We start from the raw sequence: 115,343 nt of genomic DNA, 5'->3' as shown, positions 1-115,343 counted from the left end.
CAATTTGATGATACCGTGGGTCAGTTGGTTAAGAATGGAATTAAAACAATTAGAGGGGGCGTATGGAAACCGAGAACCAGACCTAATAGCTTTGAAGGCGTTGGTGAAGTGGCCTTCCCCTGGATAAAAGCAGCTAAGAAAAAATATAATGTAGATTTTGCCATAGAAGTTGCCTCTGCTGAGCATGTAGAATTAGCGCTTAAGAACGAAATTGATATTCTTTGGATAGGAGCTCGTACAACTGTAAATCCTTTTAATGTTCAAGAAATAGCTGAGGCACTAAGAGGTGTTAAAGATGTGCCCATACTGGTAAAAAACCCCATCAATCCTGATTTAAACTTATGGATTGGTGCTCTGGAGCGTTTACATGATGTGGGAATTGAAAAGATTGGCGCCATCCACAGAGGCTTCTCCACCTATCAGGAAAGTCTTTATAGAAATATCCCCTTATGGCAAATCCCACTAGATTTAAAGTCGAGATTCCCTGAACTGTTACTCATTAATGACCCAAGTCACATTGCTGGCAAACGATCATTACTTTTCGAAATAGCACAGAAAGCTATGAATCTTCAATTTGACGGACTAATCATAGAATCTCATAGAAATCCTGATGAAGCCTGGAGTGATGCTGCACAGCAGCTTACCCCTGATGCTCTGGATGATTTCATCAAAAACCTTGAGATAAGAAATCCTGGCTTTCCAAATTCATCATTTCAAAATCAACTGGATCAAATAAGAGATGAAATAGATGAAACGGATAAGGAGCTACTAGAAGTAATAGCCAGAAGGTTCGATTTAGTTAAGCAAGTAGGTAATTATAAAAAAGATAAAAATGTCGCCATTTTCCAATTGGAGAGATGGCAAAAAATATTAGCAGAAAGACCTGAATGGGGTAAGAAACTAAATCTATCTCCTGACTTTGTAAAATCGCTGTATCAGGAAATACATGACGAATCAATTAGAATACAAACAGATATTTTCAACAAAAAGTAACCTTTCAATACTTTAGTAGTTTTAGAACAAATCTTGAACTGAGTGAAAAAGATAAAATTTTATTTGGTTTTAAAAATCAGTCACTTACATTTGATACATGAATAACACACAAGGACAATTTTATTTTTACTTTTTTTACTATCCGCTTCAGCGAATCGGTCCTTGTTCTAGTATGTAAAAACTAATTAATAATAAGCACAAGCCCGATTCGATAAGAGTCGGGCTTTTTTTTGCTCAAAACTTTAACAAAAACAGAAGATGGAAACATTAAAAATGAAAGATTGGGGCCTCGGACTAGGAGAACAGGTTGTGATTGCCGGACCATGCAGTGTAGAAACCGAACAGCAAATAGACAGCCTTTGCGAAAGTTTTAAAGGAAAGTCTGAAATAAACATGTTTCGCGGTGGTGTATGGAAGCCCAGAACACGCCCGGGTAACTTTGAAGGTTTGGGTGAAGAGGCCTTACCCCTATTGCAAAAAGCAAAAGAAAGTCTAGGTATTCCAATTTGTATTGAAGTTGCTAATACCGCTCACGTTGAAGCAGCTCTAAAACATGATATTGACGTATTATGGATAGGTGCCAGAACAACCGTAAATCCATTTTCTGTTCAAGAAATTGCCGATTCTCTTAAAGGTGTAGACATACCCGTTATGGTTAAAAACCCGATTAATCCTGATATGGCTTTATGGATGGGTGCCATTGAAAGACTGCATGCAGTTGGTATTAGAAAATTAGCCGCCATACACAGAGGCTTCGCAGATCCTTATGATAAAATATACAGGAATAAACCTAACTGGAATCTTGCTATGCAGCTGAAATTAGAATTGCCTAATATAGAGATAATTAATGACCCTAGCCATATTGGTGGCAAAGCCAGCATGATTAAAGATATATCACAGCGAGCACTCAATTTCGGAATGGACGGACTCATGATTGAAACTCACCCAAATCCAAAAGAGGCATGGAGCGATGCCAAGCAGCAAATTACACCAAATGAGCTATTGAGCATGTTAAAAGAGATTTCTTTCCGTGAAAAAATTGATATGGAAACAGAAATCCCGGCTAACCTAAAAGAATTAAGAGAGTCTGTAGATCATATCGACCAGAAATTAATAGATTTATTGTCTGATAGATTTCACCTGATAGACCAAATAGGTGCTTACAAGAAGGTTCACAAATTATCCGTATATCAAGGCGCACGCTGGCAATCAGTTTTGGCAGATAGAATAGCCTTAGGTGTTAAAAAAGATATGAGTGAAAAATTCATGAAGAGTCTCCTTGTGGCCATTCATGATGAATCAGTAAAAAGACAAGAGAAGCAAATTGCATCAAAAGATGCGACCGCAAAAATTCTATGAGTAAACTCTATTTCCAAAAAGCACAATCAATAGAAAAATTACTTAGTGCATTGAGCTACAGCAGTATATTCATCTTAGTCGATGAAAATACATTTAAACACTGTTACCCCTTAGTAAGGGGAATGCTACCAGACCATACGCTTATTCAGATAGAAGCTGGCGAGCAGCATAAGGATATCAACAGTTGTCAACTGATATGGAATAGTCTCAGCCAACAAAACGCTGACAGAAATGCACTACTTATCAATTTAGGAGGTGGCGTAATTACGGACATAGGAGGCTTTTGTGCGAGTACTTATAAACGAGGAATCAGATTTATCAATTTGCCTACCACGCTTTTATCACAAGTTGATGCAAGTGTTGGTGGTAAAACAGGAATTGATTTTAATGGCTATAAAAATCAAATTGGTGTATTTAATGAGCCCGAGTTTGTTCTTATAGATACTAGTTTTCATCAAACACTGCCGGAAAGAGAGCTAAGGTCGGGTTTTGCGGAGATGCTAAAACATGGACTAATTGCTGATGCTCAACACTGGAAAGATTTAGTCGGTTGTGACTTCAACCTAATTAGCAATCAACTCTTGGAAAACTCTGTGAGCATAAAGCAAAAGGTGGTCGAGAAAGATCCTAATGAAAAAGGATTGAGAAAAATTTTAAACTTTGGGCATACCATTGGGCACGCATTGGAATCAGCTTTATTAAATAGCAACGAGCCACTCTTACACGGTGAAGCAATTGCTCATGGCATGAGATGCGAGGCATCCATTGCATATGAGCTTGAGTATATCCCTCAAGAGGAGTTGAATCAAATTAATGAAAGCTTGTTAAAAATCTATGGGCCATTAAAAATCAAAAAAGCCTTAAGAGAAAACATCCTAAGGCTTTGTAAACAAGATAAGAAAAATCAGAATGGCGATATAAGAATGAGCCTCCTAAATAAAATAGGAGAAGCTAATTATGACATTGCAGTATCCGAAAACACTATATTAAATGCGCTTGATAACTGCTTATAGACCGATTCTTTCTTTAAATTTCTTTGTGGTTGTCCGAGCTGAATCACCCAATTCATCCATCCAATCTGGTGATTTCACATCTCTTATGCCACGAACATTTTTTCGAAATCTGTCTGAAACAGTATCTTTTACTTTTCTTCCGTTTTCACTTTTTAAGAAAATAGCAGCAGCAGTAGCGGCTGCAGCTCCAGCTAGAAAAGTAACAAATGATTTACTTGCTGTACTCATGGTTCTTTAAGATTAAAAATTGATAGCGTTATAACGTTTAATTTATAAAATTCGTTTTAAATAAATTAAGAATAATTTGAATTATTTAGTTAATTACCGACAAAATTCTACGAATGAACAAAATCAGAAGATAAATCTGCCAAGTTCAAAAAGTGAAGCCAACCGAATGCTAATTATTAAAGCATTAACTACCAATGGTTCCACCACAATCAACAACCTATCCTCGGCACGTGACACACAAACACTTTCTCGTTTGCTTGGCAGTATAGATCAATCAAATACAGAACTTGATGTTTTAGATGCCGGTACAACTATGCGCTTTTTAACCGCTTTTTTAGCAATTACCACACAAAAGCAAATTGTAATAACAGGAACACAGCGCATGAAACAACGCCCAATTGGTATTTTGGTAGAAGCACTTCGATCAATTGGTTGTCAAATTAATTATTTGGAAAAAGAAGGTTACCCTCCTCTATCGATCAATCCTTTTAAAGAACAAACCAATCAAGAAATTAGCATCCCAGGAAATGTAAGTAGCCAATATATTTCTGCCCTTTTAATGGTTGCTCCTCTATTGCCGAAAGGACTTGCTATTAACATCTTAGCTCCTATTTATAGTCAGCCCTACATTGATATGACCATTGGTTTAATGGCTAAAGCAGGTATTAAAGTAGAAAAACTAGGTTCGGCATTACGTATTGAAAATCAAGAGTATAAAGCCATTGAGCATACAATTGAATCCGATTGGTCAGGCGCCAGTTATTGGTTTTCGTTTATTGCTCTGAGTAAGATAGGAAGAAGCATTAAATTATTGGGCCTTAAAGAGGATAGTCTCCAAGGCGATCAAGCCATTAGGCCAATCATGCAAAAATTAGGAGTACAAAGCACTTATGATCAAGAAGGAATTATTTTGATAAAAAATAATAATGAATTACCAGAATGGCTGGAAATTGATTTCAAAGAGTTTCCTGACTTAGCTCAAACAGTAGTGGCGTGCTGTGCCGCTCTCAAGGTAAATTTAAAAATGACAGGACTGGAAAGTCTTAGAATTAAGGAAACTGACAGAATAAAAGCCCTTCATAATGAAATAAGCAAATTTAACTGCAGCCTTACAGAATCATCAAAAGGCGTTTGGGAAATGAAGGCAAAAGAATTCTCATTTACCGAGCTTATTAACATTCATACTTATGAAGACCATAGAATGGCTATGAGCTTTGCTCCTTTGGCACTAAAAGGACCTTTATTAATTGATGAAATTGATGTAGTTAATAAGTCTTACCCAAGTTTCTGGACAGACCTTAAATCAGTCGGTTTTGAATTGACTGAGCAATGAATTAATGTATTCAGGTGCTTTAAGAATTCTGCTGCCATACCAGCTAAAGATTTCGCCATCTACCAATAATACCTTAGTACCTGACAGTTTACTTTCAATGTAGTCTGCATCTTCTTGCTGAAAAGGATAAGGTTCTGAAGAAAGCATAACAATATCTGGTTTATATACTTTTAAAAGCTCAATGTCAATTTCTGGATATCTTTCATCCTCGATTACATTTTTTAAACCCGCTCTATGTAACATATGGCTGATAAAAGTATCAGTCCCTGCAAACATATAAGGAGATTTCCAGATACAATATGCTACTGACAAACCTCTTTCAACTGATTGAATCTTACTTGCTGCTTCACTAATCTCAACAATTAAATTCTGAGCTTGAGTAGGTTTGTTACAGAGAAGTCCAATATCAGCAATGAAATGCAAACAGTCGTTTACACTCTTAATATTACTCACATAAACAGGATACTTCCTTTTTAATTGACTTATATCTTCAGAAGTATTCTCTTCTTTATTGGCAATTATAAGAGTTGGTTTCAGTTCATCTATTCTGTCATGATGAAATTTCTTTGTACCACCAACTATGACTTTTTCTGACTTCCAATGTTTAGGGTGAACGCAAAACTTAGTTACACCAACTGTTTCCTGTTCCAAATCTAAGTCAGACAAAACCTCAGTTAATGAGGGCACCAGACTAACTATTCTAACTGTATCAGATTTGCATTGTACTATTTCATTGAGTTGATCTCTAACCGTTTTCATAAAAAATGCTTCTTTAGTTCCACCAAAGAAGCATTTACTTATGTTAGTTGCAAGTTTTTAAGCAATCAGATTACAATTGCCATACTTACCAATTGGCTCGATACTTTCAATTTATTTTTATCAAATGCAGCTTGGTTAAGTTCAAACTTCAATTTACCACCAACTGTTTTAAAATTGATGTTAGAGCCTTTCTCACCCAAACCATTTTTATCTGTAATAACCATTGTAGGCTTTCCGGCTACTTTGGCTATCACCTCGTCAAAATTACCACTTTTACTATCTGCTAAATAAATTATGTGTGCGTTATTAATTTCTCCAACACTATTAACATTTATTACTTTTACATTCTGACCCTTGATCGGTTTTGCTCCATAAAACTTAGCTAACTGGTCATATACGCCATCATCTCCATAAACAGCAATTACAAAATCTCCCGTTTTTGACTCTTCAGGCCACTCAACATACTTGATAAAGTTAAAAATAAGCATCGAGTGAATTTCATGCATTGGTCTTTGAGCCTGGATTTCATTCGTTTGAAGTCCAACAATTAAAAATGGTATTAAAATAAGTGTTTGTAAAACTTTCTTCATTTCCCCCAAAATTTTATGTAATTCAACCTTTAAATCTATAATTTTTTTGTGAATTATTAATTCAAATACTGTACCTAAAAATAAAGATAATCAGGATGTTATGCTATAATTATATTTTATCTTATAAAAATTAAAAACCCTGCCTTGTATTTTTATACAATGACAGGGTTAAAAAACTAAACCATTACTAAATGAAACTTTATATCATGATACCCATGCTTGCTAGTTGATTGGATACCTTTAAGTTATTTTGTTGTATTGAAGCTTGATTAATTTCGAACTTTAACTTCCCGCCAATTTCCTTAAAATTGATGCAGCTACCTTTTTTACCAAGATTATTACCGTCAGTAATGATAAGTGTAGGCTTACCACTAAATTTAGCTTTTACTTCATCGAATTGACTGTTCATATCATCAGCCAAGTAAACTACATGCGCACTGTTGATACTATTCACATCTGTAATCTTTACAATTTGCACATTCTGTCCTTTCACAGACCTGTTAGTATAAAAGGTTTTTAAAGTATTTAATACTTCATCGTCACCGTAGACACCGATTACAAAGTTACCTGATTTAGAAGTTTCAGGCCATTCTACATATTTAATGAAATTAAACATTAACATAGAATGGATTTCATGCATTGGTCTATCAGCAGATTTTACTGTAAAACCTAACAACAGCAATCCGATTAGTGCAACTACCTTTCCAATTCTTTTCATTTGATTCAAATTCTTTCGCATTATTGATAATTTATGCTACAAAGGTAACGCACTGATTATGAGCAGTAAATAGAATAAATGCAATAAGCTTTCAGAAGTAAGATTTTTCTAAGTTATGTTAGATTATAGCGGAAATCATGCTCATTGTTTAACGAAACCACAAACTGATAAAGTAAATCTATAACAGCCTGTACATCATTCATATGTACCATTTCTACAGTGGTATGCATATATTTGAGTGGAAGTGATACTAAAGCTGAAGGAACTCCCTCATTGGAATATGCAAAGGCATCAGTATCAGTGCCTGTTGCACGGCTTGCTGCGGCTCTTTGATACTTGATTTTTTTATCTTCTGCATTCTTAATCAGCATTTTAAGTAAATTATTCTGCACCGCAGGACCAAATGTAAGAACAGGCCCATCACCAGCCTTCTGATCACCACTTTCTATCTTATTATACAGAGGAGACTGCGTATCATGACAAACATCTGTTATTACAGCTACGTCAGGTTTGATTTTATGAGCTATCATTTGAGCTCCTTTTAGACCAACTTCTTCTTGCACAGCATTTACTATGTATAAGCCAAAAGGAATTTGATCCTTATTTTCATGAATTTTTCTGGCAACCTCAGCAATCATAAAACCACCTATACGATTATCAAGTGCTCTACCTACCAAATACTGTTTATCTTTCAGATACATGAGGTCATCTTCAAAAGTAATCACTGAACCTACAGTAACTCCCATTTCCTCAGCTTCCTTTTTTGATTCGGCTCCAATATCAATAAATATATTCTTGAGTTCGGGTTTAATATCATTCTCTTTATTTCGAACGTGAATAGCCGGCCAGCCGAATATACCTTTTACTATTCCCTTATCTGTATGGATATTAACTCTTTTAGATGGTGCTATCTGATGATCAGATCCTCCGTTTCTGACAACATAAATGTAGCCATCATCTGAAATATAATTTACAAACCAGCTTATTTCATCAGCATGGGCTTCAATAACCACCTTATACGGTGCATCAGGATTTATTATGGCTGCTACTGAACCATAATTATCTTGAATGTATGAATCTGAATAAGGTTTGATATAATCTAGCCAAAGTTTCTGTCCGCTAGTTTCAAAACCTGTAGGTGCGGCATTGTTAAGATATTTGAAAAGAAAATCTTCTGCTTTATTATCCATAAAAAATGATTGTTTCTAATTGTAATCAATTACAAAGCTAATGGTTTTGAAATCTTTTTTTAAGGATATTTATTACTCGTTTTTATATACTTCACCACCCTTCATTACAAATGATACACTTTCCATAGTTTTAATATCTTCTAATGGATTGTCATCAACAGCAATAATATCAGCGATTTTTCCAGCTTTAATTGATCCGTATAGGTTATCAACTTTTAAAAGACTTGCTGGTACGAGCGTTGCCGATTGAATGGTTTCGATTGCTGGCATACCCGCTTCAACCATATAGGCAAACTCTCTCCCATTTTCTCCATGATAAAATACTCCTGCATCTGTTCCGAAAGCTATTTTTACTCCCTTTTTATATGCTTTGCTGAAGGTATTCTGGATTTTAGGCCCAATTTCTTTGGCTTTAGGAACTACTAATTCAGGATAATAGCCTGGAATTTCTGCTAGTTCTGCCACTGTTTTACCAGCAGTTATGGTTGGCACATAGTAAGTATCATATTGCTTCATGAGCTCCATAGTCTCTTCAGACATAAGTGTACCGTGCTCAATTGTTTTTATTCCTGCTCTTATAGCACGCTGCATTCCTTCATCACCATGAGCATGTGCAGCGGTAAGCATACCATAATCGTTGGCCGTTTCAACAATGGCTCTAAGCTCATCTTCAAAAAACTGAGGATTTTGTCCGCTCTTGGCTACACTAAGCACACCGCCAGTTGCTGTAATCTTTATTACATCTGCACCATTTTTATAGCGCTGGCGAACTGCCTGTCTGGCTTCAGCTTCGCCATTAATTACTCCTTCTTTAGGGCCGGGATTGCCCATTAAATCATCTTTATAGCCATTGGTGGGATCGGCATGGCCACCAGTGGTTGCTATAGACTTACCTGCAGAGTAGATGGTTGGTCCAACAACATAACCCTTCTTTATAGCATCTCTCAAGCTGGTGTTAACACCACTACCTCCTAAATCACGCACCGAAGTGAAGCCCGCCATTAATGTTCTCTTCGCATAAACTGTTGATTCGAAAGCGACATCTGCATCATTTTTCACAAACTTATCCATATACTTGGTTTTTGAGGTTTGTCCCTCAATATGTACGTGCATATCAAAAAGCCCAGGCATCACCGTTTTGGATGATAAATCTATCAAGGTGGCTCCTTCAGGAGTTGTTTTTAGTCCCTTTTTAACTGACTTAATCAAATTGTTTTCCACAACAATCGTCATATCATTGAGTACTTTGCCATCTTCAACATCAATAAGCTTTCCACAATGAATATAGGTTTGCTGAGCCAAAACACTACTGCTGAAAAAGATTAGGCAGGCTAAAAGTATATTTTTCATAATTCTTGGTTTATTTATTATTAGAGCATTTCGGGGTTATCAATATATTTTTCCAACTGATCTTTTGTAAGCGATGGAGTTGCATTATCAGCCTCTGCTGTGACAATGGCTTTTGTAATACCATTTACCAAACCTTTGTCGAATCCCATTTTCTGTGCTATAATCATACACATCTTAGCCTCTCGCTCATCTAATTTATTATCAACAAGCATCATCCTAATGTATTCATAAAGCAGCACTATTCTGTCTTTCTTGCTTTTCGGAAGAATAAAAGGATGGTCTTCTACATCCTTTAGGTATATGTCTACAGTTGCTTCATCTATGCCATTCTTCCTTCCTAATTCGTATAAGAATCGCTTCTCTTCTTTTACAAAGAAATCGTCAATTTTGGCAAGTTGGTGAAGATGTATAATGTGCGACTTCACACTTTGAGCATCAAGTTTTCTATCAAATACAATCATAGTCAGGCTGGTATGATCCTTTAATATACAAAGCTGAATCTAGAAATGTGCCTTTATAAGGGTATTAAATTGATTTTGAATAAAAAGCAAAAGAGCATCTCGGCATTTCTAGCTTTCCGTTTTTTAAGTGATTAACTTATCAATTCATGAATTTTTTAGCACATATATATCTATCCTTTGAGGACACTGATTTAACAATTGGCAATTTTATTGGTGATTTTGTTAAAGGTAACGAGCTAGATAATTATTCTGATTCCATCAAAAAAGGTATACAATTACACAGAGCCATCGATAGTTATACTGATTCGCATGAGGTTGTTCAAAAAAGTAAAGAGCGCTTAAGAGATAAGTACAGACACTATTCTGGTGTTATAGTGGATATTTATTATGACCATTTTTTAGCACTGCACTGGCAAGAATTTCATAAAACACCTCTAAGAAAATTCGTTGACGAAACTTATCAGCTGTTAAATTCTGAGAGCAGTCGATTTCCGGCTAAAACAAAGCAAATGTTACCTTTTATGATTAAACATGATTGGTTATATAATTATCAATTCTTTGAAGGCATTCAACAAGTGATGCATGGCATGAGCAGAAGAACCAAATTTAATTCACGCATGGATGAGTCAGTAGTAGAACTCAGACAATATCATGATGAATTCGAAGATGAGTTTATGACTTTCTTTCCTGACTTAATTAATTTTTCAAAAGAATTCATTCAAAAGGAAAACTAACAAAATTGAAAATTACTCACATGTGAGCTCTTGAAATTATTACTATTGCAGTATGTTTAGGCTTGACTGGTTAAATGCGCAAATCTCAGTAAACCAATTTGTAATCATACTTTGGATCATATTGACGGCCATCAATATCAATAAAGCATTTCATATTGATGACACTTTTCACCTTCTAGCAGCTGAATGGGTCGCTGAAAAACCAACAGATCCTATGGCGGCTAAGATCAATTGGTCAGATCAGCCTGAGGCAATTTTTCTGGGTAGTCAACCTCCACTATATTTCTACCTTATAGCCTTTTTCATCAAGATATTTGGAACAGGAGAAATAGGACTTCATTTGCTTACAGCTATTTTTCTTTTCCTTGTTCTATATTTTTACGCTAAAATATTAAGAGAAATAAATGTTAAACAGCCTAAAGTGCTGCTTACACTCTTTGCTTTCTGTCCCGCCTTAATAGTTAATCAAAACCTGATGATTGATATTCCCATTCTAAGTATGGCACTAGGCTGTACTTTTTATTTGATCATAGCTCAGCAAAGTGGCAAACTCAGCAACTATTTATCGGCTACTCTTTTCCTCACTTTCGGACTTATGATGAAGTTTACTTTGTTGCCTTTTCTTGTAGTAATTGGTTTAACAGCTATTCTTTCCGGACATTACAAAGCCTTGATTAGTTTGATAATTCCCTTAGCAATCATGATTGGCTGGTCCTCTTGGAGTGAGCTTCAGTATGGTGTTTCTCACTTAGGTATTAAAACCAATTTTGGATTTAGCACCAATAAATTGCTAGGTTTCTTAGGTACAACTGGGGCCATTTCAACTTTTGTTGTGATTCCATTTTATACTTGCTTTAAAAGCCAGTTCACAAAGTGGTTGATTGTTGACGTTTTAGCAATTTTAATAATTTGTCTGCCACCGGTCTATTTTGATATAATCAATCAGCAGAAATTCAGTGCTTTCCTCAATTATATTTTTATTGCTTCTGGCAGTCTGGTACTCCTACTCTTTATGTGGCAAACTGCTAAGTTAAAGTTTAGCTATCAGTTAAATTTCATTAGGCATCATATGCTTATTATTACCTTAATCATTTTCGGCCTAGCAGCATTTATTGTGCTCTTCGCTCCTATTAATGCCACTCGTCACAGCTTACTTTTAATACCTTTTTTTATTATTCTTTTTCATAAGGAAATAGATGCTTCTGTTGGGCCAATTCTGAATATCACTTTAGCAGTTACCATCTTTTTAGGTGTTGCTTTAGGTGTTTCTGATTGGTTATATGCCGATTTTTACAGAAACGCAGCTGAAGAAATCAGTGTGAAAAAACAGCCTGATCAGAAAGTATATGCTGCAGGCCACTGGGGCTGGCAATGGTATGCCTATCAAAATGGATGGGAGATTTATGCCACTAATGGCGATCACAAAATTCGAAAAGATGATATTATTTTAATTCCTAAAAATGCTTCCAAACAGCACATCGATAAAGCGCTAAAATTAGACACAATTGATTTTTATACAGAAAAACCGAACCTCCTCACCTTCTTCTCAGGGAAATCTTATGCCAGCATGTACACCACCTTTGGCGATAAGCCTGCCTGGAATTTATCAACTCAACCAATTGATACAATTTTCATTTGCAAAGTAAACCAACCCATAACAGCTGATCAGGAAGATTGAACTTTCTCATATTGAATTTCGCTAAGCTAACATTACCTTTGAACAGATAGATAACTAAATAGGCAAAACGCAGTTTTATAACTATGGCAGAAACATCACACTGGACAGGATCCAATAAATACTTATGTGACCCGGCATTGGCTCAGGCATTTCATATGGCTCGTACTTTAGGGATGCCTTTATTAATTGAAGGTGAGCCTGGCACTGGCAAAACTGAGTTACCAATACACTACGCGAAGGACAGAGGTCTTGATTTAGAAGTTTATCCTGTAGGTTCTAAAAGTACAGTTGAGCAATTCGTTGCTCGTTTCGATCATGTAAAGTATTTACGCGATTCGCAAATAGAAATCTTAAATGCACAACGTGAAGAAAAAGGATTGGAAAGCAAGCTAACTACAGGCGGTAGAAATCCTGAAGCACTTGGTGATTACGTTGTGAAAGGCCCTGCGGCTAAAGCCTACAGCAAGCCAAATTCTGTTTTATTGATTGATGAAATTGATAAGGCACCAAGGGAATTCCCTAACGATCTGCTTTATGCATTAAGCCACAGAAAATTCATCATGCCTGAGTCTGATGAAGTTATCGAAGTGTCTGAAGAAGATATGCCGGCTATTATCATTACTTCTAACAGAGAGCAGGAATTACCAACCGCTTTTAAAGGTAGATGTATTTACCATTATATCGATTTTCCTGACCAGGAAACAATGACAAAAATCATTGACAAGCACCATCCTAATTTAGATGAGAAAGTAGTTAGTGTTGCCTTAGATGTATTCTATCATTTGAGAAGAATTGGATTAGAACGTGCCCCTACCACACGCGAAATTTTAAACTGGTTAAAATACATGCACAGCATGACACCAAAAGAAGCCATCGAAAATATTAAAGGCTTGGCAGGTATAGGCGCACTCATAAAAACCCAGGCTGATATGGAAAAAGTAAGCCGTCTAATTGGTGCAGACGATTCATTCTTCGGAAGCCATAATTTAAACTAGTATGTTTAGTTCTTTACCGGAAAAATTCAGAGCTCAAGGATTAAAAGCAGATGTTCGCACTTTGCTGCTACTCAGGAAAGCCATGCAAAAAGGGCTGGTAAAGACATTAGGAGATATTTATAATGTATTGAAAGGCATAGTAGTTAAAGAACCTTCTGACATGGGGCCTTTTACCAAAGCCTATTATGAATATTTTCTTCACATCCTTGTTCAGCCAGGACAAACTTTAGAAGATGCAATCCTCCGTTCAGAAACTTTTGCTCAATGGAAAACACAGTTTCTGGATGAAGCAGATCATGATGTGAATGAAGCTGATTTAGTCAATACCTTTTTAGATGAGCTGCACCTCACTAGCTATGACATTAAGGAAGTAGTATCCGGCAAAGAAATATGGGATAAAGATAATCCAGATTTAGAGGATAAAGATGCTATGGATGATGAGGAAGCAGAGCAGGTAGAAAGAAAGCTGGAAAAAATGGCTGATTACTCTGATCTCTCATTGGAAGAGCTGCTTGAGCGTATGGAAAAAGTTCGAGAACAGCAGCGCAGCAAACATGGTGGCGGAAGTCATTGGATAGGCACTGGAGGTATTTCACCTTATGGTCATGGAGGGGCAGCAAAAAATGGCATTCGTGTTGGAGGACAAGGTGGTGGTAAAATGGCTCGTAAGGTAATGGGTGATAAGAATTATTTTCCTATTGATAAAGACTCTTTACTAAACGATGACAATGTAGATGCCGCACTGGCATCCATAAAAGGTGTAATTGAAGAAAGTGCTGTTGAAAAGCTGGATGTACCCAAAACCATTAAATCAGGTATTAAAAGAGGTGGCTTATTCATTCCTGAAATGGATAGCGAAAAGAATGAAAAACTTCAGGTAATTGTGTTAATTGACAATGGAGGATACTCCATGGCTCCTTATGTGAAAAGTGTACAAAATCTTTTCAGAAAGATGAAAACGCGCTTTGCTCATGATTTGGAAGTCTATTATTTTCATAATACTATTTACGATAGAGTTTATGAAGATGCCAGAAGAACAAAATCCATTACACTAGAAAAATTATTAAGTCATAACAAAGACTACAGAGTATTCTTTATTGGTGATGCCGCTATGGCACCTTATGAGCTTAACTCTTACAGTATTGAAAGTATTAAGGCAATTGGTCAGAAGTTCAAGAAGAATGTATGGCTCAACCCTGAACCACTCAAGTACTGGCCTTATACGTATACCATTCAAGTTATGAAGGAGCTTGTTCCTATGTTTCCGCTGACACCTGCTGGCATTGAAAGAGGTGTTAGGTCTATGAACAATAAAAGCGGGAAAGAGTAAATTCTACTTTTTCTTCCTATCTTAACGGCCTAACTAAACTATCATGAAAACTAGAACCTTCACTATTTCATTATTTAGCCTGTTTCTATTGCTATCTTTAAATGTTAAAGGACAAAAATTAGTAATTGAAGACAATGCCGATATACTTTCTGATGCAGTTGATAGTCTCTTAGTAGAGAAATTCAAGAATAATGGGGTTGAGTATACTTTAATAGTTGACTTCAAAAAGAAATGCGATTACCTTTTTGCAAATCTTTATCTTGAAGAAGGTCAAATAAAAGCATCTTTACATGATTGTAAAAACCAGATATTAGGAAGGAAAAATCTGGGAAACTCTTTAAGAGTAGCTTCAAAAGAAGACCAAGCCACACTTATTTATTATGCTCTTCTGGATATGATCAAGAATCCTCAAACTACTGTTAGTCAGAATGAAGAGTCATCAACCAATAAGCAATTGTCATCGGATGATCCTGAGAAGGGCTCTATTGAATTTGACCCAAATGTTTCAGAACATGACTCAAGATATTTCTTTGCACCAACAGCAAGGCCCTTAAAAAAGAGTGAGCTTTACTATAATACTGTATATTTTCTTCTGCATGATGCACAATTTGGCATCACTGATAGACTATCATTTGGAATGGGAACTACTATAATAGGTTTTCCATTTTACTTTACGACAAAATTTTCCATTCCCGCTGGAGAAAAATCATATTTTGCCATTGGCGACTTATTAATACTCGGTACATATGGGTCAGACTTTAACGGTAACCTTCTGTTCGCCAATTACACCTATGGCAGCAGTAAAAGTAATTTTACAATAGGTGGAGGTTTGCTTACCTCCAATACTGATGATTTATTTGGTGGTAGACCTAGTTTTGTAGCTAATGTAAGCGGAATTAAATCAATAGGTAAATATTTCTACCTCATAACTGAGAATTATATCAACCCCTTTAGAAAAACTGAACAGAGAAGTCGAGACTTCTTTAACCCTGATGGCTCATATGCTTATACCCAGTTTTATGAGGCTAATTATCAAAAGGTTCTTTGGTTCGGAATTACAGGCCTCAGACTGGTTACAAAAAAGAACGCCTTAAACAGTTTTCAGATAGGCCTTACCCATGTGCTGGACTACGAGTATGAAACATCGAATAACAACACTTCATCCAGTAGCATGAATTTCACGGCAGTTCCTACTATTTCTTTCACCAAGAAGTTTAAATTGCAAGAATAATTTTTAAGAAAAGAGATTTCTAATTAATTGTTAGTTTCAGTGTAAACCTACTCCATTTTCAAATTTCATAAATTTAGTGTTTATTGATTTACCATCTTATCCTGAATGTCAGGAATAATTACTTTTGAATAAACTTAATGATGTTTAAAAAATTTATTTTCGCTATATACTGTAAGTGGTACCAGCTTAAGAAAGATTATTTTTTGTTGCTAACATTAGTCTTTATAAACGGCTGTATTGAACCTTATAAATTTAGAATAGAAAATAATGAACCCCATTTAGTTGTTGAAGGATTTATATCAAATGTTTCTTACCACAAAACACTTGATTACCCAAGCAATGGCCGATATTTTTCTATTAAACTGGGATATACAAGTGACGTAATTAATACTTATGGTGAAGCTGTTACCAATGCAATTGTAACATTGCAGAATGATTTGGGGAATGAATGGAATTATACTGAAGTAAATAATGACGAGGAGGTATTATATTATTTATTGGAAGAAGATTTTAAAATTTCGCCTGATAGGAAATATAAACTTTACATCACACTTCAAAATGAGGAGGTGTATGAATCAGATTGGGTTTCTATGCCAACTTTAGAAACTGAAACTGATGAAATGGGAGAAATTGGTTTTCAGGAGATTGAAAAGGAAAAATATGTTTACATAGCTGGAGAAGAAGAAATAAGATCTGTTAAAGGCTTCAATTCAACTATTCATCTCCCAAAAAATACATCTGGAGAAAAGCGATACTATAAATGGACTTATGATCCTATATGGATATTCCCAACACCTATTAGCGGCTTTCCTGGTGGGGCTCCTCCTCTTTGTTGGGCAGTTAATAAATACTTCCTTACTGATTATGACTTGCAAGAAGACATTTTAGGGGATTATAAGAAGGACTTATTTTTTTTGGAAACAATTGGAAATGAAAAAATATATGTAAAACTATCCGTACTTATAACTCAGCAACTACTTAATAAAGATTATTTCCTCTATTGTAAAGAGCTTCAAGAAAATGCATCAACTGGAACTTTGTTTGATAAGTTACCTTATAATCTTCAAGGAAATATACATCCTGTTAATAATAACAAAAATGTTTCAGGCTATTTTGCTGCTGTAAGTGAGCAAGCTTCAAGATGGTATTTTGATAAAAAGGAGCTATCATATAATGTAGTGAATGATTTGGCAGAGAATTGTATAAAATATGGTAATCCACCAGCGCCAGAATGTTATAATTGCCTAAATTATTCCAGAGGTCAGGCTCAATCGGAGCCTCCAGCATGGTGGAATCCTAATTAAATCCGATATTCAAGGTATAGAACCTCTCATAAAATAATTGCATTAATCTTCAGCAATTAAACTAACTTATAAAAATTCTTGGCACCTTAAACTAAATCATTTTGTTAAATAAAACTTTATTCCTCTTTTCCGTCATGATATTTCCTGCTATCTCAATAGCACAAAGAGTTAATGATATAATAATTGATCCAAAAACTAATGGTAAAGACTTTAACCTTTTACTAAAAGATATTGAGTCTAAAAATGATGTCAATTTCATATACAATGAAGAAGACATGCAGGGCATTTCTGCTTACCTAATTCAGAATAAAACAAGATTGTTAAATTATATTGAAGATTACCTCATTGAGTTTAATGTAGTTTCTTTAAATGACAAAACCGTTGTTTTAATGAAAAAAGATTTTATTCCTGATCTTGGAAAAAAACCAGATAATTATTGGATTACTCAGGGTAAGCCGGGTCAGATGGTTACTATAAATGGAACTATTTATGATAAATCAACTGGTGAAACAGTAGTTGGAGCTCAAATTCTACTTCCAGCAACTGGAAGGGGAGCAATAACAGATATTAATGGTCAGTTTTCTATTAAAACGGAAGCTAAATTCCAGGAACTAACGATTAATTTTATTGGCTTTGATAAAAAAACATTGCTTTTAGGTTTTGACCCCGAAGTAGCAGAGAAAAAATTGCAAAGCAATCTTTATCCCGAATCTCAACAGCTTGATGTTGTAACAGTAACAGCTAAAAGATTAGATGAGAATGTACGAAGTCAGCTTACAGGTGTTGAAAGAATGGGAATCGAATCAATTAAGAAATTACCCACTTTTCTAGGAGAAATAGACCCTATCAAGAGTATGACAACACTACCGGGTGTAAGTACAGCGGGTGAGCTAAGTTCAGGATTTAATGTAAGAGGAGGAGAAACTGGACAGAATTTAATTCTTCAGGATAATGGCACAATTTACAACCCTTCACATTTATTTGGCTTTTTCTCAGCATTTAATCCTGATTTAGTAGATAATGTGACACTTTATAAAGGAGGTGGACCTGCCTCATATGGAAGCAGAGTTGCTTCAGTATTAGATATTTCTTTGAGAAACGGAGATGTTGGACGATATAAAATATCTGGAGGCTTAGGCTTGGTTTCAAGTAGACTCACCGCGGAAGGTCCTATTAAAAAAGGTCGTTCCTCTTTCATTATTGGAGGAAGAATTTCATATGCTGACTGGCTCTTAAATGCTACAAAAAACATTGAGTTAACACAAAGTTCAGCAAAGTTTCATGATATCACAGCAAAGATTTTTCAAAAAATAAACTCTGATAATTTTATCAGTTTCTCTGTGTACAACAGCCATGATGACTTCAAGTTTGCTGGTGATTCAATATTTAGTTGGAATACTTTAAATGGATCCTTCTTATGGGATCATACCTTCAATGACAAGCTTAACTCTTCATTATCTATTGCAAATAGTAACTATTCAAGTAACCTAGATAACATAGATGAAATTACTGGTTTCACCTACTACAATGAAATAAACAGCCTAAGGTTGAAGTACCTAATGAATTTTGATAAAAGTGAGAAATACGTATTTTCAGGAGGTATAGAAGCAGAAGGCTTAATTATCGAGCCTGGAAAACTCACCCCTACAAAGGACGATAGCAATATATCCGCTTCTAACATGCAAAATCAAAAAGGTATTGAAGCAGCAGCCTTTGTTCAAGCTGATATTGACATATCATCAAAACTATCTGCAATGGTAGGTATACGTCTATCAAACTTCTTTAGATTAGGCGGAGAAGAAATTCTGAAATACGATTTTAATAATATTGAGCAAAGGTATCCTGTAGTTACTGATACTATCAATTATAAAAATGGAGATTTAATTAATCATTATATTGGCTTTGAGCCAAGACTGTCGTTTCGGTACCTGATTTCAGAAGAAGTTTCGTTAAAGGCTAGCTATTTTAGAACATATCAGTACTTACATCTCATATCAAATACAACCTCTGCTACACCTCAAGATTACTATGTGGTAAGCGGACCATACTTGAAGCCAGCAAGAGGAGATCAATTTTCATTGGGGCTTTTCAAGAACTTTTCTAAAAATAAATGGGAAACATCAGTTGAAGGATTTTATAAAATAACTGATCAGGCAGTAGATTATATTGATGGAGCTGATATAACCTTAAACCCTCGCTTAGAGGCCGGTTTGGTACAGGGACATGCAAAAGCTTACGGGATCGAATTCCTTCTAAAAAAGAAAACGGGTATTTTTAATGGATGGATAGCTTACACTTTTGCGCGGAGTTTAAGACAATTTTCTCAAAATACGGGTAGCAGAGTTAGCATAAACGATGGAGCTTATTATCCGGCCACCTATGATCAACCACATATTTTATCATTGGTGACAAATTTTGAGCTGGGACCAAAAACCACCTTTTCTGCAAATTTCAATTATAAAACAGGTAGACCCATCACCATTCCAATAAACAAATTTTCTTATGGCCCCTACCTTTCAATCCTGAATTATTCAGAACGAAATGAGTATAGAATACCAGATTACCATAGACTTGATCTTTCCTTAACAGTAAAAGATAATCCTTCAAAAAATGGTCGCTATAGCGGAGAGTGGGTTTTTTCAATATATAATGTTTATGGAAGAAAAAATGCCTATTCTATAACATTCAATAAGTATGGAAAAGCTAAAAAACTCTCCATTCTAGGTAGTACTTTTCCTTCTATCACCTATAATTTTAATTTTTAATGAAAGAAAATTTACTCAAAACAATTCAAACCCTTCCCTTGAGTTTCAATATATACTATTCCTACTTAGTGTTTACATTAATAATGTTTACTGGATGCGTTGAGCCTTATGAGTTTCTTATAGAGAATGGAGAAAGGAGTTTAGTTGTAGAAGGCTTTATCTCAAATATTTCCTTTAATAAAACATTAGATTTCCCGAGTGATGGAAGATTTTTCACGATAAAACTTAGTTATACAAGTGATGTGATTAATATCTCTGGCCGTAGTATTTCCGGTGCATCTGTTACACTTATAGACGATCAAGGAAATACCTGGAACTATAACGAATTGGATAATGGAAATGAAGTAAAATACATCTTAAACGATAGTGATTTTAACGCTAAGTCCGATAGAAAATATCAACTAAGAATTATTTTACCAAATGATGAAATCTATGAATCAGAATGGGTCAGTATGCCTGAGCGAGATGACAGACCAATTGGCGAAATAAGTTTTACAGAAGATGAGAAACTAACATATAAGTATGTTGCTAACGAAGAAGAAATTGTATCAATTCAAGGGATTAATGTTCAGCTTAATATAGCGCAGAATAACTCTGCGCAAAAGGCATATTTTAAATATATTTATGATCCAACCTGGATATTTCCATCCGTTACTAGTGGTTCTATTGGCGGTATCAATTCATATTTAGCACAGGATGCTCCACAATTATGCTGGGCCAAGAATAAGCTATTTCTAAATGATTATACCTTATTAGATGATTTAAAGGGTGGATACAAACATAAATTGTTCTTTATCGAAACCTTAGGGAATGAAAGGATATATTTAAAACTTTCAGTGCTTATCATCCAGCAGCAACTGAACAAAAAATATTTTCATTATTGGCAAGAGTTAAAAGAAAATGCAGCGGCAGGTACGTTATTTGATAAATTACCATATAACCTTTCCTCTAACATCTACCATGTTGGCGGAAACAAGAAAGTTTCAGGCTATTTCGATGTAGTAAGAGAGAAGGCAACACGTTGGTATTTTGATAAGGATCAACTTTCATACAATATCGAAAACAAGTTAGCCGAAAATTGTATAAAATATGCCGGTGTTGACGGACCAGCACAAGAATGTTACAATTGTTTGTACTATACAAGAGGTGAAACCGTGGGTGAGGCTCCTTGTTGGTGGAACCCACAATAATAGATTAGAATAAAGATTCACTTAAGATTATTCAATCTTTCCGTACCACTTAAATATAAACTTCCAAGAAGACCATATGCAAAGCATAGCCGTATTTTGTGCCTCAAGTGAAGGCAACGATAAAAGATTTAAAACCATTGCCACCAAGCTTGGCGAAACTTTAGCACTGCAGCATATTGCCATTGTGTACGGTGGTTCTAAAGCCGGGCTAATGGGAGCCGTAGCTAACGGTGCCTTGAGTAAAGGTGGAGAAGTGATAGGCGTTATCCCCAATTTTCTGAAGCACAAAGAAATTGCCCATACTGAAGTAACCGAACTCATTGTTGTTAGCAGCATGCATGAAAGAAAAACGATTATGCATGATCGCTGTGAAGGTATAATTGCCCTACCAGGAGGGTTTGGTACTTTTGAGGAACTCTTTGAAGTACTCACCTGGGCACAATTAGGACACCATCAAAAACCAATAGGGCTGCTTAATGTGAATGGTTATTATGATGATTTGCTTAAAATGATTCATAAAATGGTAGACAATGGACTGACTAAACAAGTAAATCAAGATATGCTGCTAGTGGCTGATACCATTGATGATTTATTACATAAAATGAAAAACTATAAAGCGCCAAAAGTACATAAATGGATAGCTGATGATTCATTATAAGTTTTCTGGTCTTCCACTAATTACTCTTTGCCTGGTACTTCTACTATGTAGTTGTCAAAAAAGAGAATCGAATCAACTTCCTGATCCATTAGCTGCCGGATGGAATGGTGCTTCAGTTTGTGAGGTACTCAGTGAAGACAGTGAACTTAGGGTATTGAGATGTACTTTCCCTCCAGGTGTTGGGCATGAACGCCATTATCACCCAAAACATGTTGGTTACACTGTAAAAGGAAGCAAGTTCCGAATGACTGACTCATCAGGTACCAGAGAAGTAAACGTACCTACCGGCTACACTTTTAAGAACGGCTTTATTGAATGGCATGAAGTACTTAATATTGGAACCGATACTGCGATCTTTTTAATCATTGAACCCAAATAAGCTTATGAAGATAAAAGTTGGCCTAATTCAGGATTTCCCCATTTTCTTCGAACTGAATAAAACTGTTGATAAAATGGAGGAATTAGTCAAGAAGTATTCCTCTGAGGGCTGCCAGCTTATTGTATTTCCTGAGTCTTTTATTCCTGCCTATCCAAGAGGCTTCGATTTTGGAGCAGTAGTTGGTAGCAGAACAACAGAGGGAAGAAGACTATTTCAAAAATTTTATGACAATGGCCTGGACCTCAAAAGTGCTCAAATGGATCGACTTGAGCGAATGGCTAAAGAGCACAATGTTTTTATTGTAGCAGGGGCCACCATTAAAGGAAAAGCTAATGGTAGTTTATATTGTGCTATGCTATACATCGACCCTGCAAAAGGCATGATTGGTTTACATCGTAAAATAAAGCCAACAGGAACTGAAAGATTGATTTGGGCCGAAGGTGATGCCAGTGATCTTGAGGCGGTAAGTAGTTCATTCGGTAAACTTGGAGGGCTTATTTGCTGGGAAAACTATATGCCTTTTGCAAGAATGGCTATGTATCAACAGGGTGTTCAGATATATATTGCACCAACTGCCGATGCCAGAGAAGAATGGCAGGCAAGTATGAAACACATTGCTTTAGAAGGCAGATGCTTTGTATTGGCATGTAACCAATATGCAACCAAATCTATGTATCCTGAAACATATCAAAAATATGTTTCCAGCCAGAATGAAGACTTTTGCAAAGGAGGAAGTGTAATCATATCACCACTGGGAAAGGTGATAGCAGGCCCTTTATTCGATACATCAGGTGCAGTAGTAGCAGAAATTGACACAGATGAAATAACACAAGCGAAGCTAGATTTCGATGTAAATGGACATTATAGCAGACCTGACTTATTTAACTTTGAAGTCAACCGATAAAATAAATTTTAAGTAAGACTGCCGACATCATACTTCTTTAATCAAACCCTAATAACGATGTAGCGTTCTTTGGAGTAAGCAAAAATTTTATGGATATATCTACTTACGAAAAACAGTTTAATACAATATTAGAAGGCAATAACCACCTGCCTCCCTACGACAATGAGGATTACTTTAACTATGTAAAACTTAATGCAAGTCGACTAAAGCGTTGGTATAAAATAGGTAAACTAAATACTGAGTTAGTAGCATTAATTAAGAAAATAGAAAACCCACAACACTGGTTATTGATTACTGAACCTTGGTGTGGTGATGCAGCTCATGCCCAAGCTTTCATTGCTAAATTAGCTGATGTTAATCCTCTAATTAGTTTATTAGTTCAAAATAGAGATGCACCCGCCAGTGAAATAGATAACTATTTAACCAATGGAGGCCGCTCTATTCCTAAATTAATTGTTAGGGACGCCAATGGTAATGACCTATTTACCTGGGGACCTCGGCCCAAAGAGGCTCAAAACATTCATTTACGGCAAATGAATGATGAAAATATGAGTAAAGAAGAAAAAAAGATAGAACTACAGAATTGGTATAATAAAGATAAAGGAGAAAGCACTCAAGAAGAACTATTAGAACTTCTTAAAAAGGTAGTTGGTTAAATTTATGACTGATTATGAAATCTTTCTAGAGATTTTCCAGTGTTCAGCTCTTTGCTCTTTCAATTGCTCATCAAGCTTCTCGAATCTTGATGAGTTACTAACAAACTCTGGTAATATATTTTTCATCTGAAGGATCATGCCCAATTCGTTCTCCTCTTCTAATAAATTATAAAGTTCAACCAAGGCCTGTTTAACAGTTTTATGATCCATACGTTCCGTTTTGGCGATCATAATCTTTTGGTGATGTGTTGGAAGAGTAGTTTCTTTATCACTTAATAGTTCTTCGTATAACTTCTCCCCTTCTCTAAGACCTGAGAATTTGATTTTAATATCTTTATCAACCTCAAAACCTGACAGTTGAATCATTTTTCTGGCTAGATCAATAATTCTGATAGATTTACCCATATCAAATACGAATATCTCCCCTCCATAGCCCATAACACCTGCTTCAATCACTAGCTGACAGGCCTCTGGAATAGTCATGAAGTATCGTGTAACTTCAGGATGAGTAACAGTAATAGGGCCTCCGTTTTCGATTTGGGATTTAAACAATGGAATAACTGATCCATTCGAGCCTAAAACATTTCCAAACCTGGTTGTTATAAATTTAGTGATATTTGTAGTATCGGTTTGTTTACTATCATTCAGAGACTGTACATATATTTCTGATATACGCTTAGTAGCCCCCATCACATTAGTAGGATTCACAGCTTTGTCAGTAGAAACCATTACAAATTTTTCTACTTGATATTTCACAGAAAGATCAGACAGGTTTTTAGTGCCAAAAACATTACAGGAAACAGCCTCAAAAGGATTCATTTCCATAAGAGGCACATGCTTATAAGCTGCCGCATGATAAACAATCGTAGGTTTATATTGCTCAAAAATATTATTTAACCTGCGTCTGTTAGTAATATCCAATACAACAGGGATGATCTCAGTAAGCGTATCATTCAAATTTTGAAGTTGAATGTCAATTTCATAAAGAAATGATTCAGCCTGATCAATTAATATAAGCTGTTTAGGCCCTGCTTTAAGAACTTGCTTAGCTATTTCAGATCCTATTGAACCAGCAGCTCCCGTAATTAGCACAGTTTGCTTAACAAGGCTTTCATTCACTTTTGGGTTATTTAACTTTATGGATTCCCTACCAAGTAAATCTTCTATTCTGATTTCCTTAATTTGGTTCATGCTTAGTTCACCATTAACCCATTTATCAGGTGCTGGCACAGTTCTAACCTTTACATGATGCTTTAGACACTCATCTACAAGTTCATTCTTTCGCTCAACTGATAAACCTGCAATAGCAATTACAACTTCGTTGATGCTATGTTTTTTAAGCAATTCACCCAATTTGTCCGATGCACTATAAATGGGAGCACCATTAATCACCTTACCTAATTTTTTAAGATCATCGTCAATAAATCCGATCACTCTCATCCTTGCATTATCATCAACGTCAATCATATGCTTGGTGATAATACCATATTGGCCTGCACCAAAAATCAGGATGTTTCTTCTTTTGCGTACAGCATCACGGTAATAAGAGAATAGATTTTTCACCATTACCCTGTAGGTGAAAAGAAATAAAATGGCAACGGTAAATGAAATAATCAATACAGAGAGTGGAATTATTATGCTACCTCTATAGAAATAATGCACATAACTTACGATCCCTGCCAGTACAGTTCCAATTAAGGTTGTATAGCTTATCCTAAATCCGTCTTGGATAGATGTATAACGAATGATACCGGCATAAGACTGGGTAATTAAAATCGCCAATAAATGGCATATGGTAAAGAGTATTAAACCTTCCTGAAACTTAAAATTAAGTACATCTTCAACATTGAAGTTGAATCGGAGAAGATAGGCGAATACGATAGCAGCCAATAAAATTCCTAAATCGATAAGAAGAATTATCCACCTAGGTAAAAAACTGATATCATTTAATTTATTCACCATTCGAACTCAAATATAAACATTTATATAATTAATTATATATTTCCTGTACTAATTTAACATTTTAATAATCTCATTTTTTATGAAGTCTTTTTCTTCATCAGATAGAGATGAACCGGATGGAAGGCAAATTCCATGTTCAAAAAGCCTTTCCGAAACGCCATTTAAATAACTACCACATTCTTTAAAAACAGGTTGAAGGTGCATTGGTTTCCACAAAGGTCGAGTTTCAATATTTTGCTCCTCTAGACGTTTTCTCAATTCTTCACGATTGAACGAAAGATCACTCGATAAAACAGCAGTAGTTAACCACCTGTTACTAAAGGCACCCTCTCTTTCCTCCAGAAAAGTAAATCCTTTGTTTTCAAAAGCATTTTTATAGAATTCAAAATTAGCTCTTCTCTTTTCAACCCATTCATCTAATACAAGCATTTGTCCTCTACCTATTCCCGCAGCTATATTGCTCATTCTGTAGTTAAATCCTATTTCGCTATGTTGATAATGAGGTGCAACATCTCTGGCCTGAGTAGCTAAAAACCTGGCTTTGGCAATCTTATTTTCATCATTTGCTACCAAAGCGCCTCCTCCTGAGGTTGTAATTATCTTATTTCCATTAAAAGAGAATATGCCATAATCACCATAAGTACCAAGCTTTTTACCGTGCAAACTGGCACCTAAGGCCTCGGCAGCATCTTCAATTAACGTTATCTCATATTTTTTACAGATATCAGCCACCTCATCAATCATTCCGGGCATTCCATACAAGTGCACAAAAATGACGGCCTTAGGCTTTTTTCCTTTTTCAATATATTTCTTGATAGCCTCCTCAAGTAAAACGGGATCCATATTCCAGGTTTGCTCTTCACTATCAATTAAAACCGGCTTTGCCTTTTGATAGGCTATAGGATTAATTGTGGCTGAAAAGGTAAAACTTGAGGCCATTACAATATCATCAGTTGTTACTCCTGCAAGAATCAAAGCCAGGTGTATTGCTGCGGTGCCAGAGCTTAAAGCTGCTGCATGTAATGCACCGCTATAACTTGCCAAATCCTGTTCAAAACCATTTACATTAGGACCTAAAGGAGCTATCCAATTTTCATCAAAGGCCTGATGTATAAATTCTAATTCTTTACCCCCCATGTGTGGAGCAGATAGGTATATTCTTTTATTCATTTTAGATATCTCCCAATTGGGGTCTTAGTACAATTTCTTCTACAACTGTCTGGCTTGAAAGCTCATAGGCTGAATATACGGCATTAGCAATATCTTCAGATTTCATAAAGCGTTCTTCAGGAAGATCCACCCCTTCCCAGCTGGCAGTATAAGTGGCTCCTGGTAAAACAGCAGTCACCCTTATATTATGTTCTTTAAGTTCCTCTCTTAGGCACTTAGTAAAGCCCTGCATAGCATATTTAGTGATGCTATACGAGCCTCCGCTTGCGTAGGCGGTTATACCGGCAATACTACTTATAGAGAAAATATGTCCACTCTTCTGCTTTAGCATGGCAGGTAAGAGCTGTCTGGTCAAATGATAAGCTGAATACAGGTTGGTATCCATCATTTTTTCAAGATTGCCTTCAGGTTCTTCAGAAATACTTCCTGGAAGGAATACTCCTGTATTGTTAATGAGTACATCTACAGTATCAGTAATTGACTGAACAAAGTCAGCGAAAGCTAAAACTTCCTCTTTTTGGGACAAATCAGAAGACTTCGTATGAATTTCAGCACCATGGTTCTGCTCAATATCAGTTTTTAGTTTATTGAGATCCTCCTCATTTCTGGCACAAGTAATTACACTATAGCCATTTTGAGCAAACTTTTGAACTAGAGCTTTGCCTATTCCCTTTGTACCTCCTGTAATAACAACAAATTTACTTTTACTCATACAAACACACTTTGTTAAGTTTAAAATTAAACCAAAAGCGAAACTAATGATTAAAATGCTAGTTAAACAAACTTAAACATTATGGAACTGCTAAATATTAGCTATAAATAGTCATTTGTAAATTAAACTGAATTGATAGAGTATTCACAAGAAGTTTTTAGCCAAAACTTACACAAAAGCTTTTCATTTCATTACTTTCAACCTAAATTTTCATCTTTATATATTTTATGAAGTCAATAGGCGCCTATTTCATTTTTTTAGGAAACATGTTTGTAAGAAGGGAGAACTTCAGATCCTACTTCAAGCTTGTTATGACAGAGTGTAACCAGATTGGTGTAAACTCTTTATTTTTGGTGGCTATTACATCCACTTTTATGGGTGCGGTAACTACTGTACAAACAGCGTACAACCTGGTTAGTCCGCTGATTAAAAATTATGTGGTAGCTCAGGTAGCCAGAGAAATGATAGTACTGGAATTGGCACCAACCATTACAGCCATTGTAATTGCCGGTAAAGTAGGTTCAAGCATTGCCAGTGGGCTCGGTACAATGCGAATAACGGAACAAATAGATGCCTTAGAAGTAATGGGAGTAAATTCGATTTCCTATCTGGTGCTTCCTAAGATTCTAGCGGCAGTAATCATGTATCCTCTACTAGTTATAATAGGTGGAGCATTGGCCTTGTATGGGGGTTATCTTGCTGGTACGTTGACAGACATACTGACACCTACAGAATACATTTATGGTATAAGAATAAGCTTTAACCCATACACAGTTCAATTTGCACTTATTAAGTCAGCTGTATTTGCATTTTTAATTTCATCTATCTCTTCTTTTCAAGGCTATTACACTACAGGTGGAGCACTGGAAGTAGGTATTTCAAGTACAAGTGCGGTTACCAAAAGCTGTATTGCAGTTCTTTTAGCCGATTATATATTAGCTGAACTTTTACTAAACTAATTTATGATTGAAGTAGAAAATATTTCGAAGACATTCGGTGATACACAGATTCTATATGATATTTCTGCCAAGTTTGAGCGAGGAAAATCCAATCTTATAATTGGAGCAAGTGGTACTGGAAAAAGTGTATTGCTAAAAAGCATTGTTGGTTTAGTGATGCCTGAAGAAGGAAAAGTGCTTTACGATGGTCGTAAATTCTTGGAATCTGATAAAGAAGAAAAAGCACAAATTAGGAGAGAAATAGGCATGTTATTTCAAGGAGGTGCTTTATTTGATTCCAAAACTATTGAAGAAAATGTTCAGTTTCCGCTAGATCTGCTCACTGATATGTCAAAAGAAGAGAAGATTGACAGGGTAAATAATGTATTGAGCAGGGTTGGTTTAGAAAACACGAATGACAAAATGCCTTCAGAAGTAAGTGGAGGGATGAAGAAAAGAGTGGGTATTGCAAGAGCGATTGTTAATGACATCAACTATTTATTTTGTGATGAGCCAAATTCAGGATTAGATCCACGGACCTCACTACTAATTGATGAGCTTATTTATGAAATAACCCATGAGCTTAATGTGACTACCATTGTGGTTACTCATGACATGAATTCGGTAATGGGTATCGGAGAACATATCATCTACTTATCAAAAGGTAAAAAACTTTGGGAAGGAAACTCTGACAATATTTTAGACTCCGGTCAGGAGGATTTAGAAGATTTTATCTTCGCCAGTAAGTTCATGAAGAAGTTAAGGAAAACCCTTTAAAACAAAGCTGAAAGCTGTACAGAACCAAACTGTACAGCTCTGTTATCCGGTGTTTTTCGGCCATTATAAGAAACATTTAAGTTTAAATCTCCTATTATCTTTTTCCGCAGGTTAACATTCCAAACCACATTATCACCTGCTCTGAGTCCTTCAAACATCTCATAGGCTAGCGGGCTTTGCTTGTCTTCAAGGCTACTATTTAGTTGAATAAAACCTAAGCTGGCTTCAAGCATGGTAGCTGTGGTCTTTATCCATTTTGTGTTTAAATCTATTTTTTGAATGATTACTCCCTCCTGCTTTTCCTCAGAGCTATTGTCTTTTAATTTTGAAGTATACTCATAACCAAATGTCACCCTCCAATTCTTATAATGCTGCCATTGTACTTTAGGAGTTACTCCATTGCTACCATAGGCATAATTCCGTGACTCCAATAATTCTGAACTTGATGAGTTTTGAGCTTCATGGTAAGTAAATAAAAGATCCCAATCATTGGTGATATTTAAGCTGCTTTGCCAATTAAAAACATCTTTCTTATTCTGATCAAAACCGTTTAAAAGCAGTTGCTTTCTCTCACTTTTTGTCCAGTTAAAAGAAGTATTCAGTTTTCCACCTCTATTTAAAAAAACACTACTCTTAACAAAATCTCTTGATGACAATAAGGATTCGCTTTTCTCTATTGCATCAAATGGGTTTACCTTATCATGCCATGCATCAAAGGTATTTTTATTCTCAAGATTGGCTTGAAACTGACCTGAGACCCTAGAGAGCATGTTCAGGAGTAAACTGCTCTTTCTCCAGCTATTTGGCAGTTTTAAACTCAGTAAATACCTCAACTGATTGTTATAAGCTGTTTGATAAGAATTACTAAAATTAAAAACCTTTATATAGTTTCTGTCTCCGTAAGTGGTTTCATCTTCAAAGAACTCTTCTAACTCCTTCTCCCCATTCGCATTTAAATCAGACCAGGAGTGCGTACCCAAGCCTAATGCAACCTCTTGAAAAAAGTAACTCCTTTGTAGCACTCTGCCAGAACCTGTCTGGTAAAAGAATTGTTGTGTAATATTGCCCTGCCAGAAGTAAGCGTTCCAGTTAATTGATCCTTGATAAAAGTCTTCGGAATCGGCAGACTCATGCTTTTGTTCAATAGCTCTTCTTAAAATATTCAGCTCTATATTATTCGAACCATCATACCTTAAAGATTGCTTCATTTGTGTAGTTTGAGAAAGTTCAAAAGGTTTAAACTTGCCCTCCTCAGGAATAAAATCAGATCTTATTTGATGTGATAACCTAAAATTCCAATTACCGCTATCCTGCTTCTGTAAAAATGCCTCTTGACTGTAATAGTTTTGAAAACTTAGCTGAATAGAATCCTCTTTGACTTGTGAGTGTCTTTGAAAATCGAAAATGTAACCAGGGCTTATAGCCCATTTGTTATAAGTAATTTGGGCAAATGCCTTTTTCCAATCATTATTTAAAACCTTGCTCTTGCTACTCATACTGTATAAACTTGACTGAACAGCAAAGTCTCCTGTATGAGCATAAGAAATACTTTGTTGAGTTCCGTTAAGATTTATCTCCCCCAGCTTTTCTCTTAAGCTGTTAGTATATTCAATTCTGTTATTGTGGAACGTGACATTTAAGTTTCCCGAAAGCAATTGTTCTTCTCCTGCCTGATATTGTCCGGATTGATTTACACCCCATTCTCTATTAAAATCAAGTGCTCTAAAGTTTTGAATGGGTTGAAATGCCGAATCTAAATATTCATACGAAATACCATATTTGATACTTAGAGGATTGTCATTCCCAATTTTCTTTTCTCCACTTTCATAACCTATAATAAAAGCATTACCGTCAATTTGAGTATGTTCCGGATTAAACCGGTTTCGAGTTTGCTCAGATTTGGCATAATCAAAACTTAGTTCATCTTGATTTTTAAACTGATAGCTTGCTCCAATATTCAGTAATTTTCTTTGTTGAGGTAAAGCTATTTTACGAACAGGTGCATAATTACCCACTGACTTACCATCTGAAGGTGCAATCCATTCATATATTTTCTGATTGGTATTGGATGAGCTTATTATATAATTACCATTACCCTCACCTACAAACGAAAAATTTATATTATACAGCGTTGCATCCTTATTTCTAGAATACCTGTAATAGGTAATCTGCTCAGAATTGATGAGCGTATCATTTTTTTCATAAAGCACCTTATTTTCAACGAAAGTAGCACTATCGATAGCTTCAATATAGCCATAGCCAAGTGATGTTTCTGCATTGGCCAAAGACTCCATTTCGGCTTGACTCAAATCAGTTAAAGGATTATTTATATTATCATTTTCTTGAAAGTAACCTACTCGGACTTTTAGGTTTCCTATGGTTTGATGATGGTCTAATGCTGTTACATTTCTACCAAATTGCTGGTCGGAATATTCAAACTCAATTAATATCTGACTGAATTTTGAAATATATAATGATGCATTAAAAGTAATTTCAGCAGCATTGTAATCAATGATATAATCATGCTCCAATCCTCGCTTCAGAAGCTCTCCGTTTAGATACACCCTTTCAGAACCTGCAATCAGAAAAATGAAAGGCTCATTCTGCGGGCCTTCAATTCTGTAAGGTCCAAGCACACCTTCAATGGGCTTTAGCGTTTGAGTGCCCACTTTACTTCTGGAGATTGAACTAACAACTGAAGTAGATGAAGAACCAGTAGAATCTAAAGTCAACCTTGGCGTTGAAATACCTACTCCCTGTACCAGCCTATCATATCGGAGGAAATTAAAATCCTTCGCAGAACGAATACCAATATCTCCTCCCTGCAAAGTCCAATTATCATGAATTAACTGAATGTTTACTCTGTCAAAATCCTGAAGTCGTTGGGTGTTACCTTCTGGTTCAAATGGAAGTTGTTGATCTGTTAAAGTGGCATTTAGGTATAAATCATCTGATAGCTGACCTGTTAATTTAAGGTCCATTGCCGAATGCATATACGCTCCTCTATTTTGTCCACCAGAAACACTCCTGAGAAAAGCTCCTTCTATTTCAATACCATCAAGTCCCAATAACTCTTGTGTATTTTTGTGCTCTTGTTCATTTATAAATTGAGGTTTAAAAAGCACTGTACTATCGTAAAGGTTTGCTGATAATACCGGCTTAACAAATTCAGTTCTCTTTTTTAGGTAATCAAAGCACACTCTTTTCAACCTATTATCTTCTTTTAAGATGAGAAGACCATTGTTGAACTGAAAGTCTTCCTTAGATGCCAGAGAGTTATTAATCGTGATGCTATTAGGAATAACAATTATGGAGTCAGGAATTTGAACCGAAGAAGATTCAACCTCTAAGCACATTTGTTGTGCATATAGGTTATTCGTCAGAAGAATGCTAATGAGCCCTACAACAACTATATATGTTATGCACCACTTCAAACTAATCCATTTTTTGTAATTCTATAAAGAAGGTAGTTCCCATACCTTCTTCACTTTCAACCCAAATTTTGCCACCTGCATATTCTATTCCTCTTTTGGCTATAGCTAGACCTATTCCTGAGCCTTCTTCCTTTGTTGTAAAATTAGGTAAGAAAATTTTATGCAGTAGATCATTAGGAATGCCTACCCCATTATCTTTAAAACTAACAATTACTTTATTTTTACTAACTGTTAACTCTACTTCTATAGATAATGGTCCCTCTGATTTAGCACTCTGTAAGGCGTTGATTAACATATTGTTGAAAATTCTTTCAACTATCTTTTTATCTACTAATGCATAAACCTCCTGATTAGGCATTTTAAGCTTCAAATCGTTATTATCGGCTTTAAAAAGACTAACTACTTTATTAAGTATTTCTGAAATATTGGTTCTGTCATTATCCGGGATTGGCATTTTGGCGAAAGACGAAAATGAAGTAGCAATGTCACTAAGGTTATCAACCTGGGATAAAATACTTCTAATCTTATCTTCTGCCTGCGTATTCTTGTTGTCCTCTCCTTCAAGTCTCATTAGCAAATGCTGCAATGAAAGCTTCATAGGTGTTAAAGGATTCTTAATTTCATGGGCCACTTGTTGTGCCATTTCACGCCATGCAGACTCTTTTTCCGTTTTTGCTAAAGCCAGTTTACTTTTCTCAAGCTTTAGAAGCATTTGGTTATACTCACTAATTAATAAACCAATTTCATCCTCAACAGGCCAATTGAGCGGTTCGTTACCTTCCGATAAATTCACTTTCGCTAATTTATTTTTCAGTAAAACGAGCGGCTGAGTAAGTATTTTGGTAGCTGTATAAGCCAACATAATAAAGATGATAAAACTGGCTACAAAGATGTTAAATACATTTGTTAGCAAGTTTGCTAACAAGCTGTCGTACTCTTTGCTTGATTTGAAGAAAGGGCTGGACAAAATCGCTATTAACTCACCCGAGTTATACGAATAAATGGCTGAATAAGCTGTTTTGTAATTAAGTTCTCCAATTTGTTCATCTAATGTAAAAAGCTTTTGATCATTAAAACTTATGTCGGCATATGCTTTATGATTGATATATGGAGAAAGCAAATTCTTCTCAAATATTTGCGGTTGACTAGTAATCAGCAACTTACCATTCAGGTTAAATAGGTTCAAGTCACTATTCACCATTTTGGTAGTATTCAGCAGTTCGTTGTTTAAATCCTCTCTGCTAATACTTCCATTTTTATAATCTATAATAGTTGAAGTAAGATGGTCACCTACTCTGTTTATTCTTTCCTGATAAGATTTTACAATGTCCTGAAGGAAGGTGACATTAACAAAACTTATGGTGCTGATACTGATGGATAACAAAGGAATTAAAAATGCCAAAGAGAAAAAAAGTTGAATCTTGGCGCTCAGGCCTATTTTCCGCTCTTCCGCAATAGCCCTTGCAAAATAGTAAATAGAGAAAAGTAGTATTACGGTAAAACAAAGAATAAAGAAGTACGAGAATTTTGAGAAAATGGAAAGTACATTTTCCCTTTGTTCACCAAAAATTATCGTTTGATTACCATTAATAAAACTGGTTGTCTTTACACCTTCCAAATTTAATTCAATCTGTTTTTCCTGATTAGTTTGAAGAACATTGGGAAAGTCAACAGTACCAACTTTATAATTCAAACTATCATTTTGATATAAAGCGTAGTTATAAGGAACCTCTTGTACATTAGGTACAAAGCGTTTATCAACCAGCAGTTCAGGAAAAACATTATCAGGTTGTATTTTCTTTGGTATTAACTCAATAGAAATAGTAGCTAGCGTATAGTTCGCTAATTTTACTTCATACAAATACACATACTTTTTAGTAACACGTGTTTCATCATTTCCACCGATTAAATAAAGCTTTATTCCTCCTCTTAAATTTTTACTACTTAACTGGTTGCTTGAAAATTTTGATGAAAAATCAATCGATTTTGACGGATAAAGCGCGTTACCTTCAGCATCATAAACGGAAACGACCTTATCATACTTATCGAAGTAATCACTCAAATAATACTTCTCTATTTTGTTAATAACTGAGCTGTACGGTGTTATTGGTAACAGAAATTGATTCTTAATTTGCCTATCAGCTCTTAAACTTTCATCCATTTGAGTTATCAGATATTCCGCCAGAACATCATTATCATTAAAAAGTCTGTTAGCATAGCTCGACATGTCATTACGTTTCTGAAAACCTTCCAGATAGTAAGTTGACCAGGCAGCTGTTGTAGAAATGGCTGATACTATTAAAAATAGATAAATGAAGCTGATAAAGCTTAACCTCTTTAACTGTCTGTTAAGTCTTAGAAAATGCACCAAAAAGTTTAATAGCAGTACTATGATGCCAATCCATAAAAAGGGTGCTTTAATGGAAACGGCAAAAACAATGAAAAGACCTAAGCCCAAGGATTGATCTCTAAGAAATACACTAGCAGATGGCACATTTTGTTCCTGCCACTTATGAATCCATTGAACTATATAAAAAACAAACAGGCCAAAAAGTAAAAAAGTAAGTATACTTAACACCTGAAACATATCAGGGTTGATGGTATTACCAATATCCAAACCCCACTGAGAGTGCTTATATATAAGCTCTATAAACCCATAAATAAAAAGGAAAATAGTGTAAGAGGCAAAAGACAAGAATAGCGAAAGCTTAAAATTATAGTTGAGCTTCTTTATACTCACTAATCGCTGAAGATAATCTAGCACAAAAGTTCCTGTAATGAACAATAAGATACTATTAATTAAAAGTGCTCCGAACGAGGGATTTAGAATAGAGGAAGCAAAAAACCTTGGATTAAACAAAGCTACTTCCTCAGACTTGAAAGGAAAAGATAAAGGCCACATCAGCAGACGCAAAAAAATCATTGCAAAAATGAATTGTAGCAAGGCAAAGGTTGGCTTACGCTTTAGCAAACTTTTACAATTTCTCCATATAAGCAATAATAAGAGGAAGTACGATATTACTTCCAGCACAATTATTAAAATGTGTAAAACTTCATTATGATTGGTAAAATCATTGCCTAACTGAATATAAAATAATATTTCTCCTGATTTGCTCTTTATTTCATATGCATCTTTAGCCGAACTTGCTCTTAGCTTAATATTCTCTTGACTGAAAATATCATTATTATAATGAGGTTGCACATAATCATTGTTGACAGTATAATTAGTAAAAAGCTTACACACGAATAAAAGAACAACATCCGTTTGATCGGATTTACGGGCAAGTATTAGATACTGCCCTGCCTGATTATTATAAAAATGCCAACCTTCAGTGAAATTATCTTCAATTTCCTGTAGTACTACCTCATCTTTCCAAAAAACCAATCTTCCTGATTTATAAACATAAAATGGAAAATCAGTTTTAATATTGGTTAATGCATTGAAATCAAAATCCTTATTATCTTTTAAATAGCCCAGAACCTTGAGTTCATCGGCCTGCATTTGCTTCATCCCCTTATTTAGAGAGTTCTGAGTATCTTCTATAAAATCCTGATAATCTGACTCTAGATGATGATAAAAACTCCTCAACCCAATGATTGAAAGGATTAATATGACGAGGGCAAGAAGGTATAGTCTATTGTGTCTCAACATTAATTCCTAAAATATGAATTTATCCAACAATAATCATACTGGAGTTAATTTGAGTGATGATTTAGATCAATAACGAAGTTGGACGGATTAATATAAGTAACTAGCTCACAATTCTGTCCTTAATATTAATTTTAACTTTCTGCTTTTTACTTTGGCGATACCACAAATACCCAATTATAGCAATCACTAAATAGGGGGTGGCGAAAAGATATAAGATTCCAATATTTAACCCATTGGCTATTCCGGCCTCTCCATTACTTACATTATTTTCAACTGTAGCCCTACACATGGCACATTGAGCCATCAACTCTTGGGTTAGTGTAAATAGGAATAAAATAAGTAAGCTTAAAAGTTTTTTCATTTTACAGTGCTTTAAGAATAAACTTCCGTGAATAACCTAAAGTTCCCTTTCAATGGAGATAGTATGGACTAATCATTAAGTAAACTATCACCCCGGTAATTGAAACATAGAGCCATATAGGGAAAGTCCATTTCACCACTTTTTTATGTTTCTCAATTTTATTAGTCAGTGCGAAATACATGGCAAACAGAACAAAAGGCACCACAACAGCTGCTAACAATATATGTGATAATAATATGACTACATAAAGCTGTCTTATCCAACTGCCGATAGACTCCATTTCTGAATCTTGTAGAATGCCGTCTCCATTGATATCACCAAAGACTGTAGAATCAGCTGAAGAGTGGTAAAGGACATAGGACACCAGAAAAATACTTCCCATTGTGAAAGCGGTTGACATCATCAACCTGTGGGCTTTAATATTTTTTTGTTTAATAAAATAGAAACCTAAGAGAAGAGCCAAAGCTGTCGCTGAATTTAAAACAGCATTTAAATCCGGGAGCAAGTAAACCCAACTACCTATTTCTAATTTTTGGGGGAGATACAACAAAACGGCAACCACCGCAGGAATTGCAATTGAAAGCACCCATATTAAGGTTTTATAGGATTTTTTAGAGTCTAATTGTTGTTTGGTATTTTCCATTATCTATTACTTAATAGCACATTCACTTCTAGAATCAACCTGTCTACATCTTTTGTTTCAAAGGCATTATAATAGCCTCGTATATTCAATGAATCATCAAGCAGTACAAGTGTTTCAGATGTATTAATTATTTCCTCGCTGGGATGAGTTCCCTTGTATGATGGAGTGGGTAAAACAAAAATACAATCTTTTAAATCAGAAGCTGTGGTATATAAGATACTATAATTAGCAATTTGGTAGTTTGTTAATGACAATTCTTGAGGTTGTTGAATTGAATCATAATTATTAAATGCATGCACATTAATATCTACCTTGTTTTTTAAAGCTATTAAAGTTCTATTAAGCTCATTTTTTAGTGGCTGATTATCCCTACTAAAATCTGGAAATAAAATCAAGTTGAGCTGATCATCAAATATATCTGCCAGATTAATTGAATCACCGTTCGAGTAGTTTAAGAAATTATATGAACCCCTATTATTAGCATATGAAGTAGCGCAGCCTTCTACATTATCCTTAAAAAAATAAGGAAGGTCATACTCATTCTGCCCATAAAACCTTAAAAAAAGGTAGAGCAAAACAGGAAAGCTTATAGTGATTAATAATATAAAAAACTTCTTACTACCCATACATAAAAAAATCAGGTCCTAAAGACCTGATTTTAACTTTAAAATTTGTTTATAATTAGTAGCCGAATCTGGTAGTGAAAATTGCTTCTCCTTCAACCATAAGTGCTACTATAAGCCACATAATCAAAATTAACGGAATTAAGATTGACCAGATCAATGATTTCTGCTCATGCTTTAAGTGCATGAACTCAGCAACTATATAAAAAGCTTTAACAATTGTTAAACCAAAGAAAATACTTGTAAGCAATACTCCTCTTGGCATTGTAAAAGCAAAGATAAATTCAACTAAAGTCACTGCTCCTAAAATACCCGCAACTCTCCAAATCTTATTGATCTTCTCCTTATCTACAGGCTGTACCTGTACGTTATTAGTTTCTTCGTTTTGCATATCTTTAGAATATTTAAATCAAGTAAAAAAGTGTAAATACGAATACCCAAACAAGGTCTACAAAGTGCCAATAAAGACCAGTTTTCTCTACCATTTCATAATGACCTCTTTTATCGTAAGTACCTACTACCACATTAAAGAAAATGATAAAGTTTATAACAACACCACTAAATACGTGGAAGCCATGGAAGCCTGTTATAAAGAAAAAGAGATCAGCAAAAAGTGGTGGACCATATTGGTTTTGAGTTAGGTTTGCCCCAAAGAAAGAAGTTCCTTCAGCTACTGCATCACCTGACATTGCACCATGGATAAAGTGACTCCATTCCCAAGCCTGACAAGCTAAAAATGTTAAACCACCAATGATTGTCCAAAGCATCCATTTAATAACATTTTTTCTATCCATTCTATGGCCAGCCTCTACTGCAAGCACCATAGTTACACTACTAAGAATTAGAATAAATGTCATAATTCCCACAAATACTAGTGGAGCGTGAACACCATGTAAGAATGGAACTGCTTCAAATACCTTTTCTGGTATTGGCCAATATTCTTGGCTGAAAGTAAAGTCTTCAACTGCACCTGCATATGCCGGATGTGCGTAACGTATTAAACCGTAAGTAATTAGGAGGGCTGAAAATGAAAAAGCATCTGATAATAGGAAAAACCACATCATTAGCTTTCCATAACTTGCTTTCATGGGAGCTATTCCCCCTTTCCATGCATTTTTAGCCGAATCAATAGTAGCAGTAGTTGCCATAAATTTAGCGTTCGATTTTGATTAATGATTTAGTAACAAAAATATATATAAATATAGCCAAAGTCCATCTAAAAAATGCCAATATGTAGTACACATTTCCATTTTGACCATATTTTTAGAATGTACATTAAATTTAAAAGCCGAAAATAACATAATTAAAATAAAAATCACCCCTGTTATAAGGTGAAAAGCATGCATACCTGTAAGGACATATAGAAATGACCCAGCAGGATTACCAACAAAATAAACATCGATGGCTACAAGATCACCCCAAGATAAATATTGACCCACCAAGAACGATATAGCAAATACAGCGGTAATCACCATATAGACCTTTAAACTCTTAAAATTGTCTTTTTTAGCTGCTCTGTAAGCCAATTGCATGCTTATACTACTGAGCACAAGTAAAATAGTATTGCGTAAAAAGCTTACGGGTAAATCATAAATAAGCCAGTCTCCTTCGGCCTGTCTAACTATATAGGCACTAGTTAAAGCGGCAAATATCATCACTATGCTCACTATAAATAACCACAATGCAAACTTTAAAGGATGCATCGACAAGGTTTTAGTATTGGACTGAGCCATTCTCTGTTTTAAATTAATTGACTTATCCATTTTATAATTTATCAAGTAAATAAGCGATTTGAACTATTGGTAAATAAAGAAAGGAGCCAAACATAATTTTCAAAGCTGCTTCCTTTGTACATTCTTTCATTAAGTAGAATGTCTGACTCAAAAATAACACACCGCAAATGGTCACAACAAAAGCAGAGTGTATTCCGGTTATCCCAAATTGACTTGGCAAAAGCCCCAGAGGTATAAGGAATAATGTATAAATCATTATCTGTATAGCAGTGTTTAAATCTTTCTTTCCTCCTGAAGGAAGTAATTTAAATCCAGCTTTCTTATAATCTTCATCAGCCACCCACGCTATGGCCCAAAAATGTGGAAATTGCCAAATAAACTGAATACCAAAGATGATCCAAGCCTCTATTCCGAAACTATTAGTAGCTGCTACCCACCCCAATAATGGAGGTAAAGCACCTGGAATTGCTCCTACAAAAACGGCAATCGGGCCCACTCTTTTCAGAGGTGTGTAAACAAAACTATATAGAATAAGTGAAGCTAACGATAGAATAACAGTAGCAGGATTTGTATAAATATAAAGTAGCGACAAGCCTCCCATTCCTGAAATTGCCGCAATATATATTGCGTCATTTTTTGAAAGCACATTGGTAGGTAGCGGTCTATTCTTGGTCCTGTCCATTAGTTTATCATAGGATACCTCAAGAATTTGATTAATTGTAACAGCAGAACCAGATACAAAAAACCCTCCTAATGAAAGCATAGTCAATACCATCCAATCAATGGTACTACCACTAAAACCTAAAACATAACCAAAGGCAGAACTAAAAGCTACTAAAAAACTTAGCCTTGGCTTTAACATAGTCCAAATAGCTTTCAACTTAACATTGAAAGCTATATTATTATCTAAACTATGCGCTTTATGATACTGCATAGACATTTTCTTTAACTCTACGTTTAATATTTGTCACTAATAATAACATATAAAACTGCCAACCTATAAGGAGCGTTCCGAGCAACAAATGTAAGGGTTGAATCCAAAAAGGAATAGCAAAATATGCCATTATTGCTCCACTTAATATTTCAACTATAAATAAGGTTACTAAGATTTTCGTATAACCAACCAATAGATTTGATTCTGAGTTCGCTTTCCGCAGAAAATAAAATAACAGAATTGAAATAGCTAAAAGTAGTAATGAGAACGATCTGTGCACTATGAATATAAGGCCTAAATTGTCTATCCAATTATCTCTCTGTGAGTTTCCTAATTGCTCAGCAACAATATCTAATGATTCTCTCACCTGCGTCCCAAATACAATTTGGATTAATAGTAAAGCAATACCTACTATAAGCAAAGCACTAATTGTTCCTCTTCTATTTACTGTAGCGACTACTACTGATTTCTGATGGCTATAATAATAAAGCGCAATTAATAAGCATACTATTACAAGTGCTAAAATCATGTGCAATGTAATCAGCCATTGCAATAGGTTTGTTGACACTACTACTGAGCCTAGCCAACCTTGAATTAGCACAGTTATGAAACTCACTAAAGCTAACCAAAAGATTACGCGCTTTGATTTTACATATTTAAATGAGCCCACTAACAATAGTACAATTAAAAAACCGACCACTACACCAATCAATCTATTGATATATTCTGTCCAGGTCTTGGAGGCATTAAACTCAGCTTCTTCTCTGATACTTTCATCAGCTAGAATCATCTGCCCTATTTCACCATAGCCAAACAAATCTAGGTATTTAGCAAACCTGACATTCTTCTCATGTCTGTAGTTAGAATAAAATTGCTGATAATCGGATGGTAACTCTGTAACACTTGTTGGTGGTACCCAGTTTCCAAAACATTTTGGCCAGTCTGGACAACCCATACCTGACCCAGTGCTTCTTACAATACCTCCGGCAAGTATTAAAAGGAAAACAGCTATTACCGTAACTGTGGTTAGTTTACGATAATAGCTGCTTACTAAATATTTAGAATTAGGCCTCTGCTCCTGCATTATCTTTTTTGCTTACTACTTCCTTCTTAGCAAGCTCTTGCTCATGTGGCAAGTTAGATTCAGGTGTTTCAGATAATGGAATATGCTGTGGAATAAAATCCTCTTCGGCACCTGGCTTACTATAATCGTAAGGCCATCTGTAAACCGTAGGAATTTCACCAGGCCAGTTTCCGTGTCCAGGCTCAATTGGCGCAGTCCATTCTAATGTGTTAGATCTCCAAGGGTTTTGAGGTGCTTTTCTACCTCTAAACATGCTATAGAAGAAGTTAAAAAGGAATATAAACTGAGCTGTTACAGTAACAATAGCTGCAATACTTACAAACATATTTAAGTCCGTATAAGAGCTAAAGGCATCAAAATTAGTCCATGAATAATATCTTCTTGGGAAACCTGCAATACCAATATAATGCATTGGGAAGAATATCATGTAAACACCAATGAAGGTGAACCAGAAGTGAATATATCCTAGTTTCTCATCCATCATTCTACCAAACATCTTAGGGAACCAGTGATAAACACCAGCTAATAACCCAAATATTGATAAACTACCCATTACTAGGTGAAAGTGAGCTACTACGAAGTAAGTATCGTGTAATTGGATATCGATAACCGAGTTACCAAGGAAGATACCTGTTAGACCACCTGAGATAAAGAAAGACACCAAACCAATTGAGAACAAAGTGGCAGGAGTAAATATGATATTACCTTTCCAAAGTGTAGTCAGGTAGTTAAATACTTTAACAGCAGAAGGAATTGCAATAATTAAAGTTAAGAACATGAATACAGATCCTAAGAAAGGGTTTAATCCTGACACAAACATATGGTGAGCCCAGACAACGAATGACAGTACTGTAATTCCTAACATAGAACCGATCATCGCTCTATAACCAAATATTGGCTTTCTAGAATTAGTTGCGATAATTTCAGAAGTAATACCCAAGGCTGGTAACAATACAATATATACTTCAGGGTGACCTAAGAACCAGAATAAATGCTGGTAAAGTATCGGACTACCACCCATATTAGGTAAAGCCTCACCACCAATATAGATTTCTGATAAGTAGAATGATGTTCCAAAACTTCTATCAAAAACTAATAATAAAGCAGCAGCAAATAATACAGGGAAAGATAAAAGTCCAATTACAGCAGTTAAAAAGAATGCCCAGATTGTTAAAGGCAATCTAGTGAATGACATTCCCTGCGTTCTTAAGTTAATAACGGTAGTAATATAGTTAATACCTCCTAATAACATAGATACGATAAAGAACACCATGGCAACAAGCCACAAGGTCATACCTAATTGAGAACCTTGAATAGCCTGTGGTAAAGCACTTAATGGTGGATATACAACCCAACCACCAGCAGCAGGACCTGTCTCAATAAAGATTGAAGACATCATTACCACACTAGACAAGAAAAAGAACCAGTATGATAACATATTCATGAATCCCGATGCCATATCTCGGGCACCAATCTGCAATGGAATTAGGTAATTACTGAATGTACCACTTAAACCAGCAGTCAACACAAAGAATACCATAATAGTACCATGCATAGTAACTAGTGCCAAGTAAAATTCAGCATCCAATTTTCCTGCTTCTGTAATCCATCCGCCTAATAAAGGACGTAACCACTCAAGTTGCATTTCCGGGAAACCTAGCTGGAGTCTGAATATAACAGACATACCTACACCAATTAATCCCCAAAGAATACCAGTTATTAAGAACTGCTTACCAATCATTTTATGATCGGTAGTGAAAATATATTTTGATATAAAGCTTTGCTCGTGATCGTGATGCTCATCGTGATGAGTATCCTGACCTATTTTTACTTCTGCTGCCGCTGTTGACATAACTTTTATTTTTAGTTATTTATTTCGCTAACTCGTTGTTATCAATTCCTGTTTTTAAAAGTGCCATCTCTTTTAATTCTGAAGGCACTTCTGATAGGTAATCAGGGTTTCTCTTTAAGAATGACTCCTGTTCCTTATACCACTCTCTATACGCTTCCGGCTCCAATACAACCAGATTCTTTTTCATAGAAAAGTGACCTTTACCACATACTTCAGTACATGCTATCTCATAATTAAATTCAGGATCATTCAATTCTTCTCTCATTTCTTCAGTTGTTTTAGTAGCTGTGAAAGTAAAAGAAGTTGGCATACCTGGTACAGCATCCATTTTCAATCTGAAATGAGGAGCAAAAACACTGTGTAGTACATCCTTTGCTCTAATATTAAATGTAACCGGTTCTCCCTTTGGAATTACCATTTCCCTGTAAGTGAAATCATCATATGCTGCCTTATCTGTGAAATCAATTCCAAAAGAATTAACCGCATCAATTTTCATGTAATCATAATTACCTAACTCACCATCAAGACCAGGGTAACGTACATCCCATGCAAACTGATAACCCATAATTTCAATGTTATTGGTATTTTCTGGTGCCGGAGAAGTAATGTCAGACCACACTCTCCATCCAGTAAAAACCAAAACCGCAAGCACAACTGCCGGAATAAATGTCCATGCTACTTCCAGTTTGTTATTTTCAGGATAGAATAAAGCCTTTGAATCAGACTTATACTGGTATTTCCAGGCAAAGTAAAACAGTAAGATTTGAGTAAGTATAAATACAACTCCTGTTACTCCCATTGTTAACCAAAACATGAATTCATATTCTGATCCATGTGCTGAAGCAACTGGTAACTGATAATTATTGTATTCCTTAAATGAATACCAAAAGAATAATATACCAGCGCCAATAAGGAATACCATGAAGAAGGCTCCATTAAATCTGTTTGATCCAGTGGCAACTTTCTTGGAGTTTCCTTTGGCTACACCTATTAAAGATGAAATTCTAAATATTAGAAATAGAATAGCCAATAAAAGAACTACACCTAAACCAATAGCTAAATTGAACATATAATTTTCTATTAAATATTAATTTAAAATACGTGATGATGCTTTGCTTCTTCCAACATTGGGTGATTCTTAGCGACCAATGGCAACTTAGCAAGGCTTCTCAACGCCACAAATAAGAAGGCTACTCCAAACAGCATCGCCATCCCTATTTCTAAGAATCCGAAACCACCATCTTCCTTCATTACGCCAGGTGTAACCATTAAGTAAAAATCGAACCAGTGACCGATTAAAACCACTATTGTTACAATCTTTAAGAACACTGTATGACGTTTTGAATCTCTTGGCATGAAAACCAAGAATGGAAAGAAAAAGTTTAGTATCAGATTAACAAAGAACACAATGCTGTAATGATCACTTGTCATTCTTTCTATGAAGTAAACTGTTTCCTCAGGAATGTTAGAATAATAGATCAACATGAACTGAGAGAACCAGATATAAGTCCAGAAAATAGAGAATGCAAAAACAAATTTCCCTAAGTCATGCAGTACACCTGTATTCACCACTTTCAAGTAACCCGCTTCTTTTAATAGCACTGTTACTAAGGTAATAGCCGCTAAAGCAGTAACCCACCAGCTAGCAAATACATACCATCCAAACATGGTTGAGAACCAGTGTGTATCAATTGAAAGTATCCAATCCCAAGCTGATGTAGAAGAAGTAACAGCAAAGAATACAATGAAACCTGCTGATATATTTCTCAATTTTTTGAAATAGGCAGTACCGCCATTCATATCTTCCTCTAAAGATTTTGAACGAATCCAACGGAACATTAAATACCATACTACAAAGTAAACTACCATTCTACCTATAAAGAAAGGTGTATTCAAATAACCCTCTTTACCAGCAATAATAGGATCATACATTGGACTCGATGTATCGTATAAATACTCATGAGTCCAATGAAAAATATCGTGACCACCTACCAAGAAAATAATAAGTGTAAGTACACCACCAATTGGTAACCAACTACTGAAAGACATTGGTATTCTGATTAAGGCAGCAGACCAACCAGCTTGTGATACATATTGAATAGCTACAAAGAAGACTCCCAGAAGTGCCAACCCAACAAAATACATGTTGTTAATCCATAAACTGGCATAAATTCTCTTAAGCCAGCTAGGGTTTCCTGCATGCTCGCCATGGCCTTCACCATGTCCATCTTCGGCATGAGCCTCTTCCGCATGTGCAGGACCCTCAAAATGATCCTGATCAGCGTCTTCTGTTACGTGAGCACCCTCAGCATCTTGTGCCATGATAGCGCCATCATGCATTTCTTCAGCATGTTCACCACCTTCATGATGTCCTGAATTACTTGCAAAGTATGTTCCTAATCCTAATAATACAACACCTACAATCGCTACAATAGAAAGGGTTCTTTTCGCTTTCGAGGTAAATTCAAATTTTTCTTCAGCCATGATAAATTATCTTAAAACTGTTTCTATTATTCTTGATTTTGTAAGGTTTGTACATAACGAACGATTTTCCATCTGTCCGCTTGTTGTACCTGTGAAGCATGGGATCCCATTCTTCCTTTTCCATGCGTGATTACATGAAATATATGACCACCAGATACTTCTGCCACCCGGCCAACATTGTAAGCTGGTACACCTTTGAATACCCCTCCTACTTTTGCCGTTTCATCCATTGAACCACCACCTTTTTCACCGTGGCAGTGTGTACAATATTTCGTATACAGCACTTTACCTTCTTCAATTATTTGTTCGTTAGCCGGAAATGGATTCTTAAGAATCTTCGCAGCCAACTCTAAACTATCAGCAGGTAATCTGTAAGGTAACATGCCATTTTCTGAACGAGCCACTGTATTCTCTGCAGGAACTCTCATGTTCATTGAATGAGGATTGTTTGGATTAGAGCTATAATACTCACCATATTCATCATCATCTGATGATACCCATGCACCAGCATCCTTCTCAGTTATTTGGATTAATGGCTCATATGAAACGGCATGGTACATATTTGGAGCATACTCTGTTCCCGTATCGTCTTTTCCAGCCCCACATGAACCTAACACTAGGATAATAGCAGGGATAGAGAGGATTTTATAAGTAGTTTTCAACATCTTAAATGATTTCAACTTAAAATTTCTTTTCATTTACTTCTGAAGCACCTGAGCTTTTTAGAATCTCGTTAAGCTCTGCAACACTCTTTTTATTATTGGCTAAATCAATAGCCATAATGTGTTTATCATCAGTACTTCTGATATCAAAAGTTTTTGGTTTTCCGTAAGGCTTCAGGTTACTGATTACAAAGAAAGTACCTACCATTCCAAATGCAGCTAATAGTACTGTTACCTCAAAACCTACGGGTACAAAAGATGGAATTGCGATATGATCTTTACCACCAATAATCATTGGCCAGTCAATCCCCATCATATAAATCATCATGGTAAAGGCCAAAATGGTACCTGTTAAGCCAAACATAAATGCAGCTACAGATATTCTTGATCTTTTATAACCTAAAGCGTCATCTAAACCGTGAACTGGATAAGGCGTATAGCACTCATCAATTTTCACATCGCTTTCTCGTACTTTTTGAACAGCGCTTAACAAAGCTTCTTCCTGATCAAAAACACCGTATACGTAGTTTTTACCGCTTTCCATTGTTATTTCTTATTAGCAATTTCACCTGAACTAGATTTCAATACTGATTTCACCTCGGCCATGTTAATCACTGGGAAGAACTTAGCGAATGAGAAGAATAAAGTAAAGAATAAACCGAAACTGAATAGGTAGATACCCATATCATAAATTGTTGGGTGGAACATTGCCCAACTTGATGGTACATAATCTCTATGCAATGAGGTAACGATAATTACGAAACGCTCAAACCACATACCTATATTCACAACTATTGAGAGTGCGAAAGTAGCCCATAAACTTGTTCGGATCTTCTTGAACCAGAAAAGCTGTGGTGATATTACGTTACATGTCATCATTGATGCATATGCCCACCAGTAAGGTCCTGTAGCTCTGTTTAAGAAAGCATATTGCTCATACTGCACACCTGAATACCAAGCCATGAAAAGCTCAGTAATATAAGCAACACCCACAATTGAACCTGTAATCATAATAATGATGTTCATGAGCTCAATGTGATTGATGGTGATATAGTCTTCTAACTTATAAACCTTTCTTGTTATTAACATTAACGTTAATACCATGGCAAATCCAGAGAAGATCGCACCTGCCACGAAGTATGGCGGGAAGATTGTTGTATGCCAACCAGGTATTACTGAAGTGGCAAAGTCAAAAGATACAATGGTGTGTACAGAAAGTACAAGTGGAGTAGCTAAACCTGCTAATACCAGAGAAACGGTTTCGTATCTCTGCCACGTTTTAGCAGCTCCATCCCAGCCAAAGCTTAGTGCTCCATAAATAGCTCTTGAAATTTTATTTTGTGCCCTGTCTCTAATAGTGGCGAAATCAGGGATCAAACCGATATACCAGAATACAAGCGATACAGAGAAGTAAGTTGATATCGCAAAGAAATCCCAAAGTAGAGGAGAATGGAAGTTAACCCATAATGAACCCCATGTATTTGGTATTGGAACGAACCAATAAAAACTCAACCAAGGTCTACCTGTGTGTATTAAAGGGAATAACAAGGCACAGATTACAGCGAAGATAGTCATCGCCTCTGCAGCTCTGTTAATTGACGTTCTCCACTTCTGACGGAATAATAATAGTACGGCAGAAATCAGTGTTCCTGCGTGACCAATACCAACCCACCATACGAAGTTGGTAATATCCCATGCCCAACCGACAGTTTTATTAAGACCCCAAACACCGATACCATCCCAAAGAGTGATAGCCAGTGCATAACCACCTGTGAAAAGGGCTCCTAATGATATGGCCATTGCAGCCATCCATTTCGGATTTGGTTTGGCTTCCACATGCCTGCATATGTCATGCGAAACATCGTGGTAGCTTTTATTTCCAGTTACTAATACTTCTCTTACTGGTGAAGTGACTTCCATATTATATCAATTAAATAATTAAGCCTCGTTACTTTCTTTATCTTTATTTCTAACCTTAGTCATGTACCAAACATTTGGCGCAACTCTAAGCTCTTCCAATACATGGTAAGCTCTTTCATTATTCACCTCTTTAATAGGCTCCTCATCATGTTGCTTCAATTCTAAGTATTTAGAAATATTTGAATTAGGATTATTCAAATCTCCGAAGATGATCGCATCTGAAGGACAAGCCGTAGCACATGCTGTATTAACATCTTTATCTTCAAGCTCTCTCTTCTCCTTCTTAGCCTTCAACTTACCAGCCTGAATTCTCTGGATACACATTGAACATTTCTCCATTACCCCACGAGAACGTACGGTAACATCAGGGTTCAATACCATTTTACCTAATGTATTATTCATAGCTGAGTTCTTATCGAACTTGCTATTGTCATGGTATTTAAACCAGTTAAATCTTCTTACTTTATATGGACAGTTGTTCGCACAATATCTTGTACCCACACATCTGTTATAAGTCATTTGATTAAGTCCTTCAGAGCTATGTGTTGTAGCTGCAACAGGACAAACAGTTTCACACGGTGCATTATTACAATGCTGACACATCATCGGCTGGAATGTAACTTCAGGATTCTCTGCCGCTTCTTCTAACTCAGCATAAGATTCAGCACCTTTTTGTGAGCTATAGTATCTATCAACACGCATCCACTGCATATCTCTTCTGTTGATAACTTCTTGCTTACCAACTACAGGGATATTATTCTCTGACTGACATGCTACTGTACAAGCAGCACAACCAGTACAAGAGTTAAGATCGATTGCTAATCCCCAATGGTGATTATTGTATTTATGACCATTCCAAAGTGTTAATTTAGATGGAGATACAGCACCTTTGCTCGTTTCAACATGAGGTTGGAAATCACGCTTCCAGTTCTTCTTCTTGTATTCAGAAAGAAGTGTCTCCTGGATAACTGTTTCTCTACCCATGAAAGTCTGCTGCGTTTGAGTTTGAGCTAACTGATAATCACCAGCAACTCCTGCAACATTCACTTTTGAAGTTTTAGCCATTGACTGTGATCCGTTCAACGTACCGATGTAAGGATACACATCGAAACCGATGCCGTTTCCTACTTTACCAGCCATTTGACGACCATAACCTACTGCTAAACCGATGGTACCAATTGCCTGCCCTGGTTGAACCAATGCCGGAACTTCCATTGACTTACCATCAATTTCTAAAGTAATTAATGAGGTTTTTCCTTCAACAACTTTGATCCCAAGCTCATTGGCCATTTTCTGCGAAATGGTAGCATAGTTATCCCAAGCTGCTTTTGAAATCGGATCTGGTAATTCCTGTAACCAAGGGTTGTTAGCCTGGCTACCATCACCAATTGAAACCTTTTGATAGAAAGCAACTTCCAAACCTGAATTATTGGCTTTGTAGTTACTGTTAATTCTATTTGCTACTCCTGAAAAATCAACTGACTGAGCTGAAACTCCGGCTGATTCTTTCTTCATAGTTAAAACACCATTGAATAATGTTCTATCCCAAAAGATATCAAAAGTAGGCTCCTGGCTGGCGTAGAAACTGCTTTGCCAGTTATTTCTTAAATAGTCATAATATGAAGTGTTATTACCACTCCACTTTAAGAATGACTCTTGTGCTTGTCTTGTTTTAAACAATGGTGAAATGGTAGGCTGCGCCAAACTTAACTCACCATCTTTAGGCATGGCATCATTCCATGATTCAAGGAAATGATGATCAGGTACTACGTATGTAACTGCATTTGCCGTTTCATCCTTTCTGTCAGATGTAGAAACAGTCAACTTAACATTTTTCAATGCCTTTGCAAGCTCAGCACCTTTTGATGAATGATAAACAGGGTTAGCATTATATACAATTACTGCATCTACGCTACCTGCTTTCGCATCAGACATAAACTTATTAAAAGCTGCTTCGTCACCTTTTCTGTAGTGTACATGCTTACCTAAATCAAGTGTAGTACCGTAGTTGCCCAACATATTATTGATTCCATTAACCAATAATTGGATGTCTTTATCATTTGAACCAGCCACTACCAATGATTTACCTTTAGCTGCTACTAAATCTTTAGCTGCTTTGCTTACATTGGCTACATTTACTTTTGAAGCACTGATACCAGCATTGCCAGTCATTTTAGCTACTTCGTTATATAGAGCCGCCACAACCAAACCTTCCTGACTTGGTTTAATTGGTGTTCTATAATCAGCATTAGAACCAGTCAAAGATAAGTTAGTCTCAAACTGATAATGACGAGACATTTTCTTCTTCTTATCAGAAACCTTTCTCGTTTTACTATATTGTTTAGTATGTTCGATTGGAGAAATCCAAGTACCTAAGAAATCATTGTTGATACTAACAATAGCTTCCGCCTTACTGAAGTCGTAAGAAGGAATACCTCTAACACCAAACATCTCTTTATTAGCTTCTAATAATCCGTGAGCTGAAATAGCATCATACATGATGTGCTCAGTGTTTCCGAATTTATTAGAGAAATCTTCGATAGCCTTTAGAGTAGAAGGGCTATTGATTGTAGAAGATATTATTTTGATAGATCCACCTGCTGCACTAATGGCGTTAAGCTGATCCATTATTTCTTTGTCTATATCAGCCCAGTTTGCACTTACTCCATTTTTCAAAGGACCTTTTAGTCTCTCCTGATCATATAAAGAAAGTACTGAAGCTTCCACCTGAGCATTCACACCACCTTGAGTGATAGAAGACATTTTATTACCTTCTATTTTGATAGGCCTACCTTCTCTGGTTTTAACTACAATACTAGCGTAGTTTCCACCTTCCGTATAGGTTGAAGCATAATAATTAGCAATACCCGGATCAACAGAAACAGGTTTATTTAAATAAGGAATGGCTTTTCTAACGGGTGCTTCACAAGCGGCTAAAGAAGCTGCTGCTACACCAAAACCCATCATCTTCAAGAAATCTCTTCTTGAAGTGCTACCATTTTTGGCTTCCTTATCCTCATTTATAGGTAAATACTCTGGAAATTCTTTTTCAGCATTTGCAACAAATGAAGGTTCATTTGTTAATTGCTCTGTGCCTTTCCAATATGTTTTTTGCTGATTACTCATATCTATGATTAATGAAGTAAATTAGTTTTAAATTAATAATGACATTTAGAACACTCTAAACCACCGATGTCAACTACTTTTAGTTCGCCACCATCATGTGCTTTCACCAAGTCATTATAGTAATCATTTCCTTTTGTTTGAACTTGTGTTTCTCTATGACAATTGATACACCAGCCCATTGTTAAGGTATTCCACTGTTTTACAACAGCCATTTCCTCTATAGGTCCGTGACATGTCTGACACTCAATCTGCCCTACATTCACGTGTTGTGAGTGATTGAAATAAGCCAAATCAGGCAAGTTATGTACCCTGATCCACTCAATCGGCTTCGTATTATCGCCATACTCTCCTGTTTCAGGATCGTAATCAATAGCCGCATATATTTTAGCAATTTGCTTTGACTCTGTCTTAATTGCTGAGTGACAGTTCATACAGATGTTAGCAGAAGGTATGTTTGCACTCTTTGAAATCATTACGCCTGTGTGACAATACTGACACTCAATCTCATATTGACCGGCATGCAATTCGTGAGAGAATGCAATTGGCTGAGTTGGCTGATAACCTTGCTGAACACCTACAGTGTAAAGACCGTCTACCACATTTTTAACAACTATGATTGTAAAAAGGAAGATGATGAAAAATAAGAATCCATTACTTCTTACAAACTTATTAAGGTTAAATGTCTGGTTAACATATTCCTTATCAGCCTCCTCTAAATCCTCTTTATTGTTCACAAACTTTGTAAGCACCGTAATAATCATTGATAATACTACCAAGATCAATACTAACACTATTACAAAACCAGCAATGATTAAGTAAAGATATTCCTGAGGTATTCCGCCTCCGCCAGCAGGAGCTCCTTCGCCTCCAGCAGTTGTAGCAGTTTCCTCAACTGGTGGATTATCAGTCTGCTGTTTGATGTAACCTAATATGTTAAGTATTTGCTTATCCTCTAAGAAGTCGTGAGCAGGCATCACTGCTTTACCATACTCATTGTATAAATTCACCGCGTACTCATCACCACTGGCAATAACCTTTTGTGAATTCTTAATAAAATTAATTAACCAAGGGATTTCTCTTCTTTCGTAAACATTTTTCAATGCAGGGCCAACCACTACTTCATGCACTGCATGGCACTGCATACAGTTATTTTTGAATAGAGTCTGACCCTCAGAAATGGCTGCCTCTTCAGTAGGTAATTCCGCAGCTTGACTGTATGCTGAATTGATAGAAGTCAAGGAAAGGATATTCACCAAAAGGAATGCTATGAGAGATAAGCGAGTGATATACGTTTTTAAGGACATATTTAATTGTTCATTTAGCATTTAAGAACACTAATTTTTAAGACGGTACAAATCTACTACCCGCGCTTTTTATTTCAAATACATTTTCAGCACAATTTGCAGTACTTTGCCTAGGAATGCAAGAGTTGAACTATAATAAACTGTATATAAGCCCTTTACTATTATTATTTGGTTACAAATACAGGTCAATTTAGAATAATTATAAATAGTAAAAAGGCCATTTTAATGGAAACTAACCGAGTTTATAACAAAAAAGCCCTCAACTTGAGGGCTTTTCTTTCTTAAATTTCAGGAAAATTATCCGGTGCATACTCATGCATCATTCCATATAACTTTTCAAATATCACTTCCGGATTTGGTTTGGAGAAATAATCACCATCAGAACCATAAGCCGGCCTATGTTCTTTGGAACTTATAGTCAAAGGCTGTGCATCTAAATAACGATAGGCTTTCTGCTCTTCCAGTACTTTCTGCATCATAAATGCAGAGGCTCCACCAGGCACATCTTCATCAGCAAACACTATCTTATTGGTTTTCTTCACCGATTCAACTATTTGATGATCAACATCAAAAGGTAATAAGGTTTGTACATCAATTATTTCAACAGATACTCCTACTTCCTCTAATTGTCTGGCGGCTTCACCAACAACTCGGCACATGGAGCCATAAGTCACCACTGTTATATCATCACCCTCTCTTATCGTTTCTGGTTGACCTAAAGGCACGGTGAATTCACCAATGTTTGACGGCATACTTTCTTTAAGTCGGTAACCATTTAAGCACTCTATTATTAATGCGGGTTCGTCTGATTGAAGCATTGTATTGTAAAAGCCAGCCGCCTGCGTCATATTTCTAGGAACCAGCACGTTAATACCTCTAAGGCTATGTAGAATCATGCCCATTGGTGAGCCTGAGTGCCAAACCCCTTCTAATCTATGTCCTCTCGTTCTTATAATAAGTGGAGCTTTTTGTCCTCCTCTGGTTCTGTATTGCAAACAAGCCAAATCATCCGATAAAGTCTGTAAAGCATACAGTAAATAATCCAAATATTGAATCTCAGCAATTGGTCTCAACCCGCGTAGTGCAGCACCAATGCCTTGCCCAATAATAGTAGTTTCACGAATACCTGTATCCATTACACGTATTTCGCCATATTTTTCCTGAAGCCCTGCAAATGCCTGATTCACATCTCCAATTTTACCTACATCTTCACCAAGGGCAAAAACACGCGGGTCGCGGGTAAGGGCTGCATCAAAACATGCTTGTAGCACTTCTCTGCCATCAACTTTATCAGCATCCTCATCATAGACAACAGGCACAACGTCAACATTTAGGGCAGCCTTATCGGATTGACTATATAAATGTGAGCTGTATTCATCCTCATGCTCTTGCATAGAGGCTTGCAACCAACTCTTTAATTTGTTTCTACTATCAAGCTCACTTCCTCTATCATATCTTAAAGCTTTTTTAGCCGCTTTAATAGTATGCAGCTTTAAAGGATTCATTTCAGCCTTTAGCTCCTTAATAATTTCTGCTATTGCATCAGGATTTGATGATTCTTCCTGAAAGGCTTTAAGCAAGTCAAGGGATTCTTGTTGCTCATCCTTAATTTCACCAATGAATGCCTTCCATGCTGCATCTTTGGCCTCTTTGGCATTCTTTTTAGCATTCTCTTCTATTTCATCGAGCTCAGCTTCTTTAGCAATACCTTCTGATAAAATGTATTTTCTGAATTGGAGAAGACAATCATACTCTGCTTCCCATTCTAATCTCTCTTTTGATTTATAGCGCTCATGAGAACCACTGGTTGAATGGCCTTGAGGTTGCGTCATTTCTACAACATGCACCATGGTTGGCACATGCTCATTTCTTGAAACTTCGGACGCCTTTTTATAGGTATCAAGCAAGGCATTATAGTCCCACCCTTTCACTACAAAAATTTCATAACCATCCTTATTTTTATCTCTTTGGAAACCAGCCAGCACCTCAGATATGCTTCCTTTGGTGGTATGGTATTCCTGCGGTACAGAAATACCATAGGCATCATCCCAAACTGAGATAAGCATTGGTACTTGTAAAACCCCGGCAGCATTGATGGTTTCATAAAACATACCCTCACTTGTTGAGGCATTCCCTATGGTACCAAAAGCTACTTCATTTCCTTTTATTGAATATTTCTGAAATTCTTCTTCTTGTAAGGCATCATTATTTCTGAATAGCTTAGAGGCAAAAGCAAGTCCTAATAATCGTGGCATTTGCGCTGCTGTAGGAGAAACATCAGCCGTGCTATTTTTACTTTTTGAAAGCTCTACATATTGACCGGCTTCATCAAGCATTCTTGTAGCGAAGTGTCCATTCATCAACCTACCGGCAGAAGCAGGATCAGCCTCAACGTTTGCGTGCGCGTATAACTGTGCGAAATATTGTTGTACTGTAAGTTCACCAATGGCAAACATAAAAGTTTGATCACGATAATAACCTGATCTGAAATCGCCAGCTTTAAAAGCTTTGGCCATTGCTAGCTGCGCTAATTCTTTTCCATCTCCAAAAATGCCAAATTTAGCCTTGCCCATGAACACTTCTTTCCTACCCATTAAACTAGCATGACGGCTCTCCCATCCTAGTTTATAATCGTTAAGAATTTCTTCAGTATTTATAGTTTTAGCTTTACTCTTCGCTTTTTTAGTAGTTGCCATAAACGGACCTCCTTTTTAGTACAAAAACCGCTTGCTGCTTTCGCAAGCCCAACAAATTTAATTAAAAACGTGAGCTATTCAAATCCAACTTTCTTCTGTTTTAAGTCGATTATTTCGATATTAATCTTTTAAAATACATTAAATAGATGTTTTATTTTGAATAAATGTATTTTCACGGAATTTTATTTCTTCAATAAGAATAAGTGAAGAACATAAAAAATAACAGACAAAAGGGTAAAAATGTTAACCGAAAAAAGTCAAAACAAAACCTTTAATTAATACTTACTTCTTTATATTTGCCGAAAATTAAAAAGACTGCATTATGATTATTGGTGTACCAAAGGAGATTAAAAACAACGAAAATCGTGTCGCACTTACCCCAGGTGGAGCTCAAGAGCTTTCGAAGCATGGTCATGAAGTATATATACAAACTACTGCCGGAGAAGGTAGTGGCTTCATGGATGAAGAATATGTAGAGGCCGGTGCTCAAATTTTGCCTGATATTGAAAGTGTTTATGCGAAGGCTGAAATGATTATGAAGGTGAAAGAGCCTATTGAGCCTGAGTATAAATTGATTAGAGAAGATCAGTTGGTATTTACCTATTTCCATTTTGCTTCTTATGAGCCTCTTACCCGTGCAATGATTGACAACAAATCGGTTTGCCTAGCTTATGAAACTGTTGAGCGTCCTGATAAATCTCTTCCTCTTTTGGTACCAATGTCAGAGGTGGCAGGAAGAATGTCAATTCAAGAAGGTGCAAAATATTTAGAGAAGCCTTTAAAAGGTCGTGGTATTTTGTTAGGTGGTGTACCAGGTGTTCGTCCTGCCAAGGTGTTAATTCTTGGTGGCGGAGTTGTTGGTACTAATGCAGCTAAAATGGCAGCCGGTATGGGTGCTGATGTTACCATTATGGATTTAAACCTTCAGCGTTTAAGATACCTTGATGACATTATGCCTGCCAACGTGAATACTTTCATGTCAAATGAATACAATATTAGAGAATTAATTAGCACACACGATTTAATTGTAGGTGCTGTATTGATACCAGGTGCTAAAGCGCCTCATCTGATTACCAGAGATATGTTGAAAGACATGCGTCCTGGTACTGTATTAGTAGATGTTGCCGTAGATCAAGGAGGATGTATTGAAACCTGTAAGCCTACTACGCACCAAGATCCTACTTACATTATTGATGATGTATTGCATTATTGCGTAGCCAATATGCCGGGTGCTGTGCCTTACACTTCTACCCTGGCACTTACCAATGCAACTCTCCCTTTTGCTATACAGTTAGCTAACAAAGGTTGGGTAAAGGCTTGTCAGGATAACAGAGACTTAGCTTTAGGTTTAAATATCATTAAAGGAGATGTAGTATACGATGCTGTTGCTGAAGCATTTGATTTACCACACGTACCTTTCGAGAAATATTTAGGCAACGCTCACTAAGCAATAGCTTTAAAAATACTTAAAAAGGCCAAACAATTGTTTGGCCTTTTTTATTTGATTTCTCAGGAAACTTGAATGGGAGAAATCCTGAACCCTCCTAAACTTCGTTCCTTAACTTAAACCAAAAATTTGTCATTAATTATGTTTGAAAACCTTGATCCACAACTATTAGACAAAATACAAAGCTACGGCATTGAAATAGGCCTATCGCTTATTAAAGTGGTGCTGATATTCATTGTCGGTAGACTCATCATCAGCTACCTAATGAAAGGTATCAAAAAGTTGTTCGTGAAATGGGACATAGAAGCCTCCCTTACCAGCTTCCTTTCCAGCTTCACACGCTTTGTGCTGTACATCGGACTGGTATTGGTAATTCTGCAAAGTTTGAATGTAGAAATCGCAGCTTTACTAGGTATTTTAGGAGCCGCAGGTTTGGCTATCGGTCTGGCTTTGCAAGGCAGCTTATCCAATTTTGCCGGGGGTATTCTTATCCTCATCTTTAAACCTTTTAAAGTTGATAGCATCATTGAGGCACAAGGACAAATGGGGACAGTGGAAAAAATCGACATACTCCACACCCACCTCAGAACTTTCGATAATAGATTGGTAGTAATGCCTAATGGCGCTCTAGCCAACTCTAATGTGATTAACGTAACCGCAAAAGATACCAGAAGGGTGGAAATGAAAGTTGGTGTAGCTTATGGCTCAGACCTGACAAAAGTAAGAAGCACAGTGCTGGCAGTTTTGAAGCAGGATGAACGCATTAATGCTGATCCTGAACCAGTGGTGAAATTTATCAATTTTGGCGATAGCTCGCTGGACTTAACTATTCGATGCTGGACAGCAACTGATAATGTATGGCCTGTCTACTGGGATAACCTGGAAGCGATTAACAACAAATTCAATGAAGTAGGTATAGAAGTACCATTTCCACAGAGAGATGTGCATATGATAAAGGAATAGTACAACACAGTTCCTGTATATTTTAATAGCCACATATTATTCATAGTATGTGGCTTTTTTATTTAACTTGAGGATTAAATGATGTAAGCGGGATATAACAACTTTGGCTGTTATATCTGGTGGTTGGCAGCAATGGAAAAAAACGATGACAACTGAACTAATATTCGAGACAGACGCAGATTTCGATAACTTGACTTATGACAAGAATGCAGGTAGTTGGACATTTCTATTTACCGACAACATTTATGCAAGCTCGACAGGTTTTTGGCGTCTTTTAAAAAGCAAAGTAATACAGGAAGTCTCTTTAGACCATGGACATCAATTCGGACTAACAAAACCTTTAGACCTAACAAAAAGAATAAGAGAAGAACTGACAGGTAAAAAACTGACAAGAATAAAAGTGGACAAAGACACTGGTGACTTAACACTAACTTTGACAGAAGGGTATGAAATAGAAATATTCACCGCCTCCACAGGTTACGAAACATATGACTTTACAGTTGACAACAAACAGTATATTGGACTTGGGCGTGGAGAAGATATTGCAATAATGGAACAGGAATAAAAAACACTGCTGCCAACAATGGCTAAAATGCATAAAGTCAGACTTTCTAGTTCATTAACAGTAGTATGGAAATTTGTTTTTCCTGCGCTTAGTCTAGGTTTGTTAACATATGCAACGATATTCGAAATCGATTATTCAAACGCAGCAGTCTTTCCTACTCTTGTTATCATCATTCTTTTCGCAGTTCCTGCTACCTTAATTCTTCTAAGTGCAAAAAACATTTCTATAGACGATGAATGCCTTTATATTGACAATTTTTTCAAGGAGGACAAGATTTATTTCATTGATCTAAAAAATGTTTATTATATCCCAAGCTATCCACATTTAATAATATTGAGATTAAGTAAAAAATCTAAGTTTGGTAAATGGATTATCTTTTTCGGAAAGACTCATCTATTTCTGTATTATGCCACTCACCCAACTGTCCATAAGCTTAAGGCAAGAATAAAAATTCGATGAAAACACATTTTATTACTCTTTCAACTAAATACATTTCAAGTCTAAAATGGCCTTAATTCTCGGACTCATAGCACCTACCTTAATAATTCTTTTACCGATTGCTTTAATCATTATGGTTAGATATCCATTTGGAGCAAAAATCAACAGAAAGCAATTCTTCTATCTTCTTACATTATGTTTCCTGATAGGCCTTTTCACACCATATTTAGCTACTGTTACTTCCATAAAAGGACTTTCATTCAACTATGAATCAAGTGATTTCAGGTGTTATACGGGTGTTGTTGTTTTTACTTTCTTCGGCTACATGATTTCATTAATAGGAGTACCCCTTATTGGTATTATACTACTACCTAAGAAGAAAACTAATTATTCATAAAAAGAAACGCTCCCTTTTTACGAGTCCATCTTGTTGAAAAGCACATAAATTACTAATTTTCTCATTTCATAGCACAACTAAGTCTACAACAGGCATAAGGCTAATAGCAGCCTTTACTGAAAATTAAGTAGGAAAAAACTTGCAGCCACTTCAAAAAAATATGCTTACAATGAGGTAAATTGATTATCAAAAAAAGCTATGGCGTCAATTAATCCCTACATCCATTTTAATGGTAATGCTGAAGAGGCATTTTCATTTTACAAGTCCGTATTTGGCAGTGATTTTTCTTCAATCGTTAGGTTTAAAGACATGAATTTTGATGGTGCTCCCAACTTCGAAAAAGAAGCAGAGAAAATTATGCATATCGCTTTACCAATAGGCAAACACAGCATATTAATGGGCAGTGATACTCCTGAACAATTAGGGAAACACAATGAGATGGAAACAAGAAGCAAGATTTCCGTAAATGCCGAAAGTAAGGAAGAACCCACCCACATATTTAACGGACTCTCTAAAGGTGGAAATGTTGAAATGCCATTGGAAGATAGCCCCTGGGGTTCTTATTTCGGTATGTTCAGAGATCAGTTCGGTATAGAGTGGATGATTGAATATGACCCAAAACGCAAATAAAAGGGTTAAAAAAATCAGCTTCAAGCTCTTTTGAAAGGATCAGGCTTTCAGTATATTCATCACATAATAGTATTTGATATGCCCATCAAACATCAAGCGAAGATCTCATTTGTGCTTTTAAGTACCTTAATGATTGCACTTCTGATTCCATTAGGAATCTATTTGGTGAATTTTGATTTGTCGGAATGGAATTTCCTTATGATTGGCATATGGCTCCTATTTTTGTTTTTTATACTTCATATGTTCCTCGGTACCTCCTACACCATCACTAAAGATAAATTATACATCAAAAGCGGATTCATTAAATACCCTACCATTGCCATTGCTTCCATTAAAAGCATTGAGGAAACTAAAAGTATCTATTCTTCCCCTGCCCCATCTTTCGATAGAATACGGATTAACTATGAGAAATATAGTGAGGTTATAGTTTCACCTAGAGATAAAGCACAGTTTATAAAGGACTTACAAAAGATCAATCCGACAATTACCTACAACAAATAAAGTTATAATTCACTAACTTCCGGAGGTCCTCCATCACATTATGTGGTAGACAAGTTTTAAAATGAGCTAATAGAAAAAACATGACCTATAAAATATTATTTCTGATAGGCCTCCTGCTGTTTTTAGTAGGTCAAATTTTATTGGCTCAGGGAAACGACTTTGTTTACAGCCAAGAACCTATCGATTTCGCACATTGGTTTTTGTTATTAGGGGTAGTTTTACTAATTCCGCAGGTGGTGTCCTTTCCAAAAACAATTATCACCTATATAGGCTTTCCGATAGCCTTAATAGGTATTACCGCCACAATTGGCATGTGTGTATTAGATTTCATCTGGTGGAGCTTACCGAATGAAGAATTACGTATAGAATTTAGCAAGCATATCTACCAGGCACCTTCCATTTGGAAACCATTTCTTTCTATAGGCCCAAGTTCGAAAGTCTTTAATACAGGGCTCCTAATTTTAAGCCTGAACTACATCAAGAATGAAAAGCTGGCGGTTGCCAGTATTGTATTAGCTACGCTCGTACTGTGGCATATTATACCTTTACCATTTAGGTTAATCATTGGCTATGCCTTGACCTTACTAGGCTACAGCATTATTTTCTTAAGAAATTCAATTAAAAGATTAGGAGCAAATAAGTAAGCAGCATTGCTAGAAAAATAAGGCTTAAAAGCCTTAGCCGTTTTTAACGGTTATTCTTTGAATAAACATTTACTAACATAGTGTGTGGTGGCATTTCAGCATATTTTATTAACTTAATCACTAAATGATATTAGGCAGATATAGTTACCTAAAGTGATTATATCCGGTTGTTGTGCGCAAGTTGAACAAAGGAGTTGGAATGATGAAATTAAGATAGAATTGATACAACAATAGCCTACAAACTCCTAAAAATAAATATTTGTATGACACAAGACTGGACTTCATTTACAACAAAAATTGCCGTTAAATCAAGCTTGAATACCGTTTATAACGCTTGGACAAAATCGTCTGAAATTGAAAAATGGTTTTTAGAGACTTGCACATATAAAGACAGGCAAAATAATATTTTAAATAGCAACGAAAATGTAACTTCTGACTATGTCTATGAGTGGACTTGGTATTTGTTTGAGATTTTGGAGAAAGGAAAAATCACTCAAGCAAATGGTAAAGATTTTTTTCAGTTCACTTTTGCAGGAGATTGTTTAGTAGATATTCAACTTAAAGAAATTGGAGAAAATATTCTTGTAACCCTTAAACAACATAATATTCCAACGGACGAAAAATCAAAATTTAATATCAGAATTGGATGTTTACAAGGGTGGACTTTCTATCTGCTAAACTTAAAATCATTTTATGAAACAGGATACGATTTACGAAATAAAGATCCAGAATTAAAAGGAGTCAATAACTGAATAAATTAAAAAAACCTGCACACAACATCATATAAGCATAATGTGGGTTAATTAGTTAAGTTGAGCATTTTGCCTCCATTATACTTTGAGTTCTGAGGACGGTAAATTGCATCGAATCCCGCGCTACGCCTATACTCGACCATTATGGATAATTTTATCAACTGCAAGTATCGCAATTGGAGTTGCTGTTGTAACTGATATATGTGAACCTGTAGTTTTATGTCAGAGGCATTAGCAGTCAAAACAGGTGTAAAGCATAACATGAGCAATTATCTGAATACATTCTGAGGAACTGTCGCAATGGGACTGACAACTCTGGTTGGTTACTTGTTCAATGTGAATGTCGAATAAAAACTACACACAATCATGTTAAAAATAATAGCAGTTTAATCGCTAAAAAGAAAGTATATAATTATAAAAAAGTCTATGTTTAACTAAAAAATTGGTGTGTTTAAATCAGCTAATATCCTTATTAATAGACCGTTTCGCTGTATTTAAATAAACTGGATTAATAACAGAAAATGGACAAAGACATAGACAAACTTTTAACTGCTAAATCTGAGCAAGTAAAAAAACTCCAGGAAATTGTTAAAAAAGCGATTGAGGAAGAAACTTTAATTACCAACAGCCTTTTAAATCCTCCAAAAGAAATACTCACTAGAGGACAATCAATATCTGATAAAGTAGCCAAATTTGGAGGTAGTTGGGCTTTTATCATTTCATTTTTTATCATTCTAGTTGCATGGGTTCTGTTTAACACATTAACTCCCACAAAAGAAAATTTTGACCCGTACCCTTTTATATTAATGAACCTTATTCTTTCTTGTATTGCAGCATTACAAGCTCCGGTTATAATGATGAGTCAAAATCGACAAGAGGAAAAAGACAGGAAAAGAGCTGAAAATGACTATTTGATTAACTTAAAAGCCGAAATGGAAATAAAAGCTCTGAATCAGAAAATCGAACTTCTCATCCAGGAGCAATTTCAAACTCTATTTGAAAGCCAAGAATTACAATTGAAAATTCTAAAAAAACTCGAACAAAAGTTATGACAAACTCTCTTTTTTCAGACTTTGAAACCCTTATAATCATCGGAATTATAATTGCTCTAACAATTTGTTTTGCTTTGGTTTTTAAATACTTATCCAGGAAGAAAATAAATACCCTGGTGCAAACAAAGCATATTGACCCAACAAGCTATGTTTTTGCCACAAAACTCATAACAGCCATTATTTTTATAATAGGTATTTCTTTTGCCTTAATTCAAATTCCTGAAATGAAAACTTTGGGCCATTCATTATTAGCAGGTGCGGGAATTTTATCACTAGTGGCAGGATTGGCATCTCAGCAGGCTTTGAGCAATATCATGAGTGGGTTTCTAATTGTTATATTCAAACCATTCAAAATCAACGATAGAATCACTTTTAACCAAACTTATACCGGAACTGTAGAAGAAATCAATTTGAGACAAGTTGTGCTTCGAGATTTTGAAAATAATAGGATTGTGGTGCCAAATTCAGTAATAAGCTCCAATGTTATTGTCAACACAAACTTAAATGATACAAGGGTTTGTAAAATGATTGAAATAGGCATTGGCTATAATTCTGACATTGGACGGGCTTTAAAAATAATGGAAGAGGAAGTTATAAAGCATCCTTTACATGTAGATAACAGAACAGCAGAAGATTTAGAAAACGATGTACCTGAAGTTATTTCAAGGGTTATTGCATTAGGAAATTCATCCGTTACATTAAAAGTTTGGGCCTATTCAGACAATGCATCGAATGGGTTTGTAATGTATTGCGATTTACTACGCTCAATAAAAGAGCGATTTGACAAAGAAAATATAGAAATACCTTATAACTATCAGAATGTTATTATTAGAGAAACAAAATAAAAACACACTACATCAATGGCAATTAAGTAACTACTTGTTCGCTCCTGCTTCTGAAAAATGGCTTAATAGAAAAATAGTCAACGTGCACCACTTCCGTAGAGTTTTATAAAAGAACTCAATTAAGAAATTGAAACTAAAAGGAAGTACAACAATTGCCATCAATTGATAAAAGCCAGAGTTATTATATTATAATTGGTTTTCCCGTCTAGCAACTAGCTAATGAAATAGTTATATTAGTCTGGTATTCGTTCTCAACTAATAATTAAATAGCTTATGCAATATTTAGGATACATACTGGTAATCATTCACGTGATACTGCTTGCATGGTCAACAGGTGGGCTGGTTGAAATGACATCTATCAAAGTTCCGTGGACCCCATACACCAATCTTGACTTTCCAACTTGGTTGCTGCCTATTCATTGGGGTTCAGTAATTATCACCTCAATCGGGTTTTTGATAGGCTATTTCTTTAAATGGAGCGGAACACCTGAATTTATGCTAGCGGCCTACACCATGTTATTCACCATTTGTGTGATTGAAACTTTTGGGTTTATGACAAGCTCAACAAAATATTTAGCAATGGCAACTGAACTAGTTACTTACACAGTAATCTTACTGCTGATGTTTAAGAGTAGATATTTTATTGAATATTTCGCTTAAAACGAAATCCTAAGATTTATTCAAAACCCGCTTAATTCTTTCACTTCAACACTTTCTAAAGATTTACCCTTTCAGTATATTCAATGTTTCAATAAGAAGCACCATGAATAAAGACTGGCAAACACATCAGGTAACCAACCAATATACAGAACTAAGCAATTATAATTTATTCACCACTGATACGGTATTGCGTGAATATTTCGAAAGCAAACAAGCTGATTGGGCTTCTGAAGAATTAAGCTACACAGGTGCTGACATTGGCACCGAAGAAGCCTATCATAAAGCTACATTGGCCAATCAATTTACGCCTATCCTGAAAGCTTTTGACAACAGAGGCAACCGACAGGATGTAGTAGAATTTCATCCTGCCTGGCACTGGTTTATGAAATATGCGAAGGGTACAGGCATGATCTCACTACCTTTTGAGAATAAACAGCCACACCGATGGGCTTATTTTGGCGCCAGCTTTATGCTGATGTCTCAAATTGAAGCAGGCTCTATGTGCCCCACAACTATGACGCAGGGAGCTATTCCGCTAATTGCCCGAGAGCCTGCACTTTGGGAGAAACTTTCTAAGAAATTACTCAGCCATAGCTATGATGAAAGAGATGTGCCAATCGCTGAGAAGAAATCACTCTGGATAGGCATGGGCATGACAGAAAAGCAAGGCGGTTCTGATGTGCGCTCCAATACAACCACTGCAACACCTGTGGGCAAATCGGGCCGTGGAGAAGCTTACCTTTTGCGCGGTCATAAATGGTTTTACTCTGCTCCTATGTGCGATGCGCATTTGGTAATTGCCCGCACCAGTGATTCAGATGCTTTAGGTTGCTTCTTTGTGCCACGCTGGAAATTTGATGGCACGAAAAATGAAATCCACATCCAGCGATTGAAAGATAAAGTGGGAAACAAGAGTAACTCCAGCAGTGAAGTAGAATTCAAAGATGCCTGGGGTATTCTGATGGGTGATGAAGGCAGAGGTATCCCGACAATCATAGAAATGGCCAATTATACCCGCTTAGCTTGCGTTTTGGGAAGCACAGGAATTATTCGCCAGGCCACTGTTCAAGCCATTGCCTACACACGTAAGCGAGAAGCTTTTGGTAAAAAACTTTATCATCAGCCATTAATGCGCAATGTGCTTGCTGATTTTGCTTTGGAAAGTGAAGCGGCCCAGCACCTTTCGCTAAAGCTGTGCGAAGCTTTTGAAGCCAAAGAAGATGATCAGCTGGCCAAAGCCTGGAAGCGATTAGTAACGCCTGCAGCCAAATATTGGGTATGCAAGCGAGCTGAAAGCCTCACAGCCGAAGCCATGGAAGTATTTGGTGGCAATGGCTATGTGGAAGAAGGCATTATGTCTCGCTTATTCCGTGAGGCACCTGTTAATTCCATTTGGGAAGGATCAGGAAACGTGATGTGTTTAGATGTGCTAAGAGCGGTAGGCAAAGAACCTGATTTGGTAAAAACATTAATGGGTGAGCTTAGCAAACTAGCTGCTGGTGATCAAGCTATTTTAGTTGCGCTGGATGCATTGACTAAATTATTCCAGACTGATCCATCTAAACTAGAAGCATTAGCGCGTACTTTAACTGAAAAACTGATCTTAATTGTTCAGGCTTGTTTGATGAAAGATCGTGCACCGCAATTCATGAGTGATGCCTTTATTGCTACCAGAATAGTACAGGCTCCGGCCATCAACTATGGAGCTTTTATTACCAATGAAATTGCTTATAATCAAATATTGGAACGTGCCTTTCCACCAGAAGGCGATCCCTTTTTTCAAGAATAACGAATCACGAAAAATAATTGAACAGTACAAACTCCTTTACTTAATTCTATAGCCTACTTCAAAGCCTATTTTAGCATTGGGTGTTAATCCATCAGGTATTTCTCTTTGATCACCCTCTCTGTTATAGAAACGATCAGGCTCCGGTGAGCCAGGTATATCATTAAAGTTACTGGTATGCCTAAAGCCAATTCCACCAAATACACTGATCATCAAATCATCTAAGTAAAAAACTTTACCCAGTTTAAAGTATGCCCCCGTAACCAAACGCTGGTTCTTAACACCGAACAATCTATAATAGACACAATTCCCGAAATCATCTTGACAAGAATAACCCGCGATAACTTCAGAATTGAATTGTGCATAATATAGGTAGGGCTCAAAGCCCACATAAGTTCTGGAATTTGAAGGGAAATTCGGCAAATTCAGGAAGAGGCGATATTCATAAAAGAGTTGCAAACCGCGCGTATTAGTAACCTCTTCATCTCGGTTCACAATTCTGCCAATTGAAAACAGGTTATCCAATCCATAGATGTATCCTAATCTGGCCTGCCAAAGTCGGTTCTTCGTGGGATGATAAGAATAGCCAAACTGAACGGAATTGTAATTCTCCAGCGGAGAGGTAAGAGAAGCATTGATATAGTCATTACCTATATAGGCCTCTTCCCTATTTTGCAGGCTGTCCATATCCATCAGCTCTAAACCTTCTTGTGCATGAGAAGACACTAAATAGAAAAAGAAAAGAATGGTTGCAAAAGCTACTTTCTTAATTTTCATTGGTAGCAACAATTTGACTCATTTGATAAATGCTATCAATATCTGCATAGTTATACTGGAAAATACCTTTTTCACCTGTAATGATTAACTCTCTTCTTCCGTTAATGCTGATCATATCATTGGCAGGAATGCTATCGTAATAAGCGATTTCCACAGGATCCCTTCTGTTCTTTATATTAAAAACTTTGAAGCCAAATTCACCTTCTCCTACAAACAAGAGTGTATCATTCACAGCCAACCCATGTGGGTTAATCATTTCGATGGTCGTAATGAGACTTGGGTTAGAAAGATTGGTTACATCCACCACTTCCATTCTATCAGGACCCGTGGCACAGGCTGTTCCTGAACGTAGCGTTACATAGGCAATGTTATTTGCCACAACTACAGGGTCGCACGCATAGCTATGCTCAAATAATGACAAATAAGTAGGTGTTGGTCCATTCTCTAAAGAATAGATGTACATGCCTGTTTGAGAACCTAGAAAAAGGAAATTTTCATAAGGGAAAATGGTTTCAATACCCGGCCCTACATTAACTGTTGACAGCACTTGCGGATTGTCAGGCTGGCTGATATCAATGGTTTTTAGAGAGGTTTCATCTACTATGTATAAGTATCCTTTCAAGAAGGTAAACCTGGCGGTAGAGCCTCCTTTTCCTTCACCTCCAAAGTCATCTGAGATATCATCAAAAGATTCACCGCATGAGGTAATAAGTACAAGACTAAAGAGAAAGCAAATAGAGAATATTTTATATAAAGATTTCATAAATAGCAATTTAAAGTTGATTAACGATAGCATTTAGGATTCTGTAAAGTGGTCAATTCCCAACCTACAACCAGCCCTTTGCTGGGATCAGGACATTCAAAATAGCTACCTTCGCTAGGCGGATATTTGCTTCCAAAAGGAAAAACATCTTTGATAGTAGATGCTACCTTTATATTGTTCAAATCACTGATATCAATTGCCAATAAATTAGCTCCCTGGTCAGCATAAAGTAAATTGTCTCGTACAGCAACATCTCCATTTCCGGCAATTTGCAAAAAGCCGATATTATCAGGATTGCTTGGGTCAGAATTATCGAATATGTGAACACCTCTCAGCTGTTCAACTATTAACAGATAATCACCTATTACATATATTTTACCTGCATTTTCCACCTCTTGAGCAGGCAGTGTTTTTACTTCGGCTTCCGCCTCAGTTGCATAAACAGGTCTATAGCCTGTAGTTTCCTCTACATCAAAGTCAGGTACGTTGTTCCAGTCATCACAGGCAAATAAGAGAAAGATAGCAGCCAGGGCGAAGTAATGCGAGAACAGGTGTCGCGAGCGGTTTAACTTCTTCATAAGGTTAAGTTTTTCAGGTGGTTTAATGTACTGCTCAATTGACACCAATCTATAAAAAAAGGTTGTAATGCATGGAGTTAATTCTAGTACTATTCAATTATCTGATATGAGTTTTTCTCTCAACAAATGTCTGAATTCAAAATATTATAGCATATTAGCATCAAGAATAAGATTTATGAGTTCAAGAACCTTCCTTACTTTTCTCCTCTTCTTTACTATTTCAATTAGTGGTGCACTAGGACAACAACAACCACTCGGTAAAGACACAAATGAAGTAATCAGGTTAAATGAGCTTTTTAAAATTCAGCGTACACAAAGTCCTATTCAAGCATTTAGTTTTGCCAAAAATGCTCTTGAATTAGCTCAGCAATTGAATTATGCAAAGGGCGAAGCAACTGCTTACAATAACTTAGGAGTTTATTACAGGCAGAAAGGAGATTATGATGAGGCGCTCAACTATTTCAAATTAGCGCTCAATTTGTGTGACTCCATCAATGAGCGAGAGGGTACTGCCAAGGCATTAAGTAATATCGGCAACATCTATTCCATCAATTCCGATTTTGAGAATGCCCTCTCCTATTACTTAAGAGCTCAGGCTATTTTTGAGGAGATACAACAGCCATACCGCACCATGCAAATCATGAACAATATTGGCAATGTGTATTTGGAAAAAGGACAAGAACTCATTGCCCTTGACTATTACCTGAAGGTATTGGAAAGGTATAAGGTATTTGATGATGAAACTATACCTATGGACCCATACAGCAACATTGGAAAGATTTATTTCAATCGACAGCGTTATGATAGTGCACTCTATTACTTCAGCAAATCCCTCAAGAAAGAACAAACTGCCGATAACAAATTTGGCACTGCCAGCGCCCTTGTTCGAATCGCCCGATTGCAAAATGCCAGAGGTTATTATCAACAAGCCTTAGAGGCCAGTTTGAAAGCTGCAGAAATTGCCGAAACAGTAGATTCCAAACCCATCCTGATGGAATCTTATGCTACACTGGCAGAAGTTTATTTAAGACTGGATGATATCAGAAATTCATACCTCTACATGAATCAATACCACCTGCTAAAGGACAGCCTTTTCAATGAAAATAGTAGAAGAGCTATTGCTGAGTTGGAGAAAAACATTGAGATAGAACAGAAGGAAAAGGAAATATCGCTCCTAAAAAAAGAAGCTGAAATTCGCGTTTTGGAATATAAAAATGGTCAACTCTACGGTTACGGCTCTGTAATTCTGTCTATTTTGTTGACTGCTTTGGCGGTAGTTGTTTATTCCCGCTTTGTACAAAGCAGAAAAGCAAAAAGATTACTGGAAGCCCAAAATAAGGAAATACTCAATAGTAAAAGAACGCTGGAAATTCAGAAGCAAAAACTCGAAAGCTGGAACCAAAACATTACTGATTCCATAGAGTACGCCAAAAGTATCCAGGAAGGGATTATGAGTAAAAACTCCTTTCAGGAGAATATTGAACGTTCATTCGTTTTATTTAAACCAAAAGATATTGTCAGTGGTGACTTTTACTGGTATTCCAGAAAAGAGAACTGTGATATTCTGGCATTAATTGATTGCACAGGTCATGGTGTAGCCGGTGCGTTTATGACTGTTATTGCCAACTCCGCCATGAACCAAATTGTGAATGAACAGGGCATCACCCACCCTTCAGAAATCCTTAAAATAATGGATTTAAAAGTAATGGAAATCCTTAAGCAGAAGGAAGTGACTACCAAAAATCACAGTATGGACATTGCCCTTTGCAAGATTGATTATAAAAAGCAACTCGTTACCTATGCGGGTGCCAGGAGGCCACTATACATCGTTGAAAATGGTGGGTTAACAGAAATAAAAGGGGATAAATTCACTATTGGAGAATACTTCAATACTCCTTACAAAGCATTTGAGTCTACCGAAATACCTTTAAAACCAAGACAAACCTTTTACCTTACCTCCGATGGTTATCCTGATCAGTTTGGCTTTGAAACGCAGAAGAAATACATGACCAAGCGCTTTAAAAACCTATTAGTAACCATAGCAGATAAAAGTATGATAGAGCAGCATAAAAGTCTGGTACTAGAAATGCAACGCTGGCAAGGCGAAATGGAACAAACCGATGATATGTTGGTGGTTGGCTTTGGTGTGGGTTAAGAGAAAAGAAAAAAGCAAAGAAGCAAGCGATAAACTCACTTACTTCTTTGCTCTTAAGTAAAAAACTATTCGTTTTGCTACTTAATCATCATTTTACCACTTACTGCTCCCTGAGTAGCTTGTATTTGATAATGGTAAAGACCAGTAGGTAATCCCTTTCTTTCAAATTTTATAGATTGCTCACCTGAAGCTCGGTTATCAAAAGACTGTTGCCTTACTAACTGACCTTTCACATCATAAACCAATAGATCGAACGAATTACCTTCGGTAAGACTAAAGCTTAAAGTAGTATATTCAGAAAATGGATTAGGATAGTTAGCCAGATTAGTCGCCAACTGTTTATCTTTCGCTGCCAATATGGATTGAGTAGCAAAAGACCATTTTATTTCATCGTTCACTTTACCTGATGCGCTCACTAAGGTGTTTTCAGGAATAGTGACTTCATAAGTGTTAAAGCCTAATCCATTATGAATGATGCGCAGTGTTAAGCTATCAGCCACTACGTCATTTATGGTATGTGAATTACCTGAAACATCGCTTAATTCGATATTACCAAAATCAATCTCTTCAAAGGTTTGATCAAAAGTCAGGTAGATTTCAGTATCCTTTTCAACATGAGTTGCCTCAGCCACAGGGAAAGTTTCTTCTAATACTAAACTGCATTGAACATCATCTATAATTCCCCAGCCAAAGTCATCAATCAGTTGTTGTCTGTATTCGTCAGAGGCACAATAAATGAGACCTTCAGCACTCAAAGCTATATCAGAAGGAACATTAGCATTAGTGGCCCAGCCTTCCAGACTGGCATCATAGTTTTGTACTGATAAACCTGAATTAGTTAAGAATTCAAACAAGCTGCCCGCATTGGATAAATTCCAGTCACCTAGATCTTGATCAAATGATGTAGCCTCATAAAACATGCCTGAGATGTCTGTAACATTTGCGGTATTCCAAGAGCTAATATCCTGATTGAAAGCTTTCGCTTCACGGAACATTTCTGTCATATTGGTCACACTGCTTACATCCCAATTGGAAATATCCGAATTGACTGAGTCAGCACTGTAGAACATCCCCCACATATTATTCACATTCGAAACGTCCCAACTGCTAATATCTTCTTGAAAGGAGTCAGCATCCCAGAACATAAAATCCATATCTGTTACATTAGCTGTATTCCAGTCCGTAAGGTCTTGATTAAAGGCTGTAGCACTGGCGAACATGCGGCTCATTTTAGTAGCATTGCTCACATCCCAAGTGCTTAAGTCTTGATTGAAAGAAGAAGCTCCATGGAAAAGATCTGATATATTTAAGACACTGCTCACATTCCAATGGCTAATGTCTTGATTCATAGATTTTGCATTATAAAACATGCGTGACATATCGGTCACCTGAGATAAGTCAGGTGCATCAGTAGCGGTAATTGAGAGGTTTTCGCATCCTGCAAAAGCTCCATTGAAGTTAGTCCACTGGATATCACCCCAGTTTTGTATTTCAGTGATTTTTAATTTATCGCCTAGATCAGAGAAATGAATTCTATTAACACCATCGATTATTTTTATTCTGTATTCACCAGATTGAGGAAGATTGAGCGTATGATAAGATCCATCCGAAATCTCCAAACCATAAAGATCAATATCATTAATATCTTCCCAATAAATTAAACTCTCTCCCCCACTAATAGGAATAATAATTTGATCTGATTGGCTTTGGCCTTCATTAACGGAATTCCATTTTGATGTAAAAGCTGATTCACAGTTTTCCGAATCGTAAGAAATAGTCCACCCTTTCTGGTTAATCAAATAATCTCTTGCTCTTTTACTGAAACAATATTCCAATCCCGAAGCTCCTAGCTCCACATTAGTTTGAAGACTATCTAATTGAGCCCAAGCCATTAAGGTTTGATCATATGCCTTACTACTTAGTCCACTCCCAGATAGCATACTAATCATACTTGTAGCATTCGAAACATCCCAATTACCTAGATCATTATTGAAACTAGAAGCACTGCGAAACACATAGGAAAAATCTGAAATGTTTGAAACATCCCAGTTATTTATGTTAGCATTAAATTTATCCGCATCATAGAACATGTATGCAATAGAATTAATTAAGCTTAAATCAGGAGTATCTGTTGCACTATATGTTAAGCTATCACATCTATAGAAAGCATATTCCAAAGATTCCCACTGGATTTCTCCCCATTGTTTAATCGCTAAAAGCTTATTTCTATCGTAATTTCCATTTACATTATTATAAAACTTAAACCCTCTTAAATCTCCTCTAACTTGTAATTCATATATTCCTGGATGTGGAAAAGTAATCTGTTCAAAACCTCTTGCATTGATGAGACCAGTATTAGTGGGGTTATCGACCTCCATCCATTGAATGCTGTACCGACCTGCATGGTATCCAGGAAAAATGATTTGGTTATCTTCTGAATCACCTGGGTTATCCGTTTTCCAAATTGTGATGAAAGGCTCAGAACATAGGTAGGCATCTCCTATAAAACTCCAAGCTTTAGATTCCTTTAAAAAATTTCTTGCACTGTCATTGCAAAATCCTAAGTTTTGTACTCCCAACATAATAGAGTCGGGTGCTGTTTCTAATGCTGCCCACCCGACTAAGGTTAAATCATAATTTTCTTTACTCAATCCAGTATAGGAAAGCATATCAAACATATCCGAAGCACTAGCTATATTCCAATTATTCAAAGGTCTATTAAAAGCCTCAGCTCCTAAACAAAAATCATGGAAGTTAGCAACCTGTGAAACATTCCAGTCTGAAATATTCCCATTAAATTTCACCGCTCCTTCAAACATACCATTCATTTGTGTAGCACTAGAGACATCCCAATTATTTAAATTCTGATTGAAAGAGCTAGCGTTGCGGAACATTTGGTTGAAATTTTTCACCGTAGAAACATCCCAATTACTTATGTCTCCATTAAATAGGTAAGTATCTTCAAACATACCATACAATGAAGTAATCTCATCCAAATTTGGAATATCTGTGGCATTATATTGTAAACTATCACAATCTTTGAAGGCTTTTATCAAAGAAGTCCACTGAATGTCACCCCATTGATCAACTGAAATCAATTTATTTTTATCCTCAATCGCTCCATTTGAGTACCGTATTTGATCAATCTTCCCTGAAATTTTAATTTGGTAGATTCCTGGAGAGTCGAAGGTTAAGAGTGGATAACCTTCACTCAATATACTGTCCCCTTTATTATCACTGTTTCCAATCTCTTCCCATGTGATTCTATAAAGTTCATTATAAATAGGACTAGCGATTGGTAAAATTATAGTTGTGTCAGCTTCATTATTTGCATTTCGCGTATCCCAGGTAGTAATAAAAGGTCTTCCACATGTTTCCTGATCACCTATAAAAGTCCAATTTTTACTACTAATTAAACTATCTCTTGCTGGTGCAATACAAAACTCTAGTCCTTCAACGCCTATGGTAATATTGCTTTTAGTCCAGTAATCATCGAACCATCTAAACAATGTTTCTTCATAATTTTCTTCAGATACTGCAGTACCATCTAACATGCCGTGCATATCATTTATGGTACGAATATCCCATCTAGCCATGTTTGCATCAAACTCGGTGGCTCCAGCAAATGTGTAATTTAAGCTATTTATGTAATCTAAATTAGGATAATCAGTTGCTTTATAAGTCATATTTGAACATCCCATAAAGGCAGAATCTAAATTTAGCCAGTAAATGTCACCCCAACTCTCCAAAGCTGTTAATTTCAGCTTATCACCTTTATCAGCAAAATTGATTCTCTCAATATCACCGGTAATCTTTACTCTGAAACTTCCTGGATAAGGTAAATCTAGCAAAACGGCATTGCTAGTGGTGTCTATGCCTTTCATATTAGGATCATTGACATCTTCCCATTCTAAAATGAAAGGTCCCCCTGAAGTAGGTAGTTGTAATTGATTATCGGCACTAACTCCAGGGCTTTCAGTATTAAAAACTGCTGTAAAAGGTTCTCCGCAGAAATATTCATCATTGGTAATAGACCAACCTTTATTATTTATTAAGAAGTCTCTTCCTTCGGTGATGCAATATTTCATTCCCTCTGCACTCATCTCGACATCATTAGGCACATTGGTTTGTTGAGCCCATGCGTTTAAGGTTTCTTGATAATTGGATCTTAGATATGAAGTTGGAAAAATTCGGTTCATCGTTTTGGCGCTATCGATTGACCAATCAGACAACGGATGGTTATAGCCTGAACCATAAAACATGCTATTGAAATTTTCGACTTTAGAAACATCCCAACTGCCTAGGTCCTGATTGAATGAGGTGGCTCCAGCAAACATACCTGCCAAACTATTTGCCGAAGATACATCCCAATTGCTGATATCACGATTGAAATTACCACAACCGATAAACATACTGCTAAAATCATTAGTCGCAGATACATTCCAATTACTGATGTCACCATTGAATGACCTTGCCCTATAGAACATTCTTTTCATATCCGTCACATTAGAAACATCCCAGCTATTGAGTTCTTGATTAAATGAATTGGCTCTTTCAAACATTGCAATCATAGAGATGACATTAGAAACATTCCATTCTGATATGTCTTTGTTAAAGCTTACCGCATTGTAAAACATTCGCCCCATATCAGTGATATTTGAGACATTCCAATTTCCAATTTCGCTATTGAAGGAAGAAGCACTATTAAACATTGAAGTCATATCAGTAACATTGGATACATCCCAGTTATTCAAATTTTGATCAAATGAGGAAGCATCAGCGAACATTCTGGACATATTTATTACATTAGAGACATTCCAATTTCCAATTTCTCCATTGAAAGCAGTAGCTCCTTCAAACATAGAATTAAGGTCATGAGCATTTTGAAGATTCCAAGAATTTAAGTCTTGATTAAATGAAATAGCATCCTCAAACATATTTCGGATATTAGTTACATTCGAAACATCCCAATTCCCAATACTTCCATTAAAAGATGACGCATCTCTAAACATTGCATACATGTTTGATACATTTGATACATCCCAGCTGTTAAGATTTTGATTAAATGATGAAGCGCCTGAGAACATGGCATTCATATAAGCTACCTTGCTTACGTTCCAATCACTTATGTCAATATTAAATGAAGTGGCTCCTGCAAACATCCCACTCATATTGGTAACATTAGAAACATCCCATTTCGATATATCTTTGTTAAAACTTACCGCATCATAAAACATTCGCCCCATATCAGTGATATTTGAGACATCCCAGTTTTCTATCTCCCCATTCAAAGACACGTCTCGAAACATTTGATACAAGCTATTCACTCTGCTAAAGTTAGGTTCGTCAGTAGCAGTTATTTGTAAATTTTTACAACCATAAAATGCTGATTTATAACTCTTCCAAGCTATATCACCCCATTTAGATATTTCTACAATTTTGTTTTTATCTCTTGAGTTATTAAATGCGATACCAGCAAAATCGCCACTTATTTTAACTCTGTAAGTACCTATACTCGGAAATGTAATGGTTCCGAATTGTACAGCACTTCCTGTTCCGTTATTTTCAACTTCATTCCCAACTTCTTCCCACTCAATAAGATAATTTGCATCATGTCCATTATAGACTCCAGGTATTTCAATTTGATTATCATTGGAGATACCTACATTATCTGTTTTCCAAATGCTTACAAACTGATTTGAACAATCTTTAACATCACCTGTAAAATCCCAGTTCTTATTGTTAATAAGTGTTTCACGCCCCTTTTTATAACAATACCTAAGACCTTCAACCCCTAAAGTAATATTTGATGGTAGTCCAGCATTTTGACTCCATTCATTTAACATTAAAACATACTTTATAATCGAAAGACCTGAATTATCTAGCATTCCCTCCATATTTGTTGCTGATACAAGATTCCATGCAGCTAAATTTCGATTAAAATTTGTCGCTCCATTAAACATATTTGTAAAGGTTGCAACGCTAGAAACATCCCAATTCTCTAGATTTGCATTAAATTGAGTCGCACCTGCAAATATGCCTTCCATTGTTGAAACTTCTCCCGTGCTCCAAAGTGATAAAGATTTCCCTTTTATTGGTGTGTCTCTAAAAGCAAAATTCAAATTAGTTACTGAGTTTAGGTTTGGCTTATTAACTGCAGTCACCTCTAGGTTTTGGCAGCCATAGAAGGCACTTTCCAAAGACTGCCAATTTAAATTACCCCAACTTTCTATAGAAATTATTTTGTTTTTATCGCCACTATTTGCAAATCGAATACTTTTAAAATCACCAGAAATTTTAACTCTGTAATCTCCAGGGTTTGGAAAGGTTAAGGTATGATCATCATTTCCAATTTCACTTCCATTATTGCTCAGATTTCCAATCTGCTCCCACTCTATCAGGTAATCTGTACCTACTCCAGGAATTGTGATTTGATTTGAATTACTCACTCCAGCTAAATCAGTTTTCCATCTGGTAACAAAATACTGATTCAAACAATAACGATCTCCAGTTATTGACCAGCCAAAATCATTAACCAATTTTGATCGCGCATCTATTGCTTCACAAAAGGTTAAATTTACTGATACTTCACCTAAATCAATATTTTCAGGGATAAAGTCATTATTTGCCCATCCCAACAGCGTATTATCATAATTGATATTACTTATATTACTAGATCGAAATATATCCATCATATTCTCAATGTTGGACAATTCCCAGGCACCCAATTGCTGATCGAAATTGCTAGCACTAAAGAACATCTCGCTCATATCCCTCACTTTAGATACATCCCAGATTTGAATATACTGGTTAAAGGAGTCAGCTCCCCAAAACATTCCTGACATGTTTTCAACATTCGATACGTTCCAGTTTCCTAAATACTGATTAAAACTCTCGGCCCTAAAAAACATGTCTCTCATGGAGGTAACACTAGATACATCCCAGAGACCAATATCTTGGTTAAAACTTCTTGCTAAATGAAACATACCAGACATACTTTTAACATTAGAAACATCCCATGAACTAATGTCTTGGTTGTAAAGCACTGCACCATAAAACAGATCATCCATGAATTCTATATTAGAAACATCCCAAGTGCTTAGGTCTCCGTTAAACATGCTAGCTCCACGGAACATGCCACCTATATCCGTTACATTTGTTAAAACTGGAGCATCAATAGCTGAATACTCTAAGTTTTTACAACCGAAGAAAGCTTTGGAGAATGTAGCCCACTCAATATCTCCCCATTGCTCAATTTCAATAAGTTTAGCTGCATCAGTAGTTTCTTCGAACTTATAAAACTCAATTCTATGAAAGGCTCCACTAATCATCACCCGATAAGTACCCGCACTAGGGAAAGTAACAGTATGCTCATCAGTACCAGTCTCGCTGCCACTATTACTAGCTTCATTGCCAACTTCCTCCCATTCTATTAAATAATCTGTACCTGTACCAGGTATGGTAATCTGGTTGTCCTCGCTTGTACCAGGGTTATCAGTTTGCCAAACCGTAATGAAAGGACGGTCTTGCGCATTAGCTACTGTAGCAATAACTAGAAAACTGGTAATGAATAAAAAACTTTTAATTTGTAGTAAACAATTTCTCATATAAAGTGGTCAAAATTGAAAAAGCTATGCTATACAGCATACCCAATAAATGGCAAAAGTAAGCTATCTTGTATATATTCCAAAAGTTCTTCGATAGATACCAGGTATTAGTTGACCACAAGATTATGAACTCGATAAATAATTTATTAGAATTGCCTCTTCAGTTATCTAATCATTTTGAATAAGAACTTTAAAAGTTTACTTTTTATTCTCTTTAGCTTCCTTTTCATTAGCTGCCAACCAGAACCTGTTGAAGTCTGCGCTATTGAAAACCAGTCACTCTATCAGCATTATGATTTTCCTGTTGGCGTTGCTATTGAGCCTTATCAAACCGCTTTTTTCAACGAAAATGAACCTATTATACGAACTCAATTCGATCGTTTAACTGCATCAAATAGATTTAAAGCTGATTTCATCCATCCAGAAGAAAATACATTCTTTTGGACACAGGCTGATTTAATTATTGAATATGCAGAAGCTAATAATAAGTCGGTGCACGGCCACACCCTGATTTGGCATGAGCAACTTCCTACTTGGATGGAGAATTTTAAAGGAAATAGAAATGAATGGGAAGAAATGATGAAAAAACACATTACTACCATTGCAAGTAGATATAAGGGCAAAGTAAAGGCCTGGGACGTGGTAAATGAAGCTTTTCTGGAGGATGGCACTTTAAGACCCAACATCTGGTATAAAAATATGGGAAGCAGCTACATAGAAAAAGCCTTTCAATATGCACACGAAGCTGATCCGGGTGCTCTATTGTTTTATAATGACTTTAACCTCGCCTTAAGACCTGCTAAACGTAAAGCCGCATTAGATTTAATGAAGCAGCTTAAATTTAAAGGTTTACCGATACACGGAATTGGTATGCAAAGTCATATTGCCATTAGTTATCCATCGGAGTTGGATTTAGCATTGGCCATGAAGGAGATAACAGATGCAGGCTTTAAACTTCATATATCAGAATTGGATGTGGCCGTAAATGGTAATAGTTCAAGTAGCTTTAAGCTCAATTCAGAGCTTCTTCAAAGGCAAGCAAAACGATATAAATTCGTTTTTGAAAATTATTCAAAACTGGAAAAGCAATACCAATATGGTATTACCATCTGGGGAATAAATGATGGGGAATCATGGATTCCTGGTTATTTTAACAGAGAGGACTACCCCCTACTTTTTGATGAAACATTCAGCCCAAAACCTGCCTATTGTGCACTTATAAATAATTAACATGAAGCAAATACTATTAACCTTAATAATTGTAGTTTTCATAAGCCAACTTAAGGCGCAAGTAGCAGTAAGTTACATGCCTTTTCAGTCGGTGTTTTCCATAAGCTCAAACAGAGAGAATAACATTTGGCTTGATGTACGAGCTGAAACTAACTCCTTTATAGCCAATACTAATTTAGGAACTAACCTGGCCTATAATTTCAAAAAAACAGACAAAGCTAATTTTTATGGCGGCCTTGGTGTTAACTATAATCCATTCAATGGTTACCAAAACACGGGCATTATAAATGGTTACAATATTAAAATAGGAAGTCAAATAAAAGCTTTTGAGAAGCTACCAAAAGCTTTTATCCAATTTGAAATTTCTCCTTATATAAATCGCTATTTTGATTCAGCCAGGATACGAACATATCTGGGATTAGGCTATAATTTCTAAAATTAGTGGCCTATACTTTTACTCTATCTTCTAGTATTCACTCCACTCTAACTTATCGTTAGAAACCCCCATTAAATTGCAAAGTTTGTAAAGCATCCTTGCGCCCACATTACCATTCCAATCACTTTCACCGGGTGCTACTTCATTTAAATCGAAACCTATAATTTCTCTTCCGCTCTTTACTAGTTTTTGAAGTAGGTAAGTAGCCTCAGCAAATTTCAACCCGCCTGGTACTGGCGTACCCGTATTAGGACATAACTCAGGATTTAAGCCATCAATATCAAAACTGATATAAACTTTTTGAGGTAATTCACTTATAATCCTATCTGTAATAATATTCCACGATTCCCCATCAAATATGCCGTGCTTAACATCTTCATCATAAAAGACAGTCACTCTATCACTATGACGCTCCGCATATTTATATTCTTCCTCACAGAAATCTCTTATACCCACCTGAACCAACTTCTCAATCTGTGGTAGCTTCATAAAATTATAGCTAATTGAAGCGTGTGAATATTCAAAATCTTCATAGGCCTTTCGCAAATCCATATGAGCATCAATTTGAAGTACCCCGAAGGAGTCGTATTTCTCAGCAAGTGCTTGAATAAATCCTAAAGGCGTACTATGGTCTCCACCTACAAGACCTACCAACTTACCTTTTTTCAGTTGGGCGCTAGCCTCGCTCTTTACTACTTGAACCATCTCTGCGCAGGCCTTATTAATTTTCTTCAAAATATCTTTGGCCATACTGCTTTCTGCTTCCTCTTTCTCCAACAACTGAATGTATTGCTCAGCAAGGGTTCTATATTCCTCACTCTTTTCCTCTAAACCCTTTGCAGTATCCAGATAGGCAATACCCATTTTCCAAGCATCCTTAACATCCTTTTGAAATAAATCAACCTGGCTTGAAGCTTCTAAAATATGCTCCGGACCTTTAGCAGTACCGGCAGCATAAGAAACAGTAACTTCCCAGGGTACCGGAATTAGTACTAAATCAGCTGTTTCTTCATCAAAAGGAAGGGCAAAAATATTTCCACTTGTTCCCAGCCCATTAGGATCAAAATCGGCTATTAACTTTTCTTTGTTACTCATAAAATTTAACTAATGTCTTTTGGTGCGATGTAGTCTATAAAATCGCAGTTCTTTTCGGACACCTCCTGCCATGAGGTAAAAGGCACTTGAATATGAACTATTCCGGCAGTTTGCACATGCCCTATTTCAGCACCTGTTACATATTCCGAAAGGTAACTAATTGATGGATTATGTCCTACTATAAAAGCAGAACGCATTTCCGCAGGTATTTCAGTAATTACCTTTAATAAAATTCTGGCTGACGCTTCATATATCTCCTCCGATGACTCAATATGATCAGGATCTACCCCTAATTGTTCATTCAAGCGCTCAACAGTCTCTGTTGTTCTTTTAGAAAAGCTGTGTACAATAATATCAGGATGTATCCCTTTTTCCTTAAACCAAACACCAATTTTGGAAGCGTCTTGATAACCCTTAGAGGTGAGTTGTCGTTCTACATCTTTCTTATCGGCAGTGTGCTCTTCGGCCTGCGCATGTCGGATCAAATAAAGATTTTTAACCATTTGAATTTTGAGCAGTTTAAAGTAAAGCTAAAACTATTAGATCAACTATTTAAAGAAATTAGTAAAAACCTAAATTCTTTTTTTCTAAAAATTTTTAATGATATTTGAAACTTCCTTAGTAAAACCCATAACACACTATGTCTAAAAATTTAGTAATTGTAGAGTCACCAGCCAAAGCCAAAACCATTGAAGGTTATCTCGGAAAAGATTATAAAGTGCTTTCCAGCTACGGCCACGTGCGCGACCTGCAAAAAGGAAACAATGCGATAGATGTGAAAAATGGCTTTAAGCCGATCTATGAAATTACTAAGGACAAGAAAGATGTGGTTAAGGCATTAAATAAGGAATCAAAGGCGGCAGAAATGATCTACCTCGCAACGGATGATGACCGTGAGGGAGAAGCCATTTCATGGCATTTAAAAGAAGCCTTAAAGCTTGATGATTCTAAAATAAAAAGAATTGTATTTCGTGAAATCACTAAAAGTGCTATTCAGAATGCCATCAATAATCCCCGTGGAATAGACAATGACCTGGTAAATGCACAGCAAGCAAGAAGAATATTAGATAGATTAGTTGGTTTTGAACTCTCCCCTATCCTTTGGAAAAAAATTAAAACCGGCCTTTCAGCTGGTAGAGTGCAATCTGTTGCCGTTAGAATAATTGTTGACAGAGAAAGAGAGATAGAAAGTTTTGAGGCCAAGTCTTTTTATAAAGTTCAGGCTATCTTCGAGGTTGAAGGCGGCAAAACCCTAAAAGCTGAATTACCAGGCCGATTTAATACCGAAGAAGAAGCTCAGGCATTTCTGGAAAAATGTCTCGATGCCGAATATACTATCGGTAAATTAGAGAAAAAGCCGGGGAAAAAATCACCCGCACCACCATTTACTACTTCAACGTTACAGCAGGAGGCTTCAAGAAAATTAGGGTTTTCAGTAGCCCAAACCATGAGTTTAGCGCAACGCTTGTACGAAGCTGGTAAAATCTCTTATATGAGAACAGATTCGTTGAATCTTTCTGATGATGCTATCAAAAGTGCTACATCAACCATCAGCTCCGACTTCGGTGATGACTTTGTACAAACCAGAAAATTTAAAACTAAATCGGCTGGTGCTCAGGAAGCTCACGAAGCCATTAGGCCTACAAATTTTGCTACCAAAGAAGCTGGTTCTGATTATAATGAAACACGACTTTATGAGTTGATTTGGAAAAGGGCTATTGCCTCGCAGATGTCAGATGCGCAAATTGAAAAAACCAATGTAAGCATTAATATATCCACCGCTGATGAAACTTTTAGCGCCAGTGGTGAAGTAATCAAGTTCGAAGGATTCCTTAAGGTATATATTGAATCTGTTGATGAAGACGAAGAACAGGACAGTAGTGTAACCAAAGGAATGCTACCTCCATTGCAAATGGGACAGAGCCTTGGCCTAAATGAAATGCATGCCCGTGAAGGTTTCACAAGAGCACCTGCCCGCTATAATGAGGCAACGCTTGTAAAAAAATTGGAAGAGATGGGTATCGGTAGACCTTCTACCTATGCACCAACCATTTCAACTATCCAGAAAAGAGGTTATGTAATCAAAGAGTTCAGAGAAGGTAAAGAAAGAAATTATACGGAGCTTGTACTTGAGAAGGGTAAAATAGAGAAGCACAACAAAACAGAAATAACCGGTACTGAGAAGAATAAGCTATTCCCTAGTAATATTGCTATGGTAGTAAATGACTTTTTGGTTGAACATTTTCCTAATGTTACTGATTTCAATTTCACTGCTCGCGTTGAGAAGGAATTTGATGAAATAGCCAAAGGACTAAAAGAGTGGAATAATATGATCGACCAGTTTTATGGTGATTTCCATTCTAAAGTGGATGAAGCGGAGAGCCTTGAAAGAAAAGAAATTAAATCATCGAGAGAACTAGGTACTGACCCTAAAACGGGCAAGCCTGTAATTGTGCGTTTAGGTAAATTTGGACCGTTGGCACAAATTGGAGAAACGCCTACTGAAGATGACGAGAACGCTGAAAAACCTCAATTCGCCAGTTTAAGAAAAGGGCAGTTTATTGAGAGTATTACCTTAGAAGAAGCATTAGAACTTTTCAAATTACCACGTGACGTTGGTATGTTTGAAGATAAAAAAGTAGTGGCTGCTATTGGTAGATTCGGGCCTTACATAAGGCATGACGGCAAGTTTGTCTCTATTCCTAAAGGTGAAGATCCGCTTGAAATTAATGAAGCCAGAGCAATTGAACTGATTGAGGCAAAGCGTAAAGCTGATGCAGAGAAATTCATTAAAGGATTTGATGAAGACCCTGATATGCAAATACTAAATGGCCGTTGGGGACCATACATCAAAGCGGGTAAGAAGAATGTAAAAATCCCTAAAGATAAGGAGCCTAAAGATTTAACATACGAAGAATGTGTTGCGCTTGCTGAAGCCACTCCTGATAAAAAAGGAAGAGGCGGAGCTAAGAAAAAAGCTGCTCCTAAAAAGAAAAAATAGTTGATAGCTTCGAGTCTCGAGCCTTGAGCCTCGGACTTCCTTTAATAATAAATTAATTAACTGTAGAGTAAATTTTTTGGATTTGAGAGAATGAAACTTACTCGAGGCTAGTTACTCGCAGCTCGAGGCTCTTAAACTATTTTCTTAATTTAGTAATCTCTTCTTTAATACTCAACACCATATCTGTGAGTTCTTGCATGCTCAATGTACTCTGGATACGGCTGTTACCTTCAGGAAATTGCGTGCTAATAAAAGCCTTTGCTTCCCACACTTCCATCACACTATCAGCAGGAATTTCATAGGGAGAATAAACGGTATTGTCACTCACTAAATAGAGTAAGCCTTTTTCCTCCACATAGTTGAATACACGCTTATATACAACACCTTCTTGCTCACTTACTACAATGTAGGATTGTCCGTTTTTAATGTCTTTTACATCTTCCACATACTGGCCGATGATGACAGTGCCGGGCAAAATTGGTAGCATAGAATCACCTGAAATCTCAAATGCCCTGTAAGTACCACTTGTAGGCAACATGGGCAAACGGAATTTGGGTAGTTCCTGAATGTATTCAGGGTCAGCATAGCCGTTTGTATAACCGGCTGATGCTTTTTGAGGCACTAATTCAATGTTTTCATTGTCTTGCTCATCCACCGTGATAGCAAGAATCTTAGCTGGCTTCTTTTTGATAGATTTATTGGTGCTCAAATCTGTGGTAAGCATTTCATCAGCAGTTACTTCAAAGAGGTCTGCTAATTTAAGCAATGTGTTAAGTCGCGGATCTGCTCTACCCTCTTCATAAGAGCCAATAAGTGGTCTTTTAATTTCTAACTGGTCGGCCAAATCTTGCTGAGTCCAGCCTTTTTGCTTTCTGAGGAATTTGATATTGCTACTAACGAGGTGCACTGAATCCATAGGGTTGATACAAGGGTTAAAGATAATAGCTAGATTTAATTATCTCTAAAAATCATCATGTTCTCTTTTCGGTAATTACTGCTGATCAAGTTGTAGATGGAAGCTCTACCCAGCATCGTGTTATCGGCATGAGTGAAAGTATTTTCAATCCTACTCACAACACTTTTTAACGTATCCTTCGGATCTACCAACGTATAACCATACCAGCTATGGCCTGTAGTTTCTTCAGCTACCTGAAAGCGCACCTGGCATCTTCCTGAGTTTAATCGTTTACTTGATAGTTTAATTTTCATTTCTACTAATTTTAGTAATACACTAATTAAAATAGTGTTTATACTGATAAAAATAGTAATTTAAACTAAAAACCACAAGCAGAATACTAATTTATTTAGTATTACAACCTTAATGTCGCTAATATTTATAGTGAGAGGTTATTTTTTGAAACCAAACCTCAGATGAGGTATAATGAACAAGCTATGATCAAAATAATTTTCCGAACCATCGAAATAGAAGCCATAACCAACCCCTAGCCCTAATTCGAAATCGAAAAGTTTACCTAAATTTCTGCGCATTCCAAAAGTGGGCACAATAGTAATAGTATGATCGGCATCTATTAAATTCTTATTCATACTACTCAACACAACCCACTTCGGACTATAGGAAGTTCTTAAACCGATGTAATTACCTGCATTAAAGGCAATACTTTTACCTTTAGCACTGCGCTTTTTTAAATTATAATACCACTTGGGCTCTGCCGAGAAGTTTAATAAGGTAAAGAAGTCACTTGTATTTTCTCTTGTTGCACCTCCCGAGCTGAAGAAAGCGTTGGTAAAGCCTGCCTCACCTCTAATCGCTATAGATGGTGTCAACTTGTGTTCCTGATAATAAAGTAATTCAAGTCCATTAGTTTGAATACCCCAGAATTTATCACGCACTGAACCTGTAGTACTATCGGTACTATTAATCTGTGCCTGTAGTTGGAATAAAGTGATAAAAGTAAAAACTAAGATAAGAAGCTTCTTCATTTGGATGATAGTTTATTTTAAAGGTTCATAAATATAAATACGTTTGTAATTAAAAAACCAGCCGATACAATCTTTTTTTTAGTAAACCTTATGATAAAAAACTATTTACTAATATTTTTAGTTTATACTATTATTATTAGTAATTAGATACTAGCTTTGTATTGTGGCAGAACGAACTATACTTCACCTGGATTTAGACACCTTTTTCGTGTCGTGCGAACGCTTACTCGATAGCAAGCTGGAGGGTAAACCGATCCTCATTGGCGGCACTACCGACAGAGGTGTAGTAGCTTCATGCAGCTATGAAGCACGCACCTTCGGGATTCACTCAGCCATGCCCATGAAACTGGCTCGGCAGCTATGCCCTGAAGCCATCATCATAAGGGGAAATTCAGCCAACTACACCCAAAAGTCGGAAGAGGTAACCAACATCATCAAAGAACATGTGCCGCTTTATGAAAAGACTTCTATTGATGAGTTTTATGCCGACTTCTCCGGTATGGATCGCTTTATGAACAGTCTAAAGTTAGCTTCGGAAATCAGGCAGAAAATTATCAACGAAACAGGGCTTCCTATCTCCTTCGGGATGTCAAAAAATAAGACAGTCTCAAAAGTAGCTACGGGCGAAGCCAAGCCAAATAATCAAATCTTCGTTGATTATGGAACAGAAAAGCCTTTCCTGGCACCTCTATCAGTAAAGAAAATCCCCATGATAGGTGAAAAAACCTTCCAGATGCTCAACAACCTCGGCATCCGTAAGGTGCAAACCATACAGGAGATGCCCGTAGAGATGTTGAAAAAAGCTTTTGGTAAGAACGGGCGTACCATCTGGCAGAAAGCCAACGGCATAGACAACACGCCTGTCATCCCCTATTCAGAGCGGAAGTCTATCTCCACAGAACGCACCTTCGATAAGGATACCATTGATGTAGAAAAGCTCAAGGCTATCTTATTAGCAATGGCAGAAAACCTGGCTTTTCAGCTGCGCAGAGGCGAAAAGCTTACTGCCTGCGTCACCGTGAAAGTACGCTACTCAGATTTCAACACTTACACTTTACAATCGAGGCTTCCTTACACCTCTGCCGATCATATTCTGATTCCGAAGGTATTGGAGCTTTTCAACAGAATTTACCAAAAGCGACTATTGGTACGCTTAATAGGTGTGCGTTTTAGTCATTTGGTAAGCGGTGGTTATCAGATCAACCTATTCGAAGATTCAGAAGAAGTAATCAATCTCTACCAGGCAATGGATAAAATAAGAGATAAACATGGAGATAGAGCCGTATTGCGCGCAGCAGGCATAGAAGCCAGAACCATCAGCAGATTTAACCCTTTCCGAGGCGAGCCTCCACCATTGTTAGCCAACAGACGCAGCTAGCTTTCAGCATAGCTGTAAGTTGTGAGCTTCTGGTTACGAGTAAGAAACACCTAAAATAAAATCAATGAAGAATTTCAAGAAATTAAAAGTATGGCAGAATGGGATGCAGATTGTATTTACAATGTATAAGCTTACTAAACTTTTTCCATCTGAAGAAAAATTCGGACTAACCAGCCAAATGAATAGAGCCGCTGTATCTATTCCTTCCAACATATCAGAAGGAAGCAGTCGTGATAGTTCAAAAGAGCATAAGTATTTTCTCCAAATAGCATTAGGTTCTTGTTTTGAGTTAGAAACACAAGTATTAATAGCTGAAGAACTTAAACTTGGAGAAAAGGTAATACTTGAACAGTTGAAAAAATTGATCAATGAAGAGCAAAAGATGTTGATGAGTTTCATTTCAAAGCTGTAGACTTTGAAGGCCATGAGCTGCGAGCCTCGAGCTAATCATGGAAGATCAAAGCCCGTAGCTAGTAGCTCGAAACTCACAGCTCTTTCCTAATTACTCATTGTTCATTACTAATTACACAATTGCTAATTGTTCCTCAACTGTCACTCATATTATAGCTTTAAGTACGGCACGGTGAACCCAGAAGACCTGATCAACTGGGCGAAGGAGCACCATATTACCAAGTTAGCACTGACTGACATCAACTCAACGGCTGGCTGCCTGAAGTTTATTCGGCTGGCGCAGGAAGCCAACATCACACCTGCAGTAGGTATAGATTTCAGGAATGGAAATGAGCAGCTTTATGTGGGCATTGCCAAGAATAATGAAGGCTTCAAAGAACTAAATGACTTTCTCTCCATACACCTGCATGACAAACTTGATCTTCCAACGGAGGCTCCAAAGTTTAAAAATACTTTCATCATCTATCCGCTTCAGAAAGCTCCTGAACGCAAACTCTACAAACATGAATTTATCGGTGTACATCCGAAAGAGCTAAACAAGCTGATACGCTCACCATGGAAACAGCAACCAAAAAAGTTAGTCGTTTTGGCTACCGCCACTTTCCGCACCAAGCGCGACTTCAACGCGCACCGCTTGCTGCGTGCTATTGATAAAAACACATTGCTCAGTAAGTTACCAAAGAATGAAGAAGGCAACCCTGAAGACACCTATCGTTTACCAAGGCAGCTCGAGAAGAAGTTCAAAAATCACATATTCCTGCTGGAGAACACCGAAAAGCTATTACAACAATGCAGCATCTATTTCGACTTTAGCGGAAAATCCATCCAAAACCTGAGCACTTATACGGGTTCCGAATTTCGCGATTATTACCTACTGCGCAGACTCTGCCTACGAGGACTCAAATATCGCTATCCCGATTACGATTTCAGCATATTGCGTAGGCTGGTGAAGGAGTTGCAAATCATCAGGCAAAAGAAATTTGTAGCCTACTTCCTCATCAACTGTAAAATTGTGAGCTATGCGCGCTACAAAGGTTATTTCTATGTGGGCCGTGGCAGTGGCGCCAACAGCATGGTGGCTTACCTCATCCGTATTACCGATGTAGACCCGGTAGACCTTGATCTCTACTTCGAGCGTTTTATCAACTTATACAGAGAAAACCCACCTGATTTTGACATCGACTTTTCATCGTATGAGCGTGAGGACATTACCCGATTCATCTTCGAATACTTCAGTAAAAAATCTCCTGGCGGGATCTCACTACTGGCCAGCTACAGTACTTTTAAATACAGAGCGGCCGTGCGCGAACTCGGTAAAGTGTTTGGATTACCTCCTCATGAAATTGATAAAATTGCCGAAGGGGGTGCGCCAAGCGATAAGCTTTCTGCTATGGTGCTACATTATAGCAGCTACATTGCAGGTTTTCCGAGCCATCTCTCTGTTCATGCGGGTGGCATTTTGATGGCTGACAAGCCAATTCACTATTTTACAGCTACCAGTCTGCCGCCCAAAGGTTTTCCTACCACTCACTTTGATATGCATGAGGCCGAAGATGTAGGGCTCTACAAATTCGATATTTTAGGGCAACGTGGACTGGGAAAAATCAAAGACACACTCACTTTGGTACGTAAAAATCAGCCAGCCGAGCCCCCCATCGACATACACAACTTTCATATGCTGAAGCAGGACCCACACATTAAAAAGCTACTGCGTGAGGCCAATGCCATTGGTTGTTTTTATGTGGAGTCGCCCGCTATGCGGATGTTGTTGCGCAAGTTGGAAGCTGAAGATTACCTAAGTCTGGTAGCAGCCAGCTCCATCATCAGACCCGGAGTGGCTAAATCAGGTATGATGCGTGAATATATTCTCCGTTTCAGGCAGCCTGAAAGACGCAAAGATGCTCATCCTGTATTGTGGAATATTATGCCAGATACTTTCGGAGTGATGGTTTACCAGGAAGATGTAATTAAAGTAGCGCACTATTTTGCAGGGCTCGATTTAGGCGAAGCCGATGCGCTCCGCAGGGGAATGTCCGGCAAATTCCGCTCCAAGGCGGAGTTTGAGCGGGTGAAGATGCGCTATTTCGAGAACTGTAAAAAGAAAGGCCATGATGATGCGCTGGCAGCTGAAGTATGGCGACAGATAGAAAGCTTTGCCGGCTATGCCTTTGCCAAAGGTCACTCCGCCTCTTATGCGGTAGAAAGTTATCAGAGCCTGTATTTGAAAGCTTATTATCCGCTGGAATACATGGTAGCAGTGCTCAATAATGGCGGAGGTTTTTACAGAAAAGAGCTTTATGTGCATGAGGCACGCATGCATGGCGCACAGATAGAAGCTCCTTGTGTGAATAAAAGTGAAGCCCTTTGTGTGATTGAAGGCAATACCATCTATCTGGCGCTGGGCATGGTAAAAGACTTAGAAGACCGGGTGATTTTTGAATTGCTACAAGCTCGCAAATTTGGCGACTTTAAAGGATTGCAGGATTTTGTGAATCGGGTAGCCGTATCTTTAGAACAACTGCTGATTCTCATTCGTATAGGTGCTTTTCGTTTTACAGGAGAGAATAAAAAGGCTTTGTTGTGGGAAGCCCATTTTCTGCTGGGTCATTCCAAAAAGAGCAAGCCTACACGCGGACTCTTTGAGGTAGAAGCCAAACGCTTTAAGCTGCCCGACCTGAATATCTTCGCTCATGAGGATTCCTTTGAGGAAATAGAATTGATTGGCTTTCCACTATGCAACCCTTTTGAGTTGCTTAAGGAACCTCCTCAACACTATCTGAAGACTGCCGATTTCTCTCGCTTCTTAAACCAACAGATGACCATTTATGGTTACCTGGTGGCTATTAAGAATACGGGGACCAGCAATGGCGGGCGCATGAATTTCGGTACCTTCATTGATATTGACGGCTACTTTATTGATACCGTGCATTTCCCTCCTTCTGCTATGCGCTACCCTTTCAGGGGCAAAGGCATTTACAAACTGACTGGCAAGGTGGTGGAAGAATTCGGTTTCTACTCTATGGAAGTAGCAATGATGGAAAAATGTGCCTTTATAGATGACCCTCGCTATACCGATGATGTGGCCCGACTGAAAGTAGTTGAGATTGACTACAAAGGAGGCGGCAGAAGGAAGCTTTGAGGTTTGGGAGGAATGGTTAACTTTAGGGGTAATTGATTATATAATAAATATATTAATTTTAGTATTACTTATAAGTAATTAATGATTGCCCTAAGAGGGCATCACTTAAAAGCCTTAAAAATGAAAAAACTACTATTCGTTTTAATTTTTAGTCCCTTCCTTTTACAAGCTCAATACTTTAGTGGACAAATAACCTATAAAACTACTATTAAACTCAAGAATGATAGCATGGAGATAGAAGATATTATTGCATTTATCAATGGAGACTCAGCTATCTATCAAATTACTGAAAAACATTACAAATCTTCATATTACAATAATGGTCAGTATACCTATTCATATACTTATAATGACGACACCTATCGTATGTATGATGATTATGCGGATAAGCCATATATAACTTTTAGAGACTCAAGAAAAGGAAATACTACATTTTATAGCTCCGCTGTTTACAAAGACAGCACACTCAATATTTTAGGGCATCCCTGCTATTTAGTTAAATATTCTTCGGACTACGGGAATAGCAAAACCTATTATTCTGATGATATCAAGGTTAATTCTCAAGATTTCCAAGGACACGAGGTAGGCAATTGGTATAAAAAACTCAAAGAAGTAAATGGTGCAATAGCAATAAAAACCATCACCGAACATGATGATTACATTGAAATTCGAGAGGCAGTAAAGATTGAAGAACTGGAGTTCTCAGATTCAACGTTTAATTTACCGGAAAAACCAATAACGGTAGCGTTTTCAACCCTCGATAAAGAAGTAGAATTAAAAAATCCATCGAAGGAATCCATTAACTGCTATCAACAAAAAGTCGCGGAAGCTTCTAAAAATGGAGGTGAAAGCTACATAATTTACTTGGATTTTGTATTAGATAAAAATGGTGCTATTCAATATATTCATCCTGTTGATAAGTATGATGAAGCTCTAGTAGAAGTTGCAAAAGATATTCTTAAAAATTGTGGAGTTGAATTCATTCCAGGAGAACTAAATGGAGAAACAGTGAGTTCTGAGATGTTTTTTCCTGTAGGATTTCTAAGATAAATTAACAAAAAAACTCTTAATTAATACATACCTTTAAAAATATTAGAATAAGCTTTTGATCAAGTTTATAAATTACTTTCTTATTTTTCTTCTTGTTTTAACCTTAACAATAACAACTCAGGTTGGAGGGATTATACTATTACTGAGTTTATGGATAAGCAAGAGATGGAAGCAAACTTTCAGGTTTAAAAAACTTATCATCTTCTTAAGCATTTACGTGGTCTCCACTTTCGCTGTCGTTCCATTTTTAGCACCTTATTTTGACAGAGAAAAAATTGAAGCTTCCGATAATCTAAAGTCGGGTAGCTTTATGACTGTATTAATGAATAGAAACTATGTGAATCCCGAGTTAAATACTTTGCTCAAACAAATCTCCATAAACACACCAATTGTCTTTCTTGATGCAAACTTTCCTTTTTTCGATGGCTTCCCATTGTTACCGCATTTAAGTCATAATGATGGCCGCAAGGTTGATCTTAGCTTTATTTATAAAAATGAGAACGGAGAACTCATTGCTGCTACAAAATCTGTCAGTGGGTATGGTGTATTTGAAAATCCAGATGATGATGAGTTCAACCAAACAAACTTCTGTAAAGAAAATGGCTATTTCCAATACGATTACCCTAAATACCTCACCTTTGGAACAAAGAATAAGTATTTGACATTTTCAAAAGAGGGCACCGCAAACCTAATTAGAGAAATTGTTGGCTATAATTCAGTTGAAAAAGTCTTTATTGAGCCTCATTTGGTAAAACGAATGAATTTAAGAAGCGATAAAATCAGGTTTCATGGTTGTAGGGCTGTAAGGCATGATGATCATATTCATGTTCAGGTAAATAATTGAAACTTCCCATAGTATATTGGCCACTTATGAATCACTCCACTTAGCTTTTCATTATCACTTTTTGACCAGAAAATAAAACTTAAAAAGGTCTAAATCTTAAATAAAGATTAAACTTCTATCGGTAATTCCCTTTTTCACCATCACCCAGGAAGGATCTTATTTCTACTAAAGCCATTTCGTAGTTTCACATCAGATCCCTTCGGGATGACATAATCTAGCAGCTTCAAAAGTTGAAGTTACTAAAGGTCTGACGCTTTTAGCATACTGACCTTTACATTGTAAGTACCTCGAAGAGGTCAGACAAGGATATTACTAAGTAAAATAGTCGTGCCGGAAGCATCTACATGAAAATAACATAATAAATAACCAAAATATGGAAAAAGATCCCTGCGGGATAACCATTCTGTACCTGATAATTTCATAATTTAAGGTCATCCACTAGATATCTATCTGCTTTTTCCTGTAATGTACGAAATCATGCCCTCATCCAACAACTCACTCGAAACCGATTACAAAAGCAGAATAAACAGAGTTTTTCAGTTTATTGATGAAAACCTGGATGGAGACTTATCATTAAACAAAGTGGCTGAAGTTGCCTACTTCTCTCCTTTTCACTTTCACAGAATCTTCAAGTTCATCACTAAAGAAACCTTGAATGAGTACATAAACAGGAGAAAAATAGAACAATCAGCCATTGACTTATTGCACAAAAACATATCGACCACTAGCGTTGCCCACAAATACGGATTCAGCGATATTTCTTCCTACTCCAGGGCTTTTAAGAAATTCTATGGATTAAGTCCTACTGCCTTTAAAGAAGAGAACCCAAACAAGTTTAGCAAGATTCGTCAACTGGAGAGCAAGAATGGACAAGCCTACCCTGATCAGGAAAAATACCTTTGCCTCATTACTAATCTCAAAAACTGGATAGCAATGAATGCAAAAATTGAAATCAAAGAAATGCCAAAAATGGATTTGGCTTATGTAACATGTTTTGGCCCTCAAAATATGCCGAATGCCTACCAAAATTTGATCAAGTGGGCCACTCCTAAAGGCTTAATTAATGAGCAAACCAAAATGGTAACCGTTTATCATGACAGCTTTAAAATTACCGAAGCTGATAAAGTTAGAATGAGTGCTTCCATTTTGTTAAATAAATCTATTGAAACCTCAGGGGAAGTTGGGCTTCTAACCATTGAAGCAGGAAAGTTTATTGTTGGCAGTTTTGAAATTGGCTTAGATGAATATGAGAAATCGTGGACAGGGCTTTTCCTCTGGATGAATGAAAATGGTTTTAAGAAAGCTGAAGGAAATCCATTCGAATTATACCACAACAACTTCAACGATCATCCTGAAAAGAAAGCTATTGTAGATTTTCATATTCCTATTGAATAAAAGTAGCTGGTGGTTACCAGCTACTTTTAGAAATTTAATATCAATAATTACTCTAACAGTTTATATTTCTTCTTTCTCTGGTTACCTTCGCGGCCGAATACAACAAATTTTAAATCCGAAAAAATCTTTTACATGTTTAAAAAATCCATTTACTATTTAGCTATCTTATTTAGTTCAGTATTTTTCCTCTCTTGCTCGGAAGAAGATCCAAACCCTGAAGAACTAGAAGTTGATTTTGAGATCACTCTAGACAAAGAAACTGCTCCAGCCCAAGTAACTATTACAAATAACACTACTGGAGCAACTTCTTATGAGTGGGATTTTACCGGTGGTGATCCTGTAAGCTCTACAAAGCAAAATCCTGAGACAATCACTTATTCAGAAGCTGGTGATTATACCATTATATTAGACGCATCTAATGGCTCAGGAAGTAAAAAAGTGTCAAAAAATTTCAGCTTGTCTGCTGCATTAACCGCTGACTTCGAGATATCTTTAAGCAGTGAGTCTGCACCTGCAGAAGTGAATATCACTAATAATTCTACAGGCGCAAGTACTTATAACTGGACATTTGAAGGCGCTGACCCAGCTAATTCTACAGAAGAAACTCCGGCTGCTATTTACTATGCCAACAAAGGTGAGTACACTATAAATCTAGAAGTTTCAAACGGAACTGATACAGAAACACTAAGCAAAACTTTTAGCTTAAGTGAGCAATTAACAGCTGATTTTGAAATAAGCGTTAATAGTGACCAAGCACCTGCAGAAGTAACTATTACTAATAACTCTACTGGTGCAACCTCATATAACTGGACATTTACCGGAGGTGATCCGGCCAGCTCAACGAATGAAAACCCTTCAGTAGTAAATTATGCAGAAAACGGAGAGTATACTATTGAACTAGCTGTTTCAAATGGAACCGAAACTATCAGCAATACTAAAGTTTTTACTTTACAAACAACTGAAATTACAACTTATCAAAATATTACATTGGGAGGAGTTGATGTTGAATCTACAGTAGGTTCAGTCTTCTCAACAACAAGTGGTACAGTTATAAAAAGTGGAAACATCACTGCAGAGAATGGCGCAAGTATTGACATTCCATTTATTCAAATTTCTGGACTAAGGTTTTTTGAAACCCCGCAAGATGTTAGCGGCTGGGGTTTAACTGAAATCCCAAATGCCACAGAAACTAAATTCATCAACTATATGGAAAGCAGCTCAATAAACTTTACTGTTGAGACTTTTGACGCTATGACTGATGATTCTTCATTAAGAGATTTAACAATTGAGGCTGATAACGAAAGTTTCCCAACAGGTGGTTTACCAAGAATCGTACTATTTGAAAACGCTCAAGGTAAAAAAGGAGCAATTAAAATAACTGATATAGTTAGTGGGCCTTCAGGTTCTATTACATTTGATTTGAAAGTACAGAAATAATTACAAGAGCGTACTGCCTATATTGGTGGTACGCTTTTTTTTAAAAAGCTATCAAAATTGGTCAAAATCACAACCCTTTTAGAAGGTTGATATAGAATGTTTCAAATTCTCACCTCTAAACTTCAACTAACAAAACATTTTCTCTTATACTTGGAAGATGAACTCTTCGAATCAAAACTATATCGACTTTGCTCAGTACAATATCTGGGCAAATAACAGAATCATTGAAAAACTGTCCTCATTAGCTGATGAACAGCTCAATCAAACCATTGAAGCGAGTTTTCCTTCCATCATGAAAACAGTCGCGCACCTGTGGTCTGCTGAAATGGGCTGGCTCAACAGAATGCAAAGCAATGGCTGGAATACAGATGTTATCAAGAATTTCTCAGGAAGTACTCAGGATATGTTTATTGGCTGGCAACAAACCTCTCAAAGTTTTAAAGAATTCGTTATCAAAAATGATCTGGAACAATTGTTACAGTTCGATCATAAAGGAAAGCATTATGAAATTCCCTTCAGAGAAATAGCTCAAACGGTTTTTACCCACGGTAATTACCACCGCGGACAATTAGTTATGATGCTTCGTCAGCTCGGCATTACAGATATTCCGCAAACTGACTATATAGAATGGGTTAGGCAGCAAGCCCATGATTGATTAGTAATATCTTAACCAGACAAAAGAAGTTTTATCTTATAACCTCCTTCTCAACCCCCTATCCCTTCATTAAAAATCAATAAAGTTTGTAACTTAGAAATCCACACTCAGATAATCAAAATATGATGAAAAATATCGGATTAGTAGTTTTAGTTACATTTCTTTCAACATTTAATGCACTCAGTCAAAACAGAGAAATTGCAGTGGACACTACAGTGGTCACCTCCCACAGCACTACCATCAATGGCAGTAAAATAACGTATAGTGCAACTACGGGCACACAACCTGTTTGGGATGAAAAGGGCGAACCAACTGCCACGCTTTTCTATACTTATTATAAAAGAACTGATGTAGAAAACACCGCTAATCGGCCCTTATTGATATCTTTTAATGGTGGGCCGGGCTCTGCTTCAGTTTGGATGCATGTAGCTTACACGGGGCCTAAAATTCTAAATATTGATGACGAGGGCTATCCCATACAACCTTATGGTACTAAAGAAAATCCTTATTCAGTTTTAGATGTAGCCGATATAGTTTTCGTAAACCCCGTAAACACTGCCTATTCAAGAACTATCCCTGCCACGGGTAAAGAAGTTGAAAAAGAAAAATTCTTTGGCGTAAATGCTGATATTGACTACCTGGCTGAATGGTTAAACACTTTTGTAACGAGAACGCAAAGATGGAATTCCCCTAAATTTTTGATTGGGGAAAGCTATGGTGGCACCAGGGTTTCGGGCTTAGCTTTAGCACTTCAGGAAAAACAATGGATGTATCTTAACGGGGTGATTTTGGTTTCACCAGCTGACTATAAAGCCATGAACTCTGATAGTCCTTTATCAACGGCTATAAACTTCCCCTATTTTACAGCTGCTGCCTGGCACCATGGTGTATTGCCAGAGGCACTTCAAAATAAAGATTTGTTAGAAATACTTCCTGAATCAGAGGAGTTTGCTATTAATACTTTAATGCCTGCATTAGCTAAAGGAGGATTTTTTTCACAAGAGGACAAAGAAAAGCTAGCTGAAAAAATGGCTTACTATTCCGGATTATCAACAAGTTCTATTTTACAGCATAACCTTGATGTGCCAACTAGCTTCTTCTGGAAAGAACTTTTAAGAGACAAAAAAGGATATACCATTGGCAGGCTTGATTCTCGTTATTTAGGTATTGACCGCATTGAAGCGGGAAGTTCTCCTGACTACAGCCCGGAACTGACTTCATGGTTACACGCTTTTACCCCAGCTATCAATTCTTACATTCGCGAGGAATTGAACTTCCAGACCGATATCAAATACAATATGTTTGGCCCGGTACGACCTTGGAGCTTTGAGAACAACAATACAAGAGAAGATTTAAGACAAGCCATGGCTGAAAATCCTTATTTAAACGTAATGTTTCAAACTGGCTATTATGATGGAGGTACCACCTACTTTAATTCAAAGTATACCATGTGGCAGATTGATCCGAGCGGCAAAATGCAGAGCCGCTTGAGCTTTAAAGGCTATAGAAGTGGGCACATGATGTACCTACGAAAAGATGACCTCAAAACAGCTAATGAAGATTTAAGAGATTTCATCATAAATAGCCTTCCGAAAGGTAAGCCAGCGAAATATTGAGTTTCAAAAGAGAACAGTATAAGTATTATCGACCCTAACGATCAACAAGTTAATTTTTAGCTCTGAAAAGAATGGACCACAAAGAGAAAAACGAAAATAAAGAAACAAATATTGATAATACGCAATCCAGACCTATACCTGTAATTGGCATTGGTGCTTCGGCAGGCGGTCTTCAGGCACTAGAGAAGTTTTTCCGAAGTATGCCTACAGATTTAGGTGCTGCTTTTGTAATAGTGCAACATCTTGATCCGGATCATGAAAGCATTTTATCTGAGCTGATCGGTAAATATACCAAGATGGAGGTAATCCAAATAGTGGATAAAACGGAAATTGAACCTGACCACGTATATATCATTCCTCCCGCGAAAGTATTAGAGTTAAGAAATAATGTACTTCATCTTAAAGCACAGCAAGAGCCTAGAAGTATACGCTTACCTATTGATGATTTCTTCAGGTCCCTCGCGAAGGATAAGAAGGATCATGCCATAGCTGTAATCTTATCCGGTACCGGCACAGACGGAACCTTAGGAATCAGAGAAATAAAGTCTGCAAATGGTGTAGTATTCGCTCAGTCACCTGAAGATGCCAAATTCGATGGAATGCCGAATAGTGCTATATCCTCAGGCATGGTAGATTTCATATTGGATGCCGATAAAATCTTAATAGAATTAAAAAATTATTTAAAATATTTAACTGATTTAAATAGTAATCAGGACCTATCGGATATTTATAGCTTCAATACATTTAATAAGATTTTTAGTCTCCTGTATGAAAAAACAGGCCATGACTTCTCTAATTATAAGGCTAACACCATTGTCCGCAGAATAGAGCGGAGAATGAATATTTTAAAAACGCTGAAGATTGAAGAGTACCTTGAAAAATTAAAGAAGAATAATGACGAAGTAAAAGTGCTTTTTGAAGATCTTTTAATCGGGGTAACAAGCTTCTTTAGAGATCAGGAGGTTTTTAGTTTCTTATCTAAAGAAATAATACCTCAACTATTTGAGCAGGCCCAGGAAGATAAACATATTCGACTTTGGATTACAGCTTGTTCAACCGGAGAAGAAGCATATTCTATAGCCATACTATTAAAAGAGCATATCCAGAAATATAATCTTAACGAGTATTCTGTTCAGATTTTTGCCACGGATTTAGATAAAAGGGCAGTGGAAAAAGCAAGACAGGGTACTTATCCCGATAATATTACTACTGATCTATCTCCACATTTATTAAAAAAATACTTCACGGCTCATGAAAAAACTATTACGGTTAACAAATCCATAAGGGATATGATAGTATTTGCTGAGCAAAGCTTAATTAAGGATCCACCTTTTTCGAAAGTAGATTTCATTAGCTGTAGAAATTTATTGATTTATATGAATAGCCAGCTTCAGGAGGAAGTGATTACGAGTTTTCACTACAGCCTTAAAGAAGATGGATTTTTACTATTAGGTGCTTCAGAAACATTAGGTAAAAAAAGTGAATCATTTGAGGTTATTGACAAGAAAAATAAGTTTTACCAGAAGAAACCTCAGAAGAGCTTACATGCTCATTCTAATTTGTTTACAAACAGATCGCCAATAATAGAGCAGGTACAGTCCAAATCCAGATCTTACACACCTAAAGCAGAATCTTCTTTAGGAGACATTATTCAGCATCAAATTTTAGAACACTTTACTCCTGCAGCGGTACTGATTAATAAAGAGTTGGAAATACTTTATTTAAAAGGTGACACTTCCAAATACTTATCTCCTGTTCAAGGGGTTGCCAATATGAATATTGTAGAAATGGCAAAGCCCGATCTAAAGGTGAAGCTGCGTTTGGCCATTAGCAAAGTAAAAGGCGATAAATTACAAGCTTACGAAGAAACGATTCAGTTAAAAAAGGATAAGAGTTACAGCATAATTAACTTACATGTCCTTAATCTTGAAAAAGAAAAAAAAGACCCTAATCTATTTCTGGTTGTATTTGAAGATGTTAAGGAAGTCGAAATAAAATCCGATGACAAAAAAGCTTCACGACATGAGGATATAGATTACATTAAAACACTGGAAAATGAATTAAGACAAAATAAGGAGTATTTGCAGGCCGTGATTGAGGAAGCAGAAACTGCAAATGAAGAAATAAAAGCTACCAACGAAGAACTACAATCATCTAACGAAGAGCTCCAAAGTACTAATGAAGAGTTGGAAACTTCGAAAGAAGAGCTACAATCAATAAATGAAGAGCTAACTACTTTAAACACCGAATATCAAAATAAAATTGAAGAGCTTTCTGAAACTAACAATGACATCAGCAATATATTAGCCAACACAGAAATAGCTATTATATTTTTAGACCTGAACCTACGCATCAAGAAATTCACACCTAAAACGACCGAAATCATTGGTTTAATTGAGGGTGATATTAATAGGCCTATTGAAAACTTTGTGACCAAGCTAAATTATCCTGATTTCATTGAAGACATGAAGCATGTAATCAATACACTTAATACGGTAGAAAAAGATATTGATAGCAAAGACAAACACTATTTATCGAAGATTAAACCCTATAGAACACTTGACAATGTAGTAACCGGTTTAGTACTAACCTTTATAGATATAACGAAAATTAAAAGCGTACAGAATGATCTTAACAAAACTTTACAAAAGTTAAAATTTCATACAGAAAACACTCCGCTGGCAGTAATTGAATTTAACAGTAGTTTTGAAATAACTTATTGGTCAGAAAAAGCCAAAGACCTATTCGGATGGAGCAAAGAAGAAGTTTTGGGTAAAACCAGCGATGATTTCTCCTGGTTACACAATGATGATCTAGAACTTTCTGAAAAACTCAATAAAGAACTTCAGGAAAGAAAAAAAGACAACGTGCATGTCAGTACTAAAAATTACAAAAAAGATGGCTCTATCATTTTTTGTGAATGGTACTCCTCAGCTTTATTTAATGAATCCAACGAACTGATCTCTGTTCATGCTTTTGTGCTAGATAAAACTGAAAGCGAAGAGAATTTAGCTAGATTAAAGGAAAGCGAATTGAAATATCATAACCTATTCGATAACTCTCCTGACTCCATTATTCTTCACGATTTAAAAATGGACATAATTGATGCTAATGCTAAAGCCATTGATGAGTTTGGTTATAGTAAGCCGGAGATTTTAGAGCTTAGTGTGTTTGATTTACACCCTAAAATTGAGCAGCCTCATTCAGAAGAAGTATTAGAACAAGTCAAAAAATCTGATTCGGAAGACCCCTTAAAAGTAATTGGTAAATTTCAGCGCAAGGATAAAAGCATATTCACAGCAGAGGCTCAGCCAATAAAATGCACTTATCTAGGTAAAGACATTATTCAGGTAATTATTAAAAATTTATCAAATGATGATAGCATCACCATGGATAGTTGATAGCTTTCAATCAAATTATTAACTTTAGAAAGTTTGCATCCTTACTTTACAAAATAAATCAGTATTTAAATGGACCGTAATATAGATTTCAAAAAATTAAGGAAAGAAGCAGAACAATTAGCCGAAAGGCAAGAAAAAGACATTTCAACTTTATCTGAAAAAGAAACCTCTGAGTTAATTCACGAATTGAATGTTCATCAGATTGAGCTTAAAATGCAAAATGATGAATTGCTCAGATTTCAGGAAGAATTAGAGGCAGAAAAACAAAAATACAGTGACTTATTCAACCATGCTCCAATTGGTTATTTAAGCCTGGATGAAGATCACAAAATTATTAGAGTGAATGAACTGATGGCTGAAATGCTTAGCCGCCCAAAGTCTGATATTCTGGATAGACCATTTACTGATTTTATTCACTGGGATGATAAGGATGCTTTTTATTTATTCATGGTTCACTTTCGCAATGAACAAGTGAATAGATGTAGTCAAATTAGGCTTAATACTAAAGATGATGTGATTTACGTCAACATTGATGCCAGCAGACTTGATAAATCTAGTCATAACTTAGCCATTACAGACGTTACAGATTTAATAAAAGCACAGAAAAAAGCTCAAGAGAGCAATGAGTTAAAATCAGCTTTTCTCTCTAACATGAGTCATGAAATAAGAACGCCCCTAAATGCCATTTTAGGATTTTCAAGTTTACTAAGAAACAAAAATTTAAGTGAGTCTAGCCAAGATGATTACCTAAGAAATATCAAGCAATCTGGAGAAAGATTACTCAGGTTAATTTCTGATATTATAGATACCTCTAAAATTGAATCTAATCAAATTTCAATTATTAAGGAGAATTGTAATTTAAATATATTGATAGATGATGTAATTCAACAATGTTCGCTTTCACAGAGAAATTCTAAAGCTGAGATCAAAAGTATTAAAGGATTAGCTGATGAAGAGTCTCATATTATAACAGACTGTCATCGTCTTACTCAGATATTAATTAATTTATTGACAAATGCTTTAAAGTTCACAAAAGAAGGTGCTATCACCATAGCTTATGAACAGAAAGAAGATACATTACAATTTTATGTAAGAGATACTGGCATCGGTATTCCAGCAGACCAACAAGAAAATATTTTTAAAAGATTTTCACAAACAGATCAGAGTGGACGAAATGTAAAAGAAGGATCAGGCTTAGGACTTTCAATAGTGAAAGGCTTATTGAAACTTATGGAAGGCGAAATATGGGTAGAATCTGAATTAGGAAAGGGCAGCTGTTTTTACTTCTCAATACCTCATAATCCTACGGACACACCAACAAAAAATATTGCTTCAAAGACTCCATTAAATAAAAAATTCAAAGCCCTCCAAGATGCAGTTGTTTTGGTAGTTGAAGATAATGAAGTTAATCGATTCCTATTGGAAGCTTATTTGAAGGACCATATAGGTAAAATAATAGAAGCCTATAATGGCCAGGAAGCCATTGAACTTGTCAAATCTCATAATGATATTGATGTGGTTCTAATGGATATTAATATGCCTATTATGGACGGCTATGAGGCTGTTAAGCTTATCAAAGAATATAACAGCGATATCACTGTTATCGCTCAAACAGGTCACGCCATGGAAGCTGAAATACAAGAATTGAAGAAATCGGAATTTGATGATTACCTCATCAAACCTGTCGATGAATTTAAATTATTGGAAATGCTTAAAAAGTCAATTGATAGTAACTAATCTATAAATACTCTACAAATCCTTCTTAGCAAAATAGACCTTCGCAGCCTTCATCACTTTAGGCGCTAAGATCAAGGCTGAAATCATGGTTGGAAAAGCCATGACAGCATACATCCCATCTATCAAACCAATTACCGCACCCAAGGAAGTTACCGCTCCCCAAACTACCATCAATACATAGAAGTACTGATAATATCTTTCGTATTGCGCCCCAAAAAGGAAAGAGAAACACTTGCCACCATAATAGCTATAACTGAATAAGGAAGTGATTGCAAATACGACTAAGGCAATCATTAAAATAAACCTACCTCCTATTAAAGTGTCATCAAATGCTTTGATTGTTAAGGTTACGCCACTTATACCTTCCGTATGTTCTTGCCAAATGCCAGTAAGTAGAATGGCTAAAGCCGTCATCGTACAAACCACGATAGTATCAATTGCTGGTCCTAACATGGCTACCAAACCTTCGCGAATGGGTTCATTAGTTTTTGCTGCTCCATGTGCCATAGGTGCAGTACCTATTCCTGCTTCATTTGAGAAAGCAGCTCTTCTCGCACCGGCTATTATGATAGCTCCTACTGCTCCACCAAGAACCGACTTAGCAGTGAAGGCATCAGTAATGATTAAGACGAAATATTCAGGAACCAGCTCTCTATTAATAATTAGAATAGCAACTACTGCTATTACATATATCAGCACCATAAAAGGCACCATACTTCCGGCCACAGTACCTATTCTTTTAATCCCGCCAAACATTACCATAGCAACAATTCCAGCTAAAATAACTCCTATTACAAGTTTTACGGCAAAGGTCATTTCTACTCCCATTGGTATCAATAGTCCCTCTCCTATAGCAGCAGTTAATTGATTGGCCTGGAAACTAGGTACGGTTCCGAAAACTCCTGCCACACAAAATAGAACCGCTAAAGGATACCACTTTTTCCCAAGTCCTTCTCGTATCACATACATTGGGCCTCCCTGCAATCTGCCTAAGGAATCTTTACCTCTAAACATTACAGCTAGCGTGCATGTGAAGAATTTCGTAGCCATACCTACAAAAGCACTCACCCACATCCAAAAAATAGCACCTGGGCCGCCCATGGTAATGGCAACCGCTACTCCACTGATGTTACCCATACCTACAGTTGCAGCAAGTGCCGTGGACAAAGCCTGGTAATGACTGATGTCACCTTCACTTTTATCACCATCATATTTACCTCTTAAAATATTGATAGCATGACCGAAATAACGAAAAGGTAAGAACCTTGAATAAAGGAGGAAGAATAACCCACCGCCCATGAGTAGCACTAGTAAAGGTGTTCCCCACATGGCATTTCCGAAGCCAATTAATATATCTTTTAATGTCATTTGAAATTCTTAAACTGCTAATCTAATAAAGAATAAGTTGACCTCAGTACCAATTATATAATTATGAACAATAATACAGTTGAAAGATTAATAACTTCAATATTTGTTTAAGCGTTTCAGTATTCTATCAGCTATATGATTAAACTTTTTCTCAGCCTTATTTTCGCCTTTAGTGCTTCGGCATTATTTGCTCAACCAGATTGCATGCCTCAAACAAAAGCTTTCATAAGCGGAGAGCGTATACAATATGATGTAAAATACAATTGGGGATTGTTATGGGTAGATGCCGGTGAAGTGGTTTTTGCTGTTGAAGACACTGTTTTTAATGATAGACCCTCCTATTGGTTCAAAGGCTACGGCAGATCAAAACCCAAGTGGGATTGGGTTTATACTGTTCGAGATACTTTTGATGCAATAGGAACAAAAGGCACCTTATCTCCTCTTTACTTTAATAGAAAAACCAGTGAAGGCAGTTATAAAGTAGACAATTCTTATTGGTACTATCCAGAAAATAACTTCATCAAAGGTTCAGTTTGGAACTCTGATATTGAGAAAACTAAATCAGTAGGATTTCGGTATGACGAATGTGTTTGGGATTTGCTGAGTGCTGTTTATTATGCACGTAATTTAGATTACAGTCAGTACAGAGCTGGGGATAAAATTCCTTTTAATATGGTGATTGACGGCAAAGTCAACTATTTATTCATTCGTTTCCTTGGCAAAGAAGTGATGGAAATGCCTTCTGAGAAAAAGTATAGTACCATAAAATTCAGCGCCTTATTGGTTGATGGTACCATATTCGATGGTGGTGAAGATATGACTGTATGGGTATCTGATGATGAAAATAAAATACCTTTAAAAGTAGAAGCTAAAATTAAAGTAGGCTGGATAAAAGCATATTTAGTTGATACAAAAGGCTTGAAATATAATGACATTCAACCTTTAGCTGATTAAATTGCCGGCCGAATGGCACAAATTCATGTAAATACCGTAGCTGATATATGCGCGAAACAAGGTGTTGAGCGTGCAATCATTTCACCAGGTAGCAGAAACGCTCCTTTAACCATTGCATTTAACAGACATCCTGACATTAAATGCTATTCCATTTCTGATGAGCGAAGTGCCGCCTTTATTGCCTTGGGCATGGCTCAAAGCTCAGGTAAAACTATTGCTCTTATTTGTACTTCCGGATCTGCTGCTCTTAATTATGCTCCTGCTATTGCAGAAGCTTATTTCCAGCAAGTGCCTCTTTTAGTTTTGACCGCAGATCGCCCTCCCGAATGGATTGACCAATGGGATGGACAAACCATCAGGCAGCAAAATATTTATGGCAGGCATGTTAAGGCTAGTTTTCATTTACCGCTTATTGGCGAACATCCTAATGAAGCATGGCAAGCTTATAGGATTGTTAATGAGGCTTGTCTGCAGTCACAGTTTGATGAAAAAGGACCAGTACATGTTAATATTCCTTTTCGTGAGCCTTTCTATCCAACAAAAGATCATAGTTGGGAAGTTGATAAAAGCGCTCGGGTAATTAGCAAAGTTGCCGGACGAAAAGAATTACAAACTGAACAGATTGAAGAATTGAAAGCTACTTTTGATGGTAAAGATAAAGTTGCTTTTCTCCTGGGGCAGGATAATTATACACAGGAATTTTTAACCTCCTTAGATCAGGTTTCCGCCAGCTTACAAATCCCTATTTTGGCAGATGTTATCAGTAATGGACATCAACTAAAAAATGCTATAAAACATACTGATTCAGCAGGTATGTATTTAGCTAAACAAGCTCATCTTGAGTTTATTCCTGATTTAGTCATCAGTTTTGGAAGGAGCATTATATCAAAAAATCTAAAGCTCTTACTTAGAAACAACTCTATTGAACAGTGGCATGTGAATGAATTTAAGTCTGATATTTCTGATCCTTTTCAGTCATTAACTACAAGTATCACGGTAAATCCATTCAACTTTCTCTCCATGCTTAAAGACAGTCTCAAAAAAGATAAAGGCTTTTTGACAAAGTGGAAACAACTAAATGAGCAGCTTGATAAAAAGAAAAATGAATTTTTAATAGATCAATCATCTTTTAATGAGTTTAGCAGCTTGAAGACTGTAATAGACGCACTACCTCAAAATGCAGATATCCACCTGGCAAACAGCTTATCTGTCCGATACGTGAACTTTATTGGTCTGGAATCAGCCAATCATGTTTGGTGCAACAGGGGAACAAGCGGAATTGATGGATCAAACAGTACAGCCATTGGGCATGCCATAGCAGCCTCTGATAAGCAGCATGTACTCATAACAGGTGATGTTGCTTTCTTTTATGATAGAAATGCATTTTGGCATAAATACCTCTATCATAATTTAAAAATTGTACTCCTAAATAATAATGGAGGAAGCATTTTTAGGATGATTAACGGGCCAAGAGACCAGCCGGAGTTAGAGGAGTTCTTTGAAACCGAACAAAAGTTAGATGCTGCTTCATTGTCTCAGGAATTTGATATTGACTATTATCCTACAAACGACAGTGATAGCTTAGCACAAAACCTGTCTAAGTGGTTGGAAAGCAAAAACTGTAGCCTGCTTGAAATAAAATCAGATAGTAAAAACAACCAACAAATATTCGAATTATTTAAAAAACACATACAAAATTGATATGGCAACAATCAACTGGAAAACTGTAAAAGAATACAGTGATATAACGTATAAAAAAGCAGATGGCGTAGCCAGAATAGCGTTTAACAGACCAAACGTACGTAATGCTTTTAGACCAAAAACTACTGGTGAATTATTTGAAGCCATGCTAGATGCCCGTGAAGACCCTGAAGTGGGTGTGGTATTATTATCAGCAGAAGGTCCTTCTACCAAGGATGGTATTTACAGCTTTTGCAGCGGTGGAGATCAAAATGCACGTGGTGAACAAGGTTATGTTGATGAAGGCGGTGTTGCCAGATTAAATATACTTGAGGTACAACGGCTGATTCGTTTTATGCCAAAAGCGGTTATTGCTGTGGTACCTGGTTGGGCAGTTGGCGGAGGCCACAGTCTACATGTTGTATGTGACTTAACACTTGCCAGTAAAGAGCATGCTATTTTCAAACAAACTGATGCTGACGTAACAAGCTTTGATGGCGGATATGGTTCTGCTTATCTCGCTAAAATGGTTGGCCAGAAAAGAGCCAGAGAGATTTTCTTCCTCGGTAGAAACTACTCCGCACAGGAAGCTTATGAAATGGGAATGGTAAATGCTGTCATTCCACATGAAGAATTAGAAGACACGGCTTTTGAATGGGCACAGGAAATATTAGCGAAGTCTCCTACTTCAATCAGAATGTTGAAATTCGCTTTCAATGCAACAGATGATGGCATGGTTGGTCAACAGGTATTTGCAGGTGAAGCTACTAGATTGGCCTATATAACAGAGGAAGCCAAAGAAGGCCGAAATGCATTTCTGGAAAAACGTAAACCAGACTTTAAGAAATTTAAAAGAGTAAGTAATTAAATATGATCAACTCATCCTATGACTTCGAGTCATGGGATGAGTGTTTAAATTAAGCATCTACTTTATTCTATTATAGTGCACCCAGAAAGTAGAATCATAACGAGCGTCTTGAATTTCAATAATAGGATGAGCAGGGAAATCAAAGTCTTCAAATTTAATTTCATTAACTTTAGTAATTTCTTTTCCATGAAAAGGGTCTCCTTCTGATATACCTGTATAATCCATTATGCAAAAAATTGGCAAATTCACTCCTTTAACTTCATCATAATTCATCTCTAACAACACATCCTTAAGTCCATCCCCATCAGTTTCTATACTATATTTTATACGATGACTTTTTAATCGATAACCGCTTTCATAAAACTGAATTGCCCCTGAACAAGATTTGGTGTTTTCATAGATAATTTTATTAATTGTAGGATTATCAATATGGTAATAAACTGTAGTCAGCCTGCCATCTGATTGTACACTATCAACCTTAAAATCACGTGAAATTTTCCGATGAAGCAAACGAATATTTGGCCTAATGTCCGCCATAGCAAAAGAGTGAGAGGGCCATGGCAATGACGACAATCGGTCACTATAGTTTCTTTTTTGTAATACAGCAGCTTTCATTTTTCGCCTCTTTGAATAGCCATTCTCAAAAAGCATAGTAGTTACTGCCTCACTAACAGCTGTATCTATTGAATTATCTTTTACTCTGTAGCTGTAATAATAAGCATCTAACTGATAAGTCCGATCACCTATTTGTTCAGTATAAGTATCAAGCACACGACTAACTGTTTCGAAAATAGACTCTTTATTTCCCTTCACTTCAACTATTTTTAAATACAGTATGTCCGGCTCTAATTCAATAGCTAAAAGCTTATCAGTTATCGGCATTCTTACTGATTGATAGCCTACACTAGAAATTGTAATTGAATCAGCCCTTGAGTTAGCTGGGTATTTCAAAATAAATTCACCTTCTTTATTTGCCACTACGCCTAAAGTGCTATTGTTTAATTGAATATGAGCAAATGGAACTGGCAATTCTTTTACACTGTCGAATACTTTACCCTGAATTGTTAAGTAATTGGATGACTGACCATAAGTCACAAAGGGGCATAACCACATAGCCACTATTAGAGGTAGAAAAAATGAAGTCCGCATAATTTTGATTTATAAAAAACAACAATGATGATTCGAAACTAAACGTCTGGTTTAATTATTTATGATTCTTAAGAGTATTAAACAATTAGTTCTTTACAAAATTCAATTTAAGACAGATACTATTTTGTTAATTCATCAAAGCTAAAAATTCAACGCTGCCAATAAATAATCATTTTTTTAATCATTTCTTACATAAGTTTTATCGAAAAATATTTAACATTCAATTAATGAGTAATTGAAGTTCAAAATTTACTTTAAACTGTTTTAAAGCTAAATACAGACGGTTTTATACCGTGTCAATCGGTATATATGATAGATTATACTGAAAAAATATTCTTAAATAATTTTTTATTCTGTCATTAATTTTTTGTAAATAGCGAAGTCCTTGGCCAAAAGTAATGGACGAAAAATCTTACACATGGTGTTCTTCTTACACTATCTAAAGTAAGCGCTGAATTGGTCGAAAAGGACTAAACAAGTATTATTAAATGAAACATTAAATAAGAATAGTACAATTTATAACCAATAAACCTTTATTAATTATGATGAAACGTTTACTATTAATGCTAACAGCAGTGTGCTGTTTTCATTTCAGCCAAGCCCAACAACGCGAATGCGCCTCACAAGAGGTTCATGAACGCTTGTTAAAAGAAGACCCATCTTATGCGCAGCGTCAAGCGCAAATTGAAAACCTTACAAATGACTTCATTAAAAATGGAGCAGCTCAGCGTACAGAGAATGGTCAAATTATTATTCCATGTGTGGTTCATGTAGTTTATGCAAACTCTCAAGAGAACATCTCTGATGCACAAGTTCAATCACAAATTGATAGATTGAACAAAGATTTCGCTGCAACTAATAGCGACTACAATCAGGTGCCATCAATTTTCACCAATGTAAGATCAGGTGATACTGATATTAGATTCGAATTGATTGAGATCAAAAGATTCTCAAACAGCAGATCAACTTGGGGAACAAATGATGCAGTTAAGTCTGCCTACCCTCCAATTGAACCTGCTAGAATCCTTAACATGTGGGTAGCTGACATAGGTGGTGGTATCTTAGGATATGCTCAGTTCCCTGGTGGTAGCCCATCTACTGACGGAGTTGTAATGTCTCCTCAATATTTTGGTGATGCTACTGCATCAGGTGGAGGAAGCTTCTACCTATCAGCTCCTTTTGATAGAGGAAGAACTGCTACTCACGAAGTTGGTCACTGGTTAAACCTTCGTCACATCTGGGGTGATGGTGGTTGTGGTGTTGATGACTTTGTTAACGACACTCCTGTCGCAGGTGGTCCAAACAATGGTTGTCCGTCTGCTGGAACTAACAGTTGTTCAGGCGGCTTAAGCGATATGTTTATGAACTACATGGATTATGTAAATGATGCCTGTATGTTTATGTTCTCTGCTGGACAAGATGCTAGAATGCAAGCTACTTTCTCTTCAGGAGGAGGCCGTTCAGGTTTCTTGTTAGACCCAGTTTACAACCCTGGAAACCCTGGTGGCGGTACTTGTAACGATACTGAAGTTACATTTGCCCTAACAACTGACAACTACGGTTCTGAGACTTCTTGGTCAATCACTCAAGGTTCTACTACTGTAGCATCTGGAAGTGGCTATGGCAACAACCAATCTTACACTGAAAATATATGTTTACCTGATGGTGATTATACTTTCACTATCAACGATCAATATGGTGACGGTATCTGCTGTCAGTATGGAAACGGATCTTATTCATTAACTGATGGATCTACTACTTTAGCTTCAGGTGGTCAGTTCACTAATTCTGAAAGCACAAACTTCACCATTGGTAGCACAACTCCAGACCCATGCGATACTCCTTCAGGACTATCTTCATCTAACGTAGCTCAAACAAGCTTCACATTATCTTGGAATGCTGTTTCTGGTGCTGCTTCTTACGAAGTAGATGTTAATGGTTCTGTTTTAACAAGTAGCAATAACAGCATCAATGTTACTGGTGCTACTGCAGGTACAACTTATACTTGTAGAGTAAAAACTATCTGCTCTTCAAATGAAAGTTCTTATTCAGGATCTATCTCAGTTACTACTCAGTCAGGTGGTGGCGGTTCGCTATCTTGTACTTCAACAGTTTCTAGCTTCCCTTACAGCGAAGGCTTTGAATCTGGTTTAGGTGCATGGTCACAAGGTTCAGGAGATGATTTAAACTGGACAAGAGATGCCAATGGTACTCCATCAAGCAGCACAGGTCCTTCTAGCGCTGATCAAGGATCTTATTATATGTATGTTGAGGCATCTAGCCCTAACTACCCAAGCAAAGTAACTTACTTAAATAGCCCTTGCTTTGATTTAGGTTCTGCTTCTGCGGCTAACTTTACATTCAGCTACCATATGTATGGCTCAAACATGGGAAGTTTAGTACTTCAGGCACAAGCTGCTGGTGGAAGCTGGACTAACGTATGGTCAAAATCAGGTAACCAAAATAACTCATGGAAATCAGCTTCTGTTGATTTATCATCTTATTTAGGTGATGATGTTAAATTAAGATTCGTTGGTACCACAGGTAATGGATACAGATCAGATATGGCCATCGATAACATTGGTTTAAGCACTACTTCTGGTGGTGGCGGTGGAGGAACCACTTCTGTAACGGTTTCAATCACTTTTGACAACTACCCTGAGGAAACTGCCTGGGAAATAAGAAGCGGTTCTTCTGTTGTTGCCTCTGGTGGAACTTATGGTTCTCAAGCTGATGGATCAACTATCAATGTTCCAGTTGATTTAGCTTCAGGATGCTACGATTTCGTTATTACTGATGCTTATGGTGATGGTATCTGCTGTTCATATGGAAATGGTTCTTACACTGTTTCAGCAGGTAGCACAGTATTAGCTTCAGGTGGTGATTTCGCTAGTTCTGAATCAACAAACTTCTGCGTAGGTAGTGGTTCAAGAACTGCCAGCCCTTCAGTTTCAAGAGGTGTTGCTCCGGCAGGATTCAGTACTTATCCTAATCCAGTTTCATCTAAGCTGAATGTATTTACTGGTAAAATGGAGGCTTCAAACTTTACAATTACTTCTACTACTGGTAGAGTTTGGATGAAAGGTGCTCTTTCTAATCAGGAATCATCAATTGATGTATCTGAATTAGATAGAGGTCTATACATCCTAACTATCAATGATGGTGAGAATGTTGTTGTAAGAAGAATATTGAAGAACTAACATCAATATAAATCTTGTTGAAAGGAGGTGCTCAAAAGGCACCTCTTTTTTTATGCCTCGAAATTGGTTAAATTAAATACCAGACCTATCAGAATAGCTATGAAAGTAGTAGCATGGATTCTATAAATTCTTTTAGCGATCTCCTTTTAGGAGCAGGAGCAATGAAGATTCTTACACCTTAAGAAGAATTAATAGTAGCCCCTAATATAGAATGGCAACTGATTTCTCCCCTATTAGCCTCTTAATAATTGGAATACTAGAAGTTTTGGATGGTTTGGGTTTAATTATCCTATGTTTGTAAAGTCATTAAGAAGACTACTGCCATTGGCTGCATTAGTAATGGCAGGTGCCACAATTACGCATATCTGGAGAGAAGAACCCTTTTATGCTCCATCTGCACTTGATCTATTTTGACTGGTGGTACTTAGATTAAGTCGAGATATGTCGAGCCAATAAAGTTACTTTCAAATAATTACAAGAAAAATACTCAATTTATATTTCAACAACTTTGGAAATAGCTTCATATGAAACTATTTCCAAATAAATTTATTCTAAAAGTTCATTGCTTTTAGAAGCCACAATTTATATTTTTTCCAACAAAATTAATCTCCCTTTTCTTTCCAAATTGACCTTTCCATCCTCAACTACGGTTTCCTCACCTGTATAGTAGTTACGCACTTTTGTGCCCTCAGTAAAAACATTCTCTACAGATAGCTCATTAAGATTGGGCTCCATTGAAACAACAACTACATCGGTATAATTTCCTTTAGAAAAACTCCTTTTAAAGACATAAGGGCTCTCATTCAGCATTTGATGTTCACCTGCTCCAACTGATGGATGATTTTTTCTGAACTGACCAAGTTTCTGGTAGTGAGCGAGTACTTCCTTAATAGTATAGCCCTCTCTCTGGGCATTGTCCTCAATTTCATTCCAATTCATAAATGAACGCAGTTTTGCATCGCCTTCAGCTTCTGCATTGAGCTTACGCGCTGATTCATCTCCATAATATATTTGTGCTGAGCCAGGTGTTAACATTAGATAATTAGCCGTTTCAAAAACATTGGTCCTATCAGCATCAAAAGGGTGGTGATCATCATGTGATGCTAAATAATTCAACACTGTATTTCCTTTTAGTTCACCATTATTCAGAATGGCAGCATATTCACTAAATAACTTATCAGCTGTTTTTTCTTTAACTTCATACTTAAGAGAAAAATTAATAATGCTTTTAAAACCCTGATCATAAAAGTTAACTAAAGTATCTCCATCATAACCATAGTTTAATCCATTATGTATAGAATAGCCATACACTTCACCTAGCATATAAAAATCTTTGTCATCTAACTTCTCTTCCGGATGTTCAGCTTTCCAGTCTTTTAAGGCTTGTAATAACTCCTTGTATAACTCGCCCCAAACTCCGGCTTCAACATGTTTGGCTGTATCAATCCTGAAACCATCTATACCAAACTCGCGCACATAGTCTGCCAACCATTTAATAAGATAATATTTTGGAGCACGTGGGTAACCTGTTCGTTTAAAGAAAGCATCTAATTCTGCTACTTCCTTTTCATATCTACCCTCTGCCTTCCATTTGTTGATGAGCTGTTGAGGAAGTGCTACCTCCTCTTCCTTTGCTGTGAGGATATCAGGAAGATTTTCCACTAATGTACAGCTCACTGTACTTTCATAGTTTTGATAGTTGCATGAAGGAGAGGTTCTCACCCAACTCTCTGGCCATTGGGGATCATCTGGAGTAACAGGTCCTGTATGATTAAGCACCACATCCATAATTACACGAATACCGTGTTCATGAGCTGTTTTAACAAACTCAGAATAGGTTTCCATATCACCAAAATTCTTGTCTAGAGCAGTCCAATCTTTTGCCCAGTAACCATGAAAACCATAACTCTTACCCGTACCTTCATCCACATAACCATGAATTTGCTCTACAACAGGCGTCATCCAGATAGCATTTACTCCTAGCCTATCAAAGTATCCATCTTTAATTTTTTCAGTTACTCCTTTGATATCTCCCCCCATAAAGCTTCTGAGTGGAGCACCATCAGCTTTACGTCCATAATTCTGTTCATTGGTTGAATCGGCATTATTGAAGCGATCTGTTAGCATGAAATATACAGTGGCATTCTCCCATAGGAAAGGGGCTTTCAATTCTGTTTTTTCCTGAGAAAAATCTGACTTCTCATTTGTTTGTTGGCATGCAAATAGAATTGTTAAAAGTAGTAAAACAAGTTGGTTTAATTTTTTCATGAGCAATTTCGATCGAGTAAAATGGAAAAGATAACACAAAATGTGTATTTTGGAATCCATGCGCAAATTATCAATAAATTATATATGAACTTTAAATTAAAACATTTCTCCTTCTTCAAAACATCGATTTCTATTCTTCTAATTATATTAATTACTAGTCTATTTATGCTCTTCCTACCTTACAATAGCTTTAGCCCAAATTCTTATTTAATGTTATTATTGGCTTTAGTCTCATCCGGTCTAGCAATTTTAATTTTGATTATAATCAATCAAATAATGAAACTAAATAATTAAAAAAAGGCATTCCACTAATAGCAGAATGCCCTTTTTAAAATGATTCATTATATCTTATTCAGCGTTTACAGCGCTAGGAATTTGCTGAAATTCAACTCCCTTTTCTTTATCTTTAAAGGCTTTTCTTGGCTTCAAATTTAGTGTCTGGAATAATTCCGCATCTTCATTAACTTCTGGATTAGGTGTAGTTAATAATTTATCTCCAGCGAAAATTGAATTAGCACCCGCCATAAAACATAAGGCCTGCTCTTCCTTACTCATCCTTACTCTACCAGCTGAAAGCCTCACCATCGCCTCAGGCATTGTAATTCTTGCTGTGGCAATCATTCTAACCATTTCCCAAACAGAAAC

At 36.6% G+C, this 115,343-nt stretch carries 92 protein-coding genes (2 of these 92 running past the window's edge); 50 read left to right on the top strand and 42 right to left on the bottom strand.

Translation table 11 applies throughout. The features are described from left to right. The 3 genes from JKP34_RS08895 to aroB form a co-directional block, all read left to right on the top strand. Positions 1-993: the 3' portion of a bifunctional 3-deoxy-7-phosphoheptulonate synthase/chorismate mutase type II gene (locus JKP34_RS08895; RefSeq protein WP_201919901.1), read on the top strand. Its footprint begins 75 nt before the window's first position; only the last 993 of its 1,068 coding nucleotides appear in the window; the start codon falls outside the window, past its left edge; the stop codon is at positions 991-993. 258 nt (positions 994-1,251) lie between these two features. Continuing rightward, entirely contained in the window at positions 1,252-2,352 is a 1,101-nt protein-coding gene (locus tag JKP34_RS08890; protein ID WP_201919900.1) for a chorismate mutase, read from the top strand. Beyond that, the gene (gene aroB / locus JKP34_RS08885; protein WP_201919897.1) at positions 2,349-3,365 is read left to right on the top strand and encodes a 3-dehydroquinate synthase; all 1,017 of its coding nucleotides are present in this window, start codon (positions 2,349-2,351) and stop codon (positions 3,363-3,365) included. Before JKP34_RS08890 ends, aroB begins: the two co-directional genes overlap by 4 nt. On the opposite strand, the gene JKP34_RS08880 is transcribed toward aroB, so the two are convergent. Beyond that, the gene (locus JKP34_RS08880) at positions 3,360-3,593 is read right to left on the bottom strand and encodes a hypothetical protein (RefSeq protein WP_201919896.1); all 234 of its coding nucleotides are present in this window, start codon (positions 3,591-3,593) and stop codon (positions 3,360-3,362) included. The genes aroB and JKP34_RS08880 overlap by 6 nt on opposite strands. A gap of 76 nt (positions 3,594-3,669) precedes the next feature. Here JKP34_RS08880 and JKP34_RS08875 point away from each other — a divergent pair, with 76 nt between their 5' ends. After that, complete coding sequence (locus tag JKP34_RS08875; RefSeq protein WP_262895655.1) at positions 3,670-4,926, top strand: 3-phosphoshikimate 1-carboxyvinyltransferase; 1,257 nt, start codon at positions 3,670-3,672, stop codon at positions 4,924-4,926. Here the strand turns inward: JKP34_RS08875 and JKP34_RS08870 are convergent. The 6 genes from JKP34_RS08870 to JKP34_RS08845 all read right to left on the bottom strand — a co-directional run bounded on the left by JKP34_RS08870 (position 4,897) and on the right by JKP34_RS08845 (position 9,994). After that, positions 4,897-5,685, bottom strand: coding sequence for an ABC transporter substrate-binding protein (locus JKP34_RS08870; RefSeq protein WP_201919894.1), 789 nt, complete (start codon positions 5,683-5,685; stop codon positions 4,897-4,899). The genes JKP34_RS08875 and JKP34_RS08870 overlap by 30 nt on opposite strands. 65 nt (positions 5,686-5,750) lie before the next feature. Further along, on the bottom strand, positions 5,751-6,275 hold the full coding sequence (locus JKP34_RS08865; protein WP_201919891.1) for a YfiR family protein: 525 nt from the start codon (positions 6,273-6,275) through the stop codon (positions 5,751-5,753). Between the two features lie 199 nt (positions 6,276-6,474). Further along, a complete protein-coding gene (locus tag JKP34_RS08860) occupies positions 6,475-7,014 on the bottom strand; it encodes a YfiR family protein (RefSeq protein ID WP_236664950.1) in 540 nt (179 codons plus the stop codon). 92 nt (positions 7,015-7,106) lie between these two features. Further along, entirely contained in the window at positions 7,107-8,183 is a 1,077-nt protein-coding gene (locus JKP34_RS08855; protein ID WP_201919889.1) for a M42 family metallopeptidase, read from the bottom strand. A 72-nt stretch (positions 8,184-8,255) separates the two neighbouring features. Beyond that, complete coding sequence (locus tag JKP34_RS08850) at positions 8,256-9,533, bottom strand: metal-dependent hydrolase family protein (protein ID WP_201919887.1); 1,278 nt, start codon at positions 9,531-9,533, stop codon at positions 8,256-8,258. Between the two features lie 20 nt (positions 9,534-9,553). Next, a complete protein-coding gene (locus JKP34_RS08845) occupies positions 9,554-9,994 on the bottom strand; it encodes a hypothetical protein (protein ID WP_201919886.1) in 441 nt (146 codons plus the stop codon). A 146-nt stretch (positions 9,995-10,140) separates the two neighbouring features. Here JKP34_RS08845 and JKP34_RS08840 point away from each other — a divergent pair, with 146 nt between their 5' ends. The 12 genes from JKP34_RS08840 (at position 10,141) to JKP34_RS08785 (ending at position 23,818) form a co-directional block, all read left to right on the top strand. Continuing rightward, positions 10,141-10,728 (top strand): acyl carrier protein phosphodiesterase, encoded by a 588-nt coding sequence (locus JKP34_RS08840; protein ID WP_201919885.1) that lies wholly within the window; start codon positions 10,141-10,143, stop codon positions 10,726-10,728. 52 nt (positions 10,729-10,780) lie between these two features. Continuing rightward, a complete protein-coding gene (locus JKP34_RS08835; protein WP_201919884.1) occupies positions 10,781-12,406 on the top strand; it encodes an ArnT family glycosyltransferase in 1,626 nt (541 codons plus the stop codon). A gap of 83 nt (positions 12,407-12,489) precedes the next feature. Continuing rightward, positions 12,490-13,401: an AAA family ATPase gene (locus JKP34_RS08830; protein WP_201919883.1), complete on the top strand. Its 912-nt coding sequence runs from the start codon at positions 12,490-12,492 to the stop codon at positions 13,399-13,401. A gap of 1 nt (position 13,402) precedes the next feature. After that, a complete protein-coding gene (locus tag JKP34_RS08825; protein ID WP_201919882.1) occupies positions 13,403-14,731 on the top strand; it encodes a hypothetical protein in 1,329 nt (442 codons plus the stop codon). Positions 14,732-14,774: 43 nt separating this feature from the next. After that, a complete protein-coding gene (locus tag JKP34_RS08820) occupies positions 14,775-15,962 on the top strand; it encodes a hypothetical protein (RefSeq protein ID WP_201919881.1) in 1,188 nt (395 codons plus the stop codon). 137 nt (positions 15,963-16,099) lie between these two features. Beyond that, entirely contained in the window at positions 16,100-17,266 is a 1,167-nt protein-coding gene (locus tag JKP34_RS08815; RefSeq protein WP_201919880.1) for a DUF4249 domain-containing protein, read from the top strand. Between the two features lie 101 nt (positions 17,267-17,367). Next, positions 17,368-20,031, top strand: a complete 2,664-nt coding sequence (locus JKP34_RS08810; protein ID WP_201919879.1) for a TonB-dependent receptor — start codon at positions 17,368-17,370, stop codon at positions 20,029-20,031. Positions 20,032-20,114: 83 nt separating this feature from the next. Then, positions 20,115-21,221, top strand: a complete 1,107-nt coding sequence (locus JKP34_RS08805) for a DUF4249 family protein (RefSeq protein ID WP_201919878.1) — start codon at positions 20,115-20,117, stop codon at positions 21,219-21,221. A 76-nt stretch (positions 21,222-21,297) separates the two neighbouring features. Beyond that, complete coding sequence (locus JKP34_RS08800; RefSeq protein WP_201919877.1) at positions 21,298-21,879, top strand: LOG family protein; 582 nt, start codon at positions 21,298-21,300, stop codon at positions 21,877-21,879. Further along, positions 21,866-22,258, top strand: a complete 393-nt coding sequence (locus JKP34_RS08795; protein WP_201919875.1) for a cupin domain-containing protein — start codon at positions 21,866-21,868, stop codon at positions 22,256-22,258. Before JKP34_RS08800 ends, JKP34_RS08795 begins: the two co-directional genes overlap by 14 nt. A gap of 4 nt (positions 22,259-22,262) precedes the next feature. Next, entirely contained in the window at positions 22,263-23,162 is a 900-nt protein-coding gene (locus JKP34_RS08790; RefSeq protein WP_201919874.1) for a carbon-nitrogen hydrolase family protein, read from the top strand. A gap of 89 nt (positions 23,163-23,251) precedes the next feature. Beyond that, the gene (locus tag JKP34_RS08785) at positions 23,252-23,818 is read left to right on the top strand and encodes a thioredoxin family protein (protein WP_201919872.1); all 567 of its coding nucleotides are present in this window, start codon (positions 23,252-23,254) and stop codon (positions 23,816-23,818) included. 12 nt (positions 23,819-23,830) lie between these two features. On the opposite strand, the gene JKP34_RS08780 is transcribed toward JKP34_RS08785, so the two are convergent. From JKP34_RS08780 to JKP34_RS08770, 3 genes are read right to left on the bottom strand one after another with little or no spacing between them, the layout of a single operon-like run. Beyond that, positions 23,831-25,780, bottom strand: a complete 1,950-nt coding sequence (locus tag JKP34_RS08780; RefSeq protein WP_201919869.1) for a polysaccharide biosynthesis protein — start codon at positions 25,778-25,780, stop codon at positions 23,831-23,833. A 48-nt stretch (positions 25,781-25,828) separates the two neighbouring features. Further along, complete coding sequence (locus JKP34_RS08775; protein WP_201919867.1) at positions 25,829-26,950, bottom strand: aminotransferase class I/II-fold pyridoxal phosphate-dependent enzyme; 1,122 nt, start codon at positions 26,948-26,950, stop codon at positions 25,829-25,831. Position 26,951: 1 nt separating this feature from the next. Beyond that, positions 26,952-27,662: an SDR family oxidoreductase gene (locus JKP34_RS08770; RefSeq protein WP_201919865.1), complete on the bottom strand. Its 711-nt coding sequence runs from the start codon at positions 27,660-27,662 to the stop codon at positions 26,952-26,954. Between the two features lie 227 nt (positions 27,663-27,889). Between JKP34_RS08770 and JKP34_RS08765 the strand changes: the two genes are divergently transcribed. Together JKP34_RS08765 and JKP34_RS08760 are read left to right on the top strand one after the other, a co-directional pair. After that, positions 27,890-28,621 carry an MlaE family ABC transporter permease gene (locus JKP34_RS08765; RefSeq protein ID WP_201919863.1) on the top strand — a complete coding sequence of 244 codons (732 nt, stop codon included), beginning with the start codon at positions 27,890-27,892 and terminating at the stop codon, positions 28,619-28,621. 3 nt (positions 28,622-28,624) lie between these two features. Continuing rightward, complete coding sequence (locus JKP34_RS08760; RefSeq protein WP_201919861.1) at positions 28,625-29,377, top strand: ABC transporter ATP-binding protein; 753 nt, start codon at positions 28,625-28,627, stop codon at positions 29,375-29,377. Here the strand turns inward: JKP34_RS08760 and JKP34_RS08755 are convergent. The 19 genes from JKP34_RS08755 to JKP34_RS08665 all read right to left on the bottom strand — a co-directional run bounded on the left by JKP34_RS08755 (position 29,374) and on the right by JKP34_RS08665 (position 55,885). After that, positions 29,374-32,811 carry a hypothetical protein gene (locus tag JKP34_RS08755; protein WP_201919859.1) on the bottom strand — a complete coding sequence of 1,146 codons (3,438 nt, stop codon included), beginning with the start codon at positions 32,809-32,811 and terminating at the stop codon, positions 29,374-29,376. The genes JKP34_RS08760 and JKP34_RS08755 overlap by 4 nt on opposite strands. A 1-nt stretch (position 32,812) precedes the next feature. Further along, positions 32,813-36,400, bottom strand: coding sequence for an ATP-binding protein (locus JKP34_RS08750; protein ID WP_201919857.1), 3,588 nt, complete (start codon positions 36,398-36,400; stop codon positions 32,813-32,815). 163 nt (positions 36,401-36,563) lie between these two features. Continuing rightward, positions 36,564-36,824 carry a hypothetical protein gene (locus tag JKP34_RS08745; protein WP_201919855.1) on the bottom strand — a complete coding sequence of 87 codons (261 nt, stop codon included), beginning with the start codon at positions 36,822-36,824 and terminating at the stop codon, positions 36,564-36,566. Between the two features lie 49 nt (positions 36,825-36,873). Continuing rightward, positions 36,874-37,467, bottom strand: coding sequence for a DUF420 domain-containing protein (locus tag JKP34_RS08740; RefSeq protein ID WP_201919853.1), 594 nt, complete (start codon positions 37,465-37,467; stop codon positions 36,874-36,876). Next, a complete protein-coding gene (locus tag JKP34_RS08735; protein ID WP_201919850.1) occupies positions 37,467-38,042 on the bottom strand; it encodes a hypothetical protein in 576 nt (191 codons plus the stop codon). The genes JKP34_RS08740 and JKP34_RS08735 overlap by 1 nt, the downstream gene beginning before the upstream one ends. 106 nt (positions 38,043-38,148) lie before the next feature. After that, on the bottom strand, positions 38,149-38,481 hold the full coding sequence (locus JKP34_RS08730; protein WP_201919848.1) for a cytochrome C oxidase subunit IV family protein: 333 nt from the start codon (positions 38,479-38,481) through the stop codon (positions 38,149-38,151). A gap of 13 nt (positions 38,482-38,494) precedes the next feature. After that, positions 38,495-39,238, bottom strand: a complete 744-nt coding sequence (locus JKP34_RS08725) for a cytochrome c oxidase subunit 3 (RefSeq protein WP_201919845.1) — start codon at positions 39,236-39,238, stop codon at positions 38,495-38,497. 21 nt (positions 39,239-39,259) lie between these two features. Continuing rightward, positions 39,260-39,853 carry a cytochrome c oxidase subunit 3 gene (locus tag JKP34_RS08720; protein ID WP_201919843.1) on the bottom strand — a complete coding sequence of 198 codons (594 nt, stop codon included), beginning with the start codon at positions 39,851-39,853 and terminating at the stop codon, positions 39,260-39,262. Position 39,854: 1 nt separating this feature from the next. Then, positions 39,855-40,757, bottom strand: coding sequence for a heme o synthase (cyoE, locus tag JKP34_RS08715; protein ID WP_201919841.1), 903 nt, complete (start codon positions 40,755-40,757; stop codon positions 39,855-39,857). Further along, on the bottom strand, positions 40,744-41,841 hold the full coding sequence (locus tag JKP34_RS08710; RefSeq protein WP_201919839.1) for a COX15/CtaA family protein: 1,098 nt from the start codon (positions 41,839-41,841) through the stop codon (positions 40,744-40,746). The genes cyoE and JKP34_RS08710 overlap by 14 nt, the downstream gene beginning before the upstream one ends. Continuing rightward, the gene (locus JKP34_RS08705) at positions 41,822-43,693 is read right to left on the bottom strand and encodes a cytochrome c oxidase subunit I (protein WP_201919837.1); all 1,872 of its coding nucleotides are present in this window, start codon (positions 43,691-43,693) and stop codon (positions 41,822-41,824) included. The genes JKP34_RS08710 and JKP34_RS08705 overlap by 20 nt, the downstream gene beginning before the upstream one ends. Before the next feature lie 19 nt (positions 43,694-43,712). Further along, positions 43,713-44,762, bottom strand: coding sequence for a cytochrome c oxidase subunit II (locus JKP34_RS08700; protein WP_201919835.1), 1,050 nt, complete (start codon positions 44,760-44,762; stop codon positions 43,713-43,715). A 23-nt stretch (positions 44,763-44,785) separates the two neighbouring features. Then, a complete protein-coding gene (locus JKP34_RS08695) occupies positions 44,786-46,177 on the bottom strand; it encodes a quinol:cytochrome C oxidoreductase (RefSeq protein WP_201919833.1) in 1,392 nt (463 codons plus the stop codon). A 26-nt stretch (positions 46,178-46,203) separates the two neighbouring features. Beyond that, the gene (locus tag JKP34_RS08690; protein WP_201919831.1) at positions 46,204-46,842 is read right to left on the bottom strand and encodes a c-type cytochrome; all 639 of its coding nucleotides are present in this window, start codon (positions 46,840-46,842) and stop codon (positions 46,204-46,206) included. Positions 46,843-46,858: 16 nt separating this feature from the next. Continuing rightward, the gene (locus tag JKP34_RS08685; RefSeq protein WP_201919830.1) at positions 46,859-47,383 is read right to left on the bottom strand and encodes a DUF3341 domain-containing protein; all 525 of its coding nucleotides are present in this window, start codon (positions 47,381-47,383) and stop codon (positions 46,859-46,861) included. Positions 47,384-47,385: 2 nt separating this feature from the next. After that, complete coding sequence (nrfD, locus tag JKP34_RS08680; protein ID WP_201919828.1) at positions 47,386-48,759, bottom strand: NrfD/PsrC family molybdoenzyme membrane anchor subunit; 1,374 nt, start codon at positions 48,757-48,759, stop codon at positions 47,386-47,388. Between the two features lie 18 nt (positions 48,760-48,777). Then, positions 48,778-51,885: a TAT-variant-translocated molybdopterin oxidoreductase gene (locus JKP34_RS08675; protein WP_201919826.1), complete on the bottom strand. Its 3,108-nt coding sequence runs from the start codon at positions 51,883-51,885 to the stop codon at positions 48,778-48,780. Between the two features lie 32 nt (positions 51,886-51,917). Continuing rightward, on the bottom strand, positions 51,918-53,189 hold the full coding sequence (locus tag JKP34_RS08670; RefSeq protein ID WP_201919824.1) for a c-type cytochrome: 1,272 nt from the start codon (positions 53,187-53,189) through the stop codon (positions 51,918-51,920). A 281-nt stretch (positions 53,190-53,470) separates the two neighbouring features. Continuing rightward, entirely contained in the window at positions 53,471-55,885 is a 2,415-nt protein-coding gene (locus JKP34_RS08665; protein WP_201919822.1) for an alpha-ketoacid dehydrogenase subunit alpha/beta, read from the bottom strand. A 322-nt stretch (positions 55,886-56,207) separates the two neighbouring features. Here JKP34_RS08665 and ald point away from each other — a divergent pair, with 322 nt between their 5' ends. The 12 genes from ald to JKP34_RS08605 all read left to right on the top strand — a co-directional run bounded on the left by ald (position 56,208) and on the right by JKP34_RS08605 (position 66,568). Continuing rightward, entirely contained in the window at positions 56,208-57,332 is a 1,125-nt protein-coding gene (ald, locus tag JKP34_RS08660; RefSeq protein ID WP_201919820.1) for an alanine dehydrogenase, read from the top strand. 141 nt (positions 57,333-57,473) lie between these two features. Beyond that, positions 57,474-58,295, top strand: a complete 822-nt coding sequence (locus tag JKP34_RS08655) for a mechanosensitive ion channel family protein (protein WP_201919818.1) — start codon at positions 57,474-57,476, stop codon at positions 58,293-58,295. Positions 58,296-58,440: 145 nt separating this feature from the next. Beyond that, complete coding sequence (locus JKP34_RS08650; protein WP_201919816.1) at positions 58,441-58,860, top strand: hypothetical protein; 420 nt, start codon at positions 58,441-58,443, stop codon at positions 58,858-58,860. Between the two features lie 505 nt (positions 58,861-59,365). Further along, on the top strand, positions 59,366-59,695 hold the full coding sequence (locus tag JKP34_RS08645; protein ID WP_201919814.1) for a hypothetical protein: 330 nt from the start codon (positions 59,366-59,368) through the stop codon (positions 59,693-59,695). Between the two features lie 198 nt (positions 59,696-59,893). Then, complete coding sequence (locus tag JKP34_RS08640; protein WP_201919812.1) at positions 59,894-60,325, top strand: VOC family protein; 432 nt, start codon at positions 59,894-59,896, stop codon at positions 60,323-60,325. A 78-nt stretch (positions 60,326-60,403) separates the two neighbouring features. After that, positions 60,404-60,826, top strand: coding sequence for a PH domain-containing protein (locus tag JKP34_RS08635; protein WP_236664949.1), 423 nt, complete (start codon positions 60,404-60,406; stop codon positions 60,824-60,826). 80 nt (positions 60,827-60,906) lie between these two features. After that, positions 60,907-61,470: a hypothetical protein gene (locus JKP34_RS08630; RefSeq protein WP_201919807.1), complete on the top strand. Its 564-nt coding sequence runs from the start codon at positions 60,907-60,909 to the stop codon at positions 61,468-61,470. A gap of 263 nt (positions 61,471-61,733) precedes the next feature. Next, positions 61,734-62,222, top strand: a complete 489-nt coding sequence (locus JKP34_RS08625; RefSeq protein WP_201919805.1) for an SRPBCC family protein — start codon at positions 61,734-61,736, stop codon at positions 62,220-62,222. Positions 62,223-62,743: 521 nt separating this feature from the next. Next, positions 62,744-63,274 carry a DUF1003 domain-containing protein gene (locus JKP34_RS08620; protein ID WP_201919803.1) on the top strand — a complete coding sequence of 177 codons (531 nt, stop codon included), beginning with the start codon at positions 62,744-62,746 and terminating at the stop codon, positions 63,272-63,274. Positions 63,275-63,390: 116 nt separating this feature from the next. Continuing rightward, complete coding sequence (locus JKP34_RS08615) at positions 63,391-64,119, top strand: mechanosensitive ion channel family protein (protein WP_317193669.1); 729 nt, start codon at positions 63,391-63,393, stop codon at positions 64,117-64,119. A 273-nt stretch (positions 64,120-64,392) separates the two neighbouring features. After that, entirely contained in the window at positions 64,393-64,779 is a 387-nt protein-coding gene (locus JKP34_RS08610; protein WP_201919800.1) for a hypothetical protein, read from the top strand. A gap of 103 nt (positions 64,780-64,882) precedes the next feature. Then, complete coding sequence (locus tag JKP34_RS08605; RefSeq protein WP_201919797.1) at positions 64,883-66,568, top strand: acyl-CoA dehydrogenase family protein; 1,686 nt, start codon at positions 64,883-64,885, stop codon at positions 66,566-66,568. Between the two features lie 36 nt (positions 66,569-66,604). Here JKP34_RS08605 and JKP34_RS08600 read toward each other — a convergent pair whose 3' ends face one another. The 3 genes from JKP34_RS08600 to JKP34_RS08590 are packed head-to-tail and all read right to left on the bottom strand — an operon-like array spanning position 66,605 to position 68,683. Then, positions 66,605-67,342 (bottom strand): hypothetical protein, encoded by a 738-nt coding sequence (locus tag JKP34_RS08600; protein WP_201919795.1) that lies wholly within the window; start codon positions 67,340-67,342, stop codon positions 66,605-66,607. Continuing rightward, a complete protein-coding gene (locus JKP34_RS08595) occupies positions 67,332-68,105 on the bottom strand; it encodes an LVIVD repeat-containing protein (RefSeq protein WP_201919793.1) in 774 nt (257 codons plus the stop codon). The genes JKP34_RS08600 and JKP34_RS08595 overlap by 11 nt, the downstream gene beginning before the upstream one ends. A 20-nt stretch (positions 68,106-68,125) precedes the next feature. After that, positions 68,126-68,683 carry an LVIVD repeat-containing protein gene (locus tag JKP34_RS08590; protein ID WP_201919791.1) on the bottom strand — a complete coding sequence of 186 codons (558 nt, stop codon included), beginning with the start codon at positions 68,681-68,683 and terminating at the stop codon, positions 68,126-68,128. A gap of 175 nt (positions 68,684-68,858) precedes the next feature. On the opposite strand from JKP34_RS08590, the gene JKP34_RS08585 reads away from it, so the two are divergent. Further along, positions 68,859-70,838: a tetratricopeptide repeat protein gene (locus JKP34_RS08585; protein ID WP_201919789.1), complete on the top strand. Its 1,980-nt coding sequence runs from the start codon at positions 68,859-68,861 to the stop codon at positions 70,836-70,838. A 77-nt stretch (positions 70,839-70,915) separates the two neighbouring features. On the opposite strand, the gene JKP34_RS08580 is transcribed toward JKP34_RS08585, so the two are convergent. Beyond that, the gene (locus JKP34_RS08580) at positions 70,916-78,445 is read right to left on the bottom strand and encodes a BspA family leucine-rich repeat surface protein (protein ID WP_201919786.1); all 7,530 of its coding nucleotides are present in this window, start codon (positions 78,443-78,445) and stop codon (positions 70,916-70,918) included. A 177-nt stretch (positions 78,446-78,622) separates the two neighbouring features. Between JKP34_RS08580 and JKP34_RS08575 the strand changes: the two genes are divergently transcribed. Beyond that, positions 78,623-79,675, top strand: a complete 1,053-nt coding sequence (locus tag JKP34_RS08575) for an endo-1,4-beta-xylanase (RefSeq protein WP_201919785.1) — start codon at positions 78,623-78,625, stop codon at positions 79,673-79,675. A gap of 1 nt (position 79,676) precedes the next feature. Further along, the gene (locus JKP34_RS08570) at positions 79,677-80,111 is read left to right on the top strand and encodes a hypothetical protein (RefSeq protein WP_201919783.1); all 435 of its coding nucleotides are present in this window, start codon (positions 79,677-79,679) and stop codon (positions 80,109-80,111) included. A 30-nt stretch (positions 80,112-80,141) separates the two neighbouring features. Here the strand turns inward: JKP34_RS08570 and JKP34_RS08565 are convergent, their stop codons facing one another. Both JKP34_RS08565 and JKP34_RS08560 read right to left on the bottom strand, forming a co-directional pair. Further along, entirely contained in the window at positions 80,142-81,206 is a 1,065-nt protein-coding gene (locus JKP34_RS08565; RefSeq protein ID WP_201919780.1) for an agmatinase family protein, read from the bottom strand. Positions 81,207-81,211: 5 nt separating this feature from the next. Next, positions 81,212-81,709: a SixA phosphatase family protein gene (locus tag JKP34_RS08560; RefSeq protein ID WP_201919779.1), complete on the bottom strand. Its 498-nt coding sequence runs from the start codon at positions 81,707-81,709 to the stop codon at positions 81,212-81,214. Positions 81,710-81,846: 137 nt separating this feature from the next. Between JKP34_RS08560 and topA the strand changes: the two genes are divergently transcribed. After that, positions 81,847-84,207: a type I DNA topoisomerase gene (gene topA, locus JKP34_RS08555; RefSeq protein WP_201919777.1), complete on the top strand. Its 2,361-nt coding sequence runs from the start codon at positions 81,847-81,849 to the stop codon at positions 84,205-84,207. 136 nt (positions 84,208-84,343) lie between these two features. Here the strand turns inward: topA and JKP34_RS08550 are convergent, their stop codons facing one another. The 3 genes from JKP34_RS08550 to JKP34_RS08540 all read right to left on the bottom strand — a co-directional run bounded on the left by JKP34_RS08550 (position 84,344) and on the right by JKP34_RS08540 (position 86,148). Then, complete coding sequence (locus JKP34_RS08550; RefSeq protein ID WP_201919775.1) at positions 84,344-85,123, bottom strand: XRE family transcriptional regulator; 780 nt, start codon at positions 85,121-85,123, stop codon at positions 84,344-84,346. 35 nt (positions 85,124-85,158) lie between these two features. Further along, positions 85,159-85,416, bottom strand: a complete 258-nt coding sequence (locus JKP34_RS08545) for a hypothetical protein (RefSeq protein WP_201919773.1) — start codon at positions 85,414-85,416, stop codon at positions 85,159-85,161. 138 nt (positions 85,417-85,554) lie between these two features. Then, entirely contained in the window at positions 85,555-86,148 is a 594-nt protein-coding gene (locus JKP34_RS08540; RefSeq protein WP_201919771.1) for a hypothetical protein, read from the bottom strand. Positions 86,149-86,308: 160 nt separating this feature from the next. Between JKP34_RS08540 and dinB the strand changes: the two genes are divergently transcribed. From dinB to JKP34_RS08485, 11 genes are all read left to right on the top strand, one after another. Continuing rightward, on the top strand, positions 86,309-87,526 hold the full coding sequence (gene dinB, locus JKP34_RS08535) for a DNA polymerase IV (RefSeq protein WP_201921506.1): 1,218 nt from the start codon (positions 86,309-86,311) through the stop codon (positions 87,524-87,526). 64 nt (positions 87,527-87,590) lie between these two features. Beyond that, the gene (locus JKP34_RS08530) at positions 87,591-87,938 is read left to right on the top strand and encodes a four helix bundle protein (protein WP_201919769.1); all 348 of its coding nucleotides are present in this window, start codon (positions 87,591-87,593) and stop codon (positions 87,936-87,938) included. A 126-nt stretch (positions 87,939-88,064) separates the two neighbouring features. Continuing rightward, positions 88,065-91,076, top strand: coding sequence for a DNA polymerase III subunit alpha (locus tag JKP34_RS08525; RefSeq protein WP_201919767.1), 3,012 nt, complete (start codon positions 88,065-88,067; stop codon positions 91,074-91,076). A gap of 120 nt (positions 91,077-91,196) precedes the next feature. Continuing rightward, positions 91,197-92,126, top strand: a complete 930-nt coding sequence (locus JKP34_RS08520; protein ID WP_201919765.1) for a hypothetical protein — start codon at positions 91,197-91,199, stop codon at positions 92,124-92,126. Positions 92,127-92,181: 55 nt separating this feature from the next. Next, entirely contained in the window at positions 92,182-92,970 is a 789-nt protein-coding gene (locus tag JKP34_RS08515) for a hypothetical protein (protein ID WP_201919763.1), read from the top strand. A gap of 477 nt (positions 92,971-93,447) precedes the next feature. Beyond that, positions 93,448-94,365 carry an AraC family transcriptional regulator gene (locus JKP34_RS08510; RefSeq protein ID WP_201919762.1) on the top strand — a complete coding sequence of 306 codons (918 nt, stop codon included), beginning with the start codon at positions 93,448-93,450 and terminating at the stop codon, positions 94,363-94,365. Between the two features lie 132 nt (positions 94,366-94,497). Then, complete coding sequence (locus JKP34_RS08505; protein WP_201919760.1) at positions 94,498-95,802, top strand: PKD domain-containing protein; 1,305 nt, start codon at positions 94,498-94,500, stop codon at positions 95,800-95,802. Between the two features lie 157 nt (positions 95,803-95,959). Next, the gene (locus tag JKP34_RS08500; RefSeq protein WP_201919757.1) at positions 95,960-96,457 is read left to right on the top strand and encodes a DinB family protein; all 498 of its coding nucleotides are present in this window, start codon (positions 95,960-95,962) and stop codon (positions 96,455-96,457) included. Between the two features lie 125 nt (positions 96,458-96,582). Then, positions 96,583-98,073, top strand: coding sequence for a S10 family peptidase (locus JKP34_RS08495; protein ID WP_394368672.1), 1,491 nt, complete (start codon positions 96,583-96,585; stop codon positions 98,071-98,073). 71 nt (positions 98,074-98,144) lie between these two features. Continuing rightward, the gene (locus JKP34_RS08490; protein ID WP_201919753.1) at positions 98,145-101,474 is read left to right on the top strand and encodes a chemotaxis protein CheB; all 3,330 of its coding nucleotides are present in this window, start codon (positions 98,145-98,147) and stop codon (positions 101,472-101,474) included. A 69-nt stretch (positions 101,475-101,543) separates the two neighbouring features. After that, positions 101,544-103,211 carry a PAS domain-containing hybrid sensor histidine kinase/response regulator gene (locus JKP34_RS08485; protein WP_201919751.1) on the top strand — a complete coding sequence of 556 codons (1,668 nt, stop codon included), beginning with the start codon at positions 101,544-101,546 and terminating at the stop codon, positions 103,209-103,211. Positions 103,212-103,223: 12 nt separating this feature from the next. Here JKP34_RS08485 and JKP34_RS08480 read toward each other — a convergent pair whose 3' ends face one another. Further along, positions 103,224-104,579 (bottom strand): alanine/glycine:cation symporter family protein, encoded by a 1,356-nt coding sequence (locus tag JKP34_RS08480; RefSeq protein ID WP_201919749.1) that lies wholly within the window; start codon positions 104,577-104,579, stop codon positions 103,224-103,226. A 135-nt stretch (positions 104,580-104,714) separates the two neighbouring features. Between JKP34_RS08480 and JKP34_RS08475 the strand changes: the two genes are divergently transcribed. Genes JKP34_RS08475 through JKP34_RS08465 form a run of 3 tightly spaced genes read left to right on the top strand, consistent with a single transcriptional unit; the run spans position 104,715 to position 108,081 of the window. Beyond that, entirely contained in the window at positions 104,715-105,533 is an 819-nt protein-coding gene (locus tag JKP34_RS08475; protein ID WP_201919747.1) for a DUF3108 domain-containing protein, read from the top strand. 12 nt (positions 105,534-105,545) lie between these two features. Continuing rightward, on the top strand, positions 105,546-107,234 hold the full coding sequence (gene menD, locus JKP34_RS08470) for a 2-succinyl-5-enolpyruvyl-6-hydroxy-3-cyclohexene-1-carboxylic-acid synthase (protein WP_201919745.1): 1,689 nt from the start codon (positions 105,546-105,548) through the stop codon (positions 107,232-107,234). Position 107,235: 1 nt separating this feature from the next. Beyond that, the gene (locus JKP34_RS08465) at positions 107,236-108,081 is read left to right on the top strand and encodes a 1,4-dihydroxy-2-naphthoyl-CoA synthase (RefSeq protein ID WP_201919743.1); all 846 of its coding nucleotides are present in this window, start codon (positions 107,236-107,238) and stop codon (positions 108,079-108,081) included. A gap of 57 nt (positions 108,082-108,138) precedes the next feature. Here JKP34_RS08465 and JKP34_RS08460 read toward each other — a convergent pair whose 3' ends face one another. Continuing rightward, positions 108,139-109,230, bottom strand: coding sequence for a carboxypeptidase-like regulatory domain-containing protein (locus JKP34_RS08460; RefSeq protein ID WP_201919741.1), 1,092 nt, complete (start codon positions 109,228-109,230; stop codon positions 108,139-108,141). Between the two features lie 542 nt (positions 109,231-109,772). On the opposite strand from JKP34_RS08460, the gene JKP34_RS08455 reads away from it, so the two are divergent. Together JKP34_RS08455 and JKP34_RS18285 are read left to right on the top strand one after the other, a co-directional pair. Continuing rightward, the gene (locus tag JKP34_RS08455) at positions 109,773-112,430 is read left to right on the top strand and encodes a T9SS type A sorting domain-containing protein (protein ID WP_201919739.1); all 2,658 of its coding nucleotides are present in this window, start codon (positions 109,773-109,775) and stop codon (positions 112,428-112,430) included. Positions 112,431-112,721: 291 nt separating this feature from the next. Then, positions 112,722-112,844, top strand: a complete 123-nt coding sequence (locus tag JKP34_RS18285; protein WP_262895654.1) for a hypothetical protein — start codon at positions 112,722-112,724, stop codon at positions 112,842-112,844. Between the two features lie 168 nt (positions 112,845-113,012). On the opposite strand, the gene JKP34_RS08450 is transcribed toward JKP34_RS18285, so the two are convergent. Beyond that, entirely contained in the window at positions 113,013-114,698 is a 1,686-nt protein-coding gene (locus JKP34_RS08450; RefSeq protein ID WP_201919737.1) for an alpha-amylase family glycosyl hydrolase, read from the bottom strand. 348 nt (positions 114,699-115,046) lie between these two features. Beyond that, positions 115,047-115,343, bottom strand: the 3' portion of a protein-coding gene (gene bioB, locus JKP34_RS08445; protein ID WP_201919735.1) for a biotin synthase BioB. Its footprint extends 717 nt past the window's final position; the window shows 297 of its 1,014 coding nt (coding positions 718-1,014); its start codon lies beyond the right edge, outside the window; its stop codon occupies positions 115,047-115,049.

The organism is Marivirga atlantica (assembly GCF_016734805.1).
In the GTDB taxonomy this organism is placed as follows: domain Bacteria; phylum Bacteroidota; class Bacteroidia; order Cytophagales; family Cyclobacteriaceae; genus Marivirga; species Marivirga atlantica.
The sequence above is the reverse complement of the archived record's forward strand: the minus strand, read 5'-3'. Positions and strand labels throughout refer to the sequence as shown.

What these genes read in the sequence shown, in the direction of transcription:
- JKP34_RS08760 (WP_201919861.1), top strand. Translation starts at nt 28,625, where the DNA reads ATGATTGAAGTAGAAAATATTTCGAAGACATTCGGTGATACACAGATT.
- JKP34_RS08835 (WP_201919884.1), top strand. Translation starts at nt 10,781, where the DNA reads ATGTTTAGGCTTGACTGGTTAAATGCGCAAATCTCAGTAAACCAATTT.
- JKP34_RS08725 (WP_201919845.1), bottom strand. Translation starts at nt 39,238, where the DNA reads ATGGCAACTACTGCTACTATTGATTCGGCTAAAAATGCATGGAAAGGG.
- JKP34_RS08670 (WP_201919824.1), bottom strand. Translation starts at nt 53,189, where the DNA reads ATGTCCTTAAAAACGTATATCACTCGCTTATCTCTCATAGCATTCCTT.
- JKP34_RS08475 (WP_201919747.1), top strand. Translation starts at nt 104,715, where the DNA reads ATGATTAAACTTTTTCTCAGCCTTATTTTCGCCTTTAGTGCTTCGGCA.
- JKP34_RS08765 (WP_201919863.1), top strand. Translation starts at nt 27,890, where the DNA reads ATGAAGTCAATAGGCGCCTATTTCATTTTTTTAGGAAACATGTTTGTA.
- JKP34_RS08780 (WP_201919869.1), bottom strand. Translation starts at nt 25,780, where the DNA reads ATGGTGAATAAATTAAATGATATCAGTTTTTTACCTAGGTGGATAATT.
- JKP34_RS08745 (WP_201919855.1), bottom strand. Translation starts at nt 36,824, where the DNA reads ATGAAAAAACTTTTAAGCTTACTTATTTTATTCCTATTTACACTAACC.
- JKP34_RS08580 (WP_201919786.1), bottom strand. Translation starts at nt 78,445, where the DNA reads ATGAGAAATTGTTTACTACAAATTAAAAGTTTTTTATTCATTACCAGT.
- JKP34_RS08790 (WP_201919874.1), top strand. Translation starts at nt 22,263, where the DNA reads ATGAAGATAAAAGTTGGCCTAATTCAGGATTTCCCCATTTTCTTCGAA.
- JKP34_RS08695 (WP_201919833.1), bottom strand. Translation starts at nt 46,177, where the DNA reads ATGGCTGAAGAAAAATTTGAATTTACCTCGAAAGCGAAAAGAACCCTT.
- JKP34_RS08490 (WP_201919753.1), top strand. Translation starts at nt 98,145, where the DNA reads ATGGACCACAAAGAGAAAAACGAAAATAAAGAAACAAATATTGATAAT.
- JKP34_RS08465 (WP_201919743.1), top strand. Translation starts at nt 107,236, where the DNA reads ATGGCAACAATCAACTGGAAAACTGTAAAAGAATACAGTGATATAACG.
- ald (WP_201919820.1), top strand. Translation starts at nt 56,208, where the DNA reads ATGATTATTGGTGTACCAAAGGAGATTAAAAACAACGAAAATCGTGTC.
- JKP34_RS08620 (WP_201919803.1), top strand. Translation starts at nt 62,744, where the DNA reads ATGGACAAAGACATAGACAAACTTTTAACTGCTAAATCTGAGCAAGTA.
- JKP34_RS08740 (WP_201919853.1), bottom strand. Translation starts at nt 37,467, where the DNA reads ATGGAAAATACCAAACAACAATTAGACTCTAAAAAATCCTATAAAACC.
- aroB (WP_201919897.1), top strand. Translation starts at nt 2,349, where the DNA reads ATGAGTAAACTCTATTTCCAAAAAGCACAATCAATAGAAAAATTACTT.
- JKP34_RS08855 (WP_201919889.1), bottom strand. Translation starts at nt 8,183, where the DNA reads ATGGATAATAAAGCAGAAGATTTTCTTTTCAAATATCTTAACAATGCC.
- nrfD (WP_201919828.1), bottom strand. Translation starts at nt 48,759, where the DNA reads ATGGAAGTCACTTCACCAGTAAGAGAAGTATTAGTAACTGGAAATAAA.
- JKP34_RS08700 (WP_201919835.1), bottom strand. Translation starts at nt 44,762, where the DNA reads ATGTTCAATTTAGCTATTGGTTTAGGTGTAGTTCTTTTATTGGCTATT.
- JKP34_RS08485 (WP_201919751.1), top strand. Translation starts at nt 101,544, where the DNA reads ATGGACCGTAATATAGATTTCAAAAAATTAAGGAAAGAAGCAGAACAA.
- JKP34_RS18285 (WP_262895654.1), top strand. Translation starts at nt 112,722, where the DNA reads ATGTTTGTAAAGTCATTAAGAAGACTACTGCCATTGGCTGCATTAGTA.
- JKP34_RS08610 (WP_201919800.1), top strand. Translation starts at nt 64,393, where the DNA reads ATGCAATATTTAGGATACATACTGGTAATCATTCACGTGATACTGCTT.
- JKP34_RS08530 (WP_201919769.1), top strand. Translation starts at nt 87,591, where the DNA reads ATGAAGAATTTCAAGAAATTAAAAGTATGGCAGAATGGGATGCAGATT.
- JKP34_RS08600 (WP_201919795.1), bottom strand. Translation starts at nt 67,342, where the DNA reads ATGAAAATTAAGAAAGTAGCTTTTGCAACCATTCTTTTCTTTTTCTAT.
- JKP34_RS08795 (WP_201919875.1), top strand. Translation starts at nt 21,866, where the DNA reads ATGATTCATTATAAGTTTTCTGGTCTTCCACTAATTACTCTTTGCCTG.
- JKP34_RS08605 (WP_201919797.1), top strand. Translation starts at nt 64,883, where the DNA reads ATGAATAAAGACTGGCAAACACATCAGGTAACCAACCAATATACAGAA.
- JKP34_RS08820 (WP_201919881.1), top strand. Translation starts at nt 14,775, where the DNA reads ATGAAAACTAGAACCTTCACTATTTCATTATTTAGCCTGTTTCTATTG.
- menD (WP_201919745.1), top strand. Translation starts at nt 105,546, where the DNA reads ATGGCACAAATTCATGTAAATACCGTAGCTGATATATGCGCGAAACAA.
- JKP34_RS08685 (WP_201919830.1), bottom strand. Translation starts at nt 47,383, where the DNA reads ATGGAAAGCGGTAAAAACTACGTATACGGTGTTTTTGATCAGGAAGAA.
- JKP34_RS08890 (WP_201919900.1), top strand. Translation starts at nt 1,252, where the DNA reads ATGGAAACATTAAAAATGAAAGATTGGGGCCTCGGACTAGGAGAACAG.
- JKP34_RS08785 (WP_201919872.1), top strand. Translation starts at nt 23,252, where the DNA reads ATGGATATATCTACTTACGAAAAACAGTTTAATACAATATTAGAAGGC.
- JKP34_RS08870 (WP_201919894.1), bottom strand. Translation starts at nt 5,685, where the DNA reads ATGAAAACGGTTAGAGATCAACTCAATGAAATAGTACAATGCAAATCT.
- JKP34_RS08865 (WP_201919891.1), bottom strand. Translation starts at nt 6,275, where the DNA reads ATGAAGAAAGTTTTACAAACACTTATTTTAATACCATTTTTAATTGTT.
- JKP34_RS08640 (WP_201919812.1), top strand. Translation starts at nt 59,894, where the DNA reads ATGGCGTCAATTAATCCCTACATCCATTTTAATGGTAATGCTGAAGAG.
- JKP34_RS08560 (WP_201919779.1), bottom strand. Translation starts at nt 81,709, where the DNA reads ATGGTTAAAAATCTTTATTTGATCCGACATGCGCAGGCCGAAGAGCAC.
- JKP34_RS08565 (WP_201919780.1), bottom strand. Translation starts at nt 81,206, where the DNA reads ATGAGTAACAAAGAAAAGTTAATAGCCGATTTTGATCCTAATGGGCTG.
- JKP34_RS08770 (WP_201919865.1), bottom strand. Translation starts at nt 27,662, where the DNA reads ATGAGTAAAAGTAAATTTGTTGTTATTACAGGAGGTACAAAGGGAATA.
- JKP34_RS08665 (WP_201919822.1), bottom strand. Translation starts at nt 55,885, where the DNA reads ATGGCAACTACTAAAAAAGCGAAGAGTAAAGCTAAAACTATAAATACT.
- cyoE (WP_201919841.1), bottom strand. Translation starts at nt 40,757, where the DNA reads ATGCAGTATCATAAAGCGCATAGTTTAGATAATAATATAGCTTTCAAT.
- JKP34_RS08705 (WP_201919837.1), bottom strand. Translation starts at nt 43,693, where the DNA reads ATGTCAACAGCGGCAGCAGAAGTAAAAATAGGTCAGGATACTCATCAC.
- JKP34_RS08550 (WP_201919775.1), bottom strand. Translation starts at nt 85,123, where the DNA reads ATGGATTCAGTGCACCTCGTTAGTAGCAATATCAAATTCCTCAGAAAG.
- JKP34_RS08510 (WP_201919762.1), top strand. Translation starts at nt 93,448, where the DNA reads ATGCCCTCATCCAACAACTCACTCGAAACCGATTACAAAAGCAGAATA.
- JKP34_RS08860 (WP_236664950.1), bottom strand. Translation starts at nt 7,014, where the DNA reads ATGCGAAAGAATTTGAATCAAATGAAAAGAATTGGAAAGGTAGTTGCA.
- JKP34_RS08545 (WP_201919773.1), bottom strand. Translation starts at nt 85,416, where the DNA reads ATGAAAATTAAACTATCAAGTAAACGATTAAACTCAGGAAGATGCCAG.
- JKP34_RS08520 (WP_201919765.1), top strand. Translation starts at nt 91,197, where the DNA reads ATGAAAAAACTACTATTCGTTTTAATTTTTAGTCCCTTCCTTTTACAA.
- JKP34_RS08805 (WP_201919878.1), top strand. Translation starts at nt 20,115, where the DNA reads ATGTTTACTGGATGCGTTGAGCCTTATGAGTTTCTTATAGAGAATGGA.
- JKP34_RS08480 (WP_201919749.1), bottom strand. Translation starts at nt 104,579, where the DNA reads ATGACATTAAAAGATATATTAATTGGCTTCGGAAATGCCATGTGGGGA.
- JKP34_RS08840 (WP_201919885.1), top strand. Translation starts at nt 10,141, where the DNA reads ATGAATTTTTTAGCACATATATATCTATCCTTTGAGGACACTGATTTA.
- JKP34_RS08825 (WP_201919882.1), top strand. Translation starts at nt 13,403, where the DNA reads ATGTTTAGTTCTTTACCGGAAAAATTCAGAGCTCAAGGATTAAAAGCA.
- JKP34_RS08800 (WP_201919877.1), top strand. Translation starts at nt 21,298, where the DNA reads ATGCAAAGCATAGCCGTATTTTGTGCCTCAAGTGAAGGCAACGATAAA.
- JKP34_RS08690 (WP_201919831.1), bottom strand. Translation starts at nt 46,842, where the DNA reads ATGTTGAAAACTACTTATAAAATCCTCTCTATCCCTGCTATTATCCTA.
- JKP34_RS08585 (WP_201919789.1), top strand. Translation starts at nt 68,859, where the DNA reads ATGAGTTCAAGAACCTTCCTTACTTTTCTCCTCTTCTTTACTATTTCA.
- JKP34_RS08655 (WP_201919818.1), top strand. Translation starts at nt 57,474, where the DNA reads ATGTTTGAAAACCTTGATCCACAACTATTAGACAAAATACAAAGCTAC.
- JKP34_RS08730 (WP_201919848.1), bottom strand. Translation starts at nt 38,481, where the DNA reads ATGCAAAACGAAGAAACTAATAACGTACAGGTACAGCCTGTAGATAAG.
- JKP34_RS08815 (WP_201919880.1), top strand. Translation starts at nt 16,100, where the DNA reads ATGATGTTTAAAAAATTTATTTTCGCTATATACTGTAAGTGGTACCAG.
- JKP34_RS08460 (WP_201919741.1), bottom strand. Translation starts at nt 109,230, where the DNA reads ATGCGGACTTCATTTTTTCTACCTCTAATAGTGGCTATGTGGTTATGC.
- JKP34_RS08595 (WP_201919793.1), bottom strand. Translation starts at nt 68,105, where the DNA reads ATGAAATCTTTATATAAAATATTCTCTATTTGCTTTCTCTTTAGTCTT.
- JKP34_RS08500 (WP_201919757.1), top strand. Translation starts at nt 95,960, where the DNA reads ATGAACTCTTCGAATCAAAACTATATCGACTTTGCTCAGTACAATATC.
- JKP34_RS08540 (WP_201919771.1), bottom strand. Translation starts at nt 86,148, where the DNA reads ATGAAGAAGCTTCTTATCTTAGTTTTTACTTTTATCACTTTATTCCAA.
- JKP34_RS08710 (WP_201919839.1), bottom strand. Translation starts at nt 41,841, where the DNA reads ATGCAGGAGCAGAGGCCTAATTCTAAATATTTAGTAAGCAGCTATTAT.
- topA (WP_201919777.1), top strand. Translation starts at nt 81,847, where the DNA reads ATGTCTAAAAATTTAGTAATTGTAGAGTCACCAGCCAAAGCCAAAACC.
- JKP34_RS08720 (WP_201919843.1), bottom strand. Translation starts at nt 39,853, where the DNA reads ATGGATAAGTCAATTAATTTAAAACAGAGAATGGCTCAGTCCAATACT.
- JKP34_RS08845 (WP_201919886.1), bottom strand. Translation starts at nt 9,994, where the DNA reads ATGATTGTATTTGATAGAAAACTTGATGCTCAAAGTGTGAAGTCGCAC.
- JKP34_RS08630 (WP_201919807.1), top strand. Translation starts at nt 60,907, where the DNA reads ATGACCTATAAAATATTATTTCTGATAGGCCTCCTGCTGTTTTTAGTA.
- JKP34_RS08850 (WP_201919887.1), bottom strand. Translation starts at nt 9,533, where the DNA reads ATGAAAAATATACTTTTAGCCTGCCTAATCTTTTTCAGCAGTAGTGTT.
- JKP34_RS08505 (WP_201919760.1), top strand. Translation starts at nt 94,498, where the DNA reads ATGTTTAAAAAATCCATTTACTATTTAGCTATCTTATTTAGTTCAGTA.
- JKP34_RS08645 (WP_201919814.1), top strand. Translation starts at nt 59,366, where the DNA reads ATGGCCTTAATTCTCGGACTCATAGCACCTACCTTAATAATTCTTTTA.
- JKP34_RS08830 (WP_201919883.1), top strand. Translation starts at nt 12,490, where the DNA reads ATGGCAGAAACATCACACTGGACAGGATCCAATAAATACTTATGTGAC.
- JKP34_RS08495 (WP_394368672.1), top strand. Translation starts at nt 96,583, where the DNA reads ATGAAAAATATCGGATTAGTAGTTTTAGTTACATTTCTTTCAACATTT.
- JKP34_RS08450 (WP_201919737.1), bottom strand. Translation starts at nt 114,698, where the DNA reads ATGAAAAAATTAAACCAACTTGTTTTACTACTTTTAACAATTCTATTT.
- JKP34_RS08570 (WP_201919783.1), top strand. Translation starts at nt 79,677, where the DNA reads ATGAAGCAAATACTATTAACCTTAATAATTGTAGTTTTCATAAGCCAA.
- JKP34_RS08635 (WP_236664949.1), top strand. Translation starts at nt 60,404, where the DNA reads ATGCCCATCAAACATCAAGCGAAGATCTCATTTGTGCTTTTAAGTACC.
- JKP34_RS08625 (WP_201919805.1), top strand. Translation starts at nt 61,734, where the DNA reads ATGACACAAGACTGGACTTCATTTACAACAAAAATTGCCGTTAAATCA.
- JKP34_RS08775 (WP_201919867.1), bottom strand. Translation starts at nt 26,950, where the DNA reads ATGAATAAAAGAATATACCTATCTGCTCCACACATGGGGGGTAAAGAA.
- JKP34_RS08880 (WP_201919896.1), bottom strand. Translation starts at nt 3,593, where the DNA reads ATGAGTACAGCAAGTAAATCATTTGTTACTTTTCTAGCTGGAGCTGCA.
- JKP34_RS08455 (WP_201919739.1), top strand. Translation starts at nt 109,773, where the DNA reads ATGATGAAACGTTTACTATTAATGCTAACAGCAGTGTGCTGTTTTCAT.
- JKP34_RS08650 (WP_201919816.1), top strand. Translation starts at nt 58,441, where the DNA reads ATGACAACTGAACTAATATTCGAGACAGACGCAGATTTCGATAACTTG.
- JKP34_RS08675 (WP_201919826.1), bottom strand. Translation starts at nt 51,885, where the DNA reads ATGAGTAATCAGCAAAAAACATATTGGAAAGGCACAGAGCAATTAACA.
- JKP34_RS08590 (WP_201919791.1), bottom strand. Translation starts at nt 68,683, where the DNA reads ATGAAGAAGTTAAACCGCTCGCGACACCTGTTCTCGCATTACTTCGCC.